This is a genomic window from Acidovorax sp. WCS2018Noco2-16 (assembly GCF_031843945.1).
Lineage (GTDB): Bacteria > Pseudomonadota > Gammaproteobacteria > Burkholderiales > Burkholderiaceae_C > Paracidovorax.
Window position 1 is genome coordinate 112453 of record NZ_JAVTJJ010000003.1, and the last position, 115343, is coordinate 227795.

The following is a 115343-nucleotide window of genomic DNA, read 5'->3' on the forward strand; positions in this document are numbered from 1 at the left end:
TCTGGGGCGCGGCGATCAGCGACTGCGCGGGCAGTACGGCATGGCCGGCGAGCGTGGCCGGGAAGACCTGCTGGGCGTGCACGGAAGTGAAGGCGGCACACGCCAGCGTGGTGCAGGCGGCAATACGGGAGAGAGGGAACATGCGAGCGGCTTTGGCAAGGACAAAAGCCGGACGATGCCCGGGCGGTGTGACAGGGCGGTGACCCGCCTTCGCGCGTGGGGCCTTGGCTGGCCGGGCTGCGCCTGTTTTGTCTGCAGCCGGACGAAAAAAAACCGGCTCGCAAGAGCCGGTTCTTTGAAGGCCTGGGGCCTGGGCTTTAGTAGCGACCGCCGCCGTAGCCGCCGTTGCCGTAGCCGACGTCCGAGCGCTTGTTGGCGGTGTAGCCAGACGGGCTGTAGCCGCCGGAGCCGCCACCGCCGCCTTCTTCACGCGGGCGGGCCAGGTTCACGACGATGGTGCGGCCATCGACGGACATGCCGTGCAGGCCGGTGATGGCGGCCTGGGCGACTTCGGCCGAAGCCATTTCCACAAAGCCGAAGCCCTTGGAACGACCGGTTTCACGGTCCATCATGACCTTGGCGGAAGACACACCGCCGAACTCGGCGAAGTTGCTGCGCAGGCTGTCATCGGTAACGGAATAGGGCAGGTTGCCCACATAGATTTTGACGCTCATGGAAGGAGCCTTTCTGAATATTGGTGCGCAACGAAGGGCGCGCCGTTGGGATACGGCTTGGCGGACTGGGAGTCCGTAGCCACTGCAGGAATGGGAGGGGCGAATGGTCTGCGAGAAGCAGGCATCAGCACGTAGGTGGGTGTGGCATGCACGTTTGCAGCCAGCCTTGGGTGACTGCAAAGAGCCGGGCCGCTTCACGCGACGCAAAGGCTTTGTCGAAGCGGAATACCCGGCAGTAGCTGCCGTTACCCTGGGAACGATGGACCGAAAAGGAGGCGCGGAAGCGGCCGCAATCGGTCGGGTGTGTCGCGGGCGAAACGACGTACTTGCCCATGGAAATGGCGGTAATGGAAATCTAGTTCATTCAGGACCGCAGGCATCGAAATCGACCTGCGTGAGCATCTAGGGACTCGGTTGGCTGCAGCTCTACAGACCAACAGGGCGACAAGGGTCGCCAAAGGCGTCCTGCATGGGGCGTTGTGCCCCTTTCAGCAGGCGTTGCGGTGACTGAACGAGTCAAGAGCCGTGACTGCAACAAAGCGGATTATATCGCCAATTTGCATTTAAGTGCTGATCAATATTCTTTGCAGTTGTAAAAGAGCGCTCTACTAAATTTGTGACCCGCCAATGAAAAACGCCGCCCGCGCTGTGCTGCGGGCGGCGTTTTTCAAGGTTGCCGTTATTTGTTCTTCAACTTGCCCTTGGGCAGCACCGCGGTGGTGGGCGCCATGGGACGGCTGGAGGCGCCCGAAGAATCGAGCGGTGGCAGGCTGGTGTCCTTCTTCGGCTTCTTCGCCATCTTGTTGCTTCGCTGCTCGCCTTTGGCCATAGTGTGTTCCTCTTGAAGGGTCGAAAGTGATGAGGGTGATTACAGCAGATGTGCCTGGTTTTCGCGCGGCATTCTGAGCTGGGGTTCAGGCCTGCGGCACCACCCCACGGCGCACACACAGCCGCCAGCCCAGATAGGCCACCACACCGGCATTGAGCAGCACCACCGCACTGGCCGCCCAGGTCGGCCGGTGCGCCCAGTGCCACAGTTCGAACGGAATGTAGAGCCCGCCCGACAGCGCGCCCAGCCATTCGCCCCAGGCCTTGTCGCGCCACAGGCCCCAGGCTTCGGCAAACCGCAATGCCGCGTAACCTGCGGCCGCAGCAGTCAGCCACTGCCAGTCGCCATCGCCTGCCCAGCGGTCGATGCCGCCCAGCAGCAGCGCCGGGTAGTGCTGGCCGGGGCTCAGGCCCACATGGCCGATCAGCGCGACGGCGATGGCGTGCAGGTCGCTGTGCAGCAAGCCCAGCACGCCCACGCCCGCCACCAGCGCGACCACGCCCTTGAGCGCTTCGAACGCCGCGATGGTGCGCAGTGCGCGGTGCGTTGCGGCGGTGTCCGTGGCGGGCTGCGGGCGGTAGCGGCTCATTACGCCAGTCTAAACACCGCCACGGCTTGCACCAGCTGCTGCGCCTGGCCGTTGAGGCTGCTGGCGGCGGCTGCGCTTTCTTCCACCAGCGCGGCGTTCTGCTGCGTGGTGGTGTCCATCTGCGCGACGGCTTCGCCGACCTGCGCGATGCCGGCGCTCTGCTCGGCCGTGGCCGCGCTGATGATGCTCACCAGCTCGCTCACCTTCTGGATGGACGCCACGATCTCGCCCATGGTGCGGCCCGCCTCGTCCACCAACTGCGTGCCCTGGCCAACCTGGTTCACGCTGTCGCTGATCAGCGCCTTGATCTCCTTGGCGGCCTCGGCCGAGCGGCCGGCCAGCGACCGCACTTCGCTCGCCACCACGGCAAAGCCACGGCCCTGCTCACCGGCGCGGGCCGCTTCTACCGCAGCGTTCAGCGCCAGGATGTTGGTCTGGAAGGCGATGCCGTCGATCACGCCGATGATGTCGGCAATGCGCTTGGAGCTGGTGTTGATGCCCTGCATCGTCTGCACCACTTGCTGCACCACCGCCCCGCCCTGCGATGCCACGGCGGCCGCGCTACGCGCCAACGCGTTGGCCTCACGGGCGGTGTCGGCGTTGTGCTGCACGGTGGAGCCCAGCTCTTCCATCGACGCGGCGGTTTCTTCCAGCGCGCTGGCTTGTTCTTCGGTGCGCTGGCTCAGGTCGGCGTTGCCCTGGGCGATCTGCGCGCTGGCCGTGGCCACGCTTTCGGAGTTCTGCCGCACGGAGCCCACTACCGATCCCAGCTGGGCCGTCATGGCCTGAAGCGCCGTCAGCAGCTGGGCCACTTCGTCGCGGCCCTGGGGCTGCACGCGCACCGACAGGTCACCAGCGGCCACCGATTCGGCCAGGCGCACCGCGCTGTCCAGCGAACGCGTCGTGGTGCGGGTGATCATCACCATCACCCACAGCGAGATCGCCGCCAGCGCGGCCAGCAGCATCGACAGCCAGATCAGCGTGCTGCGCAGGCTGGAGATCTGTTCGTCCAACGACGAGCGCAGCAGATCGAACGAGGCCTTCACCAACGCGAACTGGGCATCGATGATGCGCGTCATGCGCGCCACCCATTCGGTGGACGACAGGCTCAGCGTCTGCGCCTGAACGATGGATTCGTCAGCCAGCTTGAAGCCTTCCTGGGCTGCCGCCAGCGCGGCCGTGCGGGCGGTTTCCACCGCGGCGGGCAGGCTGTGGCCATCGGCTGCCAGCTCCAGTGCCTTGCGCCCGTCCTCGTAGTACTGGCGCACGCGTTCGGCCTGGCCGTCAATGCGCGCACGGTCTTCCGGCGAGGCCTCGCCACGCGCCAGCAGCAGCGCGCCGCGCGCCCGCATCTGGCCCAGCGACTCGGTCAGGTAAGGCAGCTGCGACAGTGCGGCCCGCTGCACGTAATAGGTGCTTCTGTCGGGGTCCAACGCCAGGCCCGAGCTGTTGGCCACATCGTCGATGAGCCCCAGCTGGCGTGCGATCAGCGCGGCATGCTGCTGGTTGCTCTGCACACCGGTGATGGCTTTTCCAGCCACGCCGGAAGCCAGCGCTCGCCAGTCGGTGGTGATGTGGTCAATGCGGTCGATGAGCGCGCGGTCTTGCAGTGCCGCCAGCTCATTGCGCGCACGCGCCATGGTGTCATCGACTTCCTTCTGGCGGGTTTGCCGATTGGCGCCAGCCGCATCGGCGCCGCCCAGAAACGATGCGGACAGCCCCCGGTGCTGCTGTGTTTGCTGCAGCAACTGCAGCAGTTGTTCGGCCGGCAGCAAACCCAGCTTCTCGCGTTGGGCCACGGCCAGCTTGTCCAGCGTGACGCTGACCAACATGGCGGTAGGCACCAGAAACATGAGCAATGCAAGTGCACCGATGAGCGCGAATTTGCGCGAGAAACGGAGGTGGGTGATCCAGGCAGTCATGACAGAAACCAGAAGAAAACGGAAAAGAAAAAAAGGGTGGCTTGAATACCAGATTGGTACGCAGTGCCCCTATTTTTAGATCACATTCTGTTACTACTCTTCAGTTCGAGATGTCCGCCTACATCCTCCCCGCACCGGTTTTGGTGCTAACAAGTCCGTTTAAGGCCGTTCAACCCGGAACGTAGGTCATTCCCCGTTGCGCTGTCGCAACATCCACCACGCCGCCATCACGATCAGAGCGCCGCCCACCCAGGCCGCGCTCGTCATGCGCTCGCCCATCCACGCCACGGCAAACAACGCGCCCCAGACCGGCTCAGTGCCCATCAACAGCCCCACACGGCTGGGCGCGCTGTGCCGCAGCGCCCAGTTCTGCACGAAGAACGCCACCACCGTACAGCCCAACACCAGATACAGCGTGGCCGCCCAGAACGCGGGGGCGGTGGGCAACGGCGGCACGCCCCCACCCAGGCCCAGCCCGGCCAGCGCCACGCAGCCCAGCCCCACGACGGCCGACTGCACTGCGGTCAACAGCAGCACCGGCGCCTGTTCATGGCGCCGGGTGAGCCGGCTGGTGGCGCAGGCGGTGACGGCGCGCAGCACGGCCGCGCACACGATCAATGCGTCGCCGGCATTCCAGCGCCGCCACCAACCCGTGCGCCACGCATCGCTCGACGGCCAGCCTCCCGCCAGCAGCGCGGCACCCGCCAGCGACACGGCGGCGAATGCGAACACCGCCTGCGCCGGGCGCCGGCCCAGCAGCCCCCATTCCGCAAACGGCGTGAAGACCACGCACAGACTGATCAGCAGGGCTGCGTTGCTGGCTTGGGTGAGCGCCACTCCATAGGTTTCGCTCACGAAGATCGCCATCAGCAGGCCACCCAGCGGCAGCCCCGCGGTCAGCGCAGCGCGCCACTGGGCGCGCGAGCAGCGCCAGCAGGCCGGCGCCAGCAGCGCGGCAGTCAGCAAGAAGCGCACGGCCAGAAAGGCCAGCACGGGGTAGTGGGCTAGCGCGCCCTTGGCCACGCCGTAGCTGGTGCCCCAGAGCGCTGCGACCAGCAGCAGGGAGATGTCGGCCGCGCGCGGGTGGCGTAAGGCGGGAAAAGCAAGGGCAAAGGCAGTCATGGCGGCGATCATGGATTCGCGCCTTCATCGCGATAATCCAGCGGATCTGCACAGCACCTGTTCCCAATGCGCACAAATGACGCCCTCGACAGCCTGCCCGACATGGCCGTGTTCGCACGCGTGGTGTCGGCAGGCAGCTTCTCTGCCGCCGCCCGGGCGCTGGGCCTGACGCCCTCGGCCGTGAGCAGGCAGGTCGCGCGGCTGGAGGCCCGTCTGGGTGTGCGCCTGCTGGAGCGCACCACGCGCCAGCTGCGGCTGACGGCGGCCGGCCATGCGGCGCATGCGCGTTGCCAGTCGCTGGAGGCCGCCGCGCGCGAGGTGCTGCAGTTGGCCGACGCCCAGCGCAGCGCCCTGCCCCACGGCCTGGTGCGCATGAGCGCGCCCAAGGCCTATGCCCGCCAGTGCGTGCACCCGCTGGTGGCGCCGTTTCTGGCCGCGTACCCGCAGGTCGACGTGCAGTTGGTGGTGACCGACCGGGTGGTGGATTTGTTCGCCGAAGACATCGACCTGGCGCTAGCGATCACCCAGGCGCCGCCGCCCGGGCTGGCCGGCCGGCCGCTGGAGGCGGTGGAACACCTCGTGTGCGCCAGCCCCGGCTATCTGGCGCAGCGCGGCACGCCGGCCCAGCCGGCCGATCTGGCGCGGCACGACTGCATCTGGCTGGGCGAACACCCGCACGACCGGCGCTGGCGCTTCACCCGGGGCACTGGCCGCGCGGCCGACACTGCCGCGGTGGAAGTGAACGGCCGCTACGCCGCCAACCACAGCGCCATGCGGCGTGACGCGGCCCTGAGCGGGCTGGGCATTGCCAGCCTGCCGGGCTTCACCGCGCGTGCGGCGTTGCACGACGGCAGCCTGGTGCGGGTGCTGGCCGACTGGCGGCACGACACCGCCTATTCCGGCACGGCCTGGCTGCTGTATCCGCCCAACCGGTTTCTGCCGGCGCGCGTGCGGGCCTGGATCGACCACCTGGCCGCCGGCCTGGCAGGGCCGGTTTAAAGGCAGGCGGCTCAGTCCTCGTGCGTGTCGTGCGTCGCGGCACTGCCCCGGCGCCAGTAGCCCGAAGCTCTGATCCACTTCGGGTGCACGCCGCGCTCGCCCACCAGGTGCGCGCGCAACGCCTTGGCCACGGCGGATTCGCATGCCACCCAGGCGTGGACGTCGCCTGCGGGCAACTCCAGCGACCGCAGCGCGGCGAGCAGCCCGTCGGCCCCGCCGGGCTCGGCGCCCTGGCGGTGCACCCAGTGAATGCGCGCGGCGGCGGCGGTGGGCAGCGCCTGTTCGTCGGCGGGGCTGTCCACCTCGGCCAACACCAGCACGGGCGCGCCGGCGGGCAGCTCGGCCAGGCGACGGGCGATGGCGGGCAGCGCGGTGTCGTCGCCGATCAGCACATAGCCGTCGAACGCGGTGGGAATGACCATGGAGCCGCGCGGCCCGCCCACGCCGATCTGCTGACCGGGCGCGGCCTGCAGCGCCCAGGCCGTGGCGGGGCCGGCGTCGTGCAGGGCGAAGTCGATGACCAGCGTGCCGGTGGCAGCGTCGTAGTGGCGCGGCGTGTAGTCGCGCATGGTGGGGCGCGGCGCATCGGATGAGTCGGGCGCGGGGCCACCGGCTTCGACCGGCACCGGGAACGCGATGGCGCCGGTGGCGGCGTCGGGCAGGATGAGCTTGACGTGGTCGTCAAAGCCGGCGCTGACGAAGCCGGCCAGCTCGCCGCCTTGGAGCGTGATACGGATGCAGTGCGGCGTGATGCGTTCAGCGCGCTGCACGGTGAGGGTGCGGCGGCGCAGTTCGTGCCGCACGCGCTGCGGGGCGCGGGCGGCAAGCTGTTCGCCGGTGGGCTGGGCGGTGGCTTGTGGCATGGCGGAGCAATCAGCGGACAAAGTCATGGCAATGAGGCTTTCTGCCGGTGCAGACCGGCGTGTGATGCGAAAACACAGGGCTCGTGGGGCGTTTTTCGGTCGTTCTTTACAGCCGCTCTATCTGCCGCGCCGCCGCGTCCAGCGCATCGGCGATGGCGTGTATCTGCTCGTTCTGCAGCGGCTCGCCGGCCAGGCGCAGGTGCAGCGCGTGGCGCAGGTTGTGCACCGCGCGTTCGATGGGTGCGGGCCGCGGGCCGGCAGCGCCGCCGCGCAGCGCCGCGCCCTGGGCAATGCGGGCGAGCAGCGCGTCCACGTCGGCCTGGCGTTCCTGCAGGTGCGCACGGCCCACGTCGGTCACCGTGTGCAGCTTGCGGCCGCCCTCGGCGGTGACAGTGACGTGGCCGAGTTCTTCCAGCAGCGTGAGCGTGGGGTAGATCACGCCGGGGCTGGGGCTGTAGGTGCCGCCGAGTTGCTCTTCGATGGCCTTGATGAGTTCATAGCCGTGGCGCGGCTTGTCGGCGATGAGGCGCAGCAGCACCAGCCGCAGGCCGCCCTGGCCGAAGACGCGCCCGGCACCACCGCCACCACCGCGCCGGTGGCCGGCCATGCCGTTCAAGCCGCCCCGTGGCTCCAGAAAATCGGTGTCGTTCATGATTGTTCTCAGATATATCTAATTGGCAAAAGATATATCTTCTTCATCTTTCAACGGGCATGCCACCGCGAAGACCTTGCCAGCGGCAGGGTCGGCCAGATCCCGCAGAAATCAGGCGACGGAAAGCCCGGCGGCGTGGCCGCGCGCGAAGGCTTCCTCGAACACCGAGTAGCCCGACCAGTCGGCATGCGCGAACGCCAGCCGCCCGGTGGACGGCGTGGGCAGCGGGGCCACGCGCTCTCCATTTGATAGCTGCTTGCGCTTATCTGATAAGCGCTGGAGGCCGATTTGGCTTAAAAACGCCTGCATGCCCGGCACGGGAATGGCCATGGCGTGGCCGTAGCGGGTGATGTCCATGCGCGTCACCCGCGCGGCGATGTCGGGGTGCGGCACGGCCAGGCTTTGCAGGATGGCGTCGCGCCAGGCGCTCCAGGGCGCTTCGGCCAGCCGGCGCCGGCCGTCGGGAACATCGCCCAGCGCCTGGTAGTAGCTGAGCACGGTCGGCCCGGCCTGCGCGGTGCGGGCGTCCAGCCGCTGGTGGCCGGCGTTCACGTAGCCTAAGCCGCCGGGCACCGGGTCGGCGTAGAGCACGTTGTCCCAAGCGGGCGCGGCGCCTTCGCGGTCGGCCAGGGCTGCGTCAATGTGCAGGTTGGCGACGAGCCACGGCGCCGAGGTGACGCGGCGCGCCGCCTCGCGCAGGAAGTCGGGCGCGGGCTGCACCACACGCGCGGCCACCAGCACGGGCAGCGCGACCACGCAGCGCCGCGCCTGCCAGCGCTCCACGCTGTCGGTGGCGTGGTGGAACACGTCCACTTCCACGCCCTGGCGCGTTTCGGCGATGCGCAGCACGCTGCTGCCGGTACGCAGCTGGCCGCCTTCCGCCAGCGGCGCGGCCAGCTTGTGCGTGAGCCAGCCGTTGCCTTCGGGCCAGGTGAGCACGCCGTCCGACTCGTCGCCCCCCGCCGCATCGCCCGGCGCGTGAAAGCCGTGCCGGCTGGCGAAATAGTGGATGCCGGCCCAGGCCGACACGCGCGCGGTGCCGGCGCCGTAGTCATCGCGGCAGCAGTAGTCCAGGTACCAACGCAGGTGTGCGTCGTCCAGCCCTTCCTGCGCCAGCCAGTCATCAAAAACAATAGCATCCAGCGCTTGTATGACGGGCGCTAGCGGCCTATTTGGCATCCAACTCTTGAGCGCCGGCATGGTGAAGCGCGCCGCACGGCTCAGCTGCGCCACGCGATCGCCGAAGCGCCGGTACTGCGCCAACGTGGCCTCGCCCACGCCCTGCATGGGCAGCAGGCCTTCCTGCCAGGCGCCCTGGAAGAACAGGCGCTCCTGCGGGCTGTGGCAGAGCATGCGTTCGTCGTAGCGCCAGCGCCCGGCCACGCGCTGTCGCACGCCCAGCTCTTCCAGCAGGTCCTGCACCTCGCGGGCGCCCTCGCCCGGCACCGGCAGGTAATGCGCGCCCAGCGGGCAGGCGATGCCGTTGACCTGGCCGCCCCGGCTGTTGCCGCCGGCCGTGTCTTCCAGCTCCAGCAGTACGCAGTCATGAACCCCCGCCAGCCGCAGCGACCGCGCCGCTGCCAGCCCCGCCACGCCGCCGCCCGCGATGACGACCTGCGTGCGCCGCACCACGGTGGGCGCCAGCGCATCACCGCCGCGCGCCAGCCGGTCGCGCAGTGCGTGGCCGCGCTCCATGTCGATGCCGGTGAAGCCGCCCAGCGGTGCGGGCGGCGTGCGGTCGCACCCGGCGAGCGTGGCAGTCGCACCGGCGGTGGCGGCCAGAAAATAGCGACGGTTCAGCGGCATGGTCGGCCTCCGGTGGGGTCGGTCAATGAGACTCCACCTGGCCCCATTCCTGTTCATACGTGTGCACCAGTGCCTGGTTGGACAGCCGGTTCACCTCGGCCGGCACGCGGGCCATGTCGAGCGGAAAGTCGAACAGCAGCGGCAGTGTGGGCAAGGAGAGAAAGCGCAGCCCCTCAGGCAAAGCAGCCGGCAGGCGCCAGGGCCGGCGGCTGGCGATGACGAAGCCCCATTCGCCGAAGCTGGGCACGTGCGCGTGGTACGGCGCCGTGCGCAGGCCCACCGACTCGATGGTCTGCACCACCGTCCAGAAGCTTTTGCGCGCCACCAGCGGCGAGGTGGTCTGCACCACGGCATAGCCGCTGGCGGCCAGGCGCTGGTCGAGCAGCGCGTAGAAGCTGTTGGTGTAGAGCTTGCCGATGGCGAAGTTGGTAGGGTCGGGAAAGTCCACGACGATGACATCGAAGGTCTCTGTGCCCTGCTGCAGCCACTGAAACGCATCGGTGTTGACGACGTGCACGCGGGGGTCGGCCAGCGCCTGGCCATTCAGCCGCGCCAGCGTGGGGTTGCTGCCAAAGAGCTGCGTCATGGCCGGGTCCAGCTCCACCAGCGTGACGGATTCGACCGACGGGTACTTCAAGACTTCGCGCACCGCCATGCCGTCGCCGCCGCCCAGCACCGCCACGCGTTTGGGCGCGCCGTGCGCGGCCATGGCCGGGTGCACCAGCGCCTCGTGATAGCGGTATTCGTCGCGCTCGGCGAACTGCAGGTTGCCGTTCAGATACAGCCGGTGGCCCGCCTTGCCCTGGGTGACCACGATACGTTGGTAGGGCGACGCGCTGCTCATCACGATGCGGTCCTGGTAGAACTTGTCTTCGGCAAACCGCGTGATGTGGTCAGCGCCCCACAACCCCGCCAGCAGCGCGCCCAGCACCGCCGCGCAGGCCAGCGCATGCGCCTTGAACTGCCGCAGTTCATGCCGAAAGAGCCACAGCGCCCATACGGCCACGGCCGCGTTCATCACGCCGAACAGCAGCCCCGTGCGCACCAGCCCCAGCTGCGGCACCAGCAGCAGCGGAAACGCCAGCGACACCGCCAGCGCGCCCAGATAGTCGAACGTGAGCACCTGCGAAACCAGGTCCTTGAGCTGCGCATTGCGCTTCAGGATGCGCATGACCAAAGGAATCTCCAGCCCCACCAGCGTGCCCACGGCAAACACCATGCCGTAGAGCAGCACGCGGAACGCGCCCGGCACGTAGGCGTTGGCTATGAAAAGAATCGCTGGCAGCGCCCCACCGATCAGCGCCACGAGCAGTTCGATGCGCAAAAAATGCGCCGGCAGCTGCCGCTCGAAATACCGCGACAGCCACGAACCCACGCCCATGGCGAAGAGGTACGTGCCGATGATGGTGCTGAACTGCAGCACCGAATCGCCCAGCACATACGACGCCAGCGCGCCGGCAGCGAGTTCGTACAGCAGGCCGCAGGCGGCGACGACGAACACGCTGGCGAGCAGGGCGATGTCGATGGGGCGGGCCGTTGATTGGGCAGGCGAATCGTTTGCTGCAGCCATCACGCCATCCACTCTTCGCCCAATGCCTGGGCTTGCTGCAGCACCAATTCCACCGCGGCAGCTTCCATATCGGGTGGGTATTTGTATTTGCGCAGAATGCGCTTGACCATCAGGCGCAGCTTGGCCTGCACGCTCTCGCGTTCGGCCCAGTCCACGGACAGGTTCTTGCGCAGGTTGTCGGTCAGTTCGTGGGCGATCTTTTTCAGCGTGTCGTCGCTCAGCTCGCGCACGGCAGATTCGTTGTCGGCCAGCGCGGTGTAAAAGCGCACCTCGTCTTCGGTCAGCCCCAGCTTGTCGGCCAGGCCATGCGCCGCGCGGAACTGGCGGGCCATGTCCAGCAGCTCTTCCATCACCTGGGCGGTTTCAATGCTGCGGTTCTGGTATCGCACGATCACCCCACCCAGCAGATCCGAGAACTTTTTGCTCTGCACCACATTGCTGGCAAAGCGGCTCTTGATCTCGCCCTCAAGCAGGCGCTCCAGCAACTCCACCGCCAGGTTGCGTTCGGGCAGCGCCCGCACCTGGGCCAGAAAGCCTTCGTCCAACAGGCCGATGTTCGGCTTCTCCAGCCCCACCGCGTCAAAAATGTCCACCACGCTTTCAGACACCACAGCCTGGCTGATGATTTGGCGCACCGCCAGCTCGCGCTGCTCGTCGGTGCGTTGTTTGGCGGTGATGTCACGCTTGGTCAGGATGACCTTGACCCCTTGCATGAAGGCCACTTCCTCACGCACCGCCTTGGCCTCTTCCAGCGTGCAGCTCAGCGTGAAGGCGTGGCTCATTGCCAAGGCCGTGTCGGCGAACCGTTTTTTGCCGTCCTGTCCAGCCTGACGTTGCAGCCCAAAAATATGGTCAGCAGCGCCCGCCAGCACCCGGTGGCCGCCCGTCAAAAAGCCGCTGTAGTCAAACCCGTGCAGCAGGGCACGCAGCACGTCGAGCTTTTCCAGCACCACGCTGAAGGCCTCGTGCGCATCCACCGTGGGGCGGCCCCGGCCCTGGGCGGCGGTGTATTCCTTCATCGCGGCTTTGAGCTCATTGCCGATGCCGATGTAGTCCACCACCAAGCCACCTTGCTTGTCCTTGAACACGCGGTTCACGCGGGCAATCGCCTGCATCAGGTTGTGGCCCTTCATGGGCTTGTCCACATACAGCGTGTGCACGCAGGGCGCGTCAAAGCCGGTCAGCCACATGTCGCGCACGATCACGATGCGCAGCGGGTCGGCCGGGTCTTTGAAGCGCTTTTCCAGCCGCTTTTTGACCTGCGCGCTGTAAATGTGCGGGCGCAGCAGGGCCTTATCGCTGGCGCTGCCGGTCATCACGATCTTGATGGCGCCCAGCTCGGGGTCGGCGTTGTGCCAGTCGGGGCGCAGGCGCACGATCTCGTTGTACAGGTGCGCGCAGATGTCGCGGCTCATGGCCACCACCATGGCCTTCCCGCTCTGTGCGGTGTTGCGCTCTTCAAAATGCGCCACCAGGTCTTGGGCCACGCGCGCCACGCGGGGCTCGGCGCCCACCACTTGCTCCAGCGCGGCCCAGCGGCTTTTCAGGCGCGACTGCACGCTTTCTTCTTCGTCCTCGGCCAGCTCGTCCACCTCGGCGTCGATGCTGGGCAGCTCGTCGGCCTTCAGGCCCAGCTTGACCATGCGGCTTTCGTAGTAAATGGCCACGGTGGCGCCGTCTTCCTTGGCCTGCTGCATGTCATACACGTGAATGTAGTCGCCAAACACAGCGCGCGTGTCGCGGTCGGTGCCGCTCACCGGGGTGCCGGTAAACGCCACAAACGTGGCGTTGGGCAGTGCATCGCGCAAGTGCTGGGCGTAGCCCACTTGGTAGCGCTCCACCGTGTTGGCGTCTGCACCGGCGCGGTAGGTGGGCGGCGCAAACTCAGCACGGTGTGTGGGTGCGGTGCCGCTGCCTGTGGTGATGGGAATTGCTACTGTATTAGTAGCTGTTAGCGCTTGTGTATCAAGCGCTAGGGCCTGATTTGGCTTGAAATTTTCCTTGCGCACCTTCAGCCGCGCCTCAAACCCGTACTGCGTGCGGTGCGCCTCGTCGGCAATCACCACGATGTTGTGGCGGTCTGACAGCATGGGGTAGCTGTCTTCGTCCTCGCCGGGCATGAACTTCTGGATGGTGGCAAACACAATGCCGCCCGAGGGCCGGTTGGTCAGCAGCGCGCGCAGCTCTTGCCGGGTGCGGGCCTGCACGGGCTGCTCGCGCAGCAGGTCTTGCGCCAGGCCAAACACGCCCAGCAGCTGGCCGTCCAGGTCGTTGCGGTCGGTGATGACCACGATGGTCGGGTTCTGCAGCGCGGGCTCCTGCATCACGCGGGCGGCAAAGCAGGTCATGGTGATGCTCTTGCCGCTGCCCTGCGTGTGCCACACCACGCCGCCCTTGCCCTTGATGGCTGGGTCTGCGCCACTGCCCGGCGTGGCCGCAGCCACCACCTGCGCAATGGCGGCGCGCACTGCATGAAACTGGTGGTAGCCCGCGATCTTCTTCACCAACTGGCCATCGTCTTCAAACAGCACAAAGTAGCGCAGGTAGTCCAGCAGATACTGCAGCGCCAGCACGCCGCGCACCAGCGTCTGCAGCTCGTTGAACTGGCCCAGCGGGTCCAGCGCCACGCCGTCAATCGTGCGCCACGCCATGAAGCGCTCGGCGCTCGCGCTCAGCGACCCCAGCATCGCCTCGGTGCCGTCTGAAATTACCAGCACCTCGTTGGTGTGAAACAGGTCCGGGATCTGCTCCTTGTACGTCTGAATCTGGTCGTACGCCTTCCACACACTGGCGGCCTGGTCGGCGGGGTTCTTCAGCTCCAGCAGCACCAGCGGCAGGCCGTTCACAAACAGCACCACATCGGGCCGACGCGTGTGGCGCGGCCCGCGCACGCTGAACTGGTTCACAGCCAGCCAGTCATTGCGCTCGGGCGCGGCCCACTCCACCAGGCGCACAAAGTCGCCCACAGTCTCGTTGCCGCGCTGGTACTGCACCGGCACACCCGCCACCAGCAGCCGGTGAAACCGCCGGTTGGCCGCCAGCAGCGCGGGCACGCCCAGGTCTTGCACCTGCGCCAGCGCGTCGTCAATGGCCGTGGCGGGCACGCCCGGGTTCAGCCGCACCAGCGCCGCCCGCAGGCGGCCCGCTAGCAGCACCTGGCGGTAGTCGCTGCGCTCGGGCGCGGGGCCGTCAGGGGCAATGTCGGGGCCAGCGATGTGGGTGTAGCCCACGTCCTGCAGCCAGGCCAGGGTTTCGCGTTCGAGCTGGTCTTCGGTCATACCCTGCGGCAGCTGCTGGCCAGCTTCTTGAGGATGGCGGCGGTATCGAAGCGGGTGGGGTCCAGCTGTTCGAGCGGGTGGAGCAGGGGCATGGCGGGGCTGCGGCGGACTGTGATGTGTATAGAAAACCCGAATTTCTATACATGTTAGCCAGCATGTGTATAGAAAACGCCATTTTTTAACCATGTGCGGACCCTCGTGGTCAGCTAAACGGGTTTTCTACACGTGGCGCCCAACGCCCAGGTGCCCTCCGGCCTCGCTGTGAAAGAATTCTTTAATAGGCCGCGCCGGTATGAAAGAACGCTTTCATAAGTCTTCGAGGGGGCAGGTGAACACCATACGGGTCCCGGAGCCGATCTGGCTTGCTCCGCGAGGCAGAGACAGGGGCATCTTCTAGCCGGAAATGCAGGTGTTAGGCTAAACTCACAGCCTAAGTGGATTGGGGGTTCCTGGTCGGCGCTACAGCCTCGGTGGGTTCATCGGGGCTTTTCGCTTTCTGGGGCGGATAAATCACCAGCCCCACATCCTCAAACCCCGCGCCCACGCCAGCGCGGCCACCGTCGCAGAAGAACTTTTTCTTCAGCACCTCAAATGCCTGGTTTGGCTGGGTGGGGCGAAGGTAGTTCAGGCCCACAGGGCGGGCCACCAAGTCGGCCAGCTGCAGCCCCGCCAAGTTGGTCTTTTTGTCGGCAAACACGACATCAAACGGCAAAACCCGGTTGCCAGGGTTGTCACCGTCGCAGATGCGGCGAAATTCCAGCTCCAGCTCGGCATCTTCTTTTTTGCCACGGCATTCCACCACCACATGGGTCTTCACCCGGTCTTGCCCTTTCTCGGCCAGAAAACCGCGCAATGCCTCCAGCCCGATGCCCAGCGCAATGTGATACGGGTTGCTGGCTGCCCCCGCGGCGCGGTTCAGGCGGGCTTTGTCCACCACGCAGGCGATCAAGATGAAGTTGCTGGCCTCCATGATGGAGGTCAGCCCCGCCATGAACGCATCGCGCGTGGGGCGGTGGGCCAGAAAGGCAAAGTCGCCCTTTTGCTTGCGAATCTCGTTCTCGTGCAACACCACGCTGTCGTGGCCAAAGTAGTTGAACTTGAGCTTCTCCACCGCAGGCACGATCTTTTCTGCGTAGTGCCGCTTGTGAAAGATGCACAGCGCCAGCACAAACACCGGGTAGTCCTTGTCAACGCTGGCCAGTGAGTGGTCACCGCTTTCATCCACATACACCACGTAGTCACTGAACCGACGGGCAGCAGGCTCCTGCGGTGCGTGCTCCACGGGCGTGGGCTCTGCAGACTCGAACAGCGCGTATTGCGTACCGGCAGGCGTCATGGTGCGGTGCGGACGGGGTTTATTGATAAAAACAGGCGCTAGCGCTTGTGGTGAAAGCGCAAGCAGCTATAAAAATCAGAGCGTTCATGCTTGCAACGCCCCGCCCAGGGCTGCCTCGGTGGCGGCCTGGGCTTCGGGCAAGCGCAACTGGCCGGAGATCAGGCGGGGGAGCAGGGTGTCGCGGAGGGTGGAGAGGGTTTGGGCTTGCTTTTCATGCGTCTTCAAAAGTGCGAAAACCGCACTAACTTGATCTTGAAATGCAGCAGATACCTCCGCATTCGGGACGCATATCGGCATTTCGCGCACGGTCTTTGAATTCACCGCGTCCGCAATCGAGGACGTACTGCTCAAACTTGAGAAATCAAACTGCCTCAAATGCAAATAGATGAACTCCGAAGAAAGGGGCGACTTTGAATCAAGCCTGAAATGCGCAATTGCCTCATTCGTAGTCATTTCACCATCGGTGATGGCCACCCGACCGATGGTCATCTTGAAGCTCATCAAGACGGTGTTGTCGGGTACTCGCCGAACATTGAATTTGTCAACAGCTTCGGAAGTCAGAAATTCGCTGGTCCCACTCGCAAACACGCCTACGGCACCCATGTCGCGAATAGAGACCCATCTCACGTCGTTTGAATCCTCGCTAAACCAGTGTTGCTCCTTGCGCGGTGGCGTCTTGCCGATTCCAACTGTCGAAACGTCTGCCATCGTGGCGGTTGTCCATCCCTTCGGCACCCACCCCAACTCCGACTCCTCCAGCGCATCGGGAAACAGCGCGGCGGTGGCTTCGTCCATGCCTTCGGGGGCGCGGCCTTCCATCTTGGCGCGCACGGGATCGAAATCGACAAACCACGACTTGAACAGCGCCTGGGCAATGGCTTCGAGCGTGGCGTTGGTTTCGCGCAGGAGGGTGATGCGGTCGTCGGTTGAGCCCAGTAATTCTGCAACTTCGCGTTGGACGCCGAGCGGGGGCGTTGGTACTTTGAGCGCTTCGAGCACTGGAATACGCAAGTTGCTCACGGTTGAGCCTGTTCCTTCACTCCACCCGATCTGATGCTGGAGGTAGGGTGACTGAAGTGCATAAAGCAAGAACCGGCTGTCCACCTTGGCAGGATCAGGCCGCAGCAACACCTGCCGCTGTCCGAGGCAGCATTTCAGGCCTACGGGAATCTGGCATACGTCGCCCATTGGCGCCTCGCGAGTGATGACCAAATCACCTGCTTGCGGAGCGGCACGTCGAACCCTTCCCAGATAGTGCGACTCGTCGGTGTAGCTGGGGTTCGAGAGATCGAGTCTGCCGCCTTTGATGTTTTGGTTCCGAAGAACAATCACGCCCGTCTCGGTCCATTCTGGCGTGGCATGCGGACAGTCAGCAACGAGAAGGCAGAGCGATTCGAGTGTGTGCTGCTGGACCTCAGAACTCATACCCCAGCCCCCCCAGTTTCTGCCGAATCACCGCATCCAACTCCACGCCCTTGGCCATTTGCTCGCCCAGCTTCTCCGTCAGCTTGACCATTTTGTCGGCAAAGGCTTCGTCGTCGTCCTCCACCGCCTCGGCGCCCACGTAGCGGCCGGGGGTGAGCACGTGGCCGTGCTGGGCGATCTCGGCCAGGGGCACGCTGCGGCAGAAGCCGGGGATGTCTTGGTAGGGAGTGGCGGGACGGGGGTGGGCTTCGACGGGCTCAGCCTGAACGGTTTGGGGCGTTCTGGCTTCGACAGGCTCGGCCCGAACGGGGTTGGCGGTGGGCGCGGGCTCGCCGCGCCAGGCGGCTACGGTGGCGGCGATGCGGTCGATGACTTCGTCGGTCAGCTCGCCCTGAACCCGGCTGATCATGGTGGCGAGTTTGCGGGCGTCGATGAACAGCACTTCGCCCTTGCGCTTTTTGCTCTTGGCCAAGAACCACAGGCACGCGGGGATTTGCGTGTTGAAGAACAGCTGGCCGGGCAGGGCAATCATCACTTCCACCACGTCGGCATCGACCATGGCGGCGCGGATCTGGCCCTCGTTGTTTTGGCTGCTGCTCATGCTGCCGTTGGCCAGCACGATGCCCGCACGACCCGTGGGCTTGAGGTGGTGCAGCATGTGCTGCAGCCAGGCGGTGTTGGCGTTGCCGTGCGGTGGGTCGCCATACACCCAACGGGCGTCGCCCTCCAGGCTGGGGTGCCACCAGTCGCTGATGTTGAAGGGCGGGTTGGCCAGGATGAAGTCGGCGCGCAGGTCGGGGTGCTGGTTGCGCACAAAGGTGTCGGCGGGTTCTTTGCCCAAATTGCACTCAATTCCGCGAATGGCCAGGTTCATGGCCGCCAACCGTCGGGTGGTGGGATTGCTTTCTTGTCCGTAGATTGACACATCGCTCTTCTCGCCGCCGTGTGCCTCGATGAACTTTTCACTCTGCACAAACATGCCGCCGCTGCCGCAGCACGGGTCGTACACCTTGCCGGTGTGCGGGTTGAGCACGGCCACCAGGGTTTTGACGATGCTGGCCGGCGTGTAGAACTGCCCGCCGCGCTTGCCCTCTGCACTGGCGAACATGCCCAGAAAGTATTCGTACACCTGGCCCAGGGTGTCGCGCGCTACGTCGGGGGTGTCGCCAAAGCCTATTGTTGATACCAGGTCCACCAGCTCGCCCAGTTTGCCGTCGGGCAACTGCGCACGGGCGTAGCGTTTGTCGAGGATGCCTTTGAGCGTGGGGTTCTCGGCCTCGATCAGCGCAAGTGCGTCGTCAATGCGTTTGCCAATGTCGGGCTGCTTGGCGGCGCTGCGCAGTTGCTCCCACCGGGCGGCTTCGGGCACCCAGAAGACGTTAGCTTCTTTGTAGTAGTCGCGGTCTTCCAGCTCGGCGGCTATGTCGGCGGGGTCGGCATCGCCGTAGAAGTATTCGTCGCCCGGGTTGGTCAGGCGCGCCGTCAGCTCGGCGCGACGGGCGGCAAAGGTGTCGGAAATGTATTTGACGAAGATGAGGCCGAGCACCAGGTGCTTGTATTCGGCGGCGTCCATGTTGGCGCGCAGCTTGTCGGCGGTGGCCCAGAGGGTTTTCTTCAGATCGACGTTCATGCGGGCAAAGGGAAGTCGTGGCGGGCACGCTCAGAGCACGTGGCACGCAAAGCCTACTATTGTGCCGCCTCACCCTTTGTCGAAGGCCGTTATGCCCCGGCGCAGCTACGCCGCTGGACGCCACCGAGGCCGGGCGACGCGTTGGTGAACGCGATAGCCCGTCAGCCCCCTCAGAACTGGTAGTTCGCGCTCACCAGAAAGTTGCGCGGTGCTCCGGGCATGGCGTTGGAGCGCCAGTATTCTTGTCCAGCAGGTTGGACACGGCCAGAGTGACCGTCCACGGTGCGGCGCGCCACCCCACCAGCGCGTCCTAACGGGTGTAGCCGGGCACGATGGCGGCGTTGAGTGCATTGGTGTAGCGGCGGCTGGTGTGCGTCACGCCCACTTCGGCGTACCAGGCACCCGCGGGCGCATAGCGCAGGAACAGGTTGCCATTGCGCTTGGCGGTGTTGAGCAGGTACTTGTCTTCATTGGCAGGCACGCTGAGGTCTTCGGTGACCTTGGCGCTCATCACGCCGACGCCGCCGCGCACGGCGAAGCGGAACGGGTCGGTGTCGGGCTCGGGGCGGTACCGGATGTTGTAGTGCTCCAGTTCGTACACCGCCAGCTGGGTGGACAGGGCGCCGTTCAGCCAGTCGCTCTTGATGCCGACCTCGATCTGGCGCGAGCGCTGGGGTTCTTCGAGCGGGCTTGCACCCCCATCGACAAACGAGATCGGCTTAGTGCGCCCTCACCCCCCGTGAATCGCCGCCGCCACGATGATGCTGATGCCCAGGCACATCGCGGCCACCACCATGGCCAGGGCCTTGTTCTGCTTGACGACGATCTCGGCCCACAGGTCGTAGGGCGTGATCTTGTCGATGATGATGAAGCTGATCCAGAACACCAGCACGCCGACCAGCGCGAACAGGACGGAGCCGAAGAATGCGGCGGGCCGCAGCCATTCAAGAGCCATGATGAAGACCTCCTTCAGATGAGACGCAGATGAAACTGAGATAGGGAGACGTCATTTATTTGTGCCCCCCGCCGCTGGAATATCCGCCGAACGAGCCGCCCGAGCTGCGGTAGGTGCCGCCCGATGAGCCCGAGCAGTTGCTCATCAGCACCAGCAGGATGATGAGGATGACGGCAATGAGGATGATGGTGCCGCAGCCCAGGCTGCTGGCCGCCGCCAGCGGTGCGGCGTCGCCCCGCTGGAAGGCTGCCTTCTGGCCATCGAGCTTGAAGGCATGCGCCACGCTGGTGGCGTCGAGCTTGCTGCCCGCCGACCAGGTCACTTCGCGCGGGGCCTGCTCCATGGCCAGAATGCCGCGTCCGCTGCTGGCAAAGTCGCGGTTGAAGCTTTTCTGCCCGCGCTCGACCGGCCAGTAGAACTCGCCCAGCACATAGGTCGTCTCGGCGTTGTAGCCGTATTGCTGGCGGTAGGCCGTGCCCAGATAGGTGGCGGTCTGCCCATCCGATGACAGTTGGGGCGCGCCGGTGGCGGGCCGCACCAGGCTCCAGCCGTCGGTCGCGTCGACCAGAAAGGCGAAACCGCGCTTTTGGTTGAAGAGCAGGTATTCGCTCCAGCCGAATTGCTCGTCGTCGCCCGGCTCCACGCCCATGCGGTGCTGAAAACCCACCACCTGCCAGTGCACGCCTTCTAGCTGGCCGACGCTGCCCAGTGCGATCAGCGGGCGTACGGGCTCGTCTTGCGCGGCGTGGCGTAGCTCGCCGCCGATGCCGCTCGACACGTCGATGAGGCTGTGGCACGACGGGCAGGTCAGGCTCTTCGTCGAATCGAGCTTGACGGCCACCGGCGCGCCGCAGTTGGGGCAGCTGAACTGCCGGGCTTTTTCGTCCTTGGCCGACTCGTCCTTGAGGCCTTGCAGCTGCAGATCGTCCAGTTGCACCGACAGCCCGCGTTCGACTTTGGGCGGGTTGCTGCCGTAGTCGATGGACAGCACCTCGCCGTCGTCGCTGCGCAGCTCCACCACGGTGAAGGGCTGGCCCAGCGCAGGCAGCTTGGGCAACTCGCCCTGCGCGGAAATCAGCTGCGCCTGCACGTTGGCCGCCACGCTGTAGGGTTTGCCGGCGACTGCCGTGGTCATGCCGATGCGGAAATGTTCGGCCGGGGGCACCTCGCGCCCCAGCTCGGCCGGGCGGGTGAAGACGTAGGCGCCGTTGTCTTCGCCCAACGTGGCGGTGGTGCCGTCTTCCAGAAAGGCGTTCCACTCGGTCCAGGTGCCGGCGTCGCCGCGGTACTGCAGGCGGCCGATCAGCGTGAAGGACAGCGTTGTGCCGCCCAGCGCCACGCGGCCGGTGGCCATCAGCTGCAGCGGGCTGTGGTCGTCGAACAGTTCGGCCATCTTGCCCACGCGTGTGAGCACCTCGCCGCTGCGCACCACCGTGCTCTGGCAGTACGGGCAGACGGCGTGGGTGGACTGCGCGCTCTTGAATTCGACCGGTGCGCCGCAGCCTGGGCAGGGCGCGCGGTAATGACGCTGGGTGCCGCTGTCGGCCATGCAGTGACTTTTTTAAGTGTTTTTGGCCTCTAGCGCTTGATGAATAAGCGCTATTAGCTATTGTTTTTATAGCAAAAGCGTGTCGCCGCGATCAGACCAGCTTCTTGAGCAGCTCGGCCTTCTTGGCGTCGAACTCTTCCTGCGTGAGGATGCCCTTGGCCTTGAGCTCGCCCAGCTTTTCCAGCGTGGCCATCACGTCTTCGGGCTTGACGCCCTGGGCGGGCGCGCCGGCCAGGGCGGCCGCCTGCGCCGCCGCGGCGGGCTGGCCCTGCAGGCCCTGCTGCAGGTTCTGCGCCATCACCTGGCCCAGCGCCACGCCGGCGCCCAGGCCCATGGCGTCGCCCACCACGCCGCCGCCGCCGCTGCCCGCCCCTTCGGCGAACTTCGGAATCGCCTGCGCCGTCTGGTACTGCATGAACTTGCCCATGTCGTTGCCGACCATGCCCATGCCGATCTTCTGGTCCAGCACCTTCTGCAGCTCTTCGGGCAGCGAAACGTTCTGCACCGTCATCGTCTCCAGCTTCAGGCCGATCTTGGCGAAGGCGGGCTGCAGCTCCTTGGCCAGCGCGTCGGCAAACATCACCTGGTTGGCGGCCAGGTCCAGAAACGGCAGGCCGCTGCCCGCGATGGCGTTGCTGATGTTCTGCAGCACCAGGCCGCGCAGCTGGCCGTCCAGGTCAGCGACGGGGTAGGACTCGCGCGTGCCGGAGATCTCGGTGTGGAACAGCTTCGGGTCGGCCACGCGGTAGGCGTAGTTGCCGAAGGCGCGCAGCCGCACGGCGCCGAAGTCCTTGTCGCGGATGGTGATGGGCTGGGGCGTGCCCCACTTCTGGTCGACCTGCTGGCGCGTGCTGAAGAAGTACACGTCGCTCTTGAACGGGGACTGAAAGAGCTTGTCCCAGTTCTTCAGATAGGTCAGCACCGGCAGTGTCTGCGTGGTCAATTGGTAGGTGCCGGGGCCAAACACGTCGGCCACCTGGCCTTCGTTGACGAACACGGCCATCTGCGATTCGCGCACCACCAGCGTGCCGCCGTTCTGGATCTCCATGCCCGCCATCGGAAAGCGCCAGGCCAGCGTGCCGTCGCCCTCCTCCGTCCACTGGATGATGTCGATGAACTGCTTCTTGATGAAGTCCATGAGTGCCATGCGAACGCTCCCGGTCGTTGAGTGGATGAAGGAAGAAATGGAGAGGCGAAAACAGCGGCCATCATAGCGATGCGCACCGTGTGCAGGTGGCCCCTGCCTGGCCCACATCTCGCCTTTTCACAACTTCGCTATCGCCGCGTTGCACGCAATCAATTGGCCGCTTTAGATGCGAATAATTAGCATTGGCGCATCTGATTTCGAAAGAGCCCTGCCATGTCCCGCCTTCGCGCCGCCACCCGCCAGAACCTGCCCACGCTGATGAAGACGGGCAGCTATTACCTCATCCACATCTGCGTGGCGGCCGTGGTGGCCTACGCGGTCACCGGCAACCTGATCGCGTCGCTCACGCTCAGCCTGCTGGAGCCCACGGTGCAGGCGGTGGCGTATTTCTTCCATGAGAAAGCTTGGGCACGTGCGGCCGAGCGGCGCAGCGCTGCCGATGCCGTACCCGCTTGATGCGCAAGGAGCACGCCATGCGATTCGGCCACTGGCTGATGGAGCGGCTCGCTGGGTTGGCGAACACGCTTTGAGATGAAGAGAAGGAAGACGGAGCTGAACCGTCAGGCGCGCTCGTCGAGCAGCGCGCCCATCATGCGGTCGCCCGTGCGCAGCACCTGCAGGCTGGCGGTGAAGGCGTAGGTGGCGGCGATCTGCTCCACTGCTTCGCCTTCCACCGACACCCCGTCTTGCGCCGCACGCCCTGCACCGGCCGCCACGCCGCCCTGATTCGCGACCGCTTCGGATTCCACCGTCTGGCGCTTGAACCCCGGCGTGTTCAGGTTGGCCACGTTGTGCGCCGACGTGTCCATGCGCAACTGCGCGGCGCGCAGGCCGGATGAGGCGATGGCAGAAACAGCGGCCATGGACGGCTCCAAAAGCGGTGAAGAAGGCCGGATTATCGGCCGCGACCTGCGAAACGTGAAGGTGTCATGCCCATGCGCAATCTGCGCTGCGGATGTGGGACGTGCGGAGTGGAAGCAGACGACTGAGATATATGCACTGAAGCGCAGAACCCAGTCGCTATTAAAATAATAGCTATTAGCGCTTATTTAACGGGCGCTAGAGGCCTATTTGACCTTGATTCTTTGGTGATCCTCAACCCAGGCTCACGTAGTCCGGGTGCCGTGCGCAGATCTCGTCCACCTGATTGAGCGTGCCCGACAGGTGCACGCGCAGCGCCTCTTGCGCGCCGGCCACGTCGCCGCGCGTGATGGCGTCGGCGATGCGGCGGTGGTCGGCCAGCACGGCCTCCACCTTGCCTGCGCTGGGCAGGTGCAGGTGGCGCAGGCGGTCCACGTGGCCGGCGCGGCGGCGCACCAGATCCCACAGGCGCGGCACGTCGGCGGCTTCGTACATCATCTGGTGAAAAGCCTGGTCGGCCTGGGCGAACACTTCCGGCTGCAACGGGTGGGCCGCAGCGGCCATCACGCCGATCTGGGCTTGAAGCCGCTCGCCGATGGCCTGGCCGCCCGCCAGAGCCAGCGTGCGTACCACTTCCAACTCGATGGAGCGGCGCAGGTAGTGCGACTCGCGCGCCGCAGGCACGTCAATGCGGCTGACCACCGTGGCGTGCTGCGGAAAGATATCCACCAACCCTTCTTCGCCCAGGCGCAGCAGCGCGTCGCGCACGGGCGTCTGGCTGATGCCGAAGCGCTCGGCCAGCTCGGCCCGAGCCAGCACGGTGCCAGGCGCCAGCTCAAGCGAAACGATGGCCCGGCGCAGTTGTTCGAAGACCTGCGGCGCGGCGTGGCGCGATCGGTCGAGGCGGACTTTCTCTCTCACATTCATAGCGGCGTCATTGTGGCACCGCATGTCTTTGACGCACTAATATATTAGTGCTTTAATGCGCCACCAACGCGATGAGACCTATGACGACGACACGCCGCACCCCTGATTCCCTGCGCAGCGCCCGCTGGTTCGCCCCTGACGACCTGCGCTCCTTCGGCCACCGCTCCCGCATCATGCAAATGGGCTATGCGCCCGAAGACTGGGTGGGCAAACCCATCATCGCCATCGTCAATACGTGGTCAGACATCAACCCCTGCCACAGCCATTTCAAGCAGCGGGTGGAAGACGTCAAGCGCGGCGTGCTGCAAGCCGGCGGCTTTCCCGTCGAACTGCCGGCCATCTCGCTGGCGGAAGCTTTCGTCAAGCCCACCACCATGCTCTATCGCAACATGCTTGCGATGGAAACCGAGGAGCTGCTGCGGAGCCACCCGGTCGATGGCGCGGTGCTGATGGGCGGTTGCGACAAGACCGGCCCCGGCCTGGTGATGGGCGCCATCAGCATGGGACTGCCCTGCATCTTCGTGCCCGCCGGTCCCATGCTGCGCGGCAACTTCAACGGGCAGGTGCTGGGCTCGGGCTCGGATGCTTGGAAGTTCTGGGACGAGCGCCGCGCCGGCAACCTGAGCCAGGCGCAGTGGCTGGGCGTGGAGACCGGCATTGCCCGCAGCCACGGCACCTGCATGACCATGGGCACGGCCAGCACCATGACGGCCATCATCGAAGCGATGGGGCTGACGCTGCCCGGGGCTTCATCCATCCCCGCGCCGGACGCGGGCCATGTGCGCATGAGCGCCGAGAGCGGCCGCCGCATCGTCGACATGGTGTGGAACGACCTCACACCCGCCCGGGTGCTGAGCCGCGATTCGTTCCTGAACGCCATCGACGTGGCGATGGCCGTGGGCTGCTCCACCAACGCCATCGTGCATCTGGTGGCCATGTCGCGCCGCGCGGGTGCCGACTGCGCCGTCACCCTCGATGATTTCGACGCCGCCAGCCACCGGGTGCCGGTGCTGGCCAACGTGCGCCCCACGGGAAGCACGTATCTGATGGAAGACTTCTATTACGCCGGCGGCCTGCCGGGGTTGATGTCGCGCCTGCCCGCCCACCTGCGGCTGGGCGCTGCCACCGTCACCGGGCGCACGCTGGGCGAGAACATCGAAGGCGCGGCCGTGTTCAACGACGACGTGATCCGCACGGTCGAGAACCCCGTCTACGCCCAAGGCGCGCTGGCCGTGCTGCGCGGCAACCTCGCGCCCGATGGCGCAGTGATGAAACCCTGCGCCGCAGCGCCGCACCTGCAGCAGCACACGGGCCCGGCGCTGGTGTTCGACGACTACGCCAGCATGAAAGCGGCCGTGGAAGACCCCGACCTGGACGTGACGGCCGACCACATCATGGTGCTGCGCAACGCCGGCCCGCAAGGCGGCCCCGGCATGCCCGAGTGGGGCATGCTGCCCATACCGACGAAGCTGGTGCAGCAAGGCGTGCGCGACATGCTGCGCCTGTCAGACGCGCGCATGAGCGGCACCAGCTACGGAGCCTGCATCCTGCACGCCGCGCCCGAGGCGTACATCGGCGGCCCGCTGGCGCTCGTCAAAACCGGCGACCTCATCACCGTGGACGTGCCCGCGCGCCGCATCCACATGGAGGTGAGCGACGAAGAACTCGCCCGCCGCCGCGCCGCCTGGGTGCCGCCGCCCGCGCGCTTCCAGCGAGGCTACGGCTGGATGTTCAGCCGCCACATCCTGCAGGCCGACCAGGGCTGCGACTTCGATTTTCTCGAAACCGGATTCGGCGCGCCCGTGCCCGAACCGGACATCTTCTGAGCCTCCGACCCCGTCAACATCAATCGATCTTCCGGACTGGACACCCATGCCCTTGAACTCCTCCACGCGCGACCAGCTCGCCCACGTCAGCACCGCCACGCTGTGCACCGCCCTCTTCAAGAAAGGGCTGCGCAACCAGTTCCTGCAGAACGTGCTTCCTCTACGCGGCGGCCGCGCCAACATGGTGGGCGAGGCCTTCACGCTGCGCTACATCCCGGCGCGTGAAGACCTGAACACCATCGGCGTGTTCCAGAACCCCGAGCACCCCCAGCGCAAGGCCGTCGAAGACTGCCCGCCCGGTGCCGTGCTGGTCATCGACAGCCGCAAGGACGCGCGCGCCGCATCGGCCGGCGCCATCCTGGCGTCACGCCTGATGAAGCGCGGCGTGGCGGGGCTGGTGACAGATGGCGGCTTCCGAGATACGCCCGAGATCGCCGCGCTGGACATGCCGGCATACCACCAGCGCCCGTCAGCCCCCACCAACCTCACGCTGCACCAGGCCATCGACATCAACCTGCCCATCGGCTGCGGCGACGTCGCCGTGTTTCCCGGCGACGTGCTGGTGGGCGACAGCGAAGGCGTCATCGTTATTCCGGCACACCTGGCGGACGAGATCGCCGCAGAAGCCACCGAGATGACAGCGTTTGAAGACTTCGTGACCGAAAAGGTGCTGGAGGGCCAATCGATCATCGGCCTTTATCCGCCGACCAACCCCAAGACCAGCCAAGACTTCACCGTCTGGCGCAAAACCAAGAATCGATAGCCGCGGAAGACGGCAAATAACCCATTCATCAAGAAAGAAGGAGGCAAAAACATGCAACTCATTTCCCGCACCGCGCTGGTGGTACTCACCGCCCTGGGCACTCTGCTGCCCCTTGCATCCACCGCCCAGGAATGGCCGACGGCCAAACCTATTACCTACGTGGTGCCGTTCACGCCCGGCGGCTCGACCGACATCGTCGGCCGCGTACTGTCGAACAAGCTGAGCGAAGCGCTCAAACAATCGGTGGTGGTGGAAAACAAACCTGGCCAAGCCGGCGGCATCGGCGCGTCGTACGTGGCCAAGGCGGCGCCCGACGGCTACACGCTGTTCGGCGGCACCATCAGCACGCACGCCATCAACGCCAGCCTGTACAAGAACCTGTCGTACAACCCTGTGCGCGACTTCGAGCCCGTGGCGCTGGTTGCCACGCTGCCCAACGTGCTGATCATCAACCCCGCCCTGGGGGTGAATTCTGTCAAGGAGCTGATCGAGCTGATCAAGAAAGACCCGTCCAAGCGCATGTTCGCCTCGTCCGGCGCGGGAACGTCCACCCATCTCGCCGGTGAAATGTTCGGCGACCTGATCGGCGTGAAGCTGACCCACGTCCCGTACAAAGGCACGCCGCCCGCGCTGACCGACGTGGCCGCAGGCCAGGTGTCCTTCATGTTCGACCAGATGACCGCCGCCCTGCCCTTGGCCAAGGCCGGCCGCGTGAAATTGCTGGCCGTGACCACCGCCAAGCGCATCACCCTGGCGCCTGAACTGCCCACCATGATCGAGTCGGGCGTGCCGGGTTTCGAGATGTCGTCCTGGCAAGCCATCTACGCGCCCAAGGGCACGCCCAAGGCCGTGGTGCAGCGCCTGAACACCGAAATCGTGAAAGCTCTGAAGCAGCCTGACGTGGTGGACAAGCTGCACACACAGCTGGGCATGGACATCGTCGCCAGCACGCCCGAAGAGCTGGCCGCCCACATGGCCAAGGAGATCCCGCGCTGGGCGGAGTTGGTGAAGAAGTCGGGGGCTTCGGCGGATTGACTGATCGGTCCTGCCGTTGCGCTCGCGAATCGTGGCTCGCCCGTGCGGGCCATGGATAGTGCGTAGCTACGCGTGTGCCTGCGCCAGACACCGCGCAAACGCCTGCGCAGCCCGTAACGGTTCGGGCGAGCGCCGCACCAGGCTGACAAACTGGCACCGGTAGAAAAACGCCTCAGGCCGCACGGCCTGCAGGTGGCCCCTGCGCTCGAAGGCTTCGGCGTAGTGGTCGGGCAGAAAGCCCAGATAGCGGCCAGACAGCACCAGCGTGGCGATCGATTCCTGGTCGAACCCCGTGGCGGCTCGTGTCAGGCGGGCCTGGTGGCTCAATTCCATGTTGGGGGAGTGGTAGCCCAGCCCGGCGAACGGGTGGGTACGCACCGCCTCCCAGTCCAGCGCCGAATGGTCCGCCCCGAACAGTGGGTGGCCCGCGCCGCAATAGAGCAGCATGGTCTCGCCGAACAGGTCGGTGTACAGCAGGCTTTGCGAGGCCCGGTGCGCGGGGATGATGCCCACCTGGTAGGTGCCGTCGATCACGCCGCGCTCGATGGCGTTGATCGAGCCCACGTGCATCTGCAGGTGCACGTCGGGCGCCTCCAAAGTGAACGCGGCGATGGCCTCGCCGATGCGCGCGGCCGGGTTGCTGGCGGTCTTGTCGAACACGGCCACGGCCAACTGGCCACCCATGCGCGAGTGAATTCCGTCCACGCTGTCGCGAAAGCCCTGCACGGCGGCCAGCAGGCGCAGGGTTTCGTCGTACACGCGCTGGCCTTCAGGCGTGAGCGCGAAGCCTGCCCGGCCACGGCGGCAGAGCGTCAGGCCCAGGCGCGTTTCCAGGTCTTTCACGTGGCGACTGACGGTGCTGGTGCCGATGTTCAGTTCCAGCTCGGCCGCCGCCATGCCGCCGCACTCCACCACCGACTTGAACACCTGCAGCAGGCGCAGGTCCATGTCGGCGACCTGCCCCAGCACGGCGCGCTGGCGCGGCGACGGAATGGAGGGCGACGCGGTGGACGTGGGCGAAGTGGGCTTGTTCACTTGCATGAAGCCGCAAGTAAGCGGTGATATCGACGCATTGCGGAGATTATCGGCGGCGCGAACAATGGCGGTTTCCTGTATAGGCGCCCCGGCGCTACCCCTTCTTTCTGGAGGCCCCATGAGCTTTGTTTCCCTCGACAGTCCCTCGGCTGGCGCCGCGTCTGACCACCGCATGGACGCGGCCTGGCTCGACGCGCACTGGATGCCCTTCACCGCCAACCGGCAGTTCAAGGCGCAGCCGCGCATGATCGTCTCGGGCCAGGGGGCCTACTACACAGATTCCGAAGGCCGCAAGATCTTCGACGGCCTCTCAGGGCTGTGGTGCGCGGGGCTGGGGCATGGCCGCAGGGACGTGGCCGAGGCGATCGGCAAGGCGGCCGCCACGCTCGATTACGCGCCGGCCTTCCAGTTCGGCCACCCTGCCTCGTTCGCGCTGGCCAACAAGATCAAGGAACTGACGCCCGCGGGGCTGGATTACGTGTTCTTCACCGGCTCGGGTTCGGAGTCGGCCGACACGTCGCTGAAGATGGCGCGGGCCTACTGGCGCGCCAAGGGCCAGGGCAGCAAGACGCGCCTGATCGGACGCGAGAAGGGCTACCACGGCGTGAATTTCGGCGGCATTTCGGTCGGCGGCATGGTGGGCAACCGCAAGACCTTCGGCCAGGGCGTGGAGGCGGACCACCTGCCGCACACGCAGCCGGCGATGGGCTCGTTCGTGAAGGGCATGGCCGAAGAAGGCGGCCGGGCGCTGGCCGACAAATTGCTGGACGTGATCGCGCTGCACGATGCGAGCAACATCGCGGCGGTGATCGTGGAGCCGTTCTCGGGCTCGGCCGGCGTGGTGATTCCGCCCAAGGGCTACCTGGAGCGCATCCGCGAGATCTGCACGCAGAACAACATTCTGTTGATCTTCGACGAGGTCATCACGGGCTTCGGGCGCTGCGGCGCGTGGACGGGATCGGAAGCCTTCGGCGTGACGCCCGACATCCTGAACTTCGCCAAGCAGGTGACCAACGGCGCGCAGCCGCTGGGCGGCGTGGTAGCAGCCAAGGAGATCTACGACACGTTCATGGCGCAGGGCGGCCCCGAGTACATGCTGGAGTTTCCGCACGGCTACACCTATTCGGCCCACCCCGTGGCCTGCGCCGCCGGCCTGGCGGTGCTCGACATCTTGCAAAAGGAAGACATGCCCGGCCGCGCCAAGGCGCTGGCGCCGTACTTCGAGCAGGCCGTGCATGGCCTGAAGGGCGCCAAGCACGTGCTGGACATTCGCAACTACGGGCTGGCCGCCGGCTTCACCATCGCGCCGCTGCCGGGCGAGCCGGCCCGCCGGCCGTATGAAATCGCCATGAACGGCTGGAAGAAGGGCTTTTACGTACGCTACGGCGGCGACACGATTCAGCTGGCGCCGCCGTTCATCAGCACCGAGGCCGAGATCGACCGCTTGGTCAGCGCCCTGGGCGATGCGCTGACCGAGACGGCTTGACCGAACCTGCGCCACCACTCCTATTTTGATAGCTACTAGCGCTTGATACATAAGCGCTAGCGGCATTTTTGACTTGAAAACCATGCAAAACGACAAGAACGTAACCTCTACCGTCGGGCACCTGATCGACGGCCAGATCGTGGCTGACACTGCCCGTACGCAGCCGGTGTTCAACCCTGCCACGGGTCAGTCCTCCACCAGCGTGGCGCTGGCCTCGCAGGCCACGGTGGAGCAGGCCATCGCCTCGGCCGAGGCCGCCTTTCCGGCCTGGCGCAACACGCCGCCGCTCAAGCGCGCACGCGTCATGTCGCGCCTGAAGGTGCTGCTGGAAGAGCACGCCGACGAGATCGCCGCGCTGATCACTGCCGAGCACGGCAAGGTGCTGAGCGACGCCCACGGCGAGCTGCAGCGCGGCATCGAGAACGTGGAATACGCGAGCTACGCGCCCGAGCTGCTCAAAGGCGAGCACAGCCGCAACGTGGGGCCGAACATCGATTCGTGGAGCGAGTTTCAGGCGCTGGGCGTTACGGCGGGCATCACGCCGTTCAACTTTCCGGCCATGGTGCCGCTGTGGATGTGGCCGATGGCCGTGGCCTGCGGCAACACTTTCGTGCTGAAGCCCTCTGAGCGCGACCCGAGCAGCACGCTGTTCATCGCGCAGTTGGCGCTGGAAGCGGGCCTGCCGCCCGGTGTGCTCAACGTAGTCAACGGCGACAAGACGGCGGTGGACACGCTGCTGCGCGATGCGCGCGTGAAGGCGGTGAGCTTCGTCGGCTCCACGCCGATTGCCGAGTACATCTATTCTGAAGGCTGCAAGCACGGCAAGCGCGTGCAGGCCCTGGGCGGCGCGAAGAACCACGCGGTGCTGATGCCCGATGCGGACGTGGACAACGCCGTGAGCGCACTCATGGGCGCGGCCTACGGGTCGTGCGGCGAGCGCTGCATGGCCATTCCGCTGCTGGTGGCCGTGGGCGATGCGGTGGGCGACGCCGTGATCGAGGGGCTGAAGACCGAGATCGCCAAGATGAAGGTCGGCCCCGGCACGCAGACCGACAACGGCGGCAACGACATGGGCCCGCTGGTCACGCAAGCGCACTTCGAGAAGGTGAAGGCCTATGTGGACAGCGGCGTGGCCGAAGGCGCGACGCTTGTGGTCGACGGCCGCAGCATGCAGGTGGCGGGCCACGAAGAGGGCTACTTCCTCGGCGCCTGCCTGTTCGACGGCGTGAAGCCCGGCATGAAGATCTACCAGGAAGAGATCTTCGGCCCCGTGCTGGGCGTGGTGCGCGTGCAGACGCTGCAGGAAGCCATGCAGCTCATCAACGACCACGAATACGGCAACGGCACCTGCATCTTCACGCGCGACGGCGAGGCGGCCCGCTACTTCACTGACCACATCCAGGTCGGCATGGTGGGGGTGAACGTGCCGCTGCCCGTGCCCGTGGCCTACCACTCGTTCGGCGGCTGGAAACGCAGCCTGTTCGGCGACCTGCACGCCTATGGGCCAGACGCCGTGCGCTTCTACACCAAGCGCAAGACCATCACGCAGCGCTGGCCCTCGGCCGGCGTGCGCGAAGGCGCGGTGTTCGCCTTCCCCAGCAGCAAGTAAGCCAGTACGGGCCCAAGCCGCCGCCAAGAAGCCGCCCGCGCCGGCGGCTTTCAGCGCTTGGCGCGCGGCGCGGGTGCCGGTTTGGCTTTGGGCTGGGGCTGCGCCGGGGCGGGCGCCTCGGCCTGAGCCGGTGCCTGCGGCAACACCGTCACAGCCTCGCGCGCCTCTTCGGTGCTGTATTTCACGCGCAGGTTCTGCGCCGGCACGCCGCGCGCCACCAGTTCCTTGCGCACGGCCAGGGCGCGGGCCAGCGCCACTTCACGCGCCGCCTTGTTCGACACACGGGCGCTGTAGCCCTTGATTTCCCAGCGGGCGCGCTTGTCCTGCGCGATGGCGTCCAGCAGTGCGCCACTGACGGCAGGCAGTTCCGCCGAAGTGCCGGCAAATCGCGCCACGGTGCCGTCTTCCGGCACGCGCGGAGCCTGCACGACCGGGGCGGCAACCGGCGGCGGGGCGGCAGGCGCGGGCGCCACGGCCGGGGTGGTGGCGAAGGCGGGCGGCGGCGGTTCCTCGGCAGCCGGAGCTGCACAGCCGCCGAGCAGCGCGGCTGCGCTCAACAAGGCGGGCAGCCAGCCAGCAGCGGGAATGGTCGGAGTTAGAACTCTATCTGGGCGCATGGTGATGGCAGGTTGAGAAATAGGAATGTCGTGAGGCGGCGTCGGTTCAGCAAGCAAGCAAGCAAGCCGGCGTGCCGGCCGGCCGGATGGATGGATGGATGGATGGCGAGCCACTGCCAAGTCCACAAGCCTGAGCGGCGATTGTGCGTCGCCGCGGGGCAGCCCGCGCACCTGACCACAGCCTCTGTCTGCTGCGCGCAACCATTCACCGCCTACTGCTACAGTGGGTCGCACTGCCTTGCCTGTCTTGTCGACGCCTAGCCGATGAACCTACCTGCCCAACCCGCTGACGAGCATCGCCCCCGTAGCAACCCGGTGCACTGGTTGGTGCGCATGAACCGGCGTAACCGCTCCGGCTTTTACGCCATGCTGGGCTTGGCGGTATCGGCACACCTGTGGCAAGTGGGCGCCAGCCCGGCGCTGTGGGCCGTGGTGATCGCTCAGTTCTTCGTCTATCCGCAACTGGCCTACTGGCGCGCCGTGCGCTCTGCCCGCCAGCGCCATACCGAGATGCAGAACCTGTGGCTCGACAGCATGTTCGGCGGCCTGTGGGCGGGCGGGTTGGGCCTGCCCCTGTGGCTGAGCTTCGCGCTGATCATCGGCAACTGCATCAACATCGTGGTGTTCTACGGCGCCCGGGGCGTTCCCCGGCTGATGCTGACCGTCGGCGGCGGCGTGGCCGCGGCCGCCGCCGCTTGGCAGGTGTGGACGGGCCACTGGCCTTTGCACCCGGCCACGGACACCGTCACCAGCCTGCTGTGCATCGGCGCGCTCACGGTGTACTTCTTCGCCTTCGCACACGACGGCTATGTGCGAGCGATGGACCAGCACCGCAACAACGAGAAGCTGCGCCTGCAGTTCGAAGAGATCCAGTCGCTGCAGATCCGCTTGCGGGATCAGGCCTTGCGCGACCCCTTGACGGGGCTGTTCAACCGCCGCCAGCTCGACGCCGTGCTGGGCTCCGAAATAGAGCGCTGCCGCGCCATCGGCGCGCCGCTGTCGGTGTTGATGATCGACATCGACCATTTCAAGCGCGTGAACGACAGCCATGGCCACGCAGCCGGCGACGCGGTGCTGCAGGTGCTGGCGCAGCTGCTGCAGCGCCATGCCCGGCCGCAGGACATGGTCTGCCGCCACGGCGGCGAGGAATTTCTGGTATTGCTGGCCGATACACCGCTGCTGGTTGCCCAGGACCGTGCCGAGGCGCTGCGCCAGGCCTTTGAGTCGCTGCTGGTGCCCTACGGCGACGTGGCGTTGGCGGCGACGCTGTCGTGCGGCGTGGCGGGTTTTCCGCAGCACACCGACCAGCCACTGGCGTTGGTTGCCAGCGCGGACCACGCGCTCTACACCGCCAAATTGCAGGGGCGCAACCGGGTGATCGTGCAGCCTGTCGACGTGCATTAGCAGGCGCTGCCACAAAGGTGTTTCACCGTTCTAAGAGGAATTGCTTACTAGGGTTTCCACGGAACGCTGACCTACAATCTAAATCCCCTATAAAGCTGCCCAATCCGCCACGACTGGTCGTGCTGCGGAGCCCAGCACCTATCCCCTGTGGAGACGCTTGATGCCCGAGACCCCCCCGGTAAACGCCACGACTGACAAACGCGCTTTGTTGCGCCAGGCAGCCCTCGAATATCACGAGTTTCCGAAACCGGGGAAGATCGCCATCGCGGCCACCAAGCAGATGGTCAACCAGCACGATCTGGCGCTGGCCTATTCGCCCGGCGTGGCGGCTCCGTGCGAAGAGATCGTCAAGGACCCTGCCGCGGCCTTCAAGTACACCGCACGCGGCAATCTGGTAGGCGTGATCACCAACGGCACGGCCGTGCTCGGCCTGGGCGACATCGGCGCGCTGGCTTCCAAGCCGGTGATGGAAGGCAAGGGCGTGCTCTTCAAGAAGTTCGCCGGCGTCGACGTTTTCGACATCGAGATCGACGAGAAGGACCCCGTCAAGCTGGTTGAAGTCATCGCAGCGCTGGAGCCGACCTTCGGCGCCATCAACCTCGAAGACATCAAGGCGCCCGAATGTTTCTACGTGGAGCGCGAACTGCGCAAGCGCCTGAAGATTCCGGTCTTCCACGACGACCAGCACGGCACCGCCATTACCGTCGCGGCCGCCATGCTCAACGCCTTGAAGGTGGTGGGCAAGGACATCGGCGCCGTGCGTCTGGTGGCCTCGGGCGCCGGTGCTGCGGCGCTGGCCTGCCTGAACCTGCTGCTCAAAGTGGGCCTCAAGCGCGAAAACGTCTTCGTGACCGACTTGGCCGGTGTGGTCTACGAAGGCCGCACCGAGCTGATGGACGAGGACAAGATCCAGTTCGCGCAAAAGACCGACGCCCGCACGCTGCTCGAGGTGATCGACGGCGCCGACATCTTCCTGGGCCTGTCGGCTGGCGGCGTGCTCAAGCCTGCCATGGTGGCCAAGATGGCCGCTCGCCCCATCGTCTTCGCGCTGGCCAATCCCAACCCCGAAATCTCTCCGGAAGACGCCCACGCGGTGCGCGGCGACGTGGTCATGGCCACCGGCCGCACCGACTACCCGAACCAGGTCAACAACGTCCTGTGCTTCCCATACATCTTCCGTGGCGCGCTCGACTGCGGCGCCACGACGATCACGCTGGAGATGGAGATCGCCGCCATCCACGCCATCGCCGATCTGGCCCAGGCGGAGCAAAGCGAGGTGGTGGCAGCGGCGTACGTCGGTGAACCCCTGGCCTTCGGCCCTGAATACCTGATCCCCAAGCCGTTCGATCCGCGTCTGATGATGAAGATCGCGCCGGCCGTGGCACAGGCCGCCGCCGACAGCGGCGTGGCCCTGCGCCCCATCGCCGACATGGACGCCTACCGTGACCAGTTGCAGAGCTTCGTGTATGCCTCCGGCACCATGATGAAGCCGATCGTTGCGGCGGCCAAGACGGCTCTGAAGAAGCGCGTGGCCTTTGCCGAGGGCGAGGAAGAACGCGTGCTGCGCGCCGCGCAGATCGTGGTGGACGAGAAGATCGCTCGCCCGACGTTGATCGGCCGCCCGGCCATCATCGCCCAGCGCGTCGAGAAGTTCGGCCTGCGCCTGAAGGAAGGCGTGGACTACGACGTGGTGAACGTGGAAAACGACCACCGCTACCGCGACTTCTGGCAGACCTACCACCGCATGACCGAGCGCAAGGGCATCACCGTGCCGATTGCCAAGATCGAGATGCGCCGCCGGCTGGCGCTGATCGGCTCCATGCTGCTGCACAAGGGCGAAGTGGACGGCCTGATCGTCGGCACCTGGGGCCATACGGCCCTGCACCTGAACTACATCGACCAGGTCATCGGCAAACGCGCGGGCGTGAACACCTACGCCTGCATGAACGGCCTCTTGCTGCCCGACCGCCAGGTGTTTCTGGTCGATACGCACGTCAACTACGACCCCACGGCTGAGCAGTTGGCCGAGATCACGGTGATGGCCGCCGAGGAAATGATGCGCTTCGGCATCAAGCCCAAGGCCGCGTTGCTGTCGCATTCGAACTTCGGCTCCAGTAACCAGCCCAGCGCGGTCAAGATGCGCCAGACGCTGGAATTGCTGCGCGTGCAAGCCCCGTGGCTGGAAGTGGACGGCGAGATGCACGGCGACGTGGCGCTGGACGCTGCGCTGCGCACCCAGGTCATGCCGCACAGCACGCTGGCCGGCAGCGCCAATCTGCTGGTGCTGCCCAACATCGACGCCGCCAACATCTCCTACAACCTGCTGAAAACGGCAGCCGGCGGCGGCATCGCCATTGGCCCCGTGCTGCTGGGTGCGGCCGAGCCGGTGCACGTGCTGACGGCCAGTGCCACCGTGCGCCGCATCGTCAACATGACCGCGTTGACCGTGGCCGATGCCAACGCCGCCCGGTAAGGCCCCAACTCCGAGCAAGCGCTAACTTTTAACGATTGCCGGAGCGCACAGCGCCTGCCCAATAATTGGGCAGGCGCTTGCATTTTGGGCACCTTTCCGTCACACTTGCGGCTCGAAATTCCGGGTTAACCCGTAGTTTCTGAAAGGTATCGTAGATGTTGAAGGCTGTCGCCCTGCAGGCGTACAAAGCGAGTTGGGCGTGCGTTCTGGGCATGGCGTTTGCGCTGTCGCCCATGGCGGTATCGGCCCGCAACGCTCCGGAAATCACCGGTTCCCACCCGATCGCACTGGCTGAATTGCCGCCCCAGGGTCGCGCCACCTATGCGCTGATCCACCAAGGCGGCCCCTTCCCGTATGACAAGGACGGATCGGTGTTCGGCAACCGCGAACGGTTGCTGCCGGCGCACAAGCGCGGCTATTACCGCGAATACACCGTCAGAACACCGGGGGCACGCAATCGAGGCGCACGACGCATCGTCTGCGGTGGCCCGCCTCGCACACCGGACGCCTGCTTCTATACCGGCGACCACTACGCGAGTTTTCGAGAAATCAAGGAATGAATGAGCGATGAATGCCCTCGGGTATTCACGGCCGTACCACGGCGGACAGAGCGTGGATGGAATTTTTTCTCCGCAAGGCGCTCCGATGGGTCTTGCGGAATTTCTGTTTTGTAGACATCTGAAAGAAAGAGAAGCGGAGATGGAAACGCCACTTCGTCGAGACCAGGAAAACCCCTTGCGCGGCGTGCGCGGCAATATCGTGCAGTCGATCCGGGCCTTCCGGGTCCAGGACTTGCAGAATGCCGCCAGCACACTGGGCCAGCATTTCCTGTATGCCAACCTGGCACATGCGCAGACCAAGCAGGACGTTCTCGACCTGATTGCCGCGCAATTCACCTTCCCGTCGCACTTCGGCAAGAATTTCGACGCGTTGTACGACTGCATGACCGACCCACTGCACAAATCGGGCCCGCAGCCGGGCTTCATCGTGGTGCTGGAACAGATTCCAGCCACGGTGAAGTTCGACAAGGAAGCACGAGAGCAGTTGCTCGACATCTTCCGCGACGCGTCCGACTACTGGGGCGACCGCAAGATCCCGTTCCGCTGTTTCTATTCTTTTCTGTAGCCCGTTCTGCGACCACCGGCCAAGCAGAACGGGCCAGCGAGGCTAGCGACACCCCAGCAGCCCCCGCACCGGCCATCGATATCGTGATCGAGCCCTCGTCGGGAGAAAAGATGCCCACCGACAAGCTGGTGGACGTCTCTCCCCTGGCGTTGCGCATGAGCAGCCCGTTCAACGCGGGTTACTGGCTGGCAGCGGCCTGAATTCGGTACATCCCCTTGAGGCGCTGCGCGCCTTCACCCCTTCTCTCTACGCGCTTCGCGCTACGGGAAGGGGGACGACACCAGTGGACTGGCAGAGCCAGATCCACGGTGTCCCTGGCTTGGGGCCGCGCCCGTGGCTAGGAGTTGTAGTCAAATTGGCTCGTAGCGCTTGATTTATAAGCGCCGGCAGCTATCAATTCAAGAGCAAGCCTGTGCCAGGGCCAGATATTCGGCTACGGGCACTTCCTCGGCGCGGCGCTGGGTGTCGAAGGTGCCGGGGAACTGGCGTGCTTCGAGCCAGCGGCCCAGGGTGTGGCGCAGCAGTTTGCGTCGTTGGCTGAACGCGACCTGCACCAGCTCTTCCAGCAGCTTGGGCGCAACTTTTGCAGGCTCGGCGCGCGGCACCATGCGCACGACGGCGCTGTCCACGCGGGGCGGCGGATCGAAGCTCTCGGGCGGCACGAACAGCACGTCTTCCATGGCGTAGCGCCATTGCAGCATCACCGACAGCCGGCCGTAGTCGCTGGTGGACGGCTTGGCCACCATGCGGTCGATCACCTCTTTCTGCAGCATGAAATGCTGGTCTTCGATGACGTTCACGTGCTCCAGCAAGTGGAACAGGATGGGCGTGGAAATGTTGTACGGCAGATTACCCACCACTCTGATTTTGGCAGCGCCCAGCGTTTGTGCCACCTGCGTGAAGTCCACTTTCAGCACGTCCGCCTCGATGACGTCGAGGTGGCCGTGCAGGCGCAGGCGGACTGCCAGGTCGCGGTCGAGTTCGATGACCGTGAGCCTGCCGAGCCGCTCGACCAAGGGCTGCGTCAGCGCCGCCAGGCCCGGGCCGATCTCCACCATGGGCTGGCTGGCCCGGGGGTCGATGGCCTCCACGATGGCATCGATGATTCCGCGGTCGCTCAAGAAATGCTGGCCGAAGCGCTTGCGCGCGATGTGCTTGCCGCCGCTCATTGCGGTGGTTCGCGCAATTCGACATACGCGCGGCCCCGGATCTCCTGCACCCAGGTGGTGTAGGCCTCGTCGAGCTTCTTCTCGCGCACCACATCGCGCACCGAATCACGCTGCTCGCGCTGCGTGAGCTTGGCTTCGCGTCGATCCAGCAGCTGGATCAGATGCACGCCGAAGCGCGACACCACGGGCTGGCTGATCTCGCCGGGCTTGAGCGCATTGAGCGCCTCTTCGAATTCCGGCACATAGCGGCCAGGGCCTGCCCAGCCCAGGTCCCCGCCTTCCTTGGCGCTGCCGTCCTGCGAGTGTTCGCGTGCCAACGTGGCGAAGTCGGCGGTACCGGATTCGATGCGGCGGCGGTAATCGGCCAGGCGCTGGGCAGCAGCGGATTCGGACAACTGCGGGTTGGCACGCAGCAGGATGTGGCGCGCATGTGTCTGCACCGCCGTGCTGGCCACGCCGCCACGTGTTTTCTCGATCACCTTCAGGATGTGAAAGCCTGCGGGCGAGCGCACGGGGCCGACGACGCCGCCGACGGGCGTCTTCGATGTGGCGTTCAGGAACAGCTCAGGGTAGCGGTCGGCAGGGCGCAGGCCCAGCTCGCCACCTGCAGCGCCCTCCGGCGCTTCGGACACATCGCGTGCGACCTTGGCGAATTCTTCGCCGGCCTTCACCCGGTCGGCCGCGGCCTGCGCGCGCGCGCGGCGTTGCTCGATCACGTCGGGGGGCGCGCTCTCGGGCACCACCACCAGGATGTGGCCCAGGTTCAACTCGGTCTTGGAAGGGTCGGTGCTGGCTTGCAGATCGCGCAGGTACTGGTCGACCTCCAGATCGCTCACCTTCACGCGGGATTCGACCTCGCGCTCGCGCAGGCGCTGCATCAGCAGCTGGTTGCGCAGCTCCTGCGTGAAGCGGTCGCGGCTGATGCCGTCCATGGCCAGGCGGCGGTACATCTCGTCCATGCTGACGTTGTTCTGGCGCGCCACCGATTGCGCAGCTTGCGTCACGGCCAGCTCGTCCACCTTGATGGCGTTCTCGGTGGCCAGCTGCAGCTGGATCTTCTCGAGCACCAGCCGGTCGAGCACTTCTTTGGCGATGCGCGCCGGCGAAGGACGCTCGCCGCCCTGCGCCGCGATCTGCTGCTCCAGCCGCGCTTGGCGCAGGCGCACTTCGTTATTGGTGATGGGCTCGGAATTGACCACGGCCACGATGTAGTCGGCCTGGCGCGGCAGCGTGCTGCTGGCGCTGCTGCCAGGCGCCGGCAGCGTGATCGCGGGAGTGTTGCGCGAAAACCCGCCCGTGCCGGAGCCCGCGCTGATGCCGCTGCCGGAGGAAGGACGCAGGCCCTGCGCGTGGACTGCCGGCGGCGCGATGCCCGCCAGAGCGGTCAGGCAGGCCAGGCCCAGGGAGATGGCGCGTTGTTTCATGGCGTGTTCAGAGTGTTGGGGCATTGAGGCAGTTCCCGGCCGCCCGCCCTCACTAAGGACGAGGCGGGCTGGGCCGAGGACGTCAATCGTAGTTGGAGAAGCGGCTGGGCACCGTGCTGTTCTGTTGCAGCACCTGATAACCAGGCACGTTCTTTTGCAGGCTGGTCAGCGGGTTGGAGCCGAGCGACAGGCGCGAGAAGCCGGAAAACTCGATCTGGAACAGCAGCCGGGTGTTGGTGGTGGTGATGCTGCTTTGCAGGCGCTCGAGCACCACGCGGCCGATCCAGCAGCAGCCTTCATATTCCACGCCCACCACGGTGTCCACCAGGCGGCGGTCTTTCAGGCTGTAGTTCAGCCGGCCCACGCTGAACCACCGGCCGCCCTGGCGAGCGGATGCCTTGTCGGCGCCGGAGCCTTCGCCCCAGGGCAGCGAGATGGGCCATTGCCAGCCCACGTCCACCTGTTCGCTGGGCTCGGTGATCAGGTCGGTCACGCGCTGCAGGCGGTAGGCCGCGCTGATGGTGCGGTACTTGCCCGGCATGTAGCGCGCGCCCACCGTGGAGCGCAGCGAGCGTCCGGTCTTGGGGTTGTACTGCACGAGCGAATCGAGCGCCCACTGCGGTGTCCAGTTGATGCCGGCGCCCAGCAGCACGTCCGAGAGGCGATCACTCACTGGCGTGCCGCCCGGCATGGTCACGTCCTGGTCGGAAAACCGCAGCCGCTGCGCGATGCCCATGCGCACGGCCTCTGCGCCGGTGTCGGGGTCGAGCAGGCGGCTGGTCACCCCCAGCGTGAGCAGGTTGTTGTCGGCAAAGCGGTCGTTGCCGCCGAAGGCGTTCTCGGTATAGATGGACGCGAAGTTGAAGTCGTTCACCGCCGTGTCGTACACCGGCAGCAGGCTCTGGTCACGGAACGGCGTGTAGGTGTAGAAGGCGCGCGGCTCCAGAGTCTGCAGAAAGCCGCGTCCGAAGAACTTCGCATCGCGCTCGAATACCAGCCCGCTGTCGAGGCTGAAAGTGGGCAGCGTGCGCTGGTAGCTGCGCTGGCCGTTGGCCAGCGGTGCGTCGAATTCGTACTGCGAGGCGTGCAGCTGCACCCGGGGCGTGATGAACCCTGCTGGCGCCAGAAACGGGCGGCTGATCTGCGCCATGCTGTAGCTGCGCCGTGCGTTGGGCTGGCCGGTTCGCGCCCGGTCGGCATGGAAGTCGGTGTAGTCGGCGTCCACGCTGGCGTCGAAGCCGCCGGCCAGCTGCAGCGGCGCATAGCGCCAGTGCAGCTGCGGCAGGCGGTCGTAAGGCGGCACGATGGGCGAATCAATGTCCTGCAGCGTCTGCCACTTGACGGTGCGCACGCTCAAGCTGTGGTCGCCGCCGGCCCACGACAGCGATGCCTCGCCCGGCAGCAGGCGCTGGGCCAGCCGGTCGGTGGTGTTGTTGCCGGTGGTGCCGCGCAGGCTGAAATCGCGCCAGTACTGGTCGTCGCTGACGCGGCGCAAGTCCACGTTCAGCCCGAGCCCGCCGATAGGGCTGGCGATGGTGGCTTGGTGCTTGATGCCGTAGGCCCAGCGGTCGCGGTCGCGCAGCCGGTCGCCGGGCAGATAGTCCCCGGTCAGCTCGCCGCTGTACGTGGGCTCGAGATAGCGGAATTCGGCGCCCAGATTGACGCCGCGCTTGCTCATCACCGTGGGGGTGATGGTCGCGTCGCGGTTGGGCGCGATGTTCCAGTAGTACGGCTGCGAATACTCCATGCCGCTCACGCTGTCGATGCCCACGGTGGGCGGCAGCAGGCCGGACTTGCGGCGCTCGGACAGTGGAAAGGTGATGCGCGGCACGGGCAGGATGGGCACGCCCTTGAATTCCAGCACGGCGTTCTCTGCCGTGCCCACGTCTGCTTCCCGGTCCAGCCGGATGGTGCGCGCGCGCAGGATCCAGTCAGGCTGCCAGCTGGCTTCGTCGGTGCGCTGGCAGGTGGTGTAGTTGCCGTTGTGCACCACCGAGCGGTCGCGGTCGATGAAGTCCACCCGCGAGGCCTCGCCATGCGCAGCGTTGGAAAGAAAGCGGTAGTTCGCGTCGTTGAAGTAGCCGTTAAACGCATCCACCTTCAACTGCAGTTCCGAGCCCTGGTACACGTTGCCCGCATTGTTGATGTGCACGTTGCCGGTGGCGTTGGCCAGGTCTTCCGGCATGTCGTAGTCCATGCGGTCGGCGCGTATCACCATGTCGCCACGGCGCAGCTCGGCATTGCCTTCCAGCGTGGCCTTGATGTCCGGCTGGGCCGTCAGCTTGTCGCCCATGATGAAGGTGGGCAGCTGGCTGCGCGTGGCCTCGGGAATGGTTTCCTGCAGCATCGGGCTGGTGCGCAGCGCGGGTGCCGGGGCGGCAGCGGGCTCTGGCGCCTCGGTGGCAGCCGGGGCGACCTGCGCCAGCACGCCCAGCGGCACGCCGCAGAGCATCCAGGCGGCCAGCTGGGCGAGCAGGCGGCGCTCAAAGCGCGGGGTGGAAACGCGGCGCCGGGCAGAGCGCGCCTGCGATGCCGCAGCAGTCGTGGCAGCGGCGGCGGCAGCAGTGGCGGTCAGCGGGGAAGGCGGCGGTGAAAGCAGGTCGGGCAAGGCGAGGCGGTCCATGGAATCAGCCGTTCGGCGGGGCGGCGCGTGCGCAGCAGGCCACCCGGCAAAGGGCGGGCCGGGTTCTAGAATCGGATTATCCATGAGCCACCCATCTTCCTCCCTACCTGTTGTTACCTGGGCCGACCCCGCCCGCCACGCCGCCTTCGACGCCTGGCTGGCGCCGCTGGTCGCCGCGCACGGCCTGCTGGCGCACACGCTGCGCCCCGCATCGGCCGACGCGAGCTTTCGCCGCTACCTGCGGCTGGACCGGGTGGACGCTGGCAGCACGTGCATCGTGATGGACGCACCGCCCGACAAGGAAGACTGCCGCCCCTTCGCCCACGTCCAGCAGCTGATGCACGGCGCCGGCCTGCGCGTGCCGGACATCCTGGCCTGGGACGAGGCCAACGGCTTCATGCTGCTGACCGACCTGGGCCAGCACACCGTCATCGAGCGGCTGGACCCGGCCCGCCCGGATGCCGCCTACGCCTGGTACACGCAGGCCACCGATGCGCTGCTGCAGTGGCAACTGGCGTCGCGCCCCGGCGTGCTGCCGGTGTATGACGAGCCGCTGCTGCGCCGCGAACTCGCGCTCTTTCCTGACTGGTATGTGGCCCGGCACCGCAGCGCCGCCGTGCTGGACGACGCGCAGCAGACCACGCTGGCGCGCGCGTTCGACTCCATCGTGCGCGAGAACCTGTCGCTGCCGCAGGTGTTCGTGCACCGCGACTTCATGACCCGCAACCTGATGGTCAACCCCGAAGGCGACGGCGCGCCGCTGGGCGTGCTGGACTTTCAGGACGCGGTATACGGCCCGGTCACCTACGACATCGCCAGCCTGCTGCGCGACGCCTTCATCTCGTGGGAAGAGGAATTCGTCATCGACATTACCGTGCGTTACTGGGAAAAGGCGCGCCGTGCGGGCATTGTGGGCGCCACCAGCGCCAGCGGCTGGGGCAACGACTTCGGGGAGTTCTACCGCGGCGTGGAATGGATGGGCCTGCAGCGCCACCTGAAGGTCGCCGGTATCTTCGCGCGCCTGACCCTGCGCGACGGCAAACCCAAATACCTGGCCGATGCGCCCCGGTTCATGGGCTATATCCGCTCCACCGCAGACCGCTACCGCGAACTGGGCCCGCTGCTGAAGGTGATCGACCACATCGAAGGCATCGATGCGCCCATGGGCTACGCCTTCGGGCGCGTGTAGGCCTGGCCCACGCCAGCAAAATACTAGTCAAATTGGCCTCTAGCGCTTGATCATCAAGCGCTGGTAGCTATCAAATAAATAGCAAATGCCCCGTTTCCACTGCCCCCTGCCCTTGGCGCCCGGCGCCGCGCTGACGCTGCCCCCCGCCGCCGCGCGCCACGTGCAGGTGCTGCGGCTGCAGCCGGGCGATGCCATCACGCTGTTCGACGGGCACGGCGGCGAGCATGCGGCCACCGTCACGCGCATGGGCCGCTCTGATGTGGACGTGGAAGTCGGCGCGCACGACCCCGTCGAGCGCGAAGCCACGCGTGCGGTGCACCTGGTCGTCGGCATGCCGGCCAACGAACGCATGGACTGGCTGGTCGAAAAAGCCACCGAACTCGGCGCGGCCAGCATCCAGCCCGTGGCGGCTGCGCGCAGCGTGCTCAAGCTGGCGGGCGAGCGCGCCGCCAAGCGCCAGGCGCACTGGCAGGCGATTGCCGTGGCGGCGTGCGAACAGTGCGGGCGCAACCGGGTGCCCGTGGTGCATCCGTCCCTGTCCCTGTCCGATTGGCTGCGCAGCCCCCAGGCTGGGGCCGCCGCCGGCGCCGGCACAAAGCTGCTGCTGTCGCTGCGCGCCGGCAGCCAGCCCCTGCGCGATGCCGCCGGTCACAGCGACATGCCGGTGTGGGTGTTGCACGGCCCTGAGGGCGGCCTGACCGCGCAGGAAGAAGACGCGGCGCTGGCCGGGGGTTTTGCGCCCGCCAGCCTGGGCGCGCGCGTGCTGCGGGCAGAGACCGCCTCGGTTGCGGCGCTGGCGCAGCTCGTGTTCTGCTGATCCCTGCCTCCGCAGCAGAGGCGGGCGGCAGCGCGGCTGTCCGTCCAGGCCACGACACGCGGTGCCGGCCGCCGCCTACGCTGCGCGCGCCCACCCGCCGCAAGATCGGCGCATGCCGAAACCCGCCGGCGCCTCTCCCCAATGACGGTACCAGCGCGCCTCACCCTGCAGCGGGGGGCGGGCCTGCGGCCTCCCCCCCGGCATCGCTTGGGCCGACCGCACGGCTGCTCTGCGCAATGTAGCCTTCCGCGCCCCGGGGCCCCGGTTCGGCACGCCGAACCTAGAATGCGTTGAAGAGACAACCCCGACGACACCGGGGAAGGGCTATCGACGCCACCGACAAGAACGAACAAAGGACGCCGCTTGGACCAGGCCGACCTGCCCGCCCCCCCCATTCGTCGCCGCGCCAGCGCAGGCCGGCGGCTGCGGAACTGGCTGCTGACCAGCGACCGGCGCCAGCGCCAGCGCCTGGCCATGGCCGGGTTGGCATCGCTGTTGATGATCTGCTGCATGCTGGCCATGCACATCGTGGCGGCCGCGGGCCTGGCGGACGCGCAGCTGGTGAATGCCTGGACGGTCATGTGCGTGGCGGGGCTGGTGGTGGTGTACGCGCTGATCCGCAGCGGCTATTCACTGCGCTTCAAAGATCCCTCGCTCACCCGGGCGCAGATTCTGTATGCCATTGCCTGCAACGCCGTGGCCTATGTGATCGCAGGGCCGGCGCGCGGCATTGCGCTGCCGATCCTGGCGGTAGTGATGATGTTCGGCATGTTCGGCCTCACGCCGCGCCAGATGATCGGCGTGATGGTCTATGCGCTCGTGGCGTTTGGCGTGGCCGGCGGTGTGGTCGAGTGGCGCAGCGAGCCCGGCCATTCCCAGGCACTGTCGCTGGCCTATGCGGTGATGATCGTGGTGGTACTGCTCAGCAGCACCTTTCTCACGCGGCGGGTGCAGTCCACCCGCGAACACCTGCGGCGCCAGCGCTACGAGCTGGCCCAGGCCGTCGAGCAGATTCGCCAACTCGCCACGCACGACGATCTGACCGGCTTGCCCAATCGCCGCTACATGCTGGAGATGATGCACCTGGAGGTGCTGCGCGCGCGGCGCTCCGGCCTGCCGCTGCTGCTGGCGCAACTGGACGTGGACCATTTCAAGTCCGTCAACGACACCTATGGCCACGCGGCGGGCGACCTGGCGCTGCAGGCCTTCGCACGCACGGTGCGCGAGAGCGTGCGCGCCTGCGACGTGCTGGCCCGCTGGGGCGGCGAAGAATTCGTCTTGCTGCTGTGCAACACCCCGCCCGTGCCCGCACGCGAACTGCTGGAACGCGTGCGCCAGGCGGTCGCCACGCAGCACCTGGCGCGGCCCGGCCAGCCGCCCGTGCAGCTGACCGTGTCGATCGGCGTGGCCTGTCTGCGCACGGGTGAATCGCTGAAAGAGGCGCTGGAGCGGGCCGACCGTGCGCTCTACAGCGCCAAGGCCGCCGGCCGCGACCGGGTGGTGTGGGCAGACTGAACCTCGCACGCTCCTCGCTCGATCGCTATTAATTCAATAGCTGCCTGCGCTGATCCATCAAGCGCTGGAGGCCTTTTTTGCTTCCAACCTGGCGCCCGCCGGGTACCATTGCCCGCATGACGCTCCGCTACGACGCCCTTACCTCCCCCGACGCCTACGCCGACGTGTTCAAGGTGCCCGCACCCGCCGACCTGGGCGAACGCCGCATCAAGCCGCGCAAGCCGGGCTACATGATCCGCCTGGCGCCGCAGCCCCACACCGAGGACGCGGCAGTGGCCGCTCCCGCCGAACCCGTCGCAGCGGAAGGCACCGAGCCCGCAGCCACCCCGGCCTCGGCGCCCGCACCGGAACGCGAGCGCGAGCGCGAGTTGCTACAGGTGCAATGGGGCCTGGTGCCGCACTGGGTCAAGTCCGCATCGGACGGCCGCCTGCGCGCGCCCAAGCTGGTCAACGCGCGGTCTGAAAACGTCACCACGTCCACCCCGTTCCGCGACACCTGGCTGCAAAGCCAGCGCTGCATCGTGCCCATGCAGGCGTTCTACGTGGACGACCTGCGCAGCGGCAAGGCCGTGGCCACGCGCATCTCCCGCATCGACGGCGCGCCGATGGGCGTGGCGGGCCTGTGGGCGCTGTGGACGGGCCCGGACGGCGACACGCTGCTGAGCTTCACCCTGCTCACCGTCAACGCCAACAGCCACGCCCTGCTGCACCGCTACGGCCAGCCCGGCAGCGAAAAGCGCATGCCGGTCATCCTGAGCGAAGGCACCCAGGCGGCCTGGCTGACGGCGCCGGTGCCCAAGGCGAACGAGTTCATGCGCGCCTATGCGGCGCAGTCGCTGACGGCCAACCCGGTGGAGACGAAGGCGGACAAGGTGCCCAAGGGATGGCTGGAGTGAGCAGTGCCGATGACCTATCAGAGGGCAGTCAACACATGGCAACTAGAAACACTCCTCACTTCAGATATGCCGCGCTATTCGATGAATGCAACTGCAAATAAGCTGACAGCTTAATATATTCACGCACCAAATTATGCAGAAAAATGCAGTTACTGTTTACGACTTAGTTAGAGATCGCTTAGAGCACATCGAATTAATATTTGAGCTTCGCCACTCTTATTGCAATCTAGATCTTGTCAAGCCTGTCGGCGATAACGGATGGACACACCCTTGGAGATATTTTGAAGGACTGATCCACTACCTTTTGCTTACGTGCTTTGATCTGCTGGGACAACCTTCTGAGTGGGTATCTTTTTCCGAGTGGTTGAACTCAGACAAGAAGAAAGCAGAACGTTGTTTAGTCGAGAGCTGTATGCCCGTTAATTCACCCCCTCTTGAAATCACCAAACACTTTAATAGTGAATATCAAAAAATGTACGGCGTAAGGACATCCTTTAACAATTTTGTCCTAGAAATAATTAGTGATACAGAGCGTGCCGAACTCTACACCAATATTGAAATAGTGAGAGGGCGCATGGATGGCGAGCCGAATACCTGTTATCCGGCCCTCGGACTTATAGATAATGACAACAAAAAACTTGAATTTTTATTTAGTCTGCGCAACAAATTTACCCATACTGCAACTGTGATGGGGTCCCCTGCGGCAGGAGTTTTCCCCCATATTTATGATTGGTTCGTTATTGATGGAGTGGCTATGAAAGGGTATTCGGAAATTTATAGGGAAGAAAAAAATGGGGAATGGCTTATATATCAGGTTCGAGATTGGCCATTTTCTCTAATTCGGCTAATTAAAACCGCCTTGTCACGAAACGAATCGCAGAAAGCTATTTAGTAATTTCGCAAATAAAGCGTGGCGCAATTCAACTCACTACCCAAATCTGCACCCGTCGTGTATACACACTAGGGCCATCGAATTAAACGCCAGCCCATGCATGGGTTTGAATTTTCCAAGCAACGAGCAATGGACGCATTCCGTCAAATGCTATTAAATTAATAGCATTGAGCGATTATCTATCAAGCGCTGCAGGCTGATTTTTCTTAAATCCCAATCACGCCGGGCAGCGCGTTTCCAGCCACTGCTCCAGCCGCGCAGACACGGGCGCTGCGTCCGCCTCCCGCTCGTTGAATATCTCGTGAAACAGCGCGTCGAAGCACTGCGCCTGCACCACGCCCGGTGGCGTGGCGGCCGCAAACGCTGCGCTGCCGGCGGGGCGCACCAGCCGGTCTTGCCCGGCCCACAGCAGCAGCGTGGGCACCTGCCAGTCGGCGGCCTGGGCCAGCACGGCCGGGCCGCCGCTGGCGATGAAGCGCGCCAGCCGGCCGCTGATGCGGTCGTGGCACAGCGGGTCGGCCCGGTAGGCGGCGGCGACGGCGGGGTCGTGCGACAGGGCATCGACGTCCAGCCCGTTGCCCACGCGCAGGTCGGGCGCGATGCGCGCCAGCGTGGCCAGCAGCAGGCGCTGCAGCGGGTTCAGGCCGGCATCCAGGGCGGGTGACGAGAGCACCAGCGCATCGACCGGCCGCAGCCGCCGGGCCACGAACAGCGCCGCCACCAGCCCGCCCAGGCTGTGGCCCAGCAGCACCAGCGGCTGGCCGGCGGGCATGCGTGCGCGAGTGGCGTCCACAATGTCGGCCAGGTCGTCCAGCAGGCGCGCGTCGGCGTTGAGCGCGCCGCGCGGGCCGCCCGATTCGCCATGGCCGAAGTGGTCGTAGCCGCGCACGGCAAAGCCCCAGGTGTTCAGCCGCCGCGCCAGCGGGTCGTAGCGGCCGGCGTGTTCGCCCAGGCCGTGCACCAGCAGCACGGTGCCGCGCGGCGCGCCGCCGTCCACGGGCCAGTCCTGCACCGCCAGGTTTTCGCCGTCGCTGGCGGTGAAGGGGCTCAGCGTGGAGGGTACAGGCTCGGTCATGGCGGGCGGGCGTCAGGGGCGGGAATGGTGCCTCGTCAGGCCGCGGCGGCCTCGCCGGCTGCAGTGGGCACACCACCGGCGGGCGGCAGGCTGGCGATGACCTGCGCGACGGCGGCGGTGAGCTTCTTGGCGTAGGGCACGTGCAGAAACTCATTGGGGCCGTGCGCGTTGCTCTTGGGGCCGAGCACGCCGCAGACCATCATCTGCGCCTTGGGAAAGCCCTGGCTCAGCAGATTCATGAGCGGAATGGTGCCGCCCTGGCCGATGTAGCCGCACGATGCGCCGAACTGCGCCCGGCTGGCGGCGTTGAGCGCGTTCTCGAACCACGGCGCCGTGTCGGGCGCGTTCCAGCCGCTGGCCGCGCCGCCGCCTTCGAAGGTGACCCGGGCCTGGTAGGGCGCGTTGTCTTCCAGCAGCGCCTTCATTTCCTGCACGCACTGGGCGGCGTCCACCAGCGGCGGCAGGCGCAGGCTGAGCTTGAAGGCGGTGTAGGGGCGCAGCACGTTGCCTGCGTCCTGCAGGGCCGGAAAGCCCTCGGCGCCGGTGACGCTGAGCGTGGGCTCCCAGGTGCGGCGCAGCAGCGCGTCGACCGGCTCGGTGGTGGTGGGCAGCGCGAAGGTGGTGGCGCCGCCGCAGTCGTAATGCGCCCACGGAAAGCGCCGGTAGATCTCGTCGCCCAGGATGTCGGCCGTGGCGCGTGCCTGCGTCAGACGCTCTGGCGGCACGCTGCAGTGAAAGCTGGCGGGCAGCAGGCGGCCGGTGGCGGAGTCTTCGAGCCGGTCGAGCACCTGCCGCATGATGCGGAAGGACGACGGCACCAGGCCCGAGGCGTCGCCCGAATGCACGCCCTCGGTCAATATCTCGACCTTCAGCGTGCCGCTGGCCATGCCGCGCAGGCTGGTGGTGAGCCACAGCTGGTCGTAGTTGCCGGCGCCACTGTCCAGGCAGATCACGAGCGCGACCTCGCCCATGCGCGTGCGCAGCAGGTCGATGTAGGGCAACAGGTCGCCCGAACCGCTTTCTTCGCAGGTTTCGATCAGGCCGATGATGCGCGGATGCGGCACGTTCTGGCGCTTCAGCTCTTGCACGGCGGCGATGCTGGCGTAGACGGCATAGCCATCGTCCGCACTGCCGCGGCCGTACAGCTTGCCGTCTTCGTACTTGGGCGTCCACGGCCCCAGGTCGCTGCGCCAGCCTTCGAATTCGGGTTGCTTGTCGAGGTGGCCGTACATCAGCACGGTGGGGCCGGTAGAGGCTTGTGGCTGGGTGCCTTCCACTTCGAAGAACAGCACCGGCGTGCGGCCGGGCAGGCGCACGATCTCCAGCGTGAGGCCGGGCACCTTCTGCGCTTCGACCCATTCGGCAGCATTGCGCAGCACGCGGTCGAGCAGGCCCAGCTGCTCCCAGTCGGGCGCGAAGCCAGGCGACTTGGCGGGGATGGCGATGTATTCGGTCAGCTGGCGCACGATGTCGCCGTCCCAGCGCTGGCTGAGCTGGGACAGGGCCTGGTCAGGCTGGAAGGCGGTCGAAGGGATGCGGGCGTTCATGCGGCTCTCCTGTGTGGGGTGCGCCGACCGGCACGAGAAAAAAACTGCGCCGCGGCGGGTGTGCAGATCATTTTGCTACAGCGCCCTGCAACCGCGCTGGCGCAGGGCTTGCATGCGACCACGGCGCGCCCGATGATGGACGCCGCGCCCCGAAAGGTCTAGAACCACCCCATGCGCTACCACACCACCCTGGGCGGCCAGGGCCATGCCTTCGACGACCTGCGCCAGGTGATGGCCCACGCCAGCCCGGCGCGCTCGGGCGACTACCTGGCCGGCGTGGGCGCGGCCACCGCGCAGCAGCGCATGGCCGCGCGCCACGTGCTGGCCGACCTGCCGCTCACCACCTTCCTGAACGAGGCGCTGGTGCCCTACGAGCAGGACGACATCACGCGCCTGATCATCGACAGCCACGACGCGGCGGCCTTTGCGCCGGTGCGCCACATGACGGTGGGCGACTGGCGCAACTGGCTGCTGGGCGATGCGGCCACGCCCGAGGCGCTGGCTGCGCTGGCGCCTGGGCTCACACCCGAGATGGTAGCGGCGGTGAGCAAGATCATGCGCAACCAGGACTTGGTTGCCGTGGCGCGCAAATGCCGCGTGGTCACCCGCTTTCGCAACACGCTGGGCCTGCCCGGCCACTTGGCCGTGCGGCTGCAGCCCAATCACCCGACGGACGATGTGCGCGGCATGGCCGCGTCGGTGCTGGACGGGCTGATGCTGGGCGCGGGCGATGCGGTCATCGGCATCAACCCGGTGTCGGACAGCATGACCACGCTGGAGCAGCTGTGCCGCCTTTTCGATGCGCTGATCCAGCGGTTCGAGATTCCCACCCAGGCCTGTGTGCTGACGCATGTGACCAACACCCTGCAGCTGATGAACGCGGGCGTGCCGGTGGACCTGGTGTTCCAGTCCATCGGCGGCACCGAGCAGACCAACCGCAGCTTCGGCGTGACGACCGCGTTGCTGGACGAGGCCTGCGACGCGGCGCGCGCCCTGGGCCGCGGCACGCTGGGCGACAACGTCATGTACTTCGAGACCGGCCAGGGCAGCGCGCTGTCGGCGGGCGGCCACCACGGCGTGGACCAGCAGACCTGCGAGGCGCGCGCCTACGGGCTGGCGCGCCGCTACCGGCCGCTACTGGTGAACACCGTGGTGGGTTTCATCGGGCCGGAATACCTGTACGACGGCAAGCAGATCATTCGCGCGGGCCTGGAAGACCACTTCTGCGGCAAGCTGCTGGGCCTGCCCATGGGCTGCGACATCTGCTACACCAACCACGCCGAGGCCGACCAGGACGACATGGACACGCTGATGGTGCTGCTGGGCAGCGCGGGGCTGAACTTCCTTATCGGCGTGCCGGGGGCGGACGACATCATGCTGAACTACCAAAGTACCTCGTTCCACGATGCGCTCTTCTTGCGGGGCACGCTGGGCCTGGCACGTGCGCCGGAGTTCGAGGCCTGGCTGCAGGCACGGGGCATCACCATGCCGGACGGCCGGCTGCGCGACGGCGCCGCGCCGCTGGCGCTGGCCGGGCTGCTGGATGGACAAGGCGCCAAGCCATGAAGGAACCCGCTCCGCCATCGACTGGCTCAGCCGCCGAAGCCGTGGCCCACGTCACCGCCACGCCGTGGCAGGACTGGCGCCAGGCCACGCCCGCGCGCATTGCACTGGGCCGCGCGGGCGTGGCTATTCCCACCGACGAATCGCTGCGTTTTGGCTGGGCGCACGCCCTGGCGCGCGATGCCATTCACGCCCCGCTGGACACCGACGCGCTGGCCGCCGCACTGGGCGCGGCCGGGCACGAGGTGCTGCTGGCCCGCAGCCGCGCGGACGACCGCACCACCTATTTGCGCCGGCCCGACCTGGGACGCCAGTTGCACCCGCAAGACGCGCTGGCGCTGCAGGAGCGCGCCGCGCAGGCGCCCAAGACCCGGCCGGATCTGTGCGTGGTGGTGGGCGACGGCCTTTCTTCGCTGGCGGTGCAGCGTCACGCCGTGCCGCTGCTGCAGGCGCTGATGCCGATGCTGGCACCGGGCACGGTGCTGGCGCCGGTGGTCGTGGTGGTGCAGCAGGCGCGCGTGGCCGTGGCCGACGAAGTGGGTGAGCTGCTGGACGCGCGCATGAGCGCGATGCTGATCGGCGAGCGGCCGGGCCTGAGTTCGCCCGACAGCCTGGGCATCTACCTCACCCACGGCCCGAAGCGCGGCCGGCACGACGCCGAGCGCAACTGCATCTCCAACGTGCGCGCCGAGGGGCTGAGCTACGCGAGCGCCGCCCTCAAGCTGGCCTGGCTGATGCGCCAGGCGCTGCGGCTGGGTGCCACGGGTGTCGCGCTGAAGGACGACAGCGATGCGGATGCGGCCCTGGGCCACATGCCGCCAGGGCTGGACCACGGCGACCGAGCGCCCGCGCAGCGACCAAAAGGCTAGGCCAACGCGGTGGCCGGCACGCGGTGTGGCGCCGCTGCGGCCTCCACCCGGTTTCGGCCGGCATGCTTGGCGCGATACATCGCCTCGTCGGCTGCGGCGATCAGGCCGTCCCAGCTGTCGCCCGGCTCGAGCGAGCCGCCGACGACGCCGATGCTGAGGGTGACCGGCACCGTGCGGCCGCCGACATCGAACCGCGTGTGTTCCACCGCGGCACACAGCTGCCGGGCCAGTTCCAGCGCGCCTGCCAGCGGCGTGCGGGGCAGCAGCACCAGAAACTCCTCGCCGCCGTAGCGGCCGACGAGGTCTTGCGTGCGCAGGCGCTCGCGCAGCACGTCCACCACGCGGCACAGCACTTCGTCTCCCCCGAGGTGGCCCAGGCCGTCATTGATGCGCTTGAAATGGTCAATGTCCACCATCATCAGCGCCAGCGGTTCGTGCGCCCGCACCGCCTGCGCCACGCTGCGGTCCAGCGCGGCAATGGTCGAGCGGCGATTGGGCACGCCGGTCAACGAGTCTTGCGCGGCCAGGCGCCGGTTGGCGTCGTCGGCGCGGTCCTTGGCCATCAGCACGAAGCCGAAGGATGACGCCTGCACCGTCACGAATGTAGCCAGGAAGGTCAGGTGTTGCGCGACGCTTTCCTGCATCAGGCCCTCGGCAGGCATGGCGCCCTGCGCCGCCAGCGCTCCACGCACCACCAGCACGATGGCCTGCAGCAGCAGGCCAGTGGCCACCAGCCACGTTCCACGGCCGCTGCGATGCTGGCCCGGGTGGCACAGCTCCCATAGCGGCAGGGCCAGTTGCAGTGGGAAGATGATGCCGGCCAGCACCAGCCGCGCCAGGTAATCGTCCAGGAACAGGGTGAACAGCACTGCCGTGGCGGCCATGGGCACCAGCATGCGCGCCCAGGGCAACGCACGGCCCTGGAACTGGAAGGCCGCGCCCAGCACGCAGGCGAACACGGCCGCCAGCAACGTGTTGGCCAGCACGATGGAGATGGCGTCGGGCAGCTTGCCGCGCCCAGCCAGCAGCACATAGGCCAGCGCCTGCATCAGCAGCGCGACGGCCCACAGGCCGAGGCCCTCGCGGCGCCGGTCGTTGCCGACCACGAGCAGGCCCGCCGCCATCACGACGGACGCGACGACGGTGGCCAACAACAGAGTGGGGAGATGCAACAGCGAAGTCATGCACAACGCGGGCGCCGCGAACGCGGCAGCCCTGGAACACCAACATGGCGCCGCAGAATAACCGCCCTTGCGCGGCCGCACACGGCCGGTCGCAATCGGTTACGGCAGTGTGAGCCTCAGCGGGACGGCAGGGCGCGCTGCGTCTGGGCGATGGAGGTGGCAGGCGTGGCCTGCTGCACCGCCGTGAGGCGGAAGACCTGCACGGCATCGGCAAGGCGCGTGGCCTGGTCGCGCAGGCTTTGCGCCGCGGCGGCAGACTCTTCCACCAGCGCGGCGTTCTGCTGCGTCATCTGGTCGAGCTCGTTGATCGATGTATTGACCTGGCCGATGCCGCTGGCCTGCTCGGCGGCGGCAGCGGAGATCTCGCCCACGATGTCGCCCACACGTCGCACGGAGCCGACGATCTCGTCCATCGTGCTGCCGGCGGCCTGCACCAGCCGCGCGCCGGCTTCGGCCTGCGAGACCGAAGCGCCTATGAGCTGCTTGATTTCGCGCGCGGCCTCGGCCGAGCGGCCGGCGAGCGAGCGAACCTCGCCCGCCACCACGGCAAAGCCCCGGCCCTGCTCGCCCGCGCGGGCCGCTTCCACCGCAGCGTTCAGCGCCAGGATGTTGGTCTGGAAGGCGATGCCGTCAATCACGCCGATGATGTCGGCAATGCGTCGGCTGGCGTCGTTGATGCCACCCATGGTGGCAACCACCTCGCCCACCACCTTGCCGCCGCGCTCGGCCACTTCGCCGGCCGAGTGCGCTAGCTGGTGCGCCTGCCGCGCCGAGTCGGCCGACTGGCGCACGGTGGCGGTGATCTCCTCCATGCTCTGCGCCGTGCCGGCCAGGCTGCTGGCGGCAGATTCGGTGCGGCCGGACAGATCCTGGTTGCCGCTGGCGATTTCAGCGCTGGCGGTGGTGATGCTGTCTACCGCCGTGCGCACTTGTTGCAGCACCTGCAGGTAGCGCTGGCGCATGCCTTCCACCTCCAGCATCAGCGCGCCCATTTCGTCGCGCCGCTGGGTGGTCAAGGGCTGCGTCAGGTCGCCCTGCGCCACGGTGGTGACGGCCTGTGTCAGCTCGCGCAGCGGCTGGCTCACGCCGCGCCGCAACACCACGAAGAGGCCAGCGCCGAGCACCAGCAGTGCCACGCCCATCGCAGCCCACACCGCCCAGAGCGCGCTGCGCTGGTCCGCGAGGGCCTCTTCGTCCGACACCTCAGCCACGACCCACCAGTCGGCCGCCGTCTTCCGGCGCACGGCCCAGGGATCGGGACCCTGCGCGGGCAGCAGCGCGCTGGCATTGCGAACGGAGTTGCTGTCGGACAGCGCCTGAAGGTAGTCGCGCGCCTGCGGAAAGGCTTCAAGCACCTTCTTGCCGCGCGCAGACGGGTGCGCCAGAAAGACGGCTTCTTCCAGCGACTTGCGCGGGTCGATGACGTAGGCACTGCCATGCTCGAAAAACCGCAAGGACGTGATCTGCTTTTGCATCAAATCCAGAAACACGGTGAGGTCGTTGCCCACGAAAAGGATGGCGATGACCTTGCCCGCAGCATCCCGGCGGGGTTCGTAGTGCGCCATAAAGGGCCGCCCGAACAGCGTGGTGCGACCGGTGTAGGACTCGCCTTTGAGCATCAGCGGGTAAGCGGGGCTGGCGCGGTCGAGCGTGGTGCCCTGGGCGCGTTCTCCCTTTTCATTCTTGACGGACGTGGTGACGCGCACGAAGTCGTCGCCCCGCCGCGCGAACACGGTGGCGACGCCGCCGGTGTCCTGCGCGAATTTGTCCACCGTGGCGGGATCGCCGTTGACCATCATGCCGAAGCTGAACAGCTCGCCTTTGGCGATGTCTAGCTCCATGGTGGGCTCGAACCGCTGCCGGAAGATGGCGGCGCCACGCTGCACCAACACGCGGTTGGCTTCGTCCACCGAATCGAGCGAACTGGCTACCGCGTCCGCCGCATTGCCTATGCCTTCCATGACCTGCGCCCGCGTGGATCGCGTGGTGATGGAGGCGATCGCCAGGCTGAGCACCAGCAGTACCAGGGCGACGAGGCTCAGCGCCAGCAGCGTGATGCGGCGGGCGACGGACCGGTTGGCACTTGCCGGCGCAGAAACAGCGGACATATCGAACTCCTTGACCATGATCAAGAGGCAATTGTCGTTAAATTTCGTAAGAAATCGTTATTTGCTGTGGTCAAACCAAGACAAGCAGCGCTGAGCTAACGGCGAAAGGCGGCATTTCCATCACCATAAAAAACCCTGTAGCTCTTCACCATCAAAGGCACGCAGCTATTAATAACATAGCAAACAGGGGGTTCTCTTCTTGTCAAGCATCCGGGGGGCAAACAGGAGCCGTCTATCACCGGAATGCCGCCCTCCCCTTGCATGACTATCAATTCCGCATCCAGCGGCGGCCACGCGGGTGCCCTGCCCGTCAGTCGTGCTCGAAGTGAAACACCGCCGTGCCTGCAAGCACATTGGGGAACCGGCGCACTTCGCGCCCGTCCTGCAGGCCAAAGGCGTCGATCAAGCGTAGGCGGTTCTTGTGCGCCAGCACCTCGAAGTCCTTGAACGTGCCCACGCGGATGTTCGGCGTGTCATACCACTGGTACGGCAAGCGCCGCGTGACCGGCATGCGCCCGCGCAGGATCGACAACCGGTTGGGCCAATGCGCAAAGTTCGGGAAGGCGACGATGCCGCTTCTGCCCACGCGCGCTGTCTCGCGCAGCATCACCTCGGCATTGCGCAGATGCTGCAGCGTGTCGATCTGCAGCACCACGTCGAACGAGTTGTCGCCGAACATCGCCAACCCTTCATCCAGGTTGAGCTGCACCACGTTCACCCCGCGTCGCACGCAGGCCAGCACGTTGGCGTCGTCTATTTCCACGCCGTAACCCGTGCAACTGCGCTCGCGCTGCAGATACGACAGCAAACCGCCATCGCCGCAGCCCAGGTCGAGCACACGCGCGCCGTGGGGCACCAGCCGGGAGATGGCATGCATGGTGGCTTTTTCGGTCATGCGAACTCCTTGGCAATGCTCTCAAAATAGGAGCTGATAACGCCCATGTAGCGGGCGTCATCGAGCAAAAAGGCATCGTGTCCGTGGGGCGCGTCGATCTCGGCGTAGCTCACGTCACGGCGGTTGTCGAGCAGGGCCTTCACGATCTCGCGGCTGCGTTGGGGGGAAAAGCGCCAGTCGGTGGTGAAGCTCACCAGCAGGAACTTGGCCGTGGCGCGCGCCAGCGCCAGCGTGAGGTTGCCGCCGTGCGCCAGCGCCGGATCGAAATAGTCGAGCGCGCGGGTGATCAGCAGGTAGGTGTTGGCGTCGAAGTAATCGCTGAACTTGTCGCCCTGGTAGCGCAGGTAGCTCTCGATCTGGAACTCGACGTCCTGCGTGCTGTATTTGGGCGCCAGTCCCTCGCGCAGCTGGCGGCCGAATTTCTCATTCATCACATCGTCGGACAGGTATGTGATGTGGCCGATCATGCGGGCGATGCGCAGGCCGCGCTTCGGAATGGCGCCATAGCGGTAGAAATGGCCGCCATGGAAATCCGGGTCGGTCACGATGGCGCGGCGCGCCACCTCGTTGAAGGCGATGTTCTCGGCCGTGAGGTTGGGCGCGCTGGCCACCACCACCGCGTGACGCACGCGGTCGGGGTATTGCAGCGTCCAGCTCAGCGCCTGCATGCCGCCGAGGCTGCCACCCAGCACGGCGGCCAGTTCCCGCACGCCCAGCCGGTCGAGCAACAGGGCCTGGGCGTTCACCCAGTCTTCCACCGTCACCACGGGGAAGTCAGCGCCGTAGATCTCGCCGGTATCTGGATGGGTGTGCATGGGGCCGGTAGAGCCAAAGCACGAGCCCAGGTTGTTCACGCCGATCACGAAAAAGCGGCGGGTGTCCACCGGCTTGCCCGGGCCGATCAGGTTGTCCCACCAGCCCTCGCTCTTGGGCTGGCCTTCGTACACGCCCGCCACATGGTGCGACGCGTTGAGCGCGTGGCACACCAGCACGGCATTGGAGCCGTCGGCGTTCAGCGTACCGTAGGTTTCGTAGGCAAGGGTGTAGTCGCGCACCGAACCGCCGCCCATGAGGGGCAGCGCTTCGGCGAAATGCAGAAACTGTGGCGTGGCGATGAAGGACATGAAAAAACCCGGCATCGCTAAAAACGAGGCCGGGTCGGTGGATGCCATTCATTCACGCATGCATCACTTCGCGGACGGGTCTTTAGCTGAATTTATAAAGCGCCCGCAAGCTGGTGCAAATCGGCGCGTGGGGCACTATACCAAAGCAGCTTCGTGCCGTTCAACCCACAGGCGCCAGCAGCGCGATGGCACCCAGCACCAGGAAGATCACCGCCGAGACCACGTGCACCGCACGAATCGGCACCCGCCGGGTGATGCGCTCGCCCAGCCACACCACCGGCGCGTTCGCCAGCATCATGCCCAGCGTGGTGCCTCCCACGACTGCGAGATAGGCGCTGTATTGCGCGGCCAGCATGACGGTTGCCACCTGCGTCTTGTCGCCCATCTCCGCCAGAAAGAACGCCACCAGCGTGGTGCCGAACACGCCCCAGCGCGGCGCGGCGGTGGCGTCGCCCTCGTCGAGCTTGTCGGGAATCAGCATCCAGACCGCCATCGCGATGAAAGAAAGCCCCAGCCCCCAGCGCAGTACCTGCGGGCCCACCAGCGTGGTGACCCAGGCGCCGACAGCACCGGCGAGCGCGTGATTGGCCAGCGTGGCCACAAAAATGCCCAGCACGATCGGCCAAGGCTTGCGAAAGCGGGCCGCCAGAACCAGGGACAGGAGTTGGGTTTTGTCGCCCATCTCGGCAAGGGCGACGATGGCGGTCGAAACAAAGAAGGCTTCCATGGGGGGCGAACAGTCGTTATCCGGCCGGAAAAGACTCAAGACAGCATTGACTGCGCCCCGACTCCGGCCTGTGGATCGGTACGCAGTCAATGGTCTCGCCCAGCACGTCGTGCAAAACCGCCGCATGCACCATAGACCGCAAGGGTCCAAGTTTGTTGATGCATGCTCCCTCGCGCTTTAAGCGGTCGGGCGGGCTACTCCCCAAAGACTGCGCGGATTGTACGAGCGACTTTCGATGGAAATTCGGGTAAATACGCCCCCAAACTGTTGAACTGCTGCAAAAAGTTCACCACAACAAACGAAACTATGGTTGATAATGGTTCCTGCCTTTCTGCCTTGCGGGAATGCAAGCTGCGGTGTTTGGTCGTTTCGCGTCTTTGAAGTCGTCACAGGTTTGTTGATTGCGTAAGAAGGCTCATCGCGTTTTCATGGTTTTTTGTAGGAGTCCTTCATGGGCAACAAACTTTACGTGGGCAACCTGCCCTATTCTTTCCGCGACAGCGACCTCGAGCAGACATTCAGCCAATTCGGCGCAGTGAACAGCGCCAAGGTCATGATGGAACGTGACACCGGCCGCTCCAAGGGTTTCGGCTTTGTCGAAATGAGCAACGATGCAGAAGCCCAAGCAGCTATTCAAGCTGTGCACGGCCAAAACTTCGGCGGCCGTGACCTGGTGGTCAACGAAGCCCGTCCAATGGAGCCACGTCCTCCCCGTAGCGGTGGTGGCTTCGGCGGCGGCGGCAATGGCGGCGGTGGCGGCTACGGCGGTGGTGGTGGCGGCGGTTACGGTGGTGGCGGCGGTGGCCGTAGCGGCGGCTTCGGCGGCGGCGGTGGTGGTGGTGGTGGTTACGGCGGTGGCCGCAGCAGCTACTAAGCACCGGTTTGCCTCGACGCTCACGCGTTGATCGCACCAGTCAAAAAGGCCCTTTCAGGGGCCTTTTTTCATGGGCGCTCGATTTATCGTTCCACTGCACAGAACCCCTTTTGAGGACTGATTTTTACCTTGCTTTTTTCAGGAATTTGTGGCGCATAATGTTTTGCGCGGCACTTCCGCGTCGAGGTCTGCGGTGATCCTTACATTTCGCGCATAGGGCGTCTCTCGTGATTAACTGGCTGCGTTTCCGGGACTCCATCGCTTCATTAATGTGTTTTTGAGGAGTCCCTCAATGGGCAACAAACTGTACGTCGGCAACCTGCCGTATTCCGTGCGTGACAGCGACCTTGAACAGGCATTTGGCCAGTTCGGAGCGGTTACCAGCGCCAAGGTGATGATGGAACGCGACACCGGCCGCTCCAAGGGCTTTGGCTTTGTTGAGATGGCCAGCGACGACGAGGCGCAGTCCGCGATCCACGGCATGAACGGCCAGCCTCTGGGCGGCCGGAGCATCGTGGTGAATGAGGCGCGCCCCATGGAGGCCCGCCCACCCCGTAGCGGTGGCTTTGGCGGCGGCGGTGGTGGTGGCGGCTTTGGTGGTGGCGGCCGCAGCGGCGGTGGTTACGGCGGTGGCGGCGGTGGCGGTGGTGGCCGTGAAGGCGGCGGCGGTGGTTTTGGTGGTGGGGGCGGCCGGGGTGATGGCGGGTTCCGCAGCCCCTACGGTTCCGGCTCGCGCAACGGCGGTGGCGGCGGTCGCGGCGGCGGCGGCGGCTACGGTGGTGGTGGTTACGGCGGCGGTGGTGGCGGCTACTGACCCCGCGTCGCGTGAATGACAGAAGGCTCCCTGAGAGCCTTTTTTTGTTTCTGGCGGGCTGCCGCGAAAGGCGTGCACGCGGTGCAGCCCGGCCCTCTCACCCCTTCACGAAGACGGCCCGGCGCCCCCGCCCTGGCGGTGCTTGCGCGGCCGTCCGGCCAGAAGTCGGTCGAAGAGCCCGTTGGGCAGCAGGCGCAACAACTTGGCGACGACGCCCATCTGCCAGGGAATCACGCGGTAGCTCACCCCTGCGCGAATGGCGCGGAAAGCCCGGTCAGCGAAGTCTTCGGGCTGCATGAGAAACGGCATGCCGTAGCGGTTCTGGCGTGTGAGGGGGGTGTCGATGTAGCCCGGGCAGAGCGTGACAACCCGCACGCCGGCCGGGCGCAGTTCACCGCGCAGGCTTTCGCAGTAGCTGATGACGGCCGCCTTGCTGGAGCAGTAGGCGCCGTGGCCCGGCAGCCCGCGAATGCCGGCCACGCTGCCAATGCCGACCAGCGCGCCGCTGCCGCGCTGCACCATGCCGTTCACAAAGGGCTGGAAGGTGGCGGCCATGCCGAGGTTGTTGGTGGCAAAGGTGCGCGCCATGACGTCCAGGTCTTCGCGCAGCGCCGTGTCCATGCCGACGCTGATGCCGGCATTGGCGATGACGACATCCGGCAGCCCCTGCGACTGCAGGCACGCCTGGCCGGCCGCGACGATGCTGTCGGGTAGCGTGACATCAGCGCTATATATTTGATAGCTATCAGCGCTTATTCCATGGGCGCTAACCCATGATTTGACCTCATCCGTTCGGCGGGCTGCCAGCGCGAGCCGGTAACCGGCCTGGTGAAAGCGCCAAGCCAGCGCCTGGCCGATGCCGCTGGAGGCGCCGGTGATAAAGACCAAAGGGGACAACGAGGCCATGCGATTCGCTCCGGAGTTGGGGGACGACGCGGCCCGTGCCGTGTCAGCGCTGGGCCGCGGCGCCGGGAGCGGGCTGCAGTGTGCCGCGCACGCGGCCGCGCAACTGCACGATCTGGTCGAGGTTGTCGTAGTCCATCTGGTCGGCGGTGAACTGGTCGCTACCGCGCGTGAGCGTGACGGGTTGGTCCGACTTCACCCGCTCCGAGTTGACCCAGATGTGCAGGAATTCACCCCGGAATTCCAGGCGCGGCAGCGGCTCGCGGCCTTTGCGGGGCAGCGATTCGCGCGTGACGATGGCATTGCCGAACAGTTGCACCTCAGAGCCGTCGCCATTGGACAGCGCGCGGTTGGCAGTGGCCGTGGTGACGCGGCCTTCCGGCGTGACCGAGCGCATGCGCGCCTGGTCGACTTCGAGCGTGTCGGTGTCTTCGTAGTGGCGCGCCATGTCGCCGCGCATGTCGCTTTCCAGCCGGCCGGTGGCGTCGAAGTTCTTCACTGAGAAGGTGCGCATGAAATAGTCGGGCTCGTGCGTCGGCACGCGGGCCGTTTCAACCTGGGGCGGCTTGGGTGCGTTGCGCACGAGCCACCAGGTGCCCAGCGCCAGCAAACACATCAGCGCCACGGGCAGATAGAGAGAGAGCCGGTCCCAGCCCAGGCGCATGCGGTTGGCCAGGATCATGCGTAGTCCGCCAGCAGCGCGGCGTAGCGGCCGCTGGCCACCAGCAACAGGTCGCAGAATTCGCGCGCCGCGCCCGCGCCGCCTGGCGCGGTGGTGACGTAATGGGCCACCGCGCGGGCTTCGATGTGGGCATGCGCGGGCGAGCAGGCCAGTGCGGCGCGGCGCATGACGGGCAGATCGGGCCAGTCGTCGCCCATGGCCGCCGCCTGGCTCCAGCCCAGGCCCAACTCGGCCAGGATCTGCTCGGCGGCGGGGCGCTTGTCTTCAGTGCCGAAACGCGCATGCACCACGCCCAGGGCGTTCAGGCGCAGGCGCAGCGCAGGCGCGTCGCGGCCGGTGATGACGGCCGGCACGATGCCGGCGCGATGCAGCAGCTTGATGCCGTGGCCGTCGAGCGTGTGAAAGCGCTTGAGCGTCTCGCCCGCTTCTGAAAAATAGAGGCTGCCGTCGGTCAGAACGCCATCGACGTCGAAGAAAACCACGCGCACGTCCTGCGCCTTGAGCAACAGTTCCGGGTCGTGCTGCAGGGCCGGGCGCAGGGGTGCAAGGTGGGGAGGCAAAAGGTGGGAAGGGGTCACAGTGGCAGCACTATCCATCAGATCACCTTCGCGCGCATGAGGTCGCCGATATGCACCACGCCCACCAGCAGCCCGGCCTCGTCGGTCACCAGCACGCTGGTGATGCCGTGGCGCTCCATGAGGGCGGCGGCGTCCACGGCCAGTGCGTCGCGGGGAATGGTGCGCGGGCCGGCATGCATGACCTCGCCGGCCGTAGCGCCGCGCAAATCGGCACCGGCCTCGATGCGGCGGCGCAGATCGCCGTCGGTGAACACGCCCAGCAGCCGGCCTTCGGCACCGACCACAGCAGAGGAGCCCAGCCGCTTGGCACTCATTTCGCGCATGAGTTCGCTGAATGAGGCCCCGGGCAGCACGCGCGGCACCTCGTCGCCTGTGCGCATGACGTCGCCCACATGTGTGAGCAGCTTGCGGCCCAGCGCGCCACCAGGGTGCGACCGGGCGAAGTCTTCAGGCCTAAAACCCCGCGCGTCCAGCAGCGCCACTGCCAGGGCGTCGCCCATGGCCAGTTGCGCGGTGGTGCTGGTGGTCGGCGCCAGATTGAGCGGGCAGGCCTCGCGCTCGACGCTGCAGTCCAGCACCGTGTCGGCATGGCGGGCCAGCGTGGACTGCAGGCCCCCGGTCATCGCGATCAGCGCGGCGCCCAGGCGCTTGAGCACCGGCAGCAGCACGGTGAGTTCGTTGCTCTCGCCGCTGTTGGATATCGCCAGCACCAGATCGCCCTGCGTGACCATGCCCAGGTCGCCATGGCTAGCCTCGGCCGGGTGCACGAAGAAGGCGGGCGTGCCCGTGGAGGCGAGCGTGGCGGCGATCTTGCGGCCCACATGGCCGCTCTTGCCCATGCCCATCACGACCACGCGGCCGGGGGTGTCCAGCATGCGGCGCACGGCGTCGACGAATGGGTCGCCCAGCCGCGCGGCCATGCTGCCCAGCGCGGCGGCCTCGATGGCGAAGGTTTCGCGGGCCAGGCGCAAAACCTCGGCGGCGTCGAAAGGCGGCAAAACGGCGGGAGCGGATGACATGGGGGCCGATTCTATCGACCGGCCCCTGACCATTGCAGGCAGCTGGGCTAGCATGGGGGATGTCTTCGCTCGCGCTCACCTTGCTGTACCTGCTGGCCGCCGTGCTGGGCGTGGTGGTGTGCCGCAGCCTGAAGCTGCCGCCCATGCTGGGTTACCTGGCAGCGGGCATTCTGATCGGGCCGCACGCGCTGGCCCTGGCGCAGGATTCCGAAGGGGTGCGCCATTTGGGTGAATTCGGGGTGGTGTTCCTCATGTTCGCCATCGGGCTGGAGTTCAGCCTGTCCAAGCTGCGGGCCATGCGGCGCTACGTGTTCGGCCTGGGGTTGATGCAGGTGGCGGGCACCATGGCGATCGGCATGGGCGGCGTGCTGCTGCTGGCCCGCTGGGCCGGCGGCGTGTGGGACGTGGGCTGGCAGACCGCGCTGGCGCTGGCCGGCACGCTGGTGATGAGCAGCACGGCCATCGTCGTCAAGCTGATGGCCGAGCGCGCCGAACTGGAAACCGAGCACGGCCGCCGCGTGCTGGGCATTCTGCTGTTCCAGGACCTGGCCGTGGTGCCGCTGCTGGTATTGATTCCCGCGCTGGGCTCGTCGCCTGAACGGCTGATGGTGGCGCTGGGGCTGGCGCTGCTCAAGGCCACGGTGCTGGTGGGCGTGCTGCTGGTGGGCGGGCAGCGCGTGATGCGCTGGTGGCTCACCCTGGTGGCGCGGCGCAAGAGCGAAGAGCTCTTCATGCTGAACCTGCTGCTCATCACGCTGGGCCTGGCCTGGCTGACCGAGCTGGCAGGCCTGTCGCTGGCGTTGGGCGCGTTCATCGCGGGCGTGCTGGTGTCCGAGACCGAATACCGCCATCAGGTGGAAACGGACATCCGCCCGTTCCATGACGTGTTGCTGGGCCTGTTCTTCATCACCGTGGGCATGCTGCTGGACTGGCATATCTTGCTGGAGCGCTGGGGCGTGGTGCTGTTGCTGCTGGTGGTGCCGATCTTGCTGAAGCTGGGCATCATCTTGCTGCTGGCGCGCGGCATGGGCGCGACGACAGGCGTGTCGCTGCGCACGGGCCTGTATCTGGCGCAGGCGGGCGAATTCGGCTTCGTGCTGCTGTCGCTGACACGCGAGCACGACCTGGTGCCTGCGGCGCTGATGAACCCCATCCTTGCAGCGATGGTGCTGTCGATGCTGGCCACGCCCTTTCTCATCATGTACAGCAACCGCATCGTGATGAAGCTGGTGGCCAGCGACTGGCTGCAGCAGTCGCTGCAAATGACGACCATTGCACGCAAGTCCATCAACACGAACAAGCACGTGCTCATCTGCGGCTACGGGCGTTGCGGCCAGAACCTGGCGCGCATGCTGGAGCGCGAAAACATTCCTTACCTGGCGCTCGACCTGGACCCCGACCGTGTGCGGCAGGCGGCAGCGGCTGGCGATTCGGTGGTGTACGGCGACGCCACCCGGCTGCAGGCGCTGATGGCCGCAGGCCTGGCCCGCGCCAGCGCCGTAGTGGTGACCTATCTGGACATTCCTGCTGCGCTGAAGGTGTTGGTGCACACCAGCGCGCACGCATCGCACGTGCCGGTGGTGGTGCGCACGCAGGACGACCAGCATCTGGACCGCCTGCAGGCTGCGGGCGCGACGGAGGTCGTGCCCGAGGCCATCGAGGGTTCGCTGATGCTGGCCAGCCACGCGATGGCGCTGGTCGGCGTGCCCATGCGGCGCGTGCTGCGGCGTGTGCAGGAGCAGCGCGACGCGCGCTACAACCTGCTGCGCGGCTACTTCCACGGAGCGGACGATGACACCGCGTCGGAGCGGGACCAGGAACGGCTGGCGTCCATCACCCTGCCACCGGGCAGCGCGGCACTGGGTAAATTGTTGGGTGGCCTGGCCTTGCATGAGGTGGGCGCCCAGGTGGTCAGCCTGCGGCGGGGCACGGGCGAGATGTCTGCGGCCGACCCGGGCGCGCAGCTGGCCGAAGGCGACACCCTGGTGGTGTCCGGCCACCCCACGGCGCTGGCGCTGGCCGAAGACCGCTTGCTGCGCGGTTGAGAAAAGCGCGGCTCGGGCGCCCTGTCAGTGCGCGGTCGCCAGCTGATCGGCAGGCGCCGGGCGACCGAACAGATAGCCTTGAAAGCGCCGGCAGCCGTTGCGTAGCAGAAATTCGCGCTGGCCTTCGGTTTCCACGCCTTCGGCCACCACATCCAGGCCCAGGCTGTGCGCCAGGGCCACGATGGTGCAGGCGATGGCGGCGTCGTTTGGGTCGGTAAGCACGTCGCGAACAAAGCTCTGGTCGATCTTCAACTGATCGAGAGGCAAGCGCTTGAGGTAGCCCAGCGACGAGTAGCCGGTGCCGAAATCGTCGAGCGAGAAGCCGACGCCCTGCTCGCGCAGCACTTGCATCTTGGCAATGGTGTCTTCCACGTCCTGCAACAACAGGCTCTCCGTTAACTCGATCTTCAGCCGGCGCGGGCTTGCCCCGCTTTCTTGCAGCGCAGCCACCACCTGCTGCACAAAGCCGGCATGACGGAACTCGTACGCGCTGACGTTCACGGCCACGGTCCAGTCCGCCGTTTCCGGCTGGGCGGACCACTGCGCCAGTTGTTCGCAGGCGACGCGCAGCATCAACCGCCCCAGCGGCATGATCAAACCGGTCTGCTCCGCCACCGCGATGAATTCGCCAGGTGACACCATGCCACGCTGCGGGTGCTGCCAGCGCACCAGCGCCTCGGCTCCGAGCACGCGCCCATCGGCATCCACCACGGGCTGGTAATGGGGGAAAAATTCCGACCGCTGCAGCCCCAGGCGCATGTCGGCCTCCAGCGCCGAGCGGGCCGAAGCGGCCGCCTGCATGGCCGGATCGAAAAAGCACAGCGTGTTGCGCCCCTGCGCCTTGGCTTGGTACATGGCCAGGTCGGCGCGCTGCAGCAGCTCATGCACCGTCTGGCTGCGACCGTTGAACAGCGCCGCGCCAATGCTGGGGGTGTTGTGCACCTCCCGGCCACCCAATATGTAGGGCAGGTTCAGCAGCCCCAGCAGCTTCTGGCCGACCACTTTGGCTTCCACCACCGCCGCCATTTCATGCTCGTGCAAGCCAGGCAACACCACCACGAATTCGTCGCCGCCGATGCGCGCCACGGTGTCGCTGGAACGCAGGCCGGCTGCCAGTCGCCGCGCCACCAGCACCAGCAGTTGGTCGCCCCATTCATGGCCCAGGGTGTCGTTGATGCTTTTGAAGTTGTCGAGATCGAGGAACAGCAGTGCTCCGTAATTGCCGACGCGGCCACTGATGGCGATGGCTCGCTCGATGCGGTCCATCACCAGGCGGCGATTGGGCAGGCCAGTGAGTTCGTCAAAGAATGCCAGCCGCTCGATTTCCGCCTCGGCGCGTTTGCGCTCGGTGATGTCGCGCCCCACGCCACGGTAGCCCAAAAATTCTCCTTCCGCGCCGTAGAACGGCTCCCCGCTGATCGACACCCAGGTCTGCGAACCGTCGTCACCGCTGTATTGCATCTGCAGATCCTGGAACACCTCCCGCGCCTGCAACTGCGCCTGGTGGGCCTGCCAATGCGCCTCCGACAAGCCTCGGGAAGGCAGCTCCCAACGGGTCTTGCCCAGAAACCCTTCCTCTGGCAGGCCGATGTTCACCCGGTGCGCGCCTTCCATGCGAACGAAGCGGAATTGGGCGTCCTGCTCCCAGTACCAGTCGGACGACAGCTGGGTCAGGCTGCGCCAGCGCGACTCACTGGTGCGCAGCGCCTCCTGCGTCGCCACGTAGTCGGTCACGTCGGTGAAGGTGCGCACGCGCCCGCCGCCATCAAGCGGCCGGGTGCGCACTTCGACGTGGCGGCCGGTGTGGGTGCGGCGCAGGTACACCTCGGGCATCTGCAGGCGCCCGCCATGCGCGGCGTATTCAGAGCGGACGTAATCGCGCGCACTGGGCTCGATAGCATGAAAGGCGTCGCCGAAATCGCCGCGCTCGGCCTGAAAGCGCACCACGTCCTCCACTTTCGGGGCGCCTTCCAACAAGGACTCGGGCAGGTCCAGCAGCTCAAGATAGCGGCGGTTGTAGACGCGGATGCGCCCTTGCGCATCGACGTTGGTGATGCCCTGGGCCACGGCCGCCAGGGTGCCCTCCAGCGCACGGGTCTGCTCCACCAGGCGCGCGGTGGTGCTGGCCAGCTGATCTTCGGAGGCACGGCGCGCGGACTCTGCGCGCTGCGCCATCTCCATCTGCACGAGCGTACCCAGCAAGGGCTGCAGGCCGCGCAGGGGGTCATTCGCATAGCCGCCGGCCCGGCCCGCCAGCAGCAGCAGCGCTACCGGCTCACCACCGACCGTGAAGGACTGGGCAGCGCAAGGCTGGGCGGGCACGACACCGTCCGGCCAGTCGCTGCCCGAGCTTGCGTTGCGCTCCTGAACGACCATCGCCTGGGAGGCCAGCGCCTGCACCAGCAGTCCTTCGGGAGCCTGTGCCGTAGCGGGTAGCGTCCAGGCGCTGTCTTCGGCCGGAGCCTGACCTGGCGGCCAGGATCCGGCGACGCAGAGCATCCGCAACGCACGCGCACGGCCCTGGCCGGCGACTGCGGGCTGCGCCACCGGCGAGGGCAACGTGGGTGATGAAGTTGGTGATGAAGGCACTGTCTCATCCTGCTGCACACGGGCCAGAAAACCGCAGTGGCTGGACGTATGCGCCAGCAGCTCCTTCAGCAGCAATCTGAACGCGGCAGAGGCGTCGCCGCCGATGAAAAGCGATTGCGCCTGCGAGATGGCGTTCAGCACACGGTGCTCGCGCGCCTGCAGCGTTTGTGCCGCCTCGCGTGCGCACGCCGCACTGAATTGCTCCAGCACGGCTTCGATTTGGGCCGGCACGGCCAGCAGGTAGGCGTGGGCCGCATCGCGAACGATGAAGTCGCGGAAGCCGTGGCGCAGGGCTGGCGCGGCCCGGTCGGCGCCGCCCTCTGGCACCGCCATCAACACAGGAACGTCGTGCGCCATTTCCAGCACATCGAATGCGCCGCCGTCGGCCAGTTGCTCGGCTGCCACGATGACGTCGAAGCCACCCGCCGCCAGGTGTTGCCAGGCATCGGCCACCGTGGGTGCCAACTCGACACGCCAGCCCAGCCAGGCGTCGGCCAAAGCGCGCACCAGCGCCCGGGAGTGGGCCGCATCACTGTCGACAAGCAGTACGGAAATGGGCATGGGCGCCGAGCTTTCATCGAGAAAGGCCCCGCAGGCCGCGGAGGCTGGGCGTGTCGGTGCCGACGCGGCCATTATGCGACGGGAGCATGCCCCTGTTTACACTGGAAGGGCGGCCGGGCTGCACGGCAGGCCCCCTCTGTCCACACCGCTTGCCCCCGCGCCCTTCCATCCATTCTCTCCCCCTATCTCGGCACCCACATGCAGCATTTCAGCGTCAACGACTACCTGCGCCAGCACATCCGCACCGTGGCAGACTGGCCGGCGCCTGGCGTGCAGTTTCGGGACATCACACCGTTGCTTCAGGACCCGAAGGTGTTCCGCGTGATGATCGACGCGTTCGTTCACCGCTACATGGACCGCGCGCTGCGGCCCGACGTGGTGGCCGGGCTGGACGCGCGCGGTTTCATTCTGGGCGCGGTGGTGGCCTACGAGCTGAACGTCGGCTTCGTGCCGATTCGCAAGAAAGGCAAGCTGCCTTTCACCACGGTCGAGGAAACCTATGAACTCGAATACGGCAGCGCCACCGTCGAGCTGCATGCCGACGCGGTGAAACCCGGCGACCGGGTGCTGCTGATCGACGACCTGATCGCCACCGGCGGCACCATGATGGCCGGCAAGAACCTGCTGGAGAAGCTGGGCGCCACCGTCACCGAAGGCGCGGCCATTGTCGACCTGCCCGAGTTGGGCGGCTCGCGGCGTCTGACACAGGCAGGGCTGCCGCTCTTCACGCTGGTGGACTTCTCCGGCCATTGAAGGCGCGCAGACCCTCGGGGTGAGGCGGATGGATTACAGCTGCCCGTACTGCGTGTTGCTGAGATCGGGCAGGCGCGAATCCGGGGCTGGCATCTCGGTGTCTTCAAACCCGGTGCGGCCGTAAGTGGGCGTGCGCAGCGGGCCTGTGCGCACGGTCTCGCCCGGCAGCACCGCCGGTGCGCCCGCAGATGCGGCTGGGCGGGCCGAAGCAGCATTGAGCAACGCACGCTTGAAGGCTTCCACTTCGTCGGCTTCGATCGGCTCGAAACGCCCAGCAGAGCGCGGAGTTTCTGCCGTGGCGGCAACTGTTGCCGCAGCGATGCCCACAGCCGCGCCAGCGGGCAAGGCAGCAGCAGGCTGCACGACGGCAGGCGCTGCGGCGGTGGCCGGTGGCTGAGGCGCCGCAGCGGGCGCCTGACGGGGCGGCAGGATGGGCGCTGGGCGCACCACAGGCGCCACCACCACCGGCGGCGCAAGCGGCGCCGGCTGCAACGATGGCGACGTGGGCGCAGCCGCAGCAGTGGGTGGGGTCGCGGCAGCAGCAGGTGCAGCAGCGCTTGTTGCCACCTGGTCGTTGATACGCCAATACACCGCCGTGACCTGAATGTCGAACCGCGACTTGGCCGTCTGCGCGATCAGCGACTCGATCTCGCTCAGGCGCACTGTTTCGCCGCCGTATTCGCGCGCCAGATCGACCATGGCCAGAAACTGGTGGCCGCGCTGGTCCAGCGACAGCACCTTGAATTTATAGCCCGCAGACAGTACACCGGCCCGCACCATGGCGTCGCGCACCACGGTGTAGAGCATTTCGCGGCGCTCCATGCGTTCGTTGCGGCGCAGGGGAGCAGGGTCGGCCGGCGGCTGCAGATGCGGCTCGACCGGCACGCGGCCGTTGGGGCGCCCGGCAGAGGGCGACAGGGCCGCGTGGGAGCTCAGCTGCGCCGAAGGCGCCGACACACCGGAACGCTGTGGCGTTTTTTTGCGGGAAAACCAGCTGAACAGAGACATGCCGTACCTTCGGATAGCGCGGGAAAAAGATCCGAATCGAGTGTAGCCCGCCAACGCGCTGCCACAGAGGCCCAGGCGTCCCCCAGGCGCTCAGGTGGCGGCGATACGACGGCGGCGGTTGCTCAGGCGGCGCGCCAGCACGGCCCCGGCGGCCATCGTCACCTGCAAAGCGACGGAAGGCTGGCGGTTGGCCAGTTCGGTGAAGCGCATTGCCGTCAGGCTCCACAGCACGCAGGGTGCGCTGGTTTGCACGGTGGCGTTGCGGGGGCGGTGCGAGAAGAAGCCGCCCTCTCCCACGATGGAGCCCGCACTGACCATGGCCAGGCGCAGCCGGGCTTTCTCATCTTCGAAATGCACGCTGAGGCTGCCGCTTTCAACCAGATAGAGCGTGCGGTCCAGCTCGCCCTGGCGAAACAGCACATGGCCCGTGGGCAGCGACAGCGGCAGCAGGTAAGGCGCCAGTGCATCCCACTGCTCGGGGTTCAGCACGTTGTCCATGCCGTCTTCCGACGCGGACTCCGACTGCAGCGCCTGCAGCAGCAGACGCATGTCGGGACGGGAGGTGGGAGTGTTCATGACGGCGCTCATCGGCGGCGACCGTACCCGTGAATGCCGCACTGCACAAGCAGCCCTTACGCCTGATTACAACCTGGGGCGCGACGGCCGTCGCGCCCACCGGCCGGCGCGGGCATCACTTGCCGATGCAGAAGCTGGAAAAGATCACGCCCAACAGGTCGTCGGACGTGAACTCGCCGGTAATGGCGTTCAGTGCCTGCTGCGCCAGCCGCAGTTCTTCGGCCAGCAGATCGAGCGCCGGCCCCGCCGCGTGCAGTTGGGCCGCCGCTTCCATCAGGTGGCCATCCACCGCCTGCAGCGCGGCGATATGGCGGGCGCGGGCGATGTAGAGGCCTTCGGGAGCGGCTTGCCAGCCGGCCACCTCCAGCAGCAGGCGCCGCAGCGCATCAAGCCCGGCGCCGGTGCGCGCGGACAGCCGCACGGACGGGCGGGAGGTATCGGTTGACCCCACGGCGACCACGTCGCCCACCAGGCAATCGAGCTTGTTCCATACGTCGATGACTGGCACGTTTTCAAGCACTTTTTGGCCGATAGCGCTTGCTACTTGGGCCTCCGCAGCTATGTATTCAGGAGCATCAGCACGGCTCAAGTCGTGCAGGAACAGCACCGCATCGGCGGCGGCGATCTCGTCCCAGGCGCGGGCGATGCCGATCTTTTCCACCTCGTCATCGCTCTCGCGCAGGCCGGCCGTGTCGATCACGTGCAGCGGCACGCCTTCGATCTGGATGGTCTGCTGCACCTTGTCGCGCGTGGTGCCGGCGATCGGCGTGACGATGGCCAGTTCGGCGCCGGCCAGGGCGTTCAGCAGCGAGCTTTTGCCCGCGTTGGGCTGCCCGGCGATGACGACCTTGATGCCTTCGCGCAGCAGCGCGCCCTGCGTGGCGCGGCGCATCACGCCCGCCAGGGTCTGCTGCAGATTCGATAGCTGCCCGTGCGCGTCTGCCTTGCGCAGGAAGTCGATTTCTTCTTCAGGAAAGTCCAGCGTGGCCTCGACCAGCATGCGCAGGTGCACGAGCGCGTCGCGCAGCGCATGGATCTCTTGCGAGAACGCGCCGGCCAGCGAGCGGCTGGCGCTGCGCGCGGCCGCTTCGGTGCTGGCGTCTATCAGGTCGGCAATGGCTTCGGCCTGGGCCAGGTCGATCTTGTCGTTGAGAAAGGCGCGTTCGGTGAATTCACCGGGCTGCGCCAGCCGCAGGCCGGGCAGCACGTGCGCGCCGCTGGCGCCATCCACCGCGGCAGCGGCTTCGAGGCAGCGCGCCAGCAGCAGCTGCAGCACCACCGGCCCGCCGTGCGCCTGCAGCTCCAGCACGTCTTCGCCGGTGTAGCTGTGCGGCGCGGGAAAGTAGAGCGCCAGGCCCTGGTCGATGGGCTGGCCCGCCGCATCGCGAAACGGCAGATAGGTGGCCTCGCGCGGCTTCAACGCCCGGCCGCAAAGGGCCTGAACCAGCGCCCCCAAGCCCTTGCCCGACACGCGCACGATGCCCACGGCGCCGCGCCCGGGAGCGGTGGCAACGGCGGCGATGGGGTCGGTGTGGCGGGGCAGCATGGGCGCGAGGGGACCGGCAGGCGGGTCGGGCAAAAAGGAGCGGCGATGATAGCCCTGCCGTCGTTTACCCAGACCTTGCGCGACGGGGCCATTGCAGCGATACCCATCAAAAAGAATAGCTGCCAGCGCTTGATTTCAGGGCACTTCAGATATCTTTCATATCCAAAGGCTTATGAATCAAGCGCTGGCAGCTATATTTTTAATAGCGTTTTCAGCGCAGCGCCATTTCAGGGGCGCAGCAGCGTTGCCTTCAAGCGTTTACTTGATGGTCGTCCAGGCAGGCATCGGACGGTCGTCAGCGCGGTGTTGCGTATCCACGCGCTTGCCCATCGCCCAGGGGCGAATCTGGTGGTGCAGCGGGATGTAGTAGTACTCATCCTTGACCAGCTTCAGCGCGCTGGCGATCAGCGCGTCGCGTTTGGGCGCATCCATCTCCACCTTGATCTGGCCGATCATCTCGTCGAGCTTGGGGTCGCTGAAGCGGCCGCCGTTGTACACGCCGGCAGCCGTCTTGCCCTGCTTGGTGGACATCAGCGAGTCGAGCGAATAGAGAGCATCGAACGTGGCCACGCCCCAGCCGAACAGGTAGGCGCTGACGTCGTTGTTCATCACGCGGCTGACGAACTGCGACATGGGCGCGGCCTGCAGCGAGGTCTTGACGCCGATGCGCGTCCACATGGCGGTGACGGCCTGGCAGATCGCCTCGTCGTTCACGTAGCGGTCGTTCGGGCAGTCGAGCTTGAGCGGGAAGCCGTCGGGGTAGCCGGCGTCGGCCAGCAGCTTCTTGGCGGCTTCGACGTCGTACTTGGCAGCGCGCTCGTCCAGGCTCTTGCTCCAGCCGTTGACCATGGGCGCGATCATGGTGCCTGCGGGCACCGACAGGTTGCGCATGGTGCGGCTGTGAATGCCAGCCGAATCGACCGCCTGGTACAGCGCCTGGCGCACGCGCTTGTCTTTCAGCGGGTTCTTGCCGGGAACGCCCGGCAGCTCGTCCCGGAACTGGTCCAAGCCCAGGTAGATGGTGCGGTTTTCGGCGCCTTCGATCAGCTTGATGTCGGGGCTGGCCTTCATGCGGGCCAAGTCTTGCGTGGGTGGGTCGACGACGAAATCGACCTGGCCCGAAATGAGCGCGGCGGTGCGCGTGGCGGCGGACTTGATGGGCGTGAAGACCACTTCGTCGATGTTGCCCGTGGGTTTGTCCCACCAGGCGGCGTTCTTCTTGAGCGTGACCTTCACGTCAGGCTGCCAGCCGACCAGGCTGAACGGGCCGGTGCCGTTGGCGTTGCGCGAGGCGAAGTTCTCTTCCTTGCCCGCGTAGTCCTGCGCCTTGGTCGAGTTGTTCTTCTCGGCCCAGGCCTTGTTCATGATGCGCGCCTCGGTCAGCTCGCGCAGCAGCACGGGGTTGGGGCCCTTCAAGATCAGGTCCACGGTGAACTCGTCGACCTTCTTGACTTCTTTCACGCTCTGCACGGCCGACTGCATGTTGGAGGGCGGCGTCATCGCGCGGGTCAGCGAGAAGACCACGTCATCGGCGGTGAACGGCGCACCATCGTGGAATTTCACGCCCTGGCGCAGCTCGAAACGCACCTGCGTGGGGGACACTTGGGTCCACTTGGTTGCCAGCGCGGGTTGCAGCTGGTACTTCTGGTCATAGCGCACCAGGCTTTCGTACACCTGCTGCAGGAAAGCGTGTGTCGTCTGGTGGTTTTGCGCGTGCGGGTCTGCGGTGAGGATGTCATTCGCACCGGCCCAGCGCATGGTGGCTGCACCGGCCGAGCCTGCGGCCATGAACGCGGCAAGCGCCACGGCGCCGAGGGTAAAAGTCAAACGCTGCTGTTTCATCAACATGCCTCCACAAAAGGATCAGTAGGGAAGCACACAGCCTAGCAATGAACGTACCGAAATGACAGCGGCCACCCGAAGGTGGCCGTTGGGGATTGCCCGAATGGCGCTCCGCACAGGCGGTGCACCATTGCGGGGCGCAGGTTGCGTCAGCGGAACTTGGGCAGGTTGAACTGCGGCGGCACGCCCATGCGGGTGTTGATGATCCACTGCTGCGCGATCGACAAGATGTTGTTCGTCAACCAGTACAGCACCAGGCCGGCCGGGAAGAAAAAGAACATCACGCTGAAGATCAGCGGCATGAACCACATCATCTTGGCTTGCAGCGGGTCTGGTGGCGCGGGGTTCAGCGCGGTCTGCAGCAGCGAGCTGGCCGTCATCAGCAAAGGCAGGATGAAGAACGGGTCAGGCGAAGAGAGATCGCGGATCCAGCCGATCCAGGGCGCGTTGCGCATTTCCACGCTGGACAGCAACACCCAGTAGAGCGCGATGAACACAGGGATCTGGATCATGATGGGGAAGCAGCCGCCCATCGGGTTGACCTTTTCCTCGCGGTAGATGCGCATCATCTCCTGCTGCATCTGCTGCGGCTTGTCTTTCAGGCGCTCGCGCATCTCCATGATCTTGGGGTTGATGGCCTTCATCTTGGCCATGCTGGCGTAGGCCTTGGCGTTGAGCCAATAGAACAGGATCTTGAGCAGCATCACCAGCGCCACGATGGACCAGCCCCAGTTGTTCAGGATCTTGTGCAGTTGGTCGAGCAGCCAGTACAGCGGCTTGGACAGGATGGTGAGCCAGCCGTAGTCCTTGACCAGTTCCAGGCCGGGGGCCAGCTTTTCCATCATCGTTTCGATCTGCGGGCCGGCGAACAGGCGTGCGTCGATGGCCTTGGACTGGCCCGGTGCGATTTCGCCCACCGCCGTGATCATGCCCACCGAGTACAGGTTGGCGTCCACCTTGCGCACGAACAGGTCGCGCTGGATTCCGTCGCCCAGCAGCCAGGCCGTAGCGAAATAATGCTGCACCATGGCCACGTAGCCATTGGCAGCCGACTTGTCGATTTCGGCCTTGCCGTTCTCGATGTCCTTGAACTCGACCTTGTGGTACTTCTTGGCTTCCGTGTAGACGGCCGGGCCGGTGAAGGTGGAATAGAACGACGACTCACCCGGCGGCTTGTTGCCGTCGCGCACCAGTTGCAGGTACAGCTTGGGCGACACGGGCGCCGTGCCGGTGTTGACCACTTCATGCTTGACCGCAATGTCGTACGCGCTGCGTTTGACGGTCCAGGTCTTGACCAGCTTCACGCCGCCCAGGTCGGCCGACTCGAAGCGGATGCTCAGTTCGTTCTCGCCATCGCCCAGCGTGCGCGAGCCGGGCACCACGGTCATCGGCGTCTTGTGGGTGGGGAAGTTGCCGCCGATCAGCCCGGTCTGCGCCAGGTAGACGCGCTGGGCGCTTTCGTCGAGCAGCACGAAAGGCTTGGTCTTGTCGCCCATGTCGGCATGCTGCAGCAGCTCGCCGTGCACGAGTGAGCCGCCCTCGCTGTCGAACCCCAGGCGCAGCACGTCGGTGGTGACGGTCACGCGCTCGCGGCCAGCCGCCTGCGCCGGGGGAACAATGCCGCCCGGCACTTGCTGCGCACCCGCAGCGGGCGCGTTGGCCGCTGGAGCCACCGGCACGCTGTTGGCACCAGTGGCAGCCGATGCGGATGCCGGCGTGGCAGCGGCCGGAGCCTCTGCCGTCTGCGTGGCTGGAGCGGGGAAGAATGTGGCCTTGTTGCCGTTGTGGATCTGCCATTTATCCCAGAGCAGGACCATGGAGAAGCCAAAGATCACCCACAGAATGGTGCGGCGAATGTCGTTCATGAAGTCTTCTTAGGTGAGGACGAGGGGGAGGCGGAAGGCATCAGCCGCGAAAACAGGCGCGTGCCGCGCGGTGGCACGTCGGGCACAGGGTCGAGCCCGCCGTCGCACCAAGGGTGGCACCGCGCCAGCCGGCGCAGGGTGAGGTAGCTGCCCGCAGCAGCGCCGTGGCGTTCAAGCGCCTGCAGCGAATAGGCCGAGCACGTGGGTTCGAACCGGCAGGCCGAGCCCAGCCAGGGGCTGAGCAGCAGCCGGTAGCCACGCACGATGCCCATGAGCAGCGCACGCATCATGCCGTGATTCCGGTGGATGCCGGCTCGGGCGGGGGGCTTGCGGGCTGCTCGGCCGACACCATCGGCACAGCGGCAGGTGCAGCCGTCGATGCAGCCCGGTCAGCGCCGGAGCGCCGCACAGCGTAGGTGAAGAGCTGCAGCAGCTCGGCACGCACGGCCCGCTTCAGTTCGTCCGAGGTGGCACTGAGGAACTGCTTGCGGTCAAAGGTAGACCGCAGCCGCACCACATGGGCCGCCACCGGCAACTGGGCTTCGAACGTGGCCGCCACGGCGTGGATCTGCCGCTTGATGGCGTTGCGCGTCACCGCGCGTCGCGCCCAGCGCTTGGGCACCATGGCGCCCATCCACGGCCCTTGCAACTGGCCGCCCACAACGCCAAACAGGGCCTGCGGCCCCTGCGCTGTCGGCAAGGGACCGGGCCCTGTGGAAGGCGAGGCAGCAGTCGAATTGGCCACGGTGGAACCACCGCCCTCCAGCCCCAGCCGGTGCAACGCAAAGTGTGCGGTGCGGGAGACGGTGCCCCCGGCCATGGCGGCCTGGAACTGCGGACGGGTCTTCAGCCGGTGCATGGCAGCGATGTCCCGGTGGGGGACGTGGCAGCGCAAGGCAGCAAGAAGAAGAGGCGGTGGGCCGAAAGCCGGACGGCCTGCGTGCTTAGACGGCCAGGCGCTTGCGGCCCTTGGCGCGGCGAGCGTTGATGACGGCACGGCCGCCACGGGTCTTCATGCGCACGAGGAAACCGTGGGTGCGGGCGCGGCGGGTCTTGGAAGGCTGATAAGTACGTTTCATGATCGATCCTTGAGGGTCAGTTACGGGCCCGCCCCGTCAGAGGCATGCGCCGCCGAGCAACTTCCCACGAATAAGAGAAAAAGGCCGCCCGGGCTTCATCACCCTGAACACATTCAGGGAAACCGGAGATTATTGCAGGCTTGCGTACGCGTGGCAATCCTTGCTCGCTTGGGTTGCCCGTTCCATCGGCCCTGCAACCGGTGCGTCGGATGGCCTGCCGCACCGTCGGGACAAGCTCCGCCGCGTTGTGGATAACTCCTTGACAAGCTAGAATCGTCCCCCTTGAACCGTTCCTCCTATCCACAAAAAGAAAACCCTGAAATGACCGAGGAACCCTCCCACAATCCGCTGAACGAGCCAGGTGACGACGCCGGCCAGGGGTTGTGGCAAGCCTGCGTGGAACAGCTGGCGCAAGACCTGCCCGAGCAGCAGTTCAACACCTGGATCAAGCCGTTGGCCGCCCAGGTCGCGCCTGACTTCACCAAGGTCACCGTGCTGGTGGCCAATCGCTTCAAGCTGGACTGGATCCGCGCCCAGTACGCCGGTCGCATCGCTGCTTTGCTCGAAGGTCTTTACGGCCAACCCGTCACTCTGGAGTTAGCGCTCGCTCAGCGGGAAAGCGTTGTACGCACATACGTTCGCCCGCCGTCTGCAGAGCCAACGCAGCACAGCGAGCCATCGCAATCATCCTCTGACGAATCGGCGCCCGGCGCTGGTGTGTTTCGCACGCGGCTGAATGCCGCCCTCACTTTCGAGACGCTGGTGGAAGGCACCGCCAACCGCATGGCGCGCTCGGCCGCCATGCATGTGGCGGGCTCGCCGGGCCACCTGTACAACCCGCTTTTCATCTACGGCGGCGTCGGTCTGGGCAAGACCCATTTGATGCACGCGGTGGGCAACCGCCTGCTGCAGGACAAGCCCGATGCGAAAGTTCTCTACATCCACGCAGAGCAGTTCGTGTCGGATGTGGTTAAGGCCTACCAGCGGCGCACGTTCGACGAGTTCAAGGAGCGTTATCACTCCCTCGATCTGCTGCTGATCGACGATGTGCAATTCTTTGCCAACAAAGACCGCACGCAGGAAGAATTCTTCAATGCGTTCGAGGCTCTGCTGACCAAGAAGAGCCACATCGTGATGACGTCGGACACCTATCCGAAGGGCCTGGCCAACATCCACGAGCGGCTGGTCTCGCGTTTCGATTCAGGCCTGACCGTGGCCATCGAGCCGCCCGAGCTGGAAATGCGCGTCGCGATCCTGATCAACAAGGCCCGCGCCGAAAGCGCCGACATGCCCGAAGAGGTGGCCTTCTTCGTGGCCAAGAACGTGCGCTCGAACGTGCGCGAGCTCGAAGGCGCGCTGCGCAAGATCCTGGCCTATTCGCGCTTCAACCAGAAGGACGTGTCGATCCAGCTGGCGCGCGAGGCGTTGCGCGATCTGCTGTCGATCCAGAACCGCCAGATCAGCGTGGAGAACATCCAGAAGACCGTCGCCGACTACTACAAGATCAAGGTGGCGGACATGTACAGCAAGAAGCGGCCGGCTTCGATCGCACGGCCGCGGCAGATCGCCATGTACCTGGCCAAAGAGCTGACGCAAAAGAGCCTGCCCGAGATCGGCGAGCTGTTCGGCGGGCGCGATCACACGACCGTGCTGCACGCGGTGCGCAAGATCTCTGGCGAGCGCCAGCAACTGACCGAGCTGAACCAGCAATTGCACGTGCTGGAACAGACCTTGAAGGGCTAGCCACTTGCACAAGACAGCTCGGATGACACGCGCCAGCGGTTTCAAACCCTTTCAGAGGCAAAATGGCGTGTTGGGCGGCCCGAGGGGGGCCTGCGGTTTCCAAGGGGTGGAGCCGCCGTCCATGCACGTTTTCCAAAATCACCGAAGGTTGACGACATGATTGTCCTCAAGGCAACACAAGACAAGGTTCTCGCGGTTCTGCAATCGGTGTCCGGCATCGTCGAGCGCCGGCACACGCTGCCCATCCTGGCCAATGTGCTGATCCGCAAGACGGGCAACGCGCTGCAGCTCACCACCAGCGATCTGGAAATCCAGATCCGCACGACCGCCGAACTGGGCGGCGACACCGGCGACTTCACCACCACGGTGGGCGCGCGCAAGCTGATCGACATCTTGAAGACCATGCCCGGCGACCAGACGGTGAGCCTGGAGTCGCAAGCCTCCAAACTGATCTTGAAGGGCGGCAAGAGCCGCTTCACGCTGCAGTCGCTGCCTGCCGAAGACTTTCCGCTGGTGCAGGAATCTGCCGCCTTCGGCCCCGCGTTCAGCGTGCCGCAGAAGGTGCTGAAAGACTTGCTGGGCCAGGTCTCGTTCGCCATGGCGGTGCAGGACATCCGCTATTACCTGAACGGCATCCTCTTCGTGGCCGAAGGCAAGCAGTTGAGCCTGGTCGCCACCGACGGCCACCGCCTGGCCTTTGCCAGCGCCACGTTGGACGTGGAAGTGCCCAAGCAGGAAGTCATCCTGCCGCGCAAGACCGTGCTGGAGTTGCAGCGCCTCTTGTCCGACGCGGGCGGCGAGAACCAGCCGCACATCGAGATGCAATTCGCCAACAACCAGGCGAAGTTCACGTTCGGCGGCATGGAGTTCGTCACCAAGTTGGTCGAAGGCAAGTTCCCCGACTACAACCGTGTGATTCCGAAAAACCACAAGAACGGCGTGACCCTGGGCCGCGCGCCCTTGCTGGCCAGCCTGCAGCGCACGGCCATCATGACCAGCGACAAGTTCAAGGGTGTGCGCCTGAACCTGGAGCCCGGCACGCTGCGCGTGGCGTCCAACAACGCCGAGCAGGAAGAAGCCGTGGACGAGCTCGACATCGACTACGGCGGCGACACCATCGAGATCGGCTTCAACGTCACCTATCTCATCGACGCCTTGGCCAACATGAGCCAGGACATGGTGAAGGTGGAGCTCTCGGACGGCAACAGCTCGGCGCTGCTGACCATTCCCGAGAACGAGAGCTTCAAGTACGTCGTGATGCCGATGCGCATCTGACGATGCCACTGTGATGTGCTCTGGCGCCAGCCTACCAAATGCTATTATTTTTATAGCAATAAGCGCTTATCCATCAAGCGCTAGAGCCCTGTTTGATACTGAATTGACCACTGGGAAACCTTGTGTTTCCACAGACCCCGAGGCTAGCCATCCATGACCGCTGAGAACCACCTGCCCGAGCCCTCCGAGAACGGCGCCGGCGACGCACAGCCCACGCACAAGATCGACACCAATCAGGCAGGGGCCAGCGAAAGCTACGGCGAAGGCTCCATCACCATCCTCGAAGGCCTGGAAGCCGTGCGCAAGCGCCCCGGCATGTACATCGGCGACACGTCAGACGGCACGGGCCTGCACCACTTGGTGTTTGAAGTGGTGGACAACTCCATCGATGAAGCGCTGGCCGGGCACTGCGACGACATCGTCGTCACCATTCATTCAGACAACTCCATCAGCGTGACCGACAACGGCCGGGGCATTCCGACCGGCGTGAAGATGGACGACAAGCACGAGCCCAAGCGCTCGGCCGCCGAGATTGCCCTGACCGAGCTGCACGCCGGCGGCAAGTTCAACCAGAACAGCTACAAGGTTTCGGGCGGCCTGCACGGCGTGGGCGTGAGCTGCGTGAACGCGCTCAGCAAAATGCTGCGCCTGACCGTGCGCCGCGAAGGCAAGGTCCATGTGCTGGAGTTCAGCAAGGGCTTTGTGCAGAACCGCATTCTCGAGTCCGTGAACGGCGTCGAAGTCTCGCCCATGCAGGTGCTGGACGACACCGACAAGCGTGGCACCGAAGTGCACTTCTTGCCCGACACCGAAATCTTCAAAGAAAACAACGACTTCCACTACGAGATTCTGGCCAAGCGCCTGCGCGAACTCTCGTTTTTGAACAACGGCGTGCGCATTCGCTTGAAGGACGAGCGTGACGGCCGCGAAGACGACTTCTCCGGCGCCGGTGGCGTGCGCGGCTTTGTCGAGTTCATCAACAAGGGCAAGACGGTGCTGCACCCCACCTCGTTCTACGCGGCTGGCGAGCGCCCTGCCGAGACGTATGGCGGCATCCCCGGCACCCACATCGGCGTGGAAGTGGCCATGCAGTGGAACAGCGCGTACAGCGAACAAGTGCTGTGCTTTACCAACAACATTCCCCAGCGTGACGGCGGCACCCACCTGACCGGCCTGCGCGCTGCGATGACCCGCGTCATCAACAAGTACATCGAAGAGCACGAGTTCGCCAAGAAGGCCAAGGTCGAAGTGACCGGCGACGACATGCGCGAAGGACTCTGTTGCGTGCTGAGCGTGAAGGTGCCCGAGCCCAAGTTCTCAAGCCAGACCAAGGACAAGCTGGTGTCGAGCGAAGTGCGCGCGCCCGTGGAAGACATTGTGGGCAAGCTGCTGACCGACTACCTGCAGGAGCGCCCGGTCGACGCCAAGATCATCTGCGGCAAGATCGTGGAGGCCGCCCGCGCCCGCGAAGCCGCCCGCAAGGCCCGCGAAATGACCCGCCGCAAGGGCGTGCTGGACGGCATGGGTCTGCCCGGCAAACTGGCCGACTGCCAGGAAAAAGACCCGGCACTGTGCGAGATCTACATCGTCGAGGGCGACTCCGCCGGCGGCTCCGCCAAGCAGGGCCGCGACCGGAAGTTCCAGGCCATCCTGCCGCTGCGCGGCAAGATCCTGAACGTGGAAAAGGCACGCTATGAAAAGCTGCTGACGTCCAATGAAATCCTGACGCTGATCACCGCCCTGGGCACCGGCATCGGCAAGGCCGGCGGCTTGGTGGACGGCAAGAGCGGCGCGGACGACTTCAACGTCGACAAGCTGCGCTACCACCGCATCATCATCATGACCGACGCCGACGTGGACGGCGCGCACATCCGCACGCTGCTGCTCACGTTCTTCTACCGCCAGATGCCCGAGCTGGTCGAGCGCGGCCACATCTACATTGCGCAACCGCCGCTCTACAAGGTCAAGAACGGCAAGGAAGAGCTGTACCTGAAGGATGCACCGGCGCTGGACACCTTCCTGCTGCGCGTAGCGCTGCGCGACGCCAGCGTCACCACCGGCGGCACCAACGCGCAAACGTTGACCGGCGAAACCCTGACCACGCTGGCGCAAAAGCACCAGTTGGCCGAGCACGTCATCGAGCGCTTGTCTGCCTTTATGGACCAGGAAGCCCTGCGCGCCATTGCCGACGGTGTGACCCTGAACCTGGACACCGTGGCCGACGCTGAAGCCGGCGCCGTCGCCCTGCAGGCCAAGCTGCGCGAGCTGTCCACCAACGGCATTCCCGCCGAAGTGGCCGGCGAATTCGACGTGCGCACCGACAAACCCGTCCTGCGCATCAGCCGCCGCCACCACGGCAACGTGCGCAGCAGCATCATCACGCAAGATTTTGTGCACGGCGCCGACTACGCCGCATTGGCCGAAGCCGCCAACACCTTCCGCGGCCTCATCTGCGAAGGCGCCCGCGCCCTGCGCGGCGAAGGCGACAAGCAGAAGGAAGAAAAGATCGGCGATTTCCGCCAGGCCATGGCTTGGCTCATCAGCGAAGCAGAACGCACCACCAGCCGCCAGCGCTACAAGGGCCTGGGCGAAATGAACCCTGGGCAGTTGTGGGAAACCACGATGGACCCCGAAGTGCGCCGCCTGCTGCGCGTGCAGATCGACGATGCCATCGAGGCGGATCGCGTGTTCACCATGCTGATGGGCGACGAGGTGGAGCCGCGGCGCAACTTCATCGAGGCGAATGCATTGCGGGCGGCGAACATCGACGTGTGATGTCGGTCTTGATATTGGGCGAACTGATTACTGTTGTCTAAATAGCAGCTTAAAAGCTGCGTAGACAACATATAAATCAACGACTTACAGCAAATTCCATGGTTAATCGACCTGAATTGGTTAGTTAATTAACCACGGATAAGCTTAGACGCCAGACAGCCGCAGAGCGTGCCCCATGCGGCTGTATCAGCCCCGCCCGCTTCATGCTTTGCATCAAGTTTTTGACCTTGTTGGCCTTCTGCACGTCAGTAAGAACGTCTGGTAGTTTGCGAAGCAACAAAGCGTCCAAATCCGTTCTGGTGGCCTGCCCATACTGCTGCAGATAGTCCAGTACCAGCTTTTGGTAGTACCGATCATCCAGACCGCGCTGGTGGATGTACTTCGCCTTCTGCCCCAAGGCATCCGCCATCTTGGCCGAGATGAAGTACCCGGGCGCACGCCCCTCAACGAGCCCGAGATCGCGCAAACTCCGGGCCTCTGGAGCTGAGAGGGGCAGGCCCTTCTGCACCCTGTCCAGCAGCAGAACCTGGCCCAAGCCCAAATCCGAGCGCGCCATCAACACCCGCGCAAATTTGGAATCCAGCATCCGCCCCTGCAAGGTCAATTCCACGCGCGGAAACCCCTGTGGGGTCTGACCAAACTCGTAGTCAGGCAACGGAAATAGGCGCTGACGCTGGGTTGTGAACATCCGCCGTATTCCGCTGCCCGCTTGCTCAATCATGCGCAGACGAATCATCGCGTCGACAAGCCACTGGTTTCGATAGTGCTCCGGCGGCGGCTGGTGCTCCAGCATCCACGCCACGCTTTCTGGAATGAACTGCCCCAGATTGCTGAACACCAGCCGGTCCGGGTGTTCCACCACATTGATCTTGCCGCCCAGCACATAGTCCTGGTGCGCCACGCAGTTGTGCAGCGCCTCGCGCAGCACCCAGTTGTCGTACTGCGGCACGGGCGTGGGGAACAGCGAACCATCGGGCATATGGTCCAGCGTCACATTGCGAATGCGGGCGCACAGCTGCTCCGTCGCCAGCAGAAAGGGAACGCCAAACGGCTGTGACGTGACCGTATCGTTGCCCGCATCGCGCAGCACCCAGGTCATCTTCGCGTCCGCAGGTGCCAGGAAGTGCGACGACTCATCCTTGCCCAGCAGCAGCAAGGCTGCCCGTGTCACTCGTCCTTGTTTGGTTACCCGCGCCTTGTTCAGCAAGGTGGGCACCGTCAGTGCCGCCACTTCGGTACGAATCGCCTCGTGCTTCAAAGCGTCTGGCTCACCACGCACCAGATACTCAGCGTAGCGCACCCGTGCGGCGGCAAGGGCCTGCGGGTCCAGGTCATCCAGCGTTGCCTCGGGCACCACCACGCCGGTCCAGTCTTCTGATGTGCCCAACGCACTCCACAAGCGCGCTTCGTGACTGGGGTAGTCCGCCAGTTTCACCAAGTGGCTGTCCACGCGGATATAGCGCGCTTGCTTAAAGGCCATGGGCGCACCCCGTGCGGGGTGAATTTCCAGCATCACCACCCGCAGGCCGTCATGGTCCAGCTCATGGAAGGCAAAGTCGGCACGGGGCTGGGTCATCACCTGCAGCCACATCTGCAAAGACTGATTGCCAATCTTCTGCTGGAAGGGATCGAACACCGTACCCAGGACCCGATGGCTGCCATCTTCCACACCCCACACGAGCCAAGCACGGTCGCGGCCCTGCAATGCGGCCGTGTTTGCCAGCCCCGAGAGATAGGCACCGATCTTCTCGGGATCAGCGAAATTCGACTTGAACTCGACCACCGCCTGCTCGCGGGGCAGGCTCCGCAAGGACTCCAACGTGGCTCGCAGGGAGGTGGGATTCACCAGCAAGGCTCCGAAGAAAGGCTGGCGGCCCCCACCAGCGCCTCGGCCAGACGGGCCTGCACGGACTGGCGTTCGGCTAGGCGCTGGCGCAGGTCGGCGCACAGGCGGCGCTGGGCGGTGACGCGGGTGACGATGCGGGATTGTTCGGCGAGGGGAGGGAGCGGTACTCGAATGCTTTTCAACTTGGTCCCGTTGTAGTTCGCTTGCCCGGTTTGTTGCGTCAAATCCGGCTCGATCTCACTTTCGCGGCAGTCACGGGTGTTCATGTACGCATTGATGTACTCGGAGTTCACTAGACCGTCCATGAGCCGTATGCGAATGAGATAGGAAGCAAACGTCATCTCGCGTGCATACCCCTCAAACAACCCTGTCTTCCCTACAAGCTCATAACTGTTTGTACGGTTGAAAAGCAGGTCACCTTCACGCAAAAGGAGACACGGCAATTCGCCCTGGAGGTCTTTTAGGTACTTCAAGTTGGTCATGACAACTCGGCCACCTTGGATATTGCCCATTCGCAAAATTGGAACAGCAGCACTGTCATCCACTGATTTCTGCGATGACCCGTAATCAAACGACTCTCCAAGAGAACCCAACCTCACCCACTCCCACCCCACCGGTAACTCAAACGGCTTTTCCTCGTCGGTGATGGGCGGCAGGGGTTTGTCGCGTTTGATCTGGCCGGTGGCGATGAGGCGGTCTTTTTCGGCGCGGATTTTTTGCAGCAGGGCGCTGGCGGGTTCGTCGGTGGGGTCTTGGGGCACGAGCAGGCCGCGCACGGCCAGTTGCAGCAGGGTTTGCTCCAGGGCGTCGATGGCTTCGGGGCGGTCGAGCAGCAGGTCGAAGTGCTGGGCCACACGCTGCCAGTGGGCGGCCAGCTCTTCGGGCGTGGTGCTGGCGGTGAGGGTGCCCAGCAGGGTGCTGACCAGTTGGGCGTGTTGCGCGGCCTCCAGTTGGCCCTTGGCCTCCAGCGCATCGCACAGGCGCATGAGGGCTTCGACGCGGGTGACGATGCGGGATTGTTCGGCGAGAGGAGGCAGCGGAACCAAAAATTCTTGAATACTTTTTAAACCCACGTTTGGCTGCGTAGTCTTGTTCGTCGCGCTGGCAGCCTGCGCCTTGGCGCACCCAGATACGGAGAACAGATACTGGTAATCAGGCTCTATGAAACCAGGGAGGACTTTAATAACTGCACAAGAATAGGAAGCGAGAAATTCACGATCGGTAGTGACCTTCCTAACAACACCAACAGTTCCGTACCGGGGATAGATCAGATCAGCGGCTTCAGGCCGAATCTTTGAGGCCAGCTCGACGTAATCGCTGTACGCGATTTTCTTGGCCCCGTCAAAATCAATTTCATTGGTGCCATAAAAATCACGAGGTGACACGTAGGGCACACCGTCTTTAGCTTCAGACGGCATCTTGTGGTCGATATCGCCAATCTTCATTGCAACATTTGCCCACCTCACCCACTCCCACCCTACCGGCAACTCAAACGGCTTTTCCTCCTCCGCAATCTCCGCCAGCGGCTTGTCCCGCTTGATCTTGCCTTCGGCGACAAGCCGGTCCTTCTCCGCCCGAATCTGCTGCAGCAGCACACCCGCCGGTTCATCCGCCGGGTCTTGCGGCACCAGCTTTCCTTGCACGGCCAGGGTGAGGATGAGTTCGCGCAGTTTGGCGACGCCACCAGGGGCGGTGGCCAATAAATCCAGATTTGATAGCAGCATGCGCTTATCCATCAAGCGCTAGCGGCTGTTTTGGCTGATAAAGACTGGGCAAGGATGCCCTTCAACTCATCGCGCAGGGCCTGGGCTTCGGCCTGCAGGCGGGCGTAGTTGGCCAGCAGCACTTCCGGGTCGTGGCTGGTTTGTTCGCCGATGTGGGGGTTCTTCTGGTCGAGGTTGTAGTTCGCGACTTTGATCTGGTCGATGCTGACCTTCCACGCGCGCTCGTTCTCCACGCGGGCTGCAAAGCCGTCGGCCTCGGTGCCCCACCAGGCTTTCTCAAGGTCGAATTCTTCGATGCGGATGGGCTTGGTCTTGTTGTAGTTTTTCACGCCCGGCGGGTAGGGGTGCTCGTAGTACCAGATGTGTTGCGTGGGCTGGCCTTTGGTGAAGAACAGCAGGTTGGTTTTGATCGGGGTGTAGGGAGAAAAAACGCCATTGGGCAGGCGCACGATGGTGTGCAGGTTGCAGTGCTGCAGCAGTTGTTCTTTGATGCGGGCCTTGACGCCTTCGCCAAACAAGAAGCCGTCGGGCAGCACCACGGCGGCGCGGCCGCCGGGTTTGAGCAGGTGCTGGATGAGCACGAGGAAGAGGTCGGCGGTTTCCTTGGTGCGCACGTCGGCGGGGAAGCCCGCCTCGATGCCTGGCTCTTCAATGCCGCCAAAGGGTGGGTTGGTGAGGATGACGTTGACGCGGTCTGCGGCGGTGTAGTCGCGCAGCGGGCGGGCCAGGGTGTTGTCGTGCACGATCTGGCTGGGCACTTCGATGCCGTGCAGCAGCAGGTTGGTGACGCACAGCATGTGCGGGAGCTGCTTTTTCTCCACGCCGCGGATGCTGTTTTGCAGCACGGCCTCTTGGTCGGCGTTGTGCACTTGCTTGCGCAGGTGCTCGATGGCGCAGACGAGGAAGCCGCCGGTGCCAGTAGCCGGGTCCATCAGGCTTTCGCCCAACTGGGGGTTGGTCATGTCCACCATGAACTGGGTGACGGCGCGGGGGGTGTAGAACTCGCCCGCGTTGCCTGCGCTTTGCAGGTCGCGCAGGATTTTTTCGTACAGGTCGTTGAACTGGTGGCGTTCGGCCTGGCGGTTGAAGTCGATGGCGTTGAGCTTGTTGACCACCTGGCGCAGCAGGTGGCCGCTTTTCATGTAGTTGTAGGCGTCTTCAAATACGCCCCGCACCACGTAGCCGCGTGGGTTCCGGGCGGGGTCGGCGCTCAGGGCCTTGAGGGCCGGGAAGAGCTGCTTGTCCACAAAGTCGAGCAGCGCTTCACCAGTCAGGCCCTCGGGGTTGGCAGCCCAGGCGCGCCAGCGCATGTCCTGGGGAATCGGGCTTTGGTAGTGGTCGCGCGTGGCTTCGAGTTCTTCTTCGAGCGCATCAAACACCTTGAGGAACAGCAGCCAGGTGAGCTGGCTGATGCGCTGGGCGTCGCCATCGACGCCGGAGTCCTGGCGCATGACGTCCTGGATGGATTTGATGACGGGGGTGAGGTTGGACATGGAACGCAGACTTTAAGCAAAAACGGGCTCTAGCGCTTATTGGATAAGCGCTAGCAGCTATCAAAAACAGAGTATTCGGGGCGCCACTGTCGGCACTATCAAGGGGCTGGGTGCGTAGCGTACAGCTCGCGCTCCAGCGCCTGAAGCGCACCAAGGTATTGCGGGCGGCCGCCAAAGCTGCGCACCAGCTCCACCGGGCTGCCCAGGTCGGTGAAGGGCTGGAGCTTGAAGATGTCGTTGCTTTCGATGGTGGCAATGCCTTCGTCGGCGTATTTGTCGAGCAGCGCCTCCAGCACCTTGCGGGCCACGGGGCCGTATTGGGTGAAGACGTTGCGCTTTTTGACGCGCTGGGCGCGCTCGCGGCGGGTGAGCGGGGGTTGGTCGTAGGCGACGTGCAGCAGCAGGTCGAACGGGTCGAGGTCTTTGCCTACCTCTGCGGCCAGGGCCTCGATGAGCACCCCTTGGGCCTCCAGCTCACTCAGCAAAGCGGCCTTGCGGTCGGCCTGGTGCCAGGTTTGCAGGAACTGGTCGAGCGAGTCGTATTGCTTGCGCAGGTTGATGCGGGTGTAATCGCGCAGGCTTTCGGTGACCAGCTTGCCCTGGGCGTTGAGGTACTGCACGCGCTCGCGCGCCACGGCGACGGTGACGTTGTTGCCCAGGATGTATTTGCGGGGTTCGTCGCTGCTTGCGCCGCCGTCACCAGGGCCGGTGGTGATGGGCCACGCGTCGGGGTGGCCTTCGACAGGCTCAGGCTGAACGGATGGGGGGAGTTCCACCAGTGGGGGCGGGGCCATGGGCTCGCCGGGCTTGGGCTCGTACACCTGCACGGGTTCGCCATCAAAGGTTTCGTCGGCAAAGAGTTCGGTGGCGCGCTTGAAGTCGAGGATGGTGAACCAGCTTTTGCCCAGGTCTTCGCGCAGGCGGGTGCCCCGCCCGATGATCTGCTTGAACAGCGTCATGGACTTGATGGTCTGGTCCAGCACGATGAGCTTGCAGGTTTGTGCGTCCACGCCGGTGCTCATGAGGCGGGAGGTGGTGGCGATGACGGGGTAGGTCTTCTCGGGGTCGATGAAGTTGTCCAGCTCGCGCTTGCCTTCGGCGTTGTCGCCAGTGATCTGCACCACGTATTTGGGCTGCGTGGCGCAGATGTCTGCGTTGGCGTTGCTGAGCGCCTGGCGCATGCGGGTGGCGTGCTCGATGTCTTCGCAGAACACGATGGTCTTGGCGTAGCGGTCGGTGGCTTTCAGGTATTCGGTGATCCTGCCGGCCACCACGGCATCGCGCTGCTCCATGACGAGCTTGCGGTTCATGTCGGTGCCGGTGTAGACGCGGTCTTCGATGAGGTGGCCGAACTTGTCGCGCATGCCCTCGGTGGGGCGCCAGCCGAAGGTGTCGCGGTCCAGGTCTACCCGCACGACCTTGTAGGGCGCGAGGTAGCCGTCTTCAATGCCTTGCCGCAAGCTGTAGGTGTAGAGCGGCTCGCCGAAGTAGTCGGTGTTGGAGACGTCCTCAGTCTCCTTGGGTGTGGCCGTCAGGCCGATTTGCGCGGCGCTGGCGAAGTAGGTGAGGATCTCGCGCCAGGCGGAGTCGTCAGCTGCGCTGCCCCGATGGCATTCGTCCACCACGATGAGGTCAAAGAAGTCGGGGCTGAACTGCTTATAGATGTTGCGTTCGTCCTCGGTGCCTGTCACGGCCTGGTAGAGCGAGAGGTAAATCTCGTAGCTCTTGTCCACCACCTTGGTGGCCTTGTTCACGGCCAGGTCCACGTCTTCGACCGTGACCCGACCCTGCGCATCCACGCGCTCCACCCCTTTGGCGTTGGGGCTGAGCTTGGCCATGGCGCCTTTGAAAGGGCGAAAGTCGTTAACCATGGTCTGGTCGATGAGGATGTTGCGATCCGCCAGAAACAGGATGCGTTTTTGTCCGCCGGGTTTGTTTGCACGCCAGGGCGACTTCCACAGCCGGTGGATGATCTGAAACGCGGTGTAGGTTTTGCCCGTGCCAGTGGCCATGACCAGCAACACGCGGTTTTGGCCTGCGGCGATGGCCTCTACCGTGCGGTTGATGGCGTTGATCTGGTAGTAGCGCGGAGTTTTGCTGGGGGAATAGTCGGTGGCGGCGATCTGCTGCACCTGCGGCGCCCAGCCCTTCCAGGCGCAATATTTGGCCCATAGCTCGGCGGGGGATGGGAACTCGTCGAGGGTGAGGTTTCGCTCCAGCACGCCATCAGCCAGCGTTGCGTCACGAAATACAAAGCCGTCGCCATTGCTGGCAAAACAGAACGGCACGTCCAGCAATTGCGCGTATTGAATGGCCTGGGCCATACCCGCGCCCACTGCGTGCCTGGCGTCTTTGGCCTCCACCACGGCCAGGGGCATATTGGGCTTATGAAACAGCACGTAGTCCGCCCGCAAGATGGAAGACTTGTCGCGCTGAGCCGATTGGCCGCGAACCACTACGCGGCCCGGGCGTAGTGTGTATTCACGCAGGATATGCTGCTGAACGCTCCAGCCTGCACCTAGCAACGCAGGCGTAATGAACTGATCGCAGATATCGGTTTCGCTTAGCTGGCTTTTGTGCGAGGGGCTCACTCGTTGGACTTTGTGCTGAGAGATTGCACACATTGTGCTGTCGCCCCAGACCTATCGCTCAGCAATTGCCGAATGCAGCACTATCTCCTGGTTGAGTGTCCGTAGAGCTTTTACCCTCGCAAGCCTAGGGAGCAGAACTCACTCCTGCTTCGTCTGCTTCCAGATCCGGTCCGCCCGTTCCCAGGCAGCCTTGGCCGCAGGCTCCGCATCCTTCCAGTTCAGGCGGCTGGTATCGCGGTCGGTTTCCCAGCGTGTTTGCAGATCACCACGGGCTTCGTTCCAGTCGCTGCGGCCATCGATCACGCTCTGGTAGCCGTGGCGATAGGCGGGCGCGTAGTCGTCATAGGTGTAATCACTTGAGTAGTACGGCTCGCGACCATGGGCGTCGCGCCAGTAGGCGTCTTCCTCCGTCGGGTTGACGGCTTCGGCCGCGCCCTTGCCGGCCAAGCCGCCCACGACAGCGCCGACCACAGCGCCCACAGCAGTGCCAACGGGGCCGCCAATAGAGCCAGCGGCAGCGCCCGTGACTGCGCCGCCTGCGGCACCAACGCCAGTGCCGATGGGATGGGCGCCAGGCGCGTTGGTGATGGGGTCAAGGTTCCGGTCGCGGTTGAGGTCTTGGGGTGCATTCATGATGGTCTCCTGTAGGTGTGGGTGGACATATCCGAGACTTCATGTTCCCCACCGCTGTGCCACGCTCGCGTAGGCCAAGCGCCAAACGCGGCGACAGTTGGGCAGACCGTGTTCATGGCAGGCGCTGCGCCTCGCGCCGACGTGTGGCGTCGATGGCAGCGGATGCGGTCTCACCTGGGCTGCCACCCGCCCAGGCACAATCGCAACCCCATGCGCTCCCCCATTGCCATCGTTGACGTCGACCGCCTTGACACGTGGACCCGCTACCGCGCAGGCCTTTGTGAATCGTGCGCGGCCAACTGCTGCACGATGCCGCTGGAAGTGCAGCTGTCCGACCTGGTGCGTCTGGGGTTGGTGGATGCGTTTGAGGCAGAACATGAAGAACCACGGCACATCGCCAAGCGGCTGCAAAAGGCACGGCTGATCGACCACTTCAATCACAAGAACGTAATGTTCACGATGGCGCGGCGCGCCAGTGGCGACTGCCATTTTCTGAACGCGATAACCCGGCGCTGCACTGTGTATGAGCAGCGGCCGGACACCTGCCGGCTGCACCCCAAGACCAAAAGCCCCAAGCCTGGCTACTGCGCTTATGGCCCCGCTTCCCAAGGCCGGCCCCCGCGCTGAAAGCACGGCCCGCAAGTGCTCAGCGCAGCGGGGCGCATGCCTTGGACCGTCCTACAGCGCCGTGGCGCGCGGCTTCGTATGATGGAACGCCTAACGCGCGGCCCCACGCGCGCACCGATGCCCAGGGCCGCTTCATCCGCCAACCGGACCGGACCTTGACGGCAACGCGAGAGCGGCAGCCAATGCCGCATCTCTGCGTGACCGCCTTCGCAGGCCACACCGGTCCCCTCGAGAGGAATGCGTTCGATGGCAACCACTCTGTCTCCTGCCTCCATTGCCGCCGGCGCCCCGGCAACCGTGTTTCAGGCCATGCACGCCAAGGCAATCGCCTGGTGCCACGATTTCGAGCAGTACAAGGAAGAATGCAAGGTGTTCGCCGAGCGCCTGCGGGTCGATTTCATCCTGTACTTGGGCGCCAAGTCCACCGATGTGGAATTTCATGTGCTCGATGAACGGCTGGACCGCCTGCGCGATGAGGGCACCACGCTGTCGCCGCGTCTGCAGGTGGGCGATGACGGGTTTCTGTACTTCGGATTGACGCTGTTCTTCAAGTCCGAGGGCCACTGCCTGGACGAGCATGTGCGCATTGGCGTGCAGCGTGGGCGCACCCAGTGGCGAGTGCGCTGGAACCAATTAGAAGCGCCTTATTCCGTCGAAGGATCGCACCAGGCGTTCTTCGACAAGGTAACGGCGGCCATGATGGAAAAGTTCGCCACGCCGTTCCGGAAGATCCGCGGCCAGTTGGGCTTTGTGCCGGCCTTTGCAAACGATCACATGGAACTGTTACCGGTGGGCGAAGCACGGTTGCTGGGGGAGGCGGCGAACGCAACGGCTGGCGCTGCAGGCTCTGCCATTTAGTCCATTGGACCGGTCCTCTCACCGGGTGGATCTCCGCTGCCGGCACCCAGCGATGAGTGCATGGCGCACCCGGCCGGAGCGCTCGCGTTGCGGATGACCGGCGCAGCCCGGGTGCCCGGTCAGGCAAAAAAGAAGGCCCTTGCGGGCCTTCGCAGGGTCAACCGGCATTAGCGGTCATTCTTGTGGCTTTGGCTGCCTGCACGTGCATGCTGTTCGCTGCTGCCGCCACGGGTACCGCCCGAGTTGCTGTTGCTGTTGCTGTTGCTGTTGCTCGAAGAGGCGGAGGTGTTATTGGAACCTTGGCCACCATGGCTCTTGGAGCCGGCTTCTCGAGCTTCCTGGGAATTGAATTCGTGGGCATTGCCAGAGGCATGCGCCGCGCGGCCGCCTTCTGCCGCGATTTCGCGCTGGCGATCAGAGTCCATCGACGCAAAGCCACGACCGGACGACTGGCTGCCTTGGTTATTGCCCTGGCCGCCTTGGTTGCCGCCTTGGTTGGTGTGCTGGTTGTGACCTTGTGGATTGTTGCTTGGCATGTTGATAACTCCTTGATTTCTAGGTGAAAAAACACGCGGCGATCTCCGCGTGCCCAACAAATTTGCATGGTCGCCTAAAGCCTTTGAGGTAGGAGCGATCCGACGGCGACGTAGGAATCCTGAGACCACCGGTAAGCGTTTGTTGTCAACATTGGGAAGCCGTTTCAGGCGTTGCAAACCACTGCATCGGCACTCTCCGCCAGACTGGCTGCGGCGGGTGTGTGAGCGTGTGCTCGCCGCTGTCACCGGGAGGTGCCTCCGGACCAGGCCTGTGGAATGGCACGCGATCGATTGGCGCATTGCGCTGACGAATGCACCGGCTGCGCCTTGTGCGCCGTGCGGAGCCTCTTCGATGCGTTCTGCATGGTGCGCCGGGCCTGAGCGCGAGCGGCCAGCGCGCGGCCCGGTGCGCCACAGGGCCGCGCGGCCACGTCCGACAGACCCGCACCAGGCGCGGTGGTGTGATGCGGGGTTGGCGCTGGAAGGCGCCTGCACCGTTTTTTCCACGCACCAGGAGTTCAATACATGTCCGCTGAAAAATCCGCATCCGTGCATTGGGAAGGCGCCGGCAAGGCTGGCCAGGGCAAGATCAGCACCGAAACCGGCGCGCTCGATGGCTATCCCTACGGCTTCGCCAGCCGCTTCGGCGACGACCGCAAGGGCACCAATCCGGAAGAAATCGTCGGCGCCGCGCACGCCGCCTGCTTCACCATGGCTTTCTCGTTCGCTTGCGACAAAGCAGGCATCGCGACGGAAACGGTGGACACCACCGCCAAGGTTCGCTTGGCCAAAGACGGCGACGCCTTCAAGATCGACCGCATCGCCTTGACGCTGACAGCCAAGGTGCCGGGCATCGATGAAGCGCAGTTTCAGAAGATCGCCAACGAAGCGAAAGCCAACTGCCCGCTGTCGAAGGCACTCACGGGCGTGCCCGAAGTGACGCTGACTGCAACGCTGCAGAATTGATGGCCTGAGCGGGAATGCCACCAAAAAATTCATCAAATTGGGCGATAGCGCTTACTGAATAAGCGCTGCCAGCTATCAATTAAATAGCATCACTGGGTTGGGCGAAGATACCCGCTCACACATCGAACAGGCCGAGGCGCAAAACCCCAAGCGCCTGAACCTGCGAAAAAGCCGCCAACACCTGTGCAAGGTGCTGGCGGCTTTTTCGCCGAGGCTTCGGCGTGCTACTTCTGCTTTTGGTAAGCGTTGTGCGCTGGGAGGCCTCGGTCGGTGTCCTGCAGGCCACGCTTGACGTCGCGGTAAGCCTGTTCCACGTTGGCGTCAGGCTGGCCGTCCGTCATGCCGACGGATTGGTCACGCTCGTGCGGCATCAAGGGTGCCGATCCTTCCTCACCCTGCTTGTCGGGGTCGGTCGGCACATCCTTGCGCGTGGTGTCCACTGATCGCTGAACCGACGTGGCGGTCGCGTCGGGCGGTGTCTTGGATTCCGGATCGGTTGCGGTGGCAGAGTCAGGTGTGGGGCGGGTCATTGCATTGGCCTTTCGAATGGCAGGCCACCATCGTAGAAGTGCCGCCGTGCGGGAGCTGTAGGCAAGCGCGCTGGCCGGCTGTCGCGTCGGCGCCCGCGGGCCGTGTCACACTACTGTATGTCTCAACAGGAGTGGGCCGCCCAGGCCCTGAAGTCTTTCGATGCGGTGGTGTCGGCCACGGGGGGGTTTCGCAGCCGTGCCGGGCAGCGCCGCATGGCCGAACAGGTGGCCCATACCTTCTCGCACGCCCAACTGGGCAAGGTGGAAGACACGGACGGTGACGGCGCTGCACCGGCGCCCGCACCCATCCGCTCCATTGCCGTGGTGCAGGCCGGCACGGGTGTTGGCAAGTCGCTGGCCTATAGCGTGCCGGCCATTGCCATGGCGCTGGAGCGCGGCACGCGCGTGCTGATTTCCACCGCCACGGTGGCGCTGCAGGAACAGCTGGTCAACAAGGATTTGCCCGCCCTGGCCGCGCGCATGGAGCAGCCCTTTCGCTTCGCCCTGGCCAAGGGGCGCGGCCGCTATGTGTGCAAGCTCAAGCTCGAGCGCCTGGCCGGTGGTGGCACCGCTGGCGGTGACGGCGGCGACGGGCACGACGACGACCTGTTCGCCGACGAAGAGGCCGAGGCCAACGCACGCCGCCCGCACCAGGAATCGCAGGCGCGCATGCAGTTCTACGCCACCATGGCCGACGCGCTGTCGACCAGCGAATGGGACGGCGACCGCGACACCCTGCAGGCCCCGCCCGAGCCCGAGGTGTGGAGCCCCGTGGCGGCTGAATCCAGCTCTTGCACCGGCAAGCACTGCCCGGTGTTCAGCCAATGCACTTATTACGAACGGCGCAAGGCGCTGGTGGCCGCGCAGGTGATCGTCGCCAACCACGACCTGCTGCTGTCTTCCATCGGGGCGCGCCTGCTGCCCGAGCTGGACAACTGCCTGCTGGTGCTGGACGAAGCGCACCACCTGCCCGCCACCGCGCTGCAGCAGTTCGCCTGCGAGGCCGACCTGAGCCGGCTGAATTGGATCGACAAGCTCGCCAGCCGCGCGTTGCGCATCGGTGCGCTGGTCGAGGTCGAAGAGATTGCCGACGTGCCTGCCCACGCCGCCCGCCTGCGCACCGCCTTGCAAGACGCGGCCAGGCTGGCAATGGACGTGTACGGCGACGAACTGCGCGCACCCCGCCCCGCCTGGGGCGGCCGCGCCCGGGCGCAGGCGCCCGGCGTGCCGACCCGCGCCCGCGTGGCGGGCGGCGTGCTGCCGGCGGCTTTGGTCGAGCCACTCGGCCAGGCCGCGCACCATGCCGAGGGCTTTCTGGACGCGCTGCGCGCCATCTCCAAGGCCTTGCGTGCCGAGATCCGCGACAAGCCCGACGAGGCGCGGCGCCTGTCCACGCTGTACGCGCAGATCGGCGCGCTGGCGCCCCGGCTGGAGGGCGTGCACGCCACCGCCCAGCTGCTGCTGCAGGACGCGCCCGAAGGTGCCGTGCCCGCCGCCAAATGGTTCACGCTGCAGGTCGATGGCGACTTCATCGTCGTGAAAGCGCATGCCAGCCCGGTGCTGCCGGGCAACACACTGCGCCATCATCTGTGGGCCAGCGTGCGCGGGGCGGTGCTGACGTCTGCCACGCTCACCAGCTGCGGGCAGTTCGACTTCTTTCTGCGTGAAACGGGGCTGCACGGCGATGCCGCCGTGACCACGCTGGAAGTGCCCAGCCCCTTCGACTACGCCCTGCAGGGCACGCTGGTGGCCACCGAAACCCTGGCCGACCCGCGCGAGGCGCAGGCCTTCACCGCCGAGATGGTCGATGCGCTGCTGAGCGACCTGGCCATGGTTGAATCCGGCGCGCTGGTGCTGTTCACCTCGCGCGACCAGATGCGCCAGGCCGTCGATGCGCTGCCCACCGCCATGCGCAGCGCCGTGCTGGTGCAGACCGCCCTGCCCCGCCCGCAACTGCTGGCGCGCCACCGCGAGCGCGTGGCCGAAGGCGAGCCGTCCATCATCTTCGGCATGCAGTCGTTCGGCGAAGGGCTGGACTTGCCCGGCGCGCTGTGCGAATCGCTGTTCATCACCAAGCTGCCCTTCGCCCCGCCCGACGACCCGGTGGGCGAGGCCCGCGCCGAATGGCTGCGCGCGGCAGGGCGCGACCCGTTCAGCGAACTGGTGGTGCCGGCCACCGCCATTCGCCTGGCGCAATGGGTGGGCCGCGCCATCCGCACCGAAGAAGACCGCGCCCACGTGTACTGCTACGACAAGCGCCTGGTGCGCACCTCGTACGGCCAGCGACTGCTCAAAGGCCTGCCGCCCTTCACGCTGGAACGGCGCATGCCGGCATAGCGCCGTGCCGCCTGCTTTTTCTCCTTCACCTGCTACCTTGACACATGCCTGACACGACCCCCGCCTGCCCGCAATGCGGCCTGAACAACACCTACCCGGACGCCCCGCTCTACATCTGCCCCGACTGCGCGCATGAATGGCCCATCGGCGGCAGCGAGGCCCCTGGCGACGATGGGGGTGACGCGGCCGATGGCGTGGTGCACGACGCCAACGGCAACCCGCTGGCCGATGGCGATGCGGTGATTCTGGTGAAGGACCTGAAGGTCAAGGGCGCTGGCGCCACGCTGAAGAAGGGCACCAAGATCAAAGGCATCCGCCTGGTGGACGGTGCCGACGGCCACAACGTGGACTGCAAGACCGATCTGGGCAGCCTGCTGCTGAAGTCGGAGTTTCTCAAGAAGGCTTGAGAATTGCGCTATAGGCAGGGCCAACGCGCACAGCAGAAGGCCTGCCACCCCGCAGCCTGTCGGACGCGCCCCACAGGCTACGGGGCCGCCCACCGACCCATGCGCATCTTTCCCCGGCCTACAGTGAATGAACCGCTGCGGCGCATGTTGCCCGCAGCCTTCTGTTTCATTCACCCATCACCGGAGACTGCGCATGAGCGACAACAAAGACACGCCCCACGCCACGCTGTGGAAGCTGATCAAGGACATTCGCTTCGGCATGCTGACGCACCGGCATGACAACGGCCAGCTGCATGCGCACCCGTTGACCACGCAGAACAAGGACATCGACGAGCAGTCGCAGTTGTACTTCTTCATTCCCAAGAATGGCGAGATCTACAGCCGTCTGCAGCGCGACAACCAGGTCAACGTGACCTACGCTGACCCAGGCGACGACAGCTACGTATCGCTGTCGGGCAATGCTTCGTTTATCGAAGACCAGGCCAAGAAGGAAGCGCTGTGGTCGCCCATGGCCAAGGCCTGGTTTCCTGACGGCGTGACCGACCCCAATCTGGCGCTGCTGTCCATTCACATCGACCACGCCGAGTACTGGGATGTGAAGGAAAACAAGATGCTGCAGCTGTTCAAGATGGCCACTGCCGCCATCACGGGCAAGCCGCCGACGGGCATGGGCGAGCACAAGGAACTCACGCTGGGTTGATAGCCTGAAATCGCCCTGCGACCACACCGTGCGCCGGGCGATTCGCTTTCTTCCGTTTTTTCTTCTTTCTTTCTTCCACTTCAAGGAGACATGCATGGCCGACAACGACAAGCAGGAACCCGGAGCAGGCAAGGTCGAGAACGATCACAACCGCCAGGGTGACCAGGACCCGACGCAAAAGAACGAGGGACGCCGCACGCCCGAAAGCCGCAACGACCGCGATGCGCATATCGGCAGTGGCAACCAGGTCCAATCGCGCCAGGGTGGTGGCGGGCCCTCCACCGGAGGCGGCGGGCGTGGCGCCGGTTGAAGGCGGCACGCTGACGTGCCGCGGGTAACGCAACTGCCTTCGCTCACGATCACCGCGAACTGATTCCGCACTTAAAAAAACCCCGCCCCGCCGGCGCGCACTCCACGTGCCGGCAGGCGGGGTTTTATGTGCGTGGCACTGCAATGATGGGCGCAGGCATGGACAATCGCCCGCCATGCCGAAGTCTCCCCTCATCGCCGTCATCGATTTCGAAACCACGGGCATGACGCCTGCCCAGGGCGCACGCGCCACCGAAGTGGCCATCGTGCTGCTGGAGGGCGGCCAGGTGGTGGACCGCTTTCAAAGCCTGCTGCGCACGGGCGTGTGGATTCCGCCCTTCATCACGCAGCTGACCGGCATCACCAACGCCATGGTGGCCGCCGCGCCCGATGCCGAAGGCGTGATGCGCGAGGCCGCGCGCTTTGTGGGCGATGCGCCCATGGTGGCGCACAACGCCGCGTTCGACCGCAAGTTCTGGTGCGCTGAACTGGCCTTGGCCGGCGTGGGTGCGCCGCATGCATTCGCCTGCACCGTGCTGCTGTCGCGCCGGCTCTACCCTGAATCGCCCAGCCACAAGCTCGGCTCCATCGTGGACCACCTGGGTCTGCCGCGCGCCGGCCGCGCCCACCGGGCGCTGGCCGACGCCGAGATGGCCGCTGCCTTGCTGGCGCGCATGCAGCACGACCTGCGCCAGCGCTGGCACGTGGCCGAGCCCTGTCACGCGCTGCTCAGCACGCTGCAGCGTTGCGCCCGGCCCAAGGTGGGTGCGCTGCTGGCGGGCTACGCCCGTGTTGCAGCGGCACCTGCGGCCGTGGCCTTGCCTGCTTAACCCCCGAAGCGCCTGGCTGGCAGACCTCATTTGCTATTAATTTAATAGCAATAAGCGCTTGATAGATAAGCGCTAGAGGCCTCTTTGGCTTGAAGTTTGAGCGATCTTCGCATCGGCGAAGCACCGTCAGCCGCCGTGCCGTGCGCGCTGGCGGCCTGTGCCAGCGTCTATGTGTGCGCGTTGCAAGGACTGTATCGATAACACCGGGCCGCAGGTGCGCGGCAAGCGGCACGTGCAGGCCATGGCACTGGGGTCGAACCCTTGACCGTGGACCTCACGCCACACCTGGGTGCGCCGTGCAAATGGTTACCGCCCTGCCGGGGGCCATGACTACGATCCCCAGCGGAGGAACCGAGCTTCATGAACGATCACACGCATGCACCACCCCGGCTAGTGCGCATTCCGCTGCAGGCCGATGACCAGGCGCATGCGTTGCTGATCGTGCAGGGCGACCGCGCTATCGAGCCGACCGGCGGTTTGTGCCAGGTGCTGCGTTTCGTGCCCGATGGCGCCGGCGGCTGGATCGCCGCCGCACAGGCCGGCGACGAGCGCTGGGGCTACATCGACGGCGAAGGTGCCTGGCGCGTGCCACCCACGCTGGACAACGCGCGCAGTTTTTCCAGCGACGGCGTGGCCCGCTTTTGCGACCAGGGACTCTGGGGTTATCTGGACACCGCCGGCCGCGTACTCATCACCCCCCGCTTTGACGACGCCCGCCCCATGCGCGGGGGGCTCGCAGCCGTCAAGACCGGCAACGCCGCCTGGCGCATCGTGCGGCAGGACGGCGAATTCGCCTGCGACGCGGTCTTTGAAGACCTGGGGCCTTTCGGCGCACAGGGCCTGGCGCGCGCCAGCCAGCACGGCGCCATGGGCTATGTGGATGCAGCGGGCCAGTGGGTCATCGCCCCGCGACTGCGGCATGCGCGTGACTTCGAAGACCAGGCCGTGGTGCCGGCTTCGATGGACGGCCACAGCTACGGCCTGCTGGACGCCTGCGGCACCTGGGTGCTGCCGCCCCGGTACCCGCGGCTGGAGGCGTTCAACGAAGAGGGCATGGCTTTCTTCGCCGAACCCGATGCCGCCCGGGACGGCCACGGCTATATCGACACGCAGGGCCGCGTCGTGCTGCATGGCGGCCCGCATCTGTCGCGCCACATGGCCTGCGGCCTGGCGGCCGACCACAGCGATGACGAAGGCACCCGCTACCGGGTTGCACAACGCGCGCTGCCCGCAGACGAAGGCCAAGCCGCTGCGGCGAGCGATCGCCATGCATCGGCCTACTGGAGCTACGGCACGGCTTTTCGCGCCGGCGGCTGCATGGCCGTCGTGCGCCGCGCGCCTAAGCCGCTGCAGGAGGAAGGCGCGCGTGGCATGGGCCTGGCAACGCAGGGCGCGGCCCATGGCGCCTGGGGCCTGCTGCACGCGGACGGCCGCTTCGTGCCCGCGCCCGCAGGCCTGCTGGAGCCGCTGACCGGGGCCGAAGGCTGGCTGCCGCCGCCGCAGCCGGGCACCGCGCTGGTGGCCTTTCACACCAACGAAGGTCAACTCGCCTGGGTGGACGGCGACGGCGCTGTGGCCTGGCGCGCGCACTACGACGGCCAGCAGGCCGCGTTGCTGGACGCGCAAGGCAGGCTGCTGTGGCACAGCGCCCCGCGCGACAACTGCTGGCCGCCCCGCCCCTTCTTCCACGCGCCGCTGGTCGATTTGCTGCAAGGCATCACCGGCGTGGACCAGGTCGCCACACTGGCGTGCACCCTGGCCGCCACGGCCGAGCGACGCCTGCACGCACTGGCTGCCGGGCAGTTCCGCACTGACGAGGCCGAGCTGTCGGACACGGTTCGCAGCGCAGACATCGACCCCTCGATCACCGGCGATGACGCCGACCGCCGCGCTACCGTCGCCGTGCGCCGCGTGCTGCGCGCCACGCTCGGCGAAGCGCACCAGGCCACGTACGCCTTCCTGGCGCCGGAGCGCGAACGCATGCTGCGTGAAGGACGCCGCGTGCTGGCACAACACCTGGGACAACGCCATGGCACGCCCGACCAGCAGCCCGACCATGCTGCGCCGCAGACCTTTGAGGGCGAAGACCTGCTGGCCTGGCCCCTGCCGCTGGCGCAGCCCGTGGCGGCAGGCGACCCCCACACGACACAAAACGGTACGCGCCAGCTCTGGCTGAGCCTGTATGCCCGGCGCAGCGCGCAGGGCACGCCGCCGGGCGATGGCGACGCCTGGTGGGAGCTGTGGCTGATGGTTGCACCCAGCACCGCCGCACTGCAGGCCGCCCAGTCCGCACGCAACGCCATCCATGCGCGCAACAGGCCGGCCGACAGGCACGCGCCGCGCTCCAATCCCGCGCCCTCGCGGGCTGAAGAGCTCAGCGTTGCTGCGACTGCTGTCGCCGCCCCGCCCCGCATCGTGCTGCCGTCCTTGTCCACACTGTCGCTGAACGGCGCTGCGCCACCCGCCAAGCCACGGCCTGCCGTGCCAGCCCCGGCATTCCACGCCATGGCCGCGCAGTTGTCGCTGCGGCCGGCACGCGCGCCGCAGCAACAACACCCGCAGCACCGCCGGTGGGCTACACCCGCTGTGGCGCTGATGGCGCATTTCGTGTTGAGCGTGCTGGCAATCGCCTGCCATGCCGGTGTCGTACTGGCCGCCTGGCGCGAAGAGGGCCTGTGGGCTGGCCTCGGCACGCTGGTCTTCATGGGGTTTGCCGAGCTGTACTGGGCCTGGCGCTTTGCCTTCCATACGCCCGAAAGCCTGGCGCTGGCCGCAGCGGCGCTGGCCGTGGTGCTGTACCTGTTCGTGTGGTGCGTGGTCTATCGCCGTATGGGCCAGACCTTCACGGCGCAGGGCGCGACGGCCTAGGCACCGCGCAAAACCCTGTGCTAGGATCACAGCCATGCAACGCCGCTACTCCCTACCCACGCTATCGCTAGGCCACCTAGTGCCTGGCCGGGGTCTGCCTGCGTTCGCTTCTTTCGTTGCCTGATTCCAGCGCAACACCGACTTCTCCCCTGACCCCGGCCCGCGAACCAGCCTTCACATGCGTGAAGGGCTGCAGGGAGACAGTCGACCGGTTCTTACCCCCAATGTGTTCAGCGCTGGCGTCGACCGACTGCCGCCAGCCCCCGATTCGCGGAGCCCCTCATGATTGCCCAGCCTTCCACCAAGTACCAGGCCTTTGCCCCCATCGCGTTGAACGACCGCACCTGGCCGTCGAACACCATCACGCGCGCACCCATCTGGTTGTCCACGGACCTGCGTGACGGCAACCAGGCGCTCTTCGAGCCCATGAACGGCGAGCGCAAGATGAAGCTCTTCATGGAGCTGGTGCGCATCGGCTTCAAGGAGATCGAGGTGGGCTTTCCCGCCGCGTCGCAGACCGACTTCGACTTCGTGCGCCGCCTGATCGACGAAGACCTGGTGCCCGATGACGTCACCCTCATGGTGATGACCCAGTCGCGCTCCGACCTGATCGAGCGCACGGTAGAAGCCGTGAAAGGCGCGCCGCGCGCCATCGTGCACCTCTACAACGCCACCGCGCCGGTCTGGCGCCGCGTGGTGTTCGGCATGGAGGTGCCCGAGGTGATGGCTTTCATCACCCAGCACGTGTCGCACCTGAAGCGCCTGACCGACGCACGGCCCGAGACGCAATGGACGCTGCAGTATTCGCCCGAATGCTTCAGCGCGACCGAGCTGGAGGTGTCGCTGCAGGCCTGCCAGACAGCCATCGCCGCGTGGGGCACGGGCCCGGGGCGCGAGATCATCATCAACCTGCCGACCACGGTGGAAAACGCCACGCCCAACATCTTCGCCGACCAGATCGAGTGGATGCACCGGCGCCTCACCCCCCGTGAACACGTCGTGCTGTCGGTACATCCCCACAACGACCGGGGCACGGGCGTGGCCGCTGCCGAGCTGGCCATGATGGCCGGCGCGCAGCGCGTGGAAGGCTGCCTCTTCGGCAATGGCGAGCGCAGCGGCAACCTCGACGTGGTGACGGTGGCGCTCAACCTCTACACCCAGGGCGTGCACCCCGGGCTCGATTTTTCCGACATCAACGCCATCGCCCGTGTGGCCGAGGAATGCACGGCGTTGCCGATCCACCCGCGCCACCCGTATGTAGGCGACCTGGTGTTCACGTCGTTCTCGGGCTCGCACCAGGACGCGATCAAGAAGGGCTTTGCCGCGCAAGATGCCAACGGCCTGTGGCAAGTTCCATATCTGCCCATCGACCCGGCCGACCTGGGCCGCACCTACGACAGCGTGATCCGTGTGAACAGCCAGTCCGGCAAGGGCGGCATCGCCTTCTTGCTGGAACGCGAGCGCGGTGTGGTGATGCCGCGCCGCATGCAGGTGGAATTCAGCGCGGTGGTGCAGCGCCACACCGACACGAGCGACGGCGAGATGACCGGCGCCGCGCTGTGGGACCTGTTCCAGGCGACATACTTGCGCACGCCCGCGCAGGCGCCGGGTGCCGTGCACTATCACGCGCACCGGCTGGCGAACGACGGCCAGAGGATCGAGATCGACGTGACCATCGATGGCGCGCGGCAGACCCTGCAGGGCCAGGGCAACGGGCCCATCGATGCCGCAGTGGATGCGTTGGGCCTGCCGCTGCGCGTGCACGGCTATGAAGAGCGTGCCACCGGCGGCGGTGCAGATGCACAGGCCTTCGCGCTGGTGGAAGCCGGCATGGACGGCCAGCCCGGCGCCACCTTTGGCGTGGGCCTGCACCACAACATCGTCACCGCGTCGATCCAGGCGGTGGTCAGCGCAGCCAATCGGCTGGTCGCACGGCATGGTCGTTCTGCGAAGGACGCGGCTGCGGCCTGAAAACGTTCTGATGTTCTGACAGTCACATCTGCAAAGCCCTGGGCGCGCGTCGCCCGGGCCGCATCCGCTAACCTTGGCGGCCATGCGTGACGCCGCCCTTTCCCGCCGCTTCTTTTCCGCCGCCCTGCTGTCGGTGCCCTTGCTGCTGGCGGGCTGCGGTTCCGCGCCACCGCGGCGGGCGGCGCGCACCATCACCTATTCGCGGCTCACGCCCGATCAGTCGAGCGACATCGCCATCCACGCGCTGGGCCTGGTGGGCACGCCCTACCGCTACGGCGGCAACACGCCCGAGGGCGGCTTCGACTGCAGCGGCCTGATCGGCTACGTGTACACCAGCCGCGCCGGCGTGGCACCGCCGCGCACGGTGGCGCAGCTCAGCGACTTCGGCGAACGGGTGGATGCGGACGAGCTGCGCACGGGCGACCTGGTGGTGTTCGGCTCGGGCCGGCCCACGCATGCGGGCATCTACGTGGGTGAGGGCCGCTTCGTGCATGCGCCCTCCACCGGCGGCACGGTGCGGCTGGACCGCATGACCTCCGGTTACTGGTCGCGCCAGCCCACGGCATTCCGCCGGCCCTGATACACGGCAAACCGCCACCTGCGGCCCCGCGCGACAATCGCGGGTTATGACAACCCACGCCCACCGCCCCGCCACGCCGCTTTCCACCCACGACACCACGCGCATCGACGACACCCGCATCGGCGCGGTGCGCCCGCTGCTCACACCCGCCCTGCTGCAGGAATGGCTGCCCACGCCCGATGCCGCACTGGCGCTGGTCGAAGCCAGCCGCGCCGCCATCTCGCGCGTGCTGCACGGCCAGGACGACCGGCTGATCGTGGTGGTGGGGCCGTGCTCCATCCACGACCATGAACAGGCCATGGAATACGCACGCCAGTTGAAGGCGCAGGCCGATGCGCTGCAGGCCGACCTGTTGATCGTCATGCGCGTGTATTTTGAAAAGCCACGCACCACGGTCGGCTGGAAGGGCTACATCAACGACCCGCACCGCGACGGCAGCTTCGCCATCAACGAAGGGCTGGAGATGGCGCGTGCGCTGCTCTTGGACGTGCTGGCGCTGGGCCTGCCGGTGGGCACCGAATTCCTCGACCTGCTGAGCCCGCAGTTCATCAGCGACCTGGTGAGCTGGGGCGCGATCGGCGCCCGCACGACGGAAAGCCAGAGCCACCGGCAGCTGGCCAGCGGGCTTTCCTGCCCGGTGGGCTTCAAAAACGGCACTGACGGCGGGGTGAAGGTCGCAAGCGACGCCATCCAGGCGGCCGAGGCACCGCACGCGTTCATGGGCATGACCAAAATGGGCCAGGCCGCGATCTTCGAGACACGCGGCAACAACGACTGCCACGTCATCTTGCGCGGCGGCAAGCAACCCAACTACAGTGCGGCCGACGTGGATGCGGCCTGCACGCTGCTCAAAGCTTCGGGCCTGCGCGAGCAGGTGATGGTCGACGTGTCGCATGCCAACAGCAGCAAGCAGCACCGCCGCCAGATCGATGTGGCCGCCGATGTGGCGGCGCAGATTGCGGCGGGCGATGCACGCATCACCGGGCTGATGATCGAAAGCCATCTGCAGGAAGGCCGGCAGGACATCGTTGCCGGCCAGCCGCTGGTGCACGGCGTGTCGGTGACCGACGCCTGCATCAGCATGGCGCAGACGGTACCCGTACTGGAAGGCTTGGCCGCATCTGTAAGGGCGCGTCGCGGCGCAATTTTGGGGTAAAAACCCTACAGCGCTTGTCAATTAAGCGCTTTAAGCTATTAAATTAATAGCGAATAAAGGCCGTTTCTGGCATGGGTGTAGCATTGAGTTACCAATTGTGTTCAGCGTGATGCGCGTTCGATCCATGTCCGGCCCCCCTATTGCCATGCCTGCTTTCCTGGCCCGCGCCAGCGCGCCGGGTCATTGAGCATGCGCATGCCGCCCGTCTCCGCGCTGTCCGCGTGGCAAGAACTGCCGCAAGACTGGGGCATTCCCGACACTGCTGAAGACGCCTTGTTCGACCAACTGGCCCGGCTTGCAGCGCGGCTGTGCGGCATGCCGATGGCAGCCGTCTGCTTTGTGCAGCAGGCCGAAGCTGCGGGCGAGAACGAGAGCGAATGGTGCAAGGCGGCACACGGCCTGCCCCGTGCCTTGCTGAACGGCATGCCCGCCCTGCTGGCACTGGCGCGAGATGCACCGCCGCAGGTGCCTGCTGACGCAACCCACGATAACGCAGCACCCCTCACGCAACCGCCGATCGTCGTCGTGCCGGATGCACGCACGTATCCGGCACTGGCCGGCCACCCCGTCACGCAGTCTCCGTGGCAAGTGCGCGCTGTGGCCTGCGCGCCTCTGTGGGCTGCCGATGGCGTCACCGTTCTGGGCGCCGTCGTCGTGATGGACACGCTGGAGCGGGGCCTGCAGGCCCCGCAGCGCGAGGCCCTGCAAGCCGTGGCCGACCAGTTGATGGCGCTGCTGGAACTGCGCCGCACCCGCAACGCCGTAGCCCGGCACGCACTGGAGCGCGACGGCCTGCTGGCGCAGCTGCAGGTGCAAGGCGAGGTACTGCGCAATGTGGGTCGCGTAGCGCGCGTGGGTGGCTGGCAGGTCGACGTGCCCACCCGCATCCTGACATGGTCGCACGAAGTGGCCGCCGCCTACGAATTGCCGATGGCCCAGGCGCCGTTGGACGCCAGCATGGCGATCTACCCGGCCGATGCGCGAGAAGCGGTCCGCGCAGCGTTCGAGGCCTGCGCCACCAACGGCACGCCCATCGACCTGCAGGCGCCAGTGACCATGCCCAACGGCCGGCAATACCGCGTGCGGGTAGTGGCCCACGCCGTGCGCAACGACCGGGGTGTCATCACCAAGGTGCAAGGCACGTTCCTCGACGTGAGTGACAGCCATGCCGCCAAGGCCGCGCGCTCTGCCAGCGACGAACGCTTTCGCCTGGTGGCCAGCGCCACCACCGATGCGGTATGGGACTGGGACCTGCAAACCGACGCCGTGTGGTGGAACGAAGGCATGGAGGCGCTCTTCGGCGTGCCGCGCCATCTGCTGCCGCCCGACAGCACTTCGTGGACGGATCGCCTGCACCCTGACGACCGCACCCGCGTGCTGCAGCGCGTTCGTGCGGTGCTGGAGGGCACCGGCAACGCCTGGGCCGATGAATACCGTTTTCGCCGCTTCGACGGCAGCTATGCCTGGGTGAGCGATCGAGGATTCGTCATCCGCAACGACCAGCGCCGGGCCGTGCGCATGGTGGGCGGCATGGCCGACGTCAGCGCGCAGAAGCAGGCCGCGCTGCAGGCTCAGCAGGAAGCACAGGCGCACGCCGAACTGGTGCGCGTGCAGCAAAGCATCGCGTCGCTGGAGATGACGACTTTCGATGTGCTGCAGCTCACGGCCGATTCGGCGCTGGGGTTGACGCAGGCCGCTGCTGCCGTGGTCGAGCTGCGCGACGGCGACCGGCTGCGCGTGTGCGTCAGCGCCCGCGGTGGGGTGCCCGGCTTGGGGCCGGCGCTGGGCGATACCGCCCCGCTGGACACAGAAGCTGCGAGCGGAGCGCATTTTCTGGCCGCTCCGGTGCGCGCCGGCGATACGGTCACGGGCCGGCTGCGGGTGCTGTCGCTGCACGAAGGCCAGTTCACCGCGCGGCATGCAGAGCATCTGCAGACGCTTGCCGATTCGCTGGGCGCCACGCTGCAGCTGCGCGACATCGAAGCGCAGCTGCGCGCGTCCGAGCAGCAATACCGCGCGCTTTTCGCCGACCATCCCCAGCCGATGTGGGTCTATGAGTGCGAGAGCCTGCGCATTCTGGCGGCGAACCGCGCCATGGTGCAGCACTATGGCTATTCCGAGGCTGAACTGCTGGGCATGACGCTGCAGCAGCTGTGGTTGCCCGAAGAGAGTGAGCAGCTCATCGCCACGCTGCGGCGCATTCCACCCGACGCGCGGCCCGAGGCCGTGCACCGTCGCCATGTGCGCCGCGACGGCACGGTGATCGACATGGAGATCTACGCCGGTGGCACGCGCTTTGACGGCCGGGCGGCGCGCCAGGTGCTGGGCAACGACGTCACCGAGCGACTTCGCATCGAACGCGAGTTGGTACGCGTGGGCCGAGCCCAGCGCCTGTTGAGCGCCTGCAATGAAACACTGGTGCGCGCCACGTCTGAATCAGAACTGCTGCATGCCGTGTGCCGCGTGGCCGTGGACATCGGTGGCTACCGCATGGGCTGGGTGGGCATGGCGCGCGACGATGCGCGCAAGTCGGTCGACATCGTGGCCCACGCCGGCCACAACGACAACTTCGTCGAACAGCTGGATCTGAACTGGAATGGCGAGACGCCCGGCGGCTTCGGCCCGGCGGGCGTGTGCATTCGCAGCGGCCGGACAGTGATCGTGCGGGACGTGAGCAAGACGCCGGGCTTCAACTACTGCCTCGAGCGAATGCAGGCGCACGGCTTTCATGCCGTGGTCTGCCTGCCGCTCAGCGACGCCCAGCGCACCTTCGGCGTGCTGTACCTGTATGCGCCCGAAGTGCTGCATCTGGGCGCGGAAGAAACGCAGCTGCTGGAGGCGCTGGCCAATGACGTGGCCTTCGGCATCAAGAGCCTGCGCGCGCGCGACGAGCAGCAGCACCTGCAGGCCATGGTGCTCAAGGTGGCATCGGCCGTATCCGCAGGCAACGGCGCGGAATTCTTCCAGCAGCTGGCGCACAACATGGCCGATGTGCTGGCCGCGCAGGTCGCCTGCGTGGCGCGCCTGCTGCCCGAGGCACCGGGCGAGCCGCGCCGTGCCGTGACGCTGTCGTACGTGCTCGACGGCGTGGTGCAGTCCAACGTCGAATACGAAGTGGCGGGCATGCCCTGCGAAGAACTGGTCACGAACCGCCAGTGCATCGTGCAGGAACGCGCTTCGCAGATCTACGACAGTGTGCCGATGTTCACGGCACTGAACGTGCAAAGCTACGTGGGCCACCAGTTGACCGATAGCGAGGGCGTCGCGGTGGGCATGGTCTTCGTGACGTTCCATGAACCGCTCACGCGGCCCGATTTCATTTTGCACACGCTGCAGATTTTCGCGGCGCGCGCCACGGCAGAACTCGAGCGCCAGAATTCGGACCTCCGCATCCGCCAGCAGGCGTCGCTGCTGGACAAGGCGCGCGACGCCATCATCGTGCGCGACCTGAACCACCGCATCACCTTCTGGAACCAGGGCGCCGAGCGCATGTACGGCTGGACGCAGCAAGAGGCGCTGGGCCGCAGCATCGCAGAGCTGCTCTACAAAGATCCACAGGAATTCCACCGCGCCACGCAGGAAACACTCAAGGAAGGCGAATGGATCGGCGAGATCGAGCAGTACGACCGCTCTGGCGCCGCGCTGGAGGTGGAAGGCCGCTGGACTTTGGTGCGCGGCGAGGACGGCACGCCCGAATCGGTGTTGGCCATCAACAGCGACATCCGCCAGCGCAAGGCGACAGAGCGCGAGATCCAGCGCCTGGCGTTCTACGACCCGCTCACCGGCCTGCCCAACCGCATGCTGCTCATGGACCGCATCGGCCATGCGCTGGCCACCGCGCAGCGCCGGCAACTGGGCGGTGCGCTGCTGTTCATCGACCTGGACAACTTCAAGACGCTCAACGACACGCTGGGCCACGACAAGGGAGACTTGCTGCTGCAGCAAGTGGCCCAGCGCCTGAACACCTGCGTGCGCAGCGTCGATACGGTCGCCCGCTTGGGGGGCGACGAATTCGTGGTGATGGTCGAGGAGCTGAGCACCGACCCGCACGAGCTGGCCCAGCATGCACGCAGCGTGGGCGAGAAGGTGTTGGCCGTGCTGGCGGCGCCCTACGCGCTGTCGGGCTACCAGTACCGCAGCACGCCCAGCATCGGCATTGCGCCCTTCACCGATGCGCAGACCAGCGTGGGCGAATTGCTCAAGCAGGCCGACCTGGCCATGTACCAGGCCAAAACCGCCGGGCGCAATACGCTGCGATTTTTCGACCCCGGCATGCAGGCCGTGGTAAGCGCCCGAGCCACGCTGGAGACCGACCTGCGCGCAGCACTGTCGCAAGAGGAATTTTTGCTGCACTACCAGCCCCAGGTGGACCACCATGGCCACGTGGTGGGCGTGGAGGCCCTGCTGCGCTGGGCGCAGCCGGTGCGCGGCATGGTGCCGCCGGGCGACTTCATTCCCCTGGCCGAGGAAACCGGGCTGATCCTGCCGCTGGGCCGCTGGGTGCTGCACACGGCCTGCAAGATGCTGGCAAGCTGGCGCGACGAGCCAGACCTGGCCCACCTGACGATGGCGGTGAACGTGAGTTCGCGCCAGTTCCGCCACGCCAGCTTCGTGGACGACGTGGCCCGGGTGCTGGCCATCACCGGTGCACCGTCCAGCCAGCTGAAGCTGGAGTTGACCGAAACCCTGCTGGTGGAAGACATGGAAACCACCATCGCCACCATGACGGCCCTGCGCACTTATGGCGTGCGGTTTTCGCTGGACGACTTCGGCACCGGCTATTCATCGCTCAGCTACTTGAAGCGCATGCCGCTCGACCAGCTGAAGATCGACCAGAGCTTCGTGGCGGACCTGCTGACCGACCCGAACGACGCGGCCATCGTTGACACCATCATCGCTTTGTCGCGCAGCCTGGGCCTGCAGGTGATTGCCGAAGGCGTGGAAACGGGCGAGCAGCGCGACCGGCTGGCGCAGGCGGGCTGCCGGTTCTACCAAGGCTACTTCTTCAGCCGGCCCCTAGCGGCCGATATGCTGGACAGGCTCCTGCGTCCCCACCACGCGGCTTGAGGCCCCTGGCGGGCCGCAAAACAGCCTTGGCGACCCCTGCAGGGGTCATTCAACGTCTCGGCTTTTAAAAAAAATCGCGCCCCTTCGCTTTGGCACGTCTGCCAAGCCGGCTCAGGCAGCCTGACTTTGTCCCTGGTATTTCTTCTTTTCTTTCTATAAAACCATAGTGGTAGTAGTAAGCAACGGCCCAGGCTGTGGATAAGTGCGATTTGCCCAATCGGCTCCAGCACTTGGCCGATTCACAAGCCTGTGCGTGCCAGGCTGTTCCCGAAGTACGTCAGACGGGGATAAAACTTCAATCTCGACCGGCGCTGTGGACAACTGCCTGGTTGTGCCAAAACTGTCCCCAGACTTGTTCACAAAACCGGCTGGCCGGGCGATAAAACGCACCTTGGACCACAACTTGGTGGCTCGCATGAGCGCATGCCAGCCTGCTGCGACGTTGCGCTCAAGGGCTTCCCGGCGGTCAATCAAGCGACGCTTGTCCCACGCGGCCAGCCTGTCCGCTTGGCCTTCAGCGCAGATTCATGGTCTTTTAGTGCTCTAGCGCAATGAGTACCAGCGCTTATAGCTATAAAAACTATAGCAATCACCCAAAAACGCCGTCAACCAGTTGTTCTGGCCATGGCGGCAAAGAGACCCACCCCGAATGAACTGCCTGCTGGGCAAACGGCCTGGGAAACCCGCGCGGCTTGGTTGTTTGGTTGTTCTTCTAAAGTCTTTATAAATAAATAGCAGTAGTAGTAGAGCAACCGCTTTTTTGTGGACAAGCGCTTTTTCTTCAATGCCGACAGCAGCTTGCGTGCCCGCCAACCCTGTGGCCGGCACCCGGGTCAGGCGCGGCGCGAACAGACAACAACTTTCGCAAACCGCTTGCCACTGTGGATAAGTGCCTTGTTGTTCCGAAATCGTCCCCAGCCTTGTGCACAGGCTGTGCTGCGGGCAGCGCGATGTTCGGGACAAAAAAAAGGCTCCTTGCGGAGCCTTTTGGAGGGTGGTAGTCGAAACGCCGGTTTAAGACCGATCAGAAATGGTATCCATAACGCACCTGCACCAGGTTCTCGCCTGGGTTGGGGTGCTTGATGCCGGCATTGGACAGGTGCTGCACTCGCAGAGACACCTCATGCCGACGCTGCTCGCCGAAGTTCACGCCAAAGCCGACGTGCGAGGCGAAGTTGAAGCGGGTGCTGAATTCCTTGCGGTCGGTGACGAAGCGCTTGTTGGCTACGGTCGCGCCAATGCCACCTTCCAGGAACCAGGCCGACCGGCCCTGGTCTGGACGCAGGCGCAGTGTAGGCGTAATACCGAGCAAGTAGGAATGGCTATCGCGCCCGGGTGCGCCGTCGAACGACCAGCGGCTGGCATATACGTCCCAGTGACCGCGTACTTCGCTGCCCCAGAGGTCGGTGCGCCAGGACGTCCATGGCAGCGTGACGCCCAGGGTCGCGGCGTCGGTGCCGTGCTCGCCCCAATTGCCCTGCACGTAGACGGAGGAGGTGTTGACCGCGTCGGCTGGCGACGACTGCGCGGCGGCGTGCAGCGGTGCAATCAGGGCGCACAAAGCGAGTGCGGGGACGAGGCTCAGGGCCGGCAGGCGACGCAGATGGAATGACATGGTGCGGTGGGCAGATGGGGTACACGAATTGTGTAACGCACTGTATTACCCCCGCCAACGTGGGGTCTGTAGGTCGGCATCGCCAGCGCAAGGGCTGTGAACGGGCCGGTTCATGGGGCTGGATCGAGCCGCCCGGCCACCCCTATCTTTCGACAGGTGGCAGCCCCCTGCCATGGGGGGCTGCCGAGTCGAGCCGGTTACTGCGGCGCTGGGGTCGTCGTCGGTGCGCCGGGTGCGGTGGGCGCGCCCGTCACTGGCTTGCCATGGCGCGGGCCGTGGCCGTGTTCACCACGTGCCTGTGGGTCGCGGTGCTTGGCGCCAGGGCCGCGGCCGTCACGCGGGCCACCGTGGTGCTGGCGAGCGGTTTCGGTGTCGAACACCTTCTGCTGGGCCGGCGTCAGCGCGGCATAGAAGGTCTTGGTCGCCTCGCCCCGGCGATCGGCTTGGGCCGCGTGCTCGGCACGCAGGGCCTTCATGCGGTCGATGCGCTCGGGGGTGGTGAGCTTTTCCAGGCCGCGATGCTCTTCCATACGGCCGGGGCCACCGGCAGGCGGCTGCATGGATGCGGTGAAGGCGGTCCAGGCGGGCTCCTGCGCTGGGGTCAGCTGCAGCTTTTGCTTGAGCGCGGTGGCGTGGAGGGCCATGCGGTCCTTCCGCTCTTCCGGCGACGGAGGACCCCGGCGGTCGTTGGGACGGGCGGGCTTGGTGGCGTCGGTGGCGGCTGGTGTGGCGGTCTGTGCCGGGGCCACGGGTGCGGCGGTCTGGGCGAAGGCCGGAGCCGCCATCGCCACCAGCAGGGCCGTGGCCAGGGTGGTGGATGCAAGGCGTTGTTGGAAGATGTTTGCCATGGTGTCTGTCCTTTCAGGGGGTCGTCTTCAAAAAGAAGGGGCCAGCGCCGGGGTCTTGGGTCAGTCACTTTCAGGGTGGCTGGTTCTCGGCGCCTGGAAGCCAGTGTCTGCCCCGCATGTGTCGCCGGCGTGCGCGAATGATGTGGCTGTGTAAAGTTGTGCCAACGGCCTGTAGCGCCGGCCAGGGCGTCACGCATGTCCATCGCGCAGTTTATGAGTCAAATTGGCCTCTAGCGCTTATGCAATAAGCGTTGACAGCTATCAAATTTGATAGATCTGTCGGGCCAGGTGGGTGGTAACCGGGCGTCGCTCGGCGCGGCCGTTGCGCAGCAGCGCCGACAATGGCGGCCGTTGAAGATCGATATCGCTGAGAAGGGTTTGAATCCGTGTTCAAGAACATGATCGTGTACCGCATTGCCCCCGAGTGGCAGGCGGAACTGACGCAGGTGGACGAGGCGCTGGCCAAGTTGCCGTTTGCCGAATGCGGCGCCACACAAGAAAAGTCGCTGGGCTGGGTGCCCCCGCGCGGTGATGCGCACGGCCCGCTGGCCGAATCGGTAGGCGGCCAATGGGTGCTGCGTTTCATGGTGGAAACCAAGGTGCTGCCGGGCTCGGTGCTGGCCCGCAAGGTGAAAGACAAGGCCGCGCGCATCGAGCAGGAAACCGGCCGCAAGCCCGGCAAGAAGGAATCCAAGGAGCTCAAGGAAGAAGCCAAGCTCGACCTGCTGCCCATGGCCTTCACCAAGCAGGGCTCGATGTGGGTCTGGATCGACCCGAAGGCGCATTGGCTGGTGCTGGACACCTCGTCCCAAGGCCGCGCCGACGAGGTGGTGAGCCTGCTGGTCGAGGCGCTGCCCGGCCTGTCGGTGGCGCTGCTGGACACGCAGACCAGCCCGCAAGCGGCCATGGCGCACTGGCTCAAGGAGCAGGAGCCGCCAGTGGGCTTCAGCGTGGATCGCGAGTGCGAGCTGAAAAGCGCCGACGAATCCAAGGCCGTGGTGCGCTATTCGCGCCATCCGCTGGACATCGAGGAAGTGCAGGCGCACATCGACGCCGGCAAGCTGCCCACCAAGCTGGCGCTGACCTGGGGCGACCGCGTGTCGTTCCTGCTGACCGAAGGCCTGCAGGTCAAGAAGGTGTCGTTCCTTGACACGGTGTTTGAAGGCCAGGGTTCGGGCAAGGACGACGGCGGCTTCGATG

93 protein-coding genes, 2 pseudogenes and 1 riboswitch (2 of these 96 only partly in view) are annotated in these 115343 nt (G+C 65.8%); of the genes and pseudogenes, 39 read left to right on the top strand and 56 right to left on the bottom strand.

The annotated features are described in order from the left end of the window. The 7 genes from RQI28_RS10030 to RQI28_RS10055 all read right to left on the bottom strand — a co-directional run. Positions 1-142: the start of an esterase-like activity of phytase family protein gene (locus RQI28_RS10030; RefSeq protein WP_311223225.1), read on the bottom strand. The gene continues 1217 nt to the left of window position 1, outside the view; only the first 142 of its 1359 coding nucleotides appear in the window; it begins with the start codon at positions 140-142; its stop codon lies beyond the left edge, outside the window. 175 nt (positions 143-317) lie between these two features. Next, entirely contained in the window at positions 318-674 is a 357-nt protein-coding gene (locus RQI28_RS10035) for an RNA-binding protein (RefSeq protein ID WP_311223226.1), read from the bottom strand. Between the two features lie 124 nt (positions 675-798). Further along, a complete protein-coding gene (locus tag RQI28_RS19725) occupies positions 799-1008 on the bottom strand; it encodes a hypothetical protein (protein ID WP_404976892.1) in 210 nt (69 codons plus the stop codon). Positions 1009-1353: 345 nt separating this feature from the next. Further along, positions 1354-1503, bottom strand: a complete 150-nt coding sequence (locus tag RQI28_RS10040) for a hypothetical protein (RefSeq protein WP_311223227.1) — start codon at positions 1501-1503, stop codon at positions 1354-1356. Between the two features lie 85 nt (positions 1504-1588). Next, a complete protein-coding gene (locus RQI28_RS10045; protein WP_311223228.1) occupies positions 1589-2092 on the bottom strand; it encodes a DUF2127 domain-containing protein in 504 nt (167 codons plus the stop codon). Beyond that, positions 2092-4014, bottom strand: coding sequence for a methyl-accepting chemotaxis protein (locus RQI28_RS10050; protein WP_311223229.1), 1923 nt, complete (start codon positions 4012-4014; stop codon positions 2092-2094). Before RQI28_RS10050 ends, RQI28_RS10045 begins: the two co-directional genes overlap by 1 nt. A gap of 186 nt (positions 4015-4200) precedes the next feature. Continuing rightward, the gene (locus RQI28_RS10055) at positions 4201-5136 is read right to left on the bottom strand and encodes a DMT family transporter (RefSeq protein WP_311223230.1); all 936 of its coding nucleotides are present in this window, start codon (positions 5134-5136) and stop codon (positions 4201-4203) included. Between the two features lie 66 nt (positions 5137-5202). Between RQI28_RS10055 and RQI28_RS10060 the strand changes: the two genes are divergently transcribed. Further along, entirely contained in the window at positions 5203-6135 is a 933-nt protein-coding gene (locus RQI28_RS10060; RefSeq protein WP_311223231.1) for a LysR family transcriptional regulator, read from the top strand. A gap of 11 nt (positions 6136-6146) precedes the next feature. On the opposite strand, the gene RQI28_RS10065 is transcribed toward RQI28_RS10060, so the two are convergent. The 12 genes from RQI28_RS10065 to RQI28_RS10120 form a co-directional block, all read right to left on the bottom strand. After that, a complete protein-coding gene (locus tag RQI28_RS10065; RefSeq protein ID WP_311223311.1) occupies positions 6147-6998 on the bottom strand; it encodes a siderophore-interacting protein in 852 nt (283 codons plus the stop codon). A 106-nt stretch (positions 6999-7104) separates the two neighbouring features. Next, positions 7105-7650 carry a PadR family transcriptional regulator gene (locus RQI28_RS10070; protein ID WP_311223232.1) on the bottom strand — a complete coding sequence of 182 codons (546 nt, stop codon included), beginning with the start codon at positions 7648-7650 and terminating at the stop codon, positions 7105-7107. Positions 7651-7761: 111 nt separating this feature from the next. After that, positions 7762-9456, bottom strand: coding sequence for an FAD-dependent oxidoreductase (locus RQI28_RS10075; protein WP_311223233.1), 1695 nt, complete (start codon positions 9454-9456; stop codon positions 7762-7764). Between the two features lie 22 nt (positions 9457-9478). Next, on the bottom strand, positions 9479-11026 hold the full coding sequence (locus tag RQI28_RS10080; RefSeq protein ID WP_311223234.1) for a polyamine aminopropyltransferase: 1548 nt from the start codon (positions 11024-11026) through the stop codon (positions 9479-9481). Then, positions 11026-14304, bottom strand: coding sequence for a type I restriction endonuclease subunit R (locus RQI28_RS10085; protein WP_311223235.1), 3279 nt, complete (start codon positions 14302-14304; stop codon positions 11026-11028). The genes RQI28_RS10080 and RQI28_RS10085 overlap by 1 nt, the downstream gene beginning before the upstream one ends. A gap of 430 nt (positions 14305-14734) precedes the next feature. Beyond that, positions 14735-15640, bottom strand: coding sequence for a DUF3800 domain-containing protein (locus RQI28_RS10090; protein ID WP_311223236.1), 906 nt, complete (start codon positions 15638-15640; stop codon positions 14735-14737). Positions 15641-15724: 84 nt separating this feature from the next. After that, positions 15725-17065 carry a restriction endonuclease subunit S gene (locus RQI28_RS10095; RefSeq protein WP_311223237.1) on the bottom strand — a complete coding sequence of 447 codons (1341 nt, stop codon included), beginning with the start codon at positions 17063-17065 and terminating at the stop codon, positions 15725-15727. Continuing rightward, positions 17055-18695, bottom strand: a complete 1641-nt coding sequence (locus RQI28_RS10100) for a class I SAM-dependent DNA methyltransferase (RefSeq protein ID WP_311223238.1) — start codon at positions 18693-18695, stop codon at positions 17055-17057. The genes RQI28_RS10095 and RQI28_RS10100 overlap by 11 nt, the downstream gene beginning before the upstream one ends. A 310-nt stretch (positions 18696-19005) precedes the next feature. Further along, positions 19006-19296 (bottom strand): hypothetical protein, encoded by a 291-nt coding sequence (locus tag RQI28_RS10105; RefSeq protein ID WP_311223239.1) that lies wholly within the window; start codon positions 19294-19296, stop codon positions 19006-19008. Between the two features lie 129 nt (positions 19297-19425). Beyond that, on the bottom strand, positions 19426-19650 hold the full coding sequence (locus RQI28_RS10110) for a DUF350 domain-containing protein (RefSeq protein WP_311223240.1): 225 nt from the start codon (positions 19648-19650) through the stop codon (positions 19426-19428). A gap of 55 nt (positions 19651-19705) precedes the next feature. Next, positions 19706-21199, bottom strand: a complete 1494-nt coding sequence (locus tag RQI28_RS10115) for a DUF4178 domain-containing protein (RefSeq protein ID WP_311223241.1) — start codon at positions 21197-21199, stop codon at positions 19706-19708. A 91-nt stretch (positions 21200-21290) separates the two neighbouring features. Then, positions 21291-22346: an SPFH domain-containing protein gene (locus RQI28_RS10120; RefSeq protein ID WP_311223242.1), complete on the bottom strand. Its 1056-nt coding sequence runs from the start codon at positions 22344-22346 to the stop codon at positions 21291-21293. Between the two features lie 213 nt (positions 22347-22559). On the opposite strand from RQI28_RS10120, the gene RQI28_RS10125 reads away from it, so the two are divergent. Continuing rightward, complete coding sequence (locus RQI28_RS10125) at positions 22560-22802, top strand: DUF2061 domain-containing protein (RefSeq protein ID WP_311223243.1); 243 nt, start codon at positions 22560-22562, stop codon at positions 22800-22802. Between the two features lie 104 nt (positions 22803-22906). Here RQI28_RS10125 and RQI28_RS10130 read toward each other — a convergent pair whose 3' ends face one another. Continuing rightward, positions 22907-23209: a flagellar basal body protein gene (locus RQI28_RS10130; protein WP_311223244.1), complete on the bottom strand. Its 303-nt coding sequence runs from the start codon at positions 23207-23209 to the stop codon at positions 22907-22909. A 232-nt stretch (positions 23210-23441) separates the two neighbouring features. Beyond that, complete coding sequence (locus RQI28_RS10135; RefSeq protein WP_311223245.1) at positions 23442-24134, bottom strand: GntR family transcriptional regulator; 693 nt, start codon at positions 24132-24134, stop codon at positions 23442-23444. An 80-nt stretch (positions 24135-24214) separates the two neighbouring features. Between RQI28_RS10135 and araD the strand changes: the two genes are divergently transcribed. The 3 genes from araD to RQI28_RS10150 are packed head-to-tail and all read left to right on the top strand — an operon-like array spanning position 24215 to position 27758. Next, a complete protein-coding gene (gene araD / locus RQI28_RS10140) occupies positions 24215-25960 on the top strand; it encodes an L-arabinonate dehydratase (protein ID WP_311223246.1) in 1746 nt (581 codons plus the stop codon). 46 nt (positions 25961-26006) lie between these two features. Then, positions 26007-26723 carry a ribonuclease activity regulator RraA gene (locus RQI28_RS10145; RefSeq protein ID WP_311223247.1) on the top strand — a complete coding sequence of 239 codons (717 nt, stop codon included), beginning with the start codon at positions 26007-26009 and terminating at the stop codon, positions 26721-26723. Between the two features lie 51 nt (positions 26724-26774). Next, a complete protein-coding gene (locus tag RQI28_RS10150) occupies positions 26775-27758 on the top strand; it encodes a tripartite tricarboxylate transporter substrate binding protein (protein ID WP_311223248.1) in 984 nt (327 codons plus the stop codon). Between the two features lie 66 nt (positions 27759-27824). Here the strand turns inward: RQI28_RS10150 and RQI28_RS10155 are convergent, their stop codons facing one another. After that, the gene (locus tag RQI28_RS10155; protein ID WP_311223249.1) at positions 27825-28799 is read right to left on the bottom strand and encodes a LysR family transcriptional regulator; all 975 of its coding nucleotides are present in this window, start codon (positions 28797-28799) and stop codon (positions 27825-27827) included. A 112-nt stretch (positions 28800-28911) separates the two neighbouring features. Between RQI28_RS10155 and RQI28_RS10160 the strand changes: the two genes are divergently transcribed. Both RQI28_RS10160 and RQI28_RS10165 read left to right on the top strand, forming a co-directional pair. Further along, positions 28912-30279: an aspartate aminotransferase family protein gene (locus RQI28_RS10160; protein WP_311223250.1), complete on the top strand. Its 1368-nt coding sequence runs from the start codon at positions 28912-28914 to the stop codon at positions 30277-30279. 82 nt (positions 30280-30361) lie between these two features. Beyond that, complete coding sequence (locus RQI28_RS10165; RefSeq protein ID WP_311223251.1) at positions 30362-31888, top strand: CoA-acylating methylmalonate-semialdehyde dehydrogenase; 1527 nt, start codon at positions 30362-30364, stop codon at positions 31886-31888. Between the two features lie 50 nt (positions 31889-31938). Here the strand turns inward: RQI28_RS10165 and RQI28_RS10170 are convergent, their stop codons facing one another. After that, positions 31939-32505, bottom strand: a complete 567-nt coding sequence (locus RQI28_RS10170) for an OmpA family protein (protein WP_311223252.1) — start codon at positions 32503-32505, stop codon at positions 31939-31941. Positions 32506-32769: 264 nt separating this feature from the next. Between RQI28_RS10170 and RQI28_RS10175 the strand changes: the two genes are divergently transcribed. The 4 genes from RQI28_RS10175 (at position 32770) to RQI28_RS10190 (ending at position 37507) form a co-directional block, all read left to right on the top strand. Then, positions 32770-33909 (top strand): diguanylate cyclase, encoded by a 1140-nt coding sequence (locus RQI28_RS10175; protein ID WP_311223253.1) that lies wholly within the window; start codon positions 32770-32772, stop codon positions 33907-33909. Positions 33910-34069: 160 nt separating this feature from the next. Then, on the top strand, positions 34070-36382 hold the full coding sequence (locus tag RQI28_RS10180; protein WP_311223254.1) for an NADP-dependent malic enzyme: 2313 nt from the start codon (positions 34070-34072) through the stop codon (positions 36380-36382). Positions 36383-36537: 155 nt separating this feature from the next. Further along, positions 36538-36942, top strand: coding sequence for a ribonuclease (locus RQI28_RS10185; protein ID WP_311223255.1), 405 nt, complete (start codon positions 36538-36540; stop codon positions 36940-36942). Positions 36943-37081: 139 nt separating this feature from the next. Next, a complete protein-coding gene (locus RQI28_RS10190; protein ID WP_311223256.1) occupies positions 37082-37507 on the top strand; it encodes a barstar family protein in 426 nt (141 codons plus the stop codon). A 398-nt stretch (positions 37508-37905) separates the two neighbouring features. On the opposite strand, the gene rsmA is transcribed toward RQI28_RS10190, so the two are convergent. The 3 genes from rsmA to RQI28_RS10205 form a co-directional block, all read right to left on the bottom strand. Further along, positions 37906-38676 (bottom strand): 16S rRNA (adenine(1518)-N(6)/adenine(1519)-N(6))-dimethyltransferase RsmA, encoded by a 771-nt coding sequence (gene rsmA, locus RQI28_RS10195; protein WP_311223257.1) that lies wholly within the window; start codon positions 38674-38676, stop codon positions 37906-37908. Beyond that, positions 38673-40100 (bottom strand): peptidylprolyl isomerase, encoded by a 1428-nt coding sequence (locus RQI28_RS10200; protein ID WP_311223258.1) that lies wholly within the window; start codon positions 40098-40100, stop codon positions 38673-38675. The genes rsmA and RQI28_RS10200 overlap by 4 nt, the downstream gene beginning before the upstream one ends. A gap of 82 nt (positions 40101-40182) precedes the next feature. Then, positions 40183-42723 carry an LPS-assembly protein LptD gene (locus RQI28_RS10205; protein ID WP_404976891.1) on the bottom strand — a complete coding sequence of 847 codons (2541 nt, stop codon included), beginning with the start codon at positions 42721-42723 and terminating at the stop codon, positions 40183-40185. Between the two features lie 82 nt (positions 42724-42805). Here RQI28_RS10205 and RQI28_RS10210 point away from each other — a divergent pair, with 82 nt between their 5' ends. The 5 genes from RQI28_RS10210 to RQI28_RS10230 all read left to right on the top strand — a co-directional run bounded on the left by RQI28_RS10210 (position 42806) and on the right by RQI28_RS10230 (position 48032). Continuing rightward, entirely contained in the window at positions 42806-43912 is a 1107-nt protein-coding gene (locus RQI28_RS10210; protein ID WP_311223259.1) for a phosphotransferase, read from the top strand. Between the two features lie 85 nt (positions 43913-43997). Then, a complete protein-coding gene (locus tag RQI28_RS10215; protein WP_311223260.1) occupies positions 43998-44729 on the top strand; it encodes a 16S rRNA (uracil(1498)-N(3))-methyltransferase in 732 nt (243 codons plus the stop codon). A gap of 474 nt (positions 44730-45203) precedes the next feature. Further along, the gene (locus RQI28_RS10220) at positions 45204-46244 is read left to right on the top strand and encodes a GGDEF domain-containing protein (protein ID WP_404976898.1); all 1041 of its coding nucleotides are present in this window, start codon (positions 45204-45206) and stop codon (positions 46242-46244) included. A gap of 116 nt (positions 46245-46360) precedes the next feature. Further along, positions 46361-47140, top strand: coding sequence for an SOS response-associated peptidase family protein (locus RQI28_RS10225; protein WP_311223262.1), 780 nt, complete (start codon positions 46361-46363; stop codon positions 47138-47140). Positions 47141-47273: 133 nt separating this feature from the next. Beyond that, positions 47274-48032 carry a hypothetical protein gene (locus RQI28_RS10230; RefSeq protein ID WP_311223263.1) on the top strand — a complete coding sequence of 253 codons (759 nt, stop codon included), beginning with the start codon at positions 47274-47276 and terminating at the stop codon, positions 48030-48032. Positions 48033-48249: 217 nt separating this feature from the next. Here RQI28_RS10230 and RQI28_RS10235 read toward each other — a convergent pair whose 3' ends face one another. Then, positions 48250-49107 (bottom strand): alpha/beta hydrolase, encoded by an 858-nt coding sequence (locus RQI28_RS10235; protein WP_311223264.1) that lies wholly within the window; start codon positions 49105-49107, stop codon positions 48250-48252. A gap of 35 nt (positions 49108-49142) precedes the next feature. Next, positions 49143-50654 (bottom strand): M20 family metallopeptidase, encoded by a 1512-nt coding sequence (locus RQI28_RS10240; protein WP_311223265.1) that lies wholly within the window; start codon positions 50652-50654, stop codon positions 49143-49145. 171 nt (positions 50655-50825) lie between these two features. Here RQI28_RS10240 and RQI28_RS10245 point away from each other — a divergent pair, with 171 nt between their 5' ends. Both RQI28_RS10245 and eutC read left to right on the top strand, forming a co-directional pair. After that, positions 50826-52220, top strand: a complete 1395-nt coding sequence (locus tag RQI28_RS10245) for an ethanolamine ammonia-lyase subunit EutB (RefSeq protein ID WP_311223266.1) — start codon at positions 50826-50828, stop codon at positions 52218-52220. Next, on the top strand, positions 52217-53086 hold the full coding sequence (gene eutC / locus RQI28_RS10250) for an ethanolamine ammonia-lyase subunit EutC (protein ID WP_311223267.1): 870 nt from the start codon (positions 52217-52219) through the stop codon (positions 53084-53086). The genes RQI28_RS10245 and eutC overlap by 4 nt, the downstream gene beginning before the upstream one ends. Here the strand turns inward: eutC and RQI28_RS10255 are convergent. The 5 genes from RQI28_RS10255 to RQI28_RS10275 all read right to left on the bottom strand — a co-directional run bounded on the left by RQI28_RS10255 (position 53083) and on the right by RQI28_RS10275 (position 59124). Then, positions 53083-54258 carry a GGDEF domain-containing protein gene (locus tag RQI28_RS10255; protein WP_311223268.1) on the bottom strand — a complete coding sequence of 392 codons (1176 nt, stop codon included), beginning with the start codon at positions 54256-54258 and terminating at the stop codon, positions 53083-53085. The genes eutC and RQI28_RS10255 overlap by 4 nt on opposite strands. A 128-nt stretch (positions 54259-54386) precedes the next feature. Then, the gene (locus RQI28_RS10260) at positions 54387-56378 is read right to left on the bottom strand and encodes a Cache 3/Cache 2 fusion domain-containing protein (protein ID WP_311223269.1); all 1992 of its coding nucleotides are present in this window, start codon (positions 56376-56378) and stop codon (positions 54387-54389) included. A gap of 310 nt (positions 56379-56688) precedes the next feature. Next, a complete protein-coding gene (metW, locus tag RQI28_RS10265) occupies positions 56689-57273 on the bottom strand; it encodes a methionine biosynthesis protein MetW (RefSeq protein ID WP_311223270.1) in 585 nt (194 codons plus the stop codon). Then, positions 57270-58397 carry a homoserine O-acetyltransferase gene (locus tag RQI28_RS10270; protein WP_311223271.1) on the bottom strand — a complete coding sequence of 376 codons (1128 nt, stop codon included), beginning with the start codon at positions 58395-58397 and terminating at the stop codon, positions 57270-57272. The genes metW and RQI28_RS10270 overlap by 4 nt, the downstream gene beginning before the upstream one ends. A gap of 160 nt (positions 58398-58557) precedes the next feature. Further along, positions 58558-59124 (bottom strand): TMEM165/GDT1 family protein, encoded by a 567-nt coding sequence (locus RQI28_RS10275; RefSeq protein WP_311223272.1) that lies wholly within the window; start codon positions 59122-59124, stop codon positions 58558-58560. A gap of 12 nt (positions 59125-59136) precedes the next feature. Beyond that, a riboswitch (yybP-ykoY riboswitch) is annotated at positions 59137-59339 on the bottom strand. Positions 59340-59575: 236 nt separating this feature from the next. On the opposite strand from RQI28_RS10275, the pseudogene RQI28_RS10280 reads away from it, so the two are divergent. Beyond that, positions 59576-59983: pseudogene (locus tag RQI28_RS10280) on the top strand (RNA recognition motif domain-containing protein); the annotation flags it as partial. 307 nt (positions 59984-60290) lie between these two features. Next, positions 60291-60812: an RNA-binding protein gene (locus RQI28_RS10285; RefSeq protein ID WP_311223274.1), complete on the top strand. Its 522-nt coding sequence runs from the start codon at positions 60291-60293 to the stop codon at positions 60810-60812. A 105-nt stretch (positions 60813-60917) separates the two neighbouring features. On the opposite strand, the gene RQI28_RS10290 is transcribed toward RQI28_RS10285, so the two are convergent. The 4 genes from RQI28_RS10290 to RQI28_RS10305 are packed head-to-tail and all read right to left on the bottom strand — an operon-like array spanning position 60918 to position 63994. Beyond that, positions 60918-61718 (bottom strand): SDR family oxidoreductase, encoded by an 801-nt coding sequence (locus RQI28_RS10290; RefSeq protein WP_311223275.1) that lies wholly within the window; start codon positions 61716-61718, stop codon positions 60918-60920. A gap of 43 nt (positions 61719-61761) precedes the next feature. Then, positions 61762-62397, bottom strand: a complete 636-nt coding sequence (lptC, locus tag RQI28_RS10295; protein ID WP_404976890.1) for an LPS export ABC transporter periplasmic protein LptC — start codon at positions 62395-62397, stop codon at positions 61762-61764. Then, entirely contained in the window at positions 62394-62993 is a 600-nt protein-coding gene (locus RQI28_RS10300; protein WP_404976889.1) for a KdsC family phosphatase, read from the bottom strand. Before RQI28_RS10300 ends, lptC begins: the two co-directional genes overlap by 4 nt. Further along, complete coding sequence (locus RQI28_RS10305; RefSeq protein ID WP_311223277.1) at positions 62993-63994, bottom strand: KpsF/GutQ family sugar-phosphate isomerase; 1002 nt, start codon at positions 63992-63994, stop codon at positions 62993-62995. Before RQI28_RS10305 ends, RQI28_RS10300 begins: the two co-directional genes overlap by 1 nt. 59 nt (positions 63995-64053) lie before the next feature. On the opposite strand from RQI28_RS10305, the gene RQI28_RS10310 reads away from it, so the two are divergent. Continuing rightward, positions 64054-66039: a monovalent cation:proton antiporter-2 (CPA2) family protein gene (locus tag RQI28_RS10310; RefSeq protein ID WP_311223278.1), complete on the top strand. Its 1986-nt coding sequence runs from the start codon at positions 64054-64056 to the stop codon at positions 66037-66039. A 24-nt stretch (positions 66040-66063) separates the two neighbouring features. On the opposite strand, the gene RQI28_RS10315 is transcribed toward RQI28_RS10310, so the two are convergent. Next, positions 66064-69189 carry an EAL domain-containing protein gene (locus RQI28_RS10315; RefSeq protein WP_311223279.1) on the bottom strand — a complete coding sequence of 1042 codons (3126 nt, stop codon included), beginning with the start codon at positions 69187-69189 and terminating at the stop codon, positions 66064-66066. A gap of 198 nt (positions 69190-69387) precedes the next feature. On the opposite strand from RQI28_RS10315, the gene RQI28_RS10320 reads away from it, so the two are divergent. Further along, positions 69388-69942 (top strand): adenine phosphoribosyltransferase, encoded by a 555-nt coding sequence (locus tag RQI28_RS10320; protein WP_311223280.1) that lies wholly within the window; start codon positions 69388-69390, stop codon positions 69940-69942. Positions 69943-69975: 33 nt separating this feature from the next. Here the strand turns inward: RQI28_RS10320 and RQI28_RS10325 are convergent, their stop codons facing one another. The 8 genes from RQI28_RS10325 to rpmH form a co-directional block, all read right to left on the bottom strand. After that, positions 69976-70950 carry a hypothetical protein gene (locus RQI28_RS10325; protein ID WP_311223281.1) on the bottom strand — a complete coding sequence of 325 codons (975 nt, stop codon included), beginning with the start codon at positions 70948-70950 and terminating at the stop codon, positions 69976-69978. Positions 70951-71040: 90 nt separating this feature from the next. Further along, complete coding sequence (locus tag RQI28_RS10330; protein ID WP_311223282.1) at positions 71041-71526, bottom strand: cyclic nucleotide-binding domain-containing protein; 486 nt, start codon at positions 71524-71526, stop codon at positions 71041-71043. A 115-nt stretch (positions 71527-71641) separates the two neighbouring features. Further along, positions 71642-73072 carry a tRNA uridine-5-carboxymethylaminomethyl(34) synthesis GTPase MnmE gene (gene mnmE / locus RQI28_RS10335; RefSeq protein WP_311223283.1) on the bottom strand — a complete coding sequence of 477 codons (1431 nt, stop codon included), beginning with the start codon at positions 73070-73072 and terminating at the stop codon, positions 71642-71644. A gap of 258 nt (positions 73073-73330) precedes the next feature. Further along, positions 73331-74914 carry an ABC transporter substrate-binding protein gene (locus RQI28_RS10340; RefSeq protein ID WP_311223284.1) on the bottom strand — a complete coding sequence of 528 codons (1584 nt, stop codon included), beginning with the start codon at positions 74912-74914 and terminating at the stop codon, positions 73331-73333. Positions 74915-75063: 149 nt separating this feature from the next. After that, positions 75064-76779, bottom strand: coding sequence for a membrane protein insertase YidC (gene yidC, locus RQI28_RS10345; RefSeq protein ID WP_311223285.1), 1716 nt, complete (start codon positions 76777-76779; stop codon positions 75064-75066). Continuing rightward, positions 76776-77069, bottom strand: a complete 294-nt coding sequence (gene yidD, locus RQI28_RS10350) for a membrane protein insertion efficiency factor YidD (protein ID WP_311223286.1) — start codon at positions 77067-77069, stop codon at positions 76776-76778. The genes yidC and yidD overlap by 4 nt, the downstream gene beginning before the upstream one ends. Beyond that, the gene (locus tag RQI28_RS10355) at positions 77066-77638 is read right to left on the bottom strand and encodes a ribonuclease P protein component (protein WP_311223287.1); all 573 of its coding nucleotides are present in this window, start codon (positions 77636-77638) and stop codon (positions 77066-77068) included. Before RQI28_RS10355 ends, yidD begins: the two co-directional genes overlap by 4 nt. A gap of 85 nt (positions 77639-77723) precedes the next feature. Next, positions 77724-77858 (bottom strand): 50S ribosomal protein L34, encoded by a 135-nt coding sequence (gene rpmH / locus RQI28_RS10360; protein ID WP_005798102.1) that lies wholly within the window; start codon positions 77856-77858, stop codon positions 77724-77726. 321 nt (positions 77859-78179) lie between these two features. Here rpmH and dnaA point away from each other — a divergent pair, with 321 nt between their 5' ends. From dnaA to gyrB, 3 genes are all read left to right on the top strand, one after another. Further along, positions 78180-79601, top strand: coding sequence for a chromosomal replication initiator protein DnaA (dnaA, locus tag RQI28_RS10365; RefSeq protein WP_311223288.1), 1422 nt, complete (start codon positions 78180-78182; stop codon positions 79599-79601). Between the two features lie 156 nt (positions 79602-79757). Continuing rightward, positions 79758-80876, top strand: a complete 1119-nt coding sequence (dnaN, locus tag RQI28_RS10370) for a DNA polymerase III subunit beta (RefSeq protein WP_311223289.1) — start codon at positions 79758-79760, stop codon at positions 80874-80876. Positions 80877-81029: 153 nt separating this feature from the next. Beyond that, positions 81030-83651 carry a DNA topoisomerase (ATP-hydrolyzing) subunit B gene (gene gyrB, locus RQI28_RS10375; RefSeq protein WP_311223290.1) on the top strand — a complete coding sequence of 874 codons (2622 nt, stop codon included), beginning with the start codon at positions 81030-81032 and terminating at the stop codon, positions 83649-83651. Positions 83652-83775: 124 nt separating this feature from the next. On the opposite strand, the gene RQI28_RS10380 is transcribed toward gyrB, so the two are convergent. From RQI28_RS10380 to RQI28_RS10400, 5 genes and pseudogenes are all read right to left on the bottom strand, one after another. Next, entirely contained in the window at positions 83776-85497 is a 1722-nt protein-coding gene (locus tag RQI28_RS10380; protein ID WP_311223291.1) for an RNA-binding domain-containing protein, read from the bottom strand. Beyond that, positions 85494-87221, bottom strand: coding sequence for a restriction endonuclease subunit S (locus RQI28_RS10385; protein ID WP_311223292.1), 1728 nt, complete (start codon positions 87219-87221; stop codon positions 85494-85496). Before RQI28_RS10385 ends, RQI28_RS10380 begins: the two co-directional genes overlap by 4 nt. Before the next feature lie 11 nt (positions 87222-87232). Continuing rightward, positions 87233-88714 carry a class I SAM-dependent DNA methyltransferase gene (locus RQI28_RS10390; protein WP_311223293.1) on the bottom strand — a complete coding sequence of 494 codons (1482 nt, stop codon included), beginning with the start codon at positions 88712-88714 and terminating at the stop codon, positions 87233-87235. 98 nt (positions 88715-88812) lie between these two features. Further along, the gene (gene hsdR / locus RQI28_RS10395) at positions 88813-91305 is read right to left on the bottom strand and encodes an EcoAI/FtnUII family type I restriction enzme subunit R (RefSeq protein ID WP_311230891.1); all 2493 of its coding nucleotides are present in this window, start codon (positions 91303-91305) and stop codon (positions 88813-88815) included. A gap of 311 nt (positions 91306-91616) precedes the next feature. Next, positions 91617-91938: pseudogene (locus RQI28_RS10400) on the bottom strand (hypothetical protein); the annotation flags it as partial. Between the two features lie 210 nt (positions 91939-92148). Here RQI28_RS10400 and RQI28_RS10405 point away from each other — a divergent pair. Together RQI28_RS10405 and RQI28_RS10410 are read left to right on the top strand one after the other, a co-directional pair. Continuing rightward, positions 92149-92565, top strand: a complete 417-nt coding sequence (locus RQI28_RS10405) for a YkgJ family cysteine cluster protein (RefSeq protein WP_311223296.1) — start codon at positions 92149-92151, stop codon at positions 92563-92565. A gap of 246 nt (positions 92566-92811) precedes the next feature. Next, positions 92812-93423: a hypothetical protein gene (locus tag RQI28_RS10410; RefSeq protein ID WP_311223298.1), complete on the top strand. Its 612-nt coding sequence runs from the start codon at positions 92812-92814 to the stop codon at positions 93421-93423. A gap of 167 nt (positions 93424-93590) precedes the next feature. Here RQI28_RS10410 and RQI28_RS10415 read toward each other — a convergent pair whose 3' ends face one another. Then, positions 93591-93959 (bottom strand): KGG domain-containing protein, encoded by a 369-nt coding sequence (locus RQI28_RS10415; RefSeq protein WP_311223314.1) that lies wholly within the window; start codon positions 93957-93959, stop codon positions 93591-93593. Positions 93960-94484: 525 nt separating this feature from the next. Between RQI28_RS10415 and RQI28_RS10420 the strand changes: the two genes are divergently transcribed. Further along, complete coding sequence (locus RQI28_RS10420) at positions 94485-94925, top strand: OsmC family protein (RefSeq protein ID WP_311223299.1); 441 nt, start codon at positions 94485-94487, stop codon at positions 94923-94925. A gap of 224 nt (positions 94926-95149) precedes the next feature. Here RQI28_RS10420 and RQI28_RS10425 read toward each other — a convergent pair whose 3' ends face one another. Then, positions 95150-95455, bottom strand: a complete 306-nt coding sequence (locus RQI28_RS10425) for a hypothetical protein (protein ID WP_311223300.1) — start codon at positions 95453-95455, stop codon at positions 95150-95152. A 117-nt stretch (positions 95456-95572) separates the two neighbouring features. Here RQI28_RS10425 and dinG point away from each other — a divergent pair, with 117 nt between their 5' ends. The 10 genes from dinG to RQI28_RS10475 all read left to right on the top strand — a co-directional run bounded on the left by dinG (position 95573) and on the right by RQI28_RS10475 (position 111680). Then, positions 95573-97792 carry an ATP-dependent DNA helicase DinG gene (gene dinG / locus RQI28_RS10430; RefSeq protein ID WP_311223301.1) on the top strand — a complete coding sequence of 740 codons (2220 nt, stop codon included), beginning with the start codon at positions 95573-95575 and terminating at the stop codon, positions 97790-97792. A 44-nt stretch (positions 97793-97836) separates the two neighbouring features. After that, positions 97837-98199 (top strand): zinc ribbon domain-containing protein YjdM, encoded by a 363-nt coding sequence (locus tag RQI28_RS10435; RefSeq protein WP_311223302.1) that lies wholly within the window; start codon positions 97837-97839, stop codon positions 98197-98199. A gap of 193 nt (positions 98200-98392) precedes the next feature. Beyond that, positions 98393-98899, top strand: a complete 507-nt coding sequence (locus tag RQI28_RS10440; RefSeq protein WP_311223303.1) for a pyridoxamine 5'-phosphate oxidase family protein — start codon at positions 98393-98395, stop codon at positions 98897-98899. Between the two features lie 94 nt (positions 98900-98993). Continuing rightward, on the top strand, positions 98994-99209 hold the full coding sequence (locus RQI28_RS10445) for a hypothetical protein (protein ID WP_311223304.1): 216 nt from the start codon (positions 98994-98996) through the stop codon (positions 99207-99209). Between the two features lie 175 nt (positions 99210-99384). Then, positions 99385-100038, top strand: coding sequence for a 3'-5' exonuclease (locus RQI28_RS10450; RefSeq protein ID WP_311230422.1), 654 nt, complete (start codon positions 99385-99387; stop codon positions 100036-100038). Positions 100039-100398: 360 nt separating this feature from the next. Continuing rightward, on the top strand, positions 100399-102906 hold the full coding sequence (locus RQI28_RS10455; RefSeq protein WP_311222075.1) for a WG repeat-containing protein: 2508 nt from the start codon (positions 100399-100401) through the stop codon (positions 102904-102906). A 282-nt stretch (positions 102907-103188) separates the two neighbouring features. Continuing rightward, positions 103189-104877: a 2-isopropylmalate synthase gene (gene leuA, locus RQI28_RS10460; RefSeq protein ID WP_311222076.1), complete on the top strand. Its 1689-nt coding sequence runs from the start codon at positions 103189-103191 to the stop codon at positions 104875-104877. Positions 104878-104959: 82 nt separating this feature from the next. Further along, on the top strand, positions 104960-105457 hold the full coding sequence (locus RQI28_RS10465; protein ID WP_311222077.1) for a C40 family peptidase: 498 nt from the start codon (positions 104960-104962) through the stop codon (positions 105455-105457). 46 nt (positions 105458-105503) lie between these two features. Beyond that, the gene (locus RQI28_RS10470; protein WP_311222078.1) at positions 105504-106613 is read left to right on the top strand and encodes a 3-deoxy-7-phosphoheptulonate synthase; all 1110 of its coding nucleotides are present in this window, start codon (positions 105504-105506) and stop codon (positions 106611-106613) included. A gap of 195 nt (positions 106614-106808) precedes the next feature. Then, on the top strand, positions 106809-111680 hold the full coding sequence (locus RQI28_RS10475) for an EAL domain-containing protein (RefSeq protein ID WP_404976888.1): 4872 nt from the start codon (positions 106809-106811) through the stop codon (positions 111678-111680). Positions 111681-112223: 543 nt separating this feature from the next. On the opposite strand, the gene RQI28_RS10480 is transcribed toward RQI28_RS10475, so the two are convergent. The 3 genes from RQI28_RS10480 to RQI28_RS10490 form a co-directional block, all read right to left on the bottom strand. Beyond that, positions 112224-112643 (bottom strand): hypothetical protein, encoded by a 420-nt coding sequence (locus RQI28_RS10480; RefSeq protein ID WP_311222080.1) that lies wholly within the window; start codon positions 112641-112643, stop codon positions 112224-112226. 61 nt (positions 112644-112704) lie between these two features. After that, on the bottom strand, positions 112705-113295 hold the full coding sequence (locus tag RQI28_RS10485) for an acyloxyacyl hydrolase (protein WP_311222081.1): 591 nt from the start codon (positions 113293-113295) through the stop codon (positions 112705-112707). Between the two features lie 197 nt (positions 113296-113492). Continuing rightward, positions 113493-114143 carry a Spy/CpxP family protein refolding chaperone gene (locus tag RQI28_RS10490; RefSeq protein WP_311222082.1) on the bottom strand — a complete coding sequence of 217 codons (651 nt, stop codon included), beginning with the start codon at positions 114141-114143 and terminating at the stop codon, positions 113493-113495. A 386-nt stretch (positions 114144-114529) separates the two neighbouring features. On the opposite strand from RQI28_RS10490, the gene RQI28_RS10495 reads away from it, so the two are divergent. Next, positions 114530-115343 carry the 5' portion of a recombination-associated protein RdgC gene (locus tag RQI28_RS10495; RefSeq protein ID WP_311222083.1) on the top strand. The gene runs 191 nt beyond the window's last position, so the window shows 814 of its 1005 coding nt (coding positions 1-814); its start codon is at positions 114530-114532; its stop codon lies beyond the right edge, outside the window.

What these genes read in the sequence shown, in the direction of transcription:
- RQI28_RS10035 (WP_311223226.1), bottom strand. Translation starts at nt 674, where the DNA reads ATGAGCGTCAAAATCTATGTGGGCAACCTGCCCTATTCCGTTACCGAT.
- RQI28_RS19725 (WP_404976892.1), bottom strand. Translation starts at nt 1,008, where the DNA reads ATGGGCAAGTACGTCGTTTCGCCCGCGACACACCCGACCGATTGCGGC.
- RQI28_RS10040 (WP_311223227.1), bottom strand. Translation starts at nt 1,503, where the DNA reads ATGGCCAAAGGCGAGCAGCGAAGCAACAAGATGGCGAAGAAGCCGAAG.
- RQI28_RS10045 (WP_311223228.1), bottom strand. Translation starts at nt 2,092, where the DNA reads ATGAGCCGCTACCGCCCGCAGCCCGCCACGGACACCGCCGCAACGCAC.
- RQI28_RS10050 (WP_311223229.1), bottom strand. Translation starts at nt 4,014, where the DNA reads ATGACTGCCTGGATCACCCACCTCCGTTTCTCGCGCAAATTCGCGCTC.
- RQI28_RS10055 (WP_311223230.1), bottom strand. Translation starts at nt 5,136, where the DNA reads ATGACTGCCTTTGCCCTTGCTTTTCCCGCCTTACGCCACCCGCGCGCG.
- RQI28_RS10060 (WP_311223231.1), top strand. Translation starts at nt 5,203, where the DNA reads ATGCGCACAAATGACGCCCTCGACAGCCTGCCCGACATGGCCGTGTTC.
- RQI28_RS10065 (WP_311223311.1), bottom strand. Translation starts at nt 6,998, where the DNA reads ATGCCACAAGCCACCGCCCAGCCCACCGGCGAACAGCTTGCCGCCCGC.
- RQI28_RS10070 (WP_311223232.1), bottom strand. Translation starts at nt 7,650, where the DNA reads ATGAACGACACCGATTTTCTGGAGCCACGGGGCGGCTTGAACGGCATG.
- RQI28_RS10075 (WP_311223233.1), bottom strand. Translation starts at nt 9,456, where the DNA reads ATGCCGCTGAACCGTCGCTATTTTCTGGCCGCCACCGCCGGTGCGACT.
- RQI28_RS10080 (WP_311223234.1), bottom strand. Translation starts at nt 11,026, where the DNA reads ATGGCTGCAGCAAACGATTCGCCTGCCCAATCAACGGCCCGCCCCATC.
- RQI28_RS10085 (WP_311223235.1), bottom strand. Translation starts at nt 14,304, where the DNA reads ATGACCGAAGACCAGCTCGAACGCGAAACCCTGGCCTGGCTGCAGGAC.
- RQI28_RS10090 (WP_311223236.1), bottom strand. Translation starts at nt 15,640, where the DNA reads ATGACGCCTGCCGGTACGCAATACGCGCTGTTCGAGTCTGCAGAGCCC.
- RQI28_RS10095 (WP_311223237.1), bottom strand. Translation starts at nt 17,065, where the DNA reads ATGAGTTCTGAGGTCCAGCAGCACACACTCGAATCGCTCTGCCTTCTC.
- RQI28_RS10100 (WP_311223238.1), bottom strand. Translation starts at nt 18,695, where the DNA reads ATGAACGTCGATCTGAAGAAAACCCTCTGGGCCACCGCCGACAAGCTG.
- RQI28_RS10110 (WP_311223240.1), bottom strand. Translation starts at nt 19,650, where the DNA reads ATGGCTCTTGAATGGCTGCGGCCCGCCGCATTCTTCGGCTCCGTCCTG.
- RQI28_RS10115 (WP_311223241.1), bottom strand. Translation starts at nt 21,199, where the DNA reads ATGGCCGACAGCGGCACCCAGCGTCATTACCGCGCGCCCTGCCCAGGC.
- RQI28_RS10120 (WP_311223242.1), bottom strand. Translation starts at nt 22,346, where the DNA reads ATGGCACTCATGGACTTCATCAAGAAGCAGTTCATCGACATCATCCAG.
- RQI28_RS10125 (WP_311223243.1), top strand. Translation starts at nt 22,560, where the DNA reads ATGTCCCGCCTTCGCGCCGCCACCCGCCAGAACCTGCCCACGCTGATG.
- RQI28_RS10130 (WP_311223244.1), bottom strand. Translation starts at nt 23,209, where the DNA reads ATGGCCGCTGTTTCTGCCATCGCCTCATCCGGCCTGCGCGCCGCGCAG.
- RQI28_RS10135 (WP_311223245.1), bottom strand. Translation starts at nt 24,134, where the DNA reads ATGAATGTGAGAGAGAAAGTCCGCCTCGACCGATCGCGCCACGCCGCG.
- araD (WP_311223246.1), top strand. Translation starts at nt 24,215, where the DNA reads ATGACGACGACACGCCGCACCCCTGATTCCCTGCGCAGCGCCCGCTGG.
- RQI28_RS10145 (WP_311223247.1), top strand. Translation starts at nt 26,007, where the DNA reads ATGCCCTTGAACTCCTCCACGCGCGACCAGCTCGCCCACGTCAGCACC.
- RQI28_RS10150 (WP_311223248.1), top strand. Translation starts at nt 26,775, where the DNA reads ATGCAACTCATTTCCCGCACCGCGCTGGTGGTACTCACCGCCCTGGGC.
- RQI28_RS10155 (WP_311223249.1), bottom strand. Translation starts at nt 28,799, where the DNA reads ATGCAAGTGAACAAGCCCACTTCGCCCACGTCCACCGCGTCGCCCTCC.
- RQI28_RS10160 (WP_311223250.1), top strand. Translation starts at nt 28,912, where the DNA reads ATGAGCTTTGTTTCCCTCGACAGTCCCTCGGCTGGCGCCGCGTCTGAC.
- RQI28_RS10165 (WP_311223251.1), top strand. Translation starts at nt 30,362, where the DNA reads ATGCAAAACGACAAGAACGTAACCTCTACCGTCGGGCACCTGATCGAC.
- RQI28_RS10170 (WP_311223252.1), bottom strand. Translation starts at nt 32,505, where the DNA reads ATGCGCCCAGATAGAGTTCTAACTCCGACCATTCCCGCTGCTGGCTGG.
- RQI28_RS10175 (WP_311223253.1), top strand. Translation starts at nt 32,770, where the DNA reads ATGAACCTACCTGCCCAACCCGCTGACGAGCATCGCCCCCGTAGCAAC.
- RQI28_RS10180 (WP_311223254.1), top strand. Translation starts at nt 34,070, where the DNA reads ATGCCCGAGACCCCCCCGGTAAACGCCACGACTGACAAACGCGCTTTG.
- RQI28_RS10185 (WP_311223255.1), top strand. Translation starts at nt 36,538, where the DNA reads ATGTTGAAGGCTGTCGCCCTGCAGGCGTACAAAGCGAGTTGGGCGTGC.
- RQI28_RS10190 (WP_311223256.1), top strand. Translation starts at nt 37,082, where the DNA reads ATGGAAACGCCACTTCGTCGAGACCAGGAAAACCCCTTGCGCGGCGTG.
- rsmA (WP_311223257.1), bottom strand. Translation starts at nt 38,676, where the DNA reads ATGAGCGGCGGCAAGCACATCGCGCGCAAGCGCTTCGGCCAGCATTTC.
- RQI28_RS10200 (WP_311223258.1), bottom strand. Translation starts at nt 40,100, where the DNA reads ATGAAACAACGCGCCATCTCCCTGGGCCTGGCCTGCCTGACCGCTCTG.
- RQI28_RS10205 (WP_404976891.1), bottom strand. Translation starts at nt 42,723, where the DNA reads ATGGACCGCCTCGCCTTGCCCGACCTGCTTTCACCGCCGCCTTCCCCG.
- RQI28_RS10210 (WP_311223259.1), top strand. Translation starts at nt 42,806, where the DNA reads ATGAGCCACCCATCTTCCTCCCTACCTGTTGTTACCTGGGCCGACCCC.
- RQI28_RS10215 (WP_311223260.1), top strand. Translation starts at nt 43,998, where the DNA reads ATGCCCCGTTTCCACTGCCCCCTGCCCTTGGCGCCCGGCGCCGCGCTG.
- RQI28_RS10220 (WP_404976898.1), top strand. Translation starts at nt 45,204, where the DNA reads ATGGCCGGGTTGGCATCGCTGTTGATGATCTGCTGCATGCTGGCCATG.
- RQI28_RS10225 (WP_311223262.1), top strand. Translation starts at nt 46,361, where the DNA reads ATGACGCTCCGCTACGACGCCCTTACCTCCCCCGACGCCTACGCCGAC.
- RQI28_RS10230 (WP_311223263.1), top strand. Translation starts at nt 47,274, where the DNA reads ATGCAGAAAAATGCAGTTACTGTTTACGACTTAGTTAGAGATCGCTTA.
- RQI28_RS10235 (WP_311223264.1), bottom strand. Translation starts at nt 49,107, where the DNA reads ATGACCGAGCCTGTACCCTCCACGCTGAGCCCCTTCACCGCCAGCGAC.
- RQI28_RS10240 (WP_311223265.1), bottom strand. Translation starts at nt 50,654, where the DNA reads ATGAACGCCCGCATCCCTTCGACCGCCTTCCAGCCTGACCAGGCCCTG.
- RQI28_RS10245 (WP_311223266.1), top strand. Translation starts at nt 50,826, where the DNA reads ATGCGCTACCACACCACCCTGGGCGGCCAGGGCCATGCCTTCGACGAC.
- eutC (WP_311223267.1), top strand. Translation starts at nt 52,217, where the DNA reads ATGAAGGAACCCGCTCCGCCATCGACTGGCTCAGCCGCCGAAGCCGTG.
- RQI28_RS10260 (WP_311223269.1), bottom strand. Translation starts at nt 56,378, where the DNA reads ATGTCCGCTGTTTCTGCGCCGGCAAGTGCCAACCGGTCCGTCGCCCGC.
- metW (WP_311223270.1), bottom strand. Translation starts at nt 57,273, where the DNA reads ATGACCGAAAAAGCCACCATGCATGCCATCTCCCGGCTGGTGCCCCAC.
- RQI28_RS10270 (WP_311223271.1), bottom strand. Translation starts at nt 58,397, where the DNA reads ATGTCCTTCATCGCCACGCCACAGTTTCTGCATTTCGCCGAAGCGCTG.
- RQI28_RS10275 (WP_311223272.1), bottom strand. Translation starts at nt 59,124, where the DNA reads ATGGAAGCCTTCTTTGTTTCGACCGCCATCGTCGCCCTTGCCGAGATG.
- RQI28_RS10285 (WP_311223274.1), top strand. Translation starts at nt 60,291, where the DNA reads ATGGGCAACAAACTGTACGTCGGCAACCTGCCGTATTCCGTGCGTGAC.
- RQI28_RS10290 (WP_311223275.1), bottom strand. Translation starts at nt 61,718, where the DNA reads ATGGCCTCGTTGTCCCCTTTGGTCTTTATCACCGGCGCCTCCAGCGGC.
- lptC (WP_404976890.1), bottom strand. Translation starts at nt 62,397, where the DNA reads ATGATCCTGGCCAACCGCATGCGCCTGGGCTGGGACCGGCTCTCTCTC.
- RQI28_RS10300 (WP_404976889.1), bottom strand. Translation starts at nt 62,993, where the DNA reads ATGGATAGTGCTGCCACTGTGACCCCTTCCCACCTTTTGCCTCCCCAC.
- RQI28_RS10305 (WP_311223277.1), bottom strand. Translation starts at nt 63,994, where the DNA reads ATGTCATCCGCTCCCGCCGTTTTGCCGCCTTTCGACGCCGCCGAGGTT.
- RQI28_RS10310 (WP_311223278.1), top strand. Translation starts at nt 64,054, where the DNA reads ATGTCTTCGCTCGCGCTCACCTTGCTGTACCTGCTGGCCGCCGTGCTG.
- RQI28_RS10315 (WP_311223279.1), bottom strand. Translation starts at nt 69,189, where the DNA reads ATGCCCATTTCCGTACTGCTTGTCGACAGTGATGCGGCCCACTCCCGG.
- RQI28_RS10320 (WP_311223280.1), top strand. Translation starts at nt 69,388, where the DNA reads ATGCAGCATTTCAGCGTCAACGACTACCTGCGCCAGCACATCCGCACC.
- RQI28_RS10325 (WP_311223281.1), bottom strand. Translation starts at nt 70,950, where the DNA reads ATGTCTCTGTTCAGCTGGTTTTCCCGCAAAAAAACGCCACAGCGTTCC.
- RQI28_RS10330 (WP_311223282.1), bottom strand. Translation starts at nt 71,526, where the DNA reads ATGAACACTCCCACCTCCCGTCCCGACATGCGTCTGCTGCTGCAGGCG.
- mnmE (WP_311223283.1), bottom strand. Translation starts at nt 73,072, where the DNA reads ATGCTGCCCCGCCACACCGACCCCATCGCCGCCGTTGCCACCGCTCCC.
- RQI28_RS10340 (WP_311223284.1), bottom strand. Translation starts at nt 74,914, where the DNA reads ATGAAACAGCAGCGTTTGACTTTTACCCTCGGCGCCGTGGCGCTTGCC.
- yidC (WP_311223285.1), bottom strand. Translation starts at nt 76,779, where the DNA reads ATGAACGACATTCGCCGCACCATTCTGTGGGTGATCTTTGGCTTCTCC.
- yidD (WP_311223286.1), bottom strand. Translation starts at nt 77,069, where the DNA reads ATGATGCGTGCGCTGCTCATGGGCATCGTGCGTGGCTACCGGCTGCTG.
- RQI28_RS10355 (WP_311223287.1), bottom strand. Translation starts at nt 77,638, where the DNA reads ATGCACCGGCTGAAGACCCGTCCGCAGTTCCAGGCCGCCATGGCCGGG.
- rpmH (WP_005798102.1), bottom strand. Translation starts at nt 77,858, where the DNA reads ATGAAACGTACTTATCAGCCTTCCAAGACCCGCCGCGCCCGCACCCAC.
- dnaA (WP_311223288.1), top strand. Translation starts at nt 78,180, where the DNA reads ATGACCGAGGAACCCTCCCACAATCCGCTGAACGAGCCAGGTGACGAC.
- dnaN (WP_311223289.1), top strand. Translation starts at nt 79,758, where the DNA reads ATGATTGTCCTCAAGGCAACACAAGACAAGGTTCTCGCGGTTCTGCAA.
- gyrB (WP_311223290.1), top strand. Translation starts at nt 81,030, where the DNA reads ATGACCGCTGAGAACCACCTGCCCGAGCCCTCCGAGAACGGCGCCGGC.
- RQI28_RS10385 (WP_311223292.1), bottom strand. Translation starts at nt 87,221, where the DNA reads ATGCTGCTATCAAATCTGGATTTATTGGCCACCGCCCCTGGTGGCGTC.
- RQI28_RS10390 (WP_311223293.1), bottom strand. Translation starts at nt 88,714, where the DNA reads ATGTCCAACCTCACCCCCGTCATCAAATCCATCCAGGACGTCATGCGC.
- RQI28_RS10405 (WP_311223296.1), top strand. Translation starts at nt 92,149, where the DNA reads ATGCGCTCCCCCATTGCCATCGTTGACGTCGACCGCCTTGACACGTGG.
- RQI28_RS10410 (WP_311223298.1), top strand. Translation starts at nt 92,812, where the DNA reads ATGGCAACCACTCTGTCTCCTGCCTCCATTGCCGCCGGCGCCCCGGCA.
- RQI28_RS10415 (WP_311223314.1), bottom strand. Translation starts at nt 93,959, where the DNA reads ATGCCAAGCAACAATCCACAAGGTCACAACCAGCACACCAACCAAGGC.
- RQI28_RS10420 (WP_311223299.1), top strand. Translation starts at nt 94,485, where the DNA reads ATGTCCGCTGAAAAATCCGCATCCGTGCATTGGGAAGGCGCCGGCAAG.
- RQI28_RS10425 (WP_311223300.1), bottom strand. Translation starts at nt 95,455, where the DNA reads ATGACCCGCCCCACACCTGACTCTGCCACCGCAACCGATCCGGAATCC.
- dinG (WP_311223301.1), top strand. Translation starts at nt 95,573, where the DNA reads ATGTCTCAACAGGAGTGGGCCGCCCAGGCCCTGAAGTCTTTCGATGCG.
- RQI28_RS10435 (WP_311223302.1), top strand. Translation starts at nt 97,837, where the DNA reads ATGCCTGACACGACCCCCGCCTGCCCGCAATGCGGCCTGAACAACACC.
- RQI28_RS10440 (WP_311223303.1), top strand. Translation starts at nt 98,393, where the DNA reads ATGAGCGACAACAAAGACACGCCCCACGCCACGCTGTGGAAGCTGATC.
- RQI28_RS10445 (WP_311223304.1), top strand. Translation starts at nt 98,994, where the DNA reads ATGGCCGACAACGACAAGCAGGAACCCGGAGCAGGCAAGGTCGAGAAC.
- RQI28_RS10450 (WP_311230422.1), top strand. Translation starts at nt 99,385, where the DNA reads ATGCCGAAGTCTCCCCTCATCGCCGTCATCGATTTCGAAACCACGGGC.
- RQI28_RS10455 (WP_311222075.1), top strand. Translation starts at nt 100,399, where the DNA reads ATGAACGATCACACGCATGCACCACCCCGGCTAGTGCGCATTCCGCTG.
- leuA (WP_311222076.1), top strand. Translation starts at nt 103,189, where the DNA reads ATGATTGCCCAGCCTTCCACCAAGTACCAGGCCTTTGCCCCCATCGCG.
- RQI28_RS10465 (WP_311222077.1), top strand. Translation starts at nt 104,960, where the DNA reads ATGCGTGACGCCGCCCTTTCCCGCCGCTTCTTTTCCGCCGCCCTGCTG.
- RQI28_RS10470 (WP_311222078.1), top strand. Translation starts at nt 105,504, where the DNA reads ATGACAACCCACGCCCACCGCCCCGCCACGCCGCTTTCCACCCACGAC.
- RQI28_RS10475 (WP_404976888.1), top strand. Translation starts at nt 106,809, where the DNA reads ATGCCGCCCGTCTCCGCGCTGTCCGCGTGGCAAGAACTGCCGCAAGAC.
- RQI28_RS10485 (WP_311222081.1), bottom strand. Translation starts at nt 113,295, where the DNA reads ATGTCATTCCATCTGCGTCGCCTGCCGGCCCTGAGCCTCGTCCCCGCA.
- RQI28_RS10490 (WP_311222082.1), bottom strand. Translation starts at nt 114,143, where the DNA reads ATGGCAAACATCTTCCAACAACGCCTTGCATCCACCACCCTGGCCACG.